Here is a 112,761-nt window from a genome sequence, read left to right as displayed (position 1 = left end):
GCCAGAGGCGCGGGTGGTGCCGGATCTCGTCTTCGTAGGTTTGGCCATGGCGTGCCCATTGTCCTGAGGTTTATATGCGTTGGTTGTTTCTGCTGTTGCTGGTCCTCAATGTGTTCTATTACGTCTGGCACCAACAGGAGGCGCCCTTGCGGGCAAAGGACGTCACTCCGTTAAGTTTGTATAAAGGTTCGCAGCAGGACATTCGTCTGCTGAGTGAAACGCCTGATGCAGCGGCTGCGCGTGATAAGGGTAAATCTGTGCAGGCAGATACCAATTGCCTTTATCTGGGTGGTTTTGCTCGTCAGGAAACGGCAAAGACGCTTGAGCAGCGTTTGGCTGCTCTTGATATCAAGGTTCAGCAGCTATCGGTTTCTCTTCCTGATTCTGTTGGATATTGGATGCGCGTGGTTCCAGAGAGCAGGCGTTTGGCTGATGATTCCGTGCTGCAGAACCTTGCTAAAGAATTCAATGAGTTAAAACATAAAATAATGCCGTGCGAGGGGGTTGCAACTGCTGAATAGGTTGCATAGAATGGCGCCCGCTTCGCAGTGAAGACCTTTAGCGGTCAACGGTGCAAAGCGAGGTCAACGCAGCTAACCTCAGGTTTTTAATGAGAAAATGCTTGACAGAAGGCTGGCATGATGTAGAATGCCGGCTCGCTTAGGAGGGGTTCCCGAGCGGCCAAAGGGATCAGACTGTAAATCTGACGTCTACGACTTCGAAGGTTCGAATCCTTCCCCCTCCACCATTTTTAGCGTGAGCTGCAAGCTTACGCGGGTATAGTTTAGTGGTAGAACCTCAGCCTTCCAAGCTGATGATGCGGGTTCGATTCCCGCTACCCGCTCCAAGTTTGCAGGTTGTGCAAAGTGTTTCGCTCTTGTAGCTCAGTTGGTAGAGCACACCCTTGGTAAGGGTGAGGTCAGCGGTTCAAATCCGCTCAAGAGCTCCATATAACAAGGCAGATATGAAAATATCTGCCTTTGTTTTAATGGCTAGTGTGACTTGCTTAATTCTTCTCCTAGGGGTGATTTCGATGGCTAAGGAAAAGTTCGAACGTAATAAGCCGCACGTCAACGTAGGCACCATTGGTCACGTCGACCACGGTAAGACTACGCTGACTGCCGCTCTGACTCGCGTCTGTTCCGAAGTTTTCGGTTCGGCTAAAGTTGACTTCGACAAGATCGATAGCGCCCCAGAAGAAAAAGCTCGTGGCATCACCATTAACACTGCTCACGTTGAGTATGACTCGGCCGTGCGTCACTATGCGCACGTTGACTGCCCGGGTCACGCCGACTACGTGAAGAACATGATCACTGGTGCTGCTCAGATGGATGGCGCTATCCTGGTTTGCTCGGCCGCTGATGGTCCGATGCCGCAAACTCGTGAGCACATCCTGTTGTCCCGTCAGGTAGGCGTTCCGTATATCGTGGTTTTCCTGAATAAGGCTGACCTGGTAGACGATGCTGAGCTGCTGGAGCTGGTTGAGATGGAAGTGCGCGATCTGCTGAGCACTTACGACTTCCCGGGTGATGACACTCCAATCATTATCGGTTCTGCCCGTATGGCGTTGGAAGGTCTTGACGATAACGGGATGGGCACCACTGCTGTCAAGAAGCTGGTTGAGACTCTGGATAGCTACATCCCGGAGCCTGAGCGTGCTATCGACAAGCCGTTCCTGATGCCTATTGAAGATGTGTTCTCGATTTCGGGTCGCGGTACTGTTGTGACTGGGCGTATTGAGCGCGGTATCGTTCGCGTTCAGGATCCGCTGGAAATCGTTGGTCTGCGTGACACTACTACCACCACCTGTACTGGTGTTGAAATGTTCCGCAAGCTGCTCGATGAAGGTCGTGCAGGTGAGAACTGTGGTGTTCTGTTGCGTGGTACCAAGCGTGATGATGTTGAGCGTGGTCAGGTGTTGGTCAAGCCGGGTTCGGTTAAGCCGCACACCAAGTTCACCGCAGAAGTTTACGTTCTGAGCAAGGAAGAAGGCGGTCGTCATACTCCGTTCTTCAAGGGCTACCGTCCACAGTTCTACTTCCGTACAACTGACGTGACTGGTAACTGTGAGCTGCCAGAAGGCGTTGAGATGGTGATGCCAGGCGATAACATTCAGATGACTGTTACCCTGATCAAAACCATCGCGATGGAAGATGGTCTGCGTTTCGCTATCCGTGAAGGCGGTCGTACCGTCGGCGCTGGTGTCGTAGCCAAAGTCATCGAGTAAGTTGTTGTAATGTCTTTTTTAGGCCGGCATAATGGTCGGCCTAATTTTGTTTTAGGTCAGTAGCTCAATTGGCAGAGCGACGGTCTCCAAAACCGTAGGTTGGGGGTTCGATTCCCTCCTGACCTGCCAGATTCACTCAGTGTGTCTGGCTTTCTTTTCACAGGATCTTCATAGATGACTCCTAAAGCTGAAGCTCAAGGCTCTCGCTTCGATCTGCTCAAGTGGCTTGTAGTAGTCGCCTTGGTGGTTGTTGGCGTTGTCGGCAATCAGTATTACCATGCTGCGCCGATCCTGTACCGTGTACTCGCTTTGCTTGTTATTGCTGCTGTAGCTGCCTTTGTAGGCCTGCAGACCGTCAAGGGCAAGTCTTTCTTTGTACTGGTTAAGGAAGCTCGCACAGAGATTCGTAAAGTCGTGTGGCCAACTCGCCAAGAAACCACGCAGACCACCCTGATTGTGGTGGCTGTTGTTCTGGTTATGGCGTTGCTGTTGTGGGGGCTTGATTCCCTGCTCGGCTGGCTTGTTTCCTTGATTGTTGGCTAAGGGTGTCCCGTGGCTAAGCGTTGGTACGTTGTGCATGCTTACTCGGGTTACGAGAAGCATGTCATGCGCTCGTTGATCGAGCGCGTAAAGCTGGCTGGCATGGAAGATGGCTTCGGCGAAATTCTGGTTCCCACTGAAGAAGTGGTTGAAATGCGTAATGGCCAGAAGCGCAAAAGCGAGCGTAAATTCTTCCCTGGTTACGTGCTGGTTCAGATGGATATGAATGAGGGTACTTGGCACTTGGTCAAGGATACTCCTCGGGTGATGGGCTTCATCGGCGGTACCGCTGATAAGCCTGCGCCGATCACTGACAAAGAGGCGGAAGCAATTCTGCGTCGTGTTGCTGATGGTAGTGACAAGCCGAAACCCAAGACTCTGTTCGAGCCGGGTGAGGTGGTTCGTGTTACTGACGGTCCGTTCGCTGATTTTAACGGCACAGTCGAAGAAGTTAACTACGAAAAGAGCCGGATCCAAGTCGCAGTGCTCATTTTCGGTCGCTCTACTCCGGTAGAGCTAGAGTTCAGCCAGGTCGAAAAGGTCTAGCCGAACAAGCATCCCAACCCCGCAGCCCTAGGCTGTGGGGTTTTGTCGTCACTGGGATAAACGCGCAAGTAACCGGGGAGCCTCTCGAGGCGTTCGAACCCGTAATTGGAGTGCCTCATGGCCAAGAAGATTACCGCTTACATCAAGCTGCAAGTGAAGGCCGCTCAGGCTAACCCAAGCCCACCTGTTGGTCCTGCTCTGGGTCAGCACGGCGTGAACATCATGGAATTCTGCAAGGCTTTCAACGCCCGTACTCAGGGTATTGAACCAGGTCTGCCGACTCCAGTGATCATCACTGTCTACAGCGACCGTAGCTTCACTTTCGAAACTAAAAGCACCCCGGCTTCGGTTCTGCTGAAGAAGGCTGCTGGTTTGACTAGCGGTTCCGCTCGTCCAAACACCGTTAAGGTTGGCACTGTAACTCGTGCTCAGCTGGAAGAAATCGCGAAAACCAAAAACGCGGATCTGACTGCAGCTGATATGGAAGCAGCCGTGCGTACTATCGCCGGTTCTGCTCGTAGCATGGGCCTTAACGTGGAGGGTGTGTAATGGCTAAGCTGACCAAGCGCCAAAAGGCTATCGCCGGCAAAATCGAAGCGGGCAAGGCCTACAACTTTGTAGACGCCGCTGCTCTGCTGGCTGAGCTGTCGACTGTCAAGTTCAGCGAGTCGTTCGACGTTGCTGTGAACCTGGGTGTTGACCCGCGTAAATCTGACCAGGTTGTTCGTAGCGCTACTGTGCTGCCACACGGCACTGGCAAGACCGTTCGCGTTGCTGTGTTCACCCAAGGCCCGGCAGCTGAAGCTGCTCTGGCTGCCGGCGCTGATCGCGTAGGCATGGACGACCTGGCTGCCGAAATGAAAGGCGGCGACCTGAACTATGACGTGGTTATTGCTTCCCCGGACGCAATGCGTGTTGTAGGTCAGTTGGGTCAGATCCTCGGTCCACGTGGCCTGATGCCTAACCCTAAAGTCGGCACCGTAACGCCAGACGTAGCTACCGCGGTTAAAAACGCAAAAGCTGGTCAGGTTCGTTATCGCACCGACAAAAACGGCATTATCCACACCTCCGTTGGCAAAGTCGGCTTCGATGCCGTCAAGCTGAAGGAAAACGTTGAAGCCCTGATCGCTGATCTGAAGCGTATCAAGCCAGCTTCCTCGAAAGGTATTTACGTCAAGCGCGTTACCCTGAGCACCACTATGGGCCCAGGTCTGGTCATCGACCAGGGTTCGCTCGACGCGTAAGACACAGATTGGCGCAAGTAATTGCGCCAATTGAAAAATTGGGGTCCCTGCCTGGCGGGGGCTATCCAAGACCGTAGGCGACGCAAGTCTTAAACCTCAAGCCTACGCAGATGGTGCTCCCGGTTCCTTACCGAATCAGACACCAAAACGACATCCGGCTTCGGCTGGATGAAACGGTAACAAGCAGGAGTTAAACCCGTGGCAATTAAACTCGAAGACAAGAAGGCCATCGTCGCTGAAGTCAACGAGGCTGCCAAAGCTGCTCTGTCCGCTGTCGTGGCTGATGCCCGTGGCGTAACAGTAGGCGCTATGACCGGACTCCGTAAAGAGGCTCGTGAAGCTGGCGTTTACGTACGTGTCGTACGTAACACCCTGCTCAAGCGCGCTGTTGCTGACACTGAATACAGTGTCCTCAACGACGTGTTCACTGGCCCGACCTTGATTGYATTCTCCAAAGAACATCCGGGCGCTGCTGCTCGTATCTTCAAGGAATTCGCAAAAGGTCAGGACAAGTTCGAGATCAAGGCAGCTGCGTTCGAGGGCAAGTTCCTCGCAGCTAACCAAATCGACGTACTGGCAACTCTGCCGACCCGTAACGAAGCAATTTCTCAGCTGATGAGCGTGATTCAAGGCGCTACCAGCAAATTGGCTCGTACTCTGGCGGCAATTCGCGACCAGAAAGAAGCTGCTGCAGCCTAAGGCTCACCATCTTCTCGCGTTTTTTGTTTATTTCGATGGTCGCGTAGGCCGTCCCCCAATTCAGGAATTAGAGTCATGTCTATCTCTCAAAACGATATCCTTGAAGCCGTTGGCAACATGTCCGTAATGGAAGTTGTTGAACTGATCAAAGCTTTCGAAGAAAAATTCGGCGTTACCGCTGCTGCTGCATCGGCTGGTCCAGCTGTTGCTGCTGCCGTTGCTGAAGAGCAAACCGAATTCAACGTCATGCTGACCGAAGCTGGCGAGAAGAAAGTTAACGTGATCAAGGCTGTACGTGAACTGACCGGTCTGGGCCTGAAAGAAGCCAAGGCTGTAGTTGACGGCGCTCCTGCCATGGTTCTGGAAGCTGTTGCCAAAGACGCAGCTGACAAAGCCAAAGCAGTTCTGGAAGAAGCAGGCGCTAAAGTCGAGCTGAAGTAAGCTTCGACTTTGCGTCTCCAGCCCGAGCGTTAAGCGAAAGGCTGATGGCTGGTGGCTCTTGCCACCGGCCTTTTTCCGTTATTGGCAGCCGACTGGGTCGGTGCCGATAACGAGCTGTAACCACCCGATGCGGTGGCGCAAACCATGGGGTTTGCACGATTTTCTGGCTGCTCCCGTCGGGAGGGGCCAAACAAGCAGGTGACCAAGCTGGGGAACGCTGATGGCTTACTCATATACTGAGAAAAAACGTATCCGCAAGGACTTTAGCAAGTTGCCGGACGTCATGGATGTGCCGTACCTCCTGGCCATCCAGCTGGATTCGTATCGTGAATTCTTGCAAGCGGGAGCGACTAAAGATCAGTTCCGCGACGTGGGCCTGCATGCGGCCTTCAAATCCGTTTTCCCGATCATCAGCTACTCCGGCAATGCTGCGCTGGAGTACGTCGGTTATCGCCTGGGCGAACCGGCATTTGATGTCAAAGAATGCGTATTGCGCGGTGTGACTTACGCCGTACCTTTGCGGGTAAAAGTGCGCCTGATCATTTTCGACAAAGAATCGTCGAACAAAGCGATCAAGGACATCAAAGAGCAAGAAGTCTACATGGGTGAAATCCCCCTGATGACTGAGAACGGTACCTTCGTAATCAACGGTACCGAGCGTGTAATCGTTTCCCAGCTGCACCGTTCCCCGGGCGTGTTCTTCGACCACGACCGTGGCAAGACGCACAGCTCCGGCAAACTGCTGTACTCCGCGCGGATCATTCCTTACCGCGGTTCGTGGCTGGACTTCGAGTTCGACCCGAAAGACTGCGTATTCGTGCGTATCGACCGTCGTCGCAAGCTGCCTGCATCGGTACTGCTGCGCGCGCTCGGCTATACCACTGAAGAAGTGCTGGACGCTTTCTACACCACCAACGTCTTCCACGTGCAAGGTGAAAACCTCAGCCTGGAACTGGTGCCTCAGCGCCTGCGCGGTGAAATCGCTGTCCTCGATATTCAGGATGACAAAGGCAAGGTTATTGTCGAGCAAGGTCGTCGTATCACCGCTCGTCACATCAACCAGCTGGAAAAAGCCGGGATCAAAGAGCTGCAAGTGCCTCTGGACTACGTCCTGGGTCGCACTACCGCCAAGGTCATCGTGCATCCGGCTACCGGCGAAATCCTGGCAGAGTGCAATACCGAGCTGAACACCGAGATCCTGGCGAAAATCGCCAAGGCCCAGGTCGTTCGCATCGAGACTCTGTACACCAACGATATCGACTGCGGTCCGTTCGTCTCCGACACACTGAAGATCGACTCCACCAGCAACCAACTGGAAGCGCTGGTCGAGATCTATCGCATGATGCGTCCTGGCGAGCCGCCAACCAAAGACGCAGCCGAGACCCTGTTCAACAACCTGTTCTTCAGCCCTGAGCGCTATGACCTGTCTGCGGTCGGCCGGATGAAGTTCAACCGTCGTATCGGTCGTACCGAGATCGAAGGTTCGGGCGTGTTGTGCAAAGAAGACATCGTCGCGGTACTGAAGACTCTGGTCGACATCCGTAACGGTAAAGGCATCGTCGATGACATCGACCACCTGGGTAACCGTCGTGTTCGCTGCGTAGGCGAAATGGCCGAGAACCAGTTCCGTGTTGGCCTGGTACGTGTTGAGCGTGCGGTCAAAGAGCGTCTGTCGATGGCTGAAAGCGAAGGCCTGATGCCGCAAGACCTGATCAACGCCAAGCCAGTGGCTGCGGCGGTGAAAGAGTTCTTCGGATCGAGCCAGCTGTCCCAGTTCATGGACCAGAACAACCCGCTGTCCGAGATCACCCACAAGCGTCGTGTCTCTGCACTCGGCCCAGGCGGTCTGACGCGTGAGCGTGCCGGCTTTGAAGTTCGTGACGTACACCCGACTCACTACGGTCGTGTGTGCCCGATTGAAACGCCGGAAGGTCCGAACATCGGTCTGATCAACTCCCTGGCCGCCTATGCGCGCACCAACCAGTACGGCTTCCTCGAGAGCCCGTACCGCGTGGTGAAAGACGCTCTGGTCACCGACGAGATCGTTTTCCTGTCCGCCATCGAAGAAGCTGATCACGTGATCGCTCAGGCTTCGGCCACGATGAACGACAAGAAAGTCCTGATCGACGAGCTGGTAGCTGTTCGTCACTTGAACGAGTTCACCGTCAAGGCGCCGGAAGACGTCACCTTGATGGACGTATCGCCGAAGCAGGTAGTTTCGGTTGCAGCGTCGCTGATCCCGTTCCTCGAGCACGACGACGCCAACCGTGCGTTGATGGGTTCGAACATGCAGCGTCAAGCTGTACCAACCCTGCGCGCTGACAAGCCGCTGGTAGGTACCGGCATGGAGCGTAACGTGGCTCGCGACTCCGGCGTTTGCGTCGTGGCTCGTCGTGGCGGCGTGATCGACTCCGTTGATGCCAGCCGTATCGTGGTTCGCGTTGCTGATGACGAAGTTGAAACCGGCGAAGCTGGTGTCGACATCTACAACCTGACCAAATACACCCGCTCCAACCAGAACACCTGCATCAACCAGCGTCCGCTGGTGAGCAAGGGTGATCGGGTTCAGCGTAGCGACATCATGGCCGACGGTCCGTCCACTGACATGGGTGAACTGGCTCTGGGTCAGAACATGCGCATCGCGTTCATGGCATGGAACGGCTTCAACTTCGAAGACTCCATCTGCCTGTCCGAGCGTGTGGTTCAGGAAGACCGCTTCACCACGATCCACATCCAGGAACTGACCTGTGTGGCGCGTGACACCAAGCTTGGGCCAGAGGAAATCACTGCAGACATCCCGAACGTGGGTGAAGCTGCACTGAACAAGCTGGACGAAGCCGGTATCGTTTACGTAGGTGCTGAAGTTGGCGCAGGCGACATCCTGGTTGGTAAGGTCACTCCGAAAGGCGAGACCCAACTGACTCCGGAAGAGAAGCTGTTGCGTGCGATCTTCGGTGAAAAAGCCAGCGACGTTAAAGACACTTCCCTGCGTGTACCTACCGGTACCAAGGGTACTGTCATCGACGTACAGGTCTTCACCCGTGACGGCGTTGAGCGTGATGCTCGTGCACTGTCGATCGAGAAGACTCAACTCGACGAGATCCGCAAGGACCTGAACGAAGAGTTCCGTATCGTTGAAGGTGCTACTTTCGAACGTCTGCGTTCCGCTCTGGTCGGCCATAAAGCCGAAGGCGGCGCCGGTCTGAAGAAAGGTCAGGAAATCACCGACGAAGTTCTCGACGGTCTTGAGCACGGCCAGTGGTTCAAACTGCGCATGGCTGAAGATGCTCTGAACGAGCAACTCGAGAAGGCTCAGGCCTACATCGTTGATCGCCGCCGTCTGCTGGACGACAAGTTCGAAGACAAGAAGCGCAAACTGCAGCAGGGCGATGACCTGGCTCCAGGCGTGCTGAAAATCGTCAAGGTTTACCTGGCAATCCGTCGCCGCATCCAGCCGGGCGACAAGATGGCCGGTCGTCACGGTAACAAGGGTGTGGTCTCCGTGATCATGCCGGTTGAAGACATGCCGCACGATGCCAATGGCACCCCGGTCGACGTCGTCCTCAACCCGTTGGGCGTACCTTCGCGTATGAACGTTGGTCAGATCCTTGAAACCCACCTGGGCCTCGCGGCCAAAGGTCTGGGCGAGAAGATCAACCGTATGATCGAAGAGCAGCGCAAGGTTGCTGACCTTCGCAAGTTCCTGCACGAGATCTACAACGAAATCGGCGGCCGCAACGAAGAGCTGGACACCTTCTCCGACCAGGAAATCCTGGATCTGGCGAAGAACCTGCGCGGCGGCGTGCCGATGGCCACTCCGGTGTTCGACGGTGCCAAGGAAAGCGAAATCAAGGCCATGCTGAAACTGGCAGACCTGCCGGAAAGCGGCCAGATGCAGCTGACTGACGGCCGTACCGGCAACAAGTTCGAGCGCCCGGTTACCGTTGGCTACATGTACATGCTGAAGCTGAACCACTTGGTAGACGACAAGATGCACGCTCGTTCTACCGGTTCGTACAGCCTGGTTACCCAGCAGCCGCTGGGTGGTAAGGCGCAGTTCGGTGGTCAGCGTTTCGGGGAGATGGAGGTCTGGGCACTGGAAGCATACGGTGCTGCATACACTCTGCAAGAAATGCTCACAGTGAAGTCGGACGATGTGAACGGCCGGACCAAGATGTACAAAAACATCGTGGACGGCGATCACCGTATGGAGCCGGGCATGCCCGAGTCCTTCAACGTGTTGATCAAGGAAATTCGTTCCCTCGGCATCGATATCGATCTGGAAACCGAATAACACGTGACGCGAATGAGAGCGGGGCAGGATTGCCCGCTCTCTGCTCCGCCAGGAGGAAAGGCCTTGAAAGACCTACTGAATTTGCTGAAAAACCAGGGTCAAGTCGAAGAGTTCGACGCCATCCGTATCGGATTGGCATCGCCTGAGATGATCCGTTCGTGGTCGTTCGGTGAAGTTAAAAAGCCGGAAACCATCAACTACCGTACGTTCAAACCTGAGCGTGACGGCCTGTTCTGCGCCAAGATCTTTGGCCCGGTAAAGGATTACGAGTGCCTGTGCGGTAAGTACAAGCGCTTGAAGCATCGTGGTGTGATCTGCGAGAAGTGCGGCGTTGAAGTCGCGCTGGCAAAAGTTCGTCGTGAGCGTATGGCGCACATCGAACTGGCCTCGCCAGTGGCCCACATCTGGTTCCTGAAATCGCTGCCGTCGCGTATCGGCTTGCTGATGGACATGACCCTGCGTGATATCGAACGTGTTCTCTACTTCGAGAGCTATGTCGTTATCGATCCAGGCATGACCACCCTTGAGAAAGGTCAGCTGCTCAACGACGAGCAGTACTTCGAAGCGCTGGAAGAGTTCGGCGACGATTTCGATGCCCGCATGGGTGCCGAGGCTGTCCGTGAACTGCTGCACGCTATCGACCTGGAACACGAGATTGGCCGTCTGCGTGAAGAAATTCCGCAAACCAACTCCGAAACCAAAATCAAGAAGCTGTCCAAGCGTCTGAAGTTGATGGAAGCCTTCCAGGGTTCCGGCAACTTGCCAGAGTGGATGGTGCTGACCGTTCTGCCGGTTCTGCCGCCAGATCTGCGTCCACTGGTCCCATTGGATGGCGGTCGTTTCGCGACTTCCGACCTCAACGATCTGTATCGTCGAGTGATCAACCGTAACAACCGCTTGAAGCGCCTGCTTGATCTGTCCGCTCCGGACATCATCGTGCGCAACGAAAAGCGTATGTTGCAGGAAGCCGTCGACGCCTTGCTTGACAACGGTCGTCGTGGCCGCGCTATCACCGGTTCCAACAAGCGTCCTCTGAAATCCCTGGCTGACATGATCAAGGGTAAACAAGGTCGTTTCCGTCAGAACTTGCTCGGTAAGCGTGTTGACTACTCCGGTCGTTCGGTAATTACCGTAGGTCCGACCCTGCGTCTGCACCAGTGCGGTCTGCCGAAGAAAATGGCTCTCGAGCTGTTCAAGCCGTTCATTTTCGGCAAGCTGGAAATGCGTGGTCTCGCTACCACCATCAAAGCTGCCAAGAAGATGGTCGAGCGCGAGCTGCCGGAAGTTTGGGACGTTCTCGCTGAAGTTATCCGCGAACACCCAGTGCTTCTCAACCGTGCACCGACCCTTCACCGTCTGGGTATCCAGGCATTTGAACCGGTTCTGATCGAAGGTAAGGCTATCCAGCTGCACCCGCTGGTCTGCGCCGCGTACAACGCCGACTTCGACGGCGACCAAATGGCCGTGCACGTACCGCTGACACTGGAAGCCCAGTTGGAAGCGCGTGCGTTGATGATGTCGACCAACAACATTCTGTCGCCAGCCAACGGTGAGCCAATCATCGTTCCGTCGCAGGACGTTGTATTGGGTCTGTACTACATGACTCGTGAAGCGATCAACGCCAAAGGCGAAGGTCGTGTGTTCGCGGATCTGCAAGAAGTTGACCGTGTGTTCCGTGCCGGCGAAGCCGCACTGCACGCCAAGGTTAAAGTACGGATCAACGAAACCGTCAACGACCGTGACGGCGGCAGCGTGACCAACACCCGTATCGTCGACACCACTGTCGGCCGTGCGCTGTTGTTCCAGGTTGTGCCAAAAGGTCTGTCGTACGACGTCGTCAACCTGCCGATGAAGAAAAAGGCGATCTCCAAGCTGATCAACCAGTGCTACCGCGTGGTTGGTTTGAAAGAGACCGTGATCTTCGCTGACCAGTTGATGTACACCGGTTTTGCCTATTCGACCATTTCCGGCGTTTCCATCGGTGTTAACGACTTCGTTATCCCGGATGAAAAAGCCCGCATCATCGGTGCTGCCACCGACGAAGTGAAAGAAATCGAAAGTCAGTACGCCTCCGGCCTGGTAACCCAGGGCGAGAAGTACAACAAAGTGATCGACCTTTGGTCCAAGGCGAACGACGAAGTTTCCAAGGCGATGATGGCGAACCTCTCGAAAGAGAAAGTCATCGACCGTCATGGCGTCGAAGTCGAACAAGAGTCCTTCAACTCGATGTACATGATGGCCGACTCGGGCGCACGGGGTTCTGCTGCGCAGATCCGTCAGCTCGCCGGTATGCGTGGCCTGATGGCCAAGCCGGACGGTTCCATCATCGAAACGCCGATTACTGCGAACTTCCGTGAAGGTTTGAGCGTACTTCAGTACTTCATCTCGACTCACGGTGCTCGTAAAGGTCTGGCGGATACCGCGTTGAAAACYGCGAACTCCGGTTACCTGACTCGTCGTCTGGTAGATGTGGCGCAGGATCTGGTTGTAACCGAGATCGATTGCGGCACCGAACACGGTCTGCTGATGACTCCGCACATTGAAGGCGGTGACGTTGTAGAGCCGTTGGGTGAGCGCGTATTGGGTCGTGTTATCGCCCGTGACGTATTCAAGCCAGGTACCGAGGAAATCATCGTTCCTGCCGGCACTCTGGTAGACGAGAAGTGGGTTGAATTCATCGAGCTGAACAGCATCGACGAAGTGATCGTGCGTTCGCCGATCAGCTGCGAAACCCGTTATGGCATTTGCGCCAAGTGCTACGGCCGTGATCTGGCTCGTGGTCACCAGGTGAACATCGGTGAAGCTGTCGGCGTAATCGCTGCCCAGTCGATCGGTGAGCCGGGTACCCAGCTGACGATGCGTACGTTCCACATCGGTGGTGCGGCAAGCCGGACCTCCGCAGCCGATAGCGTTCAGGTGAAGAATGGCGGTACCGTCCGTCTGCACAACCTGAAGCACGTTGAGCGAGTGGATGGTTGCCTGGTTGCTGTGTCCCGTTCCGGTGAGCTGGCAATCGCTGATGACTACGGTCGTGAGCGCGAGCGTTACAAGCTGCCGTACGGTGCTGTGATCTCGGTGAAAGAAGGTGACAAGGTCGACGCTGGCGCAATCGTGGCCAAGTGGGATCCGCACACTCACCCAATCGTTACCGAAATGAAAGGTACCGTGACCTACGTAGGCATGGAAGAGGGCATCACGATCAAGCGTCAGACCGACGAATTGACCGGTATGACCAACATTGAAGTACTCGACGCCAAAGACCGTCCAGCTGCCGGTAAAGACATCCGTCCTGCCGTGAAGATGGTTGATGACAATGGCAAGGATCTCTTGCTGCCGGGTACCGACGTAATCGCTCAGTACTTCCTGCCTGCCAACGCCTTGGTCGGTGTGGCGGACGGTGCGAAAATCGCGATCGGTGATGTTATCGCTCGTATTCCGCAAGAGACTTCGAAGACCCGTGACATCACCGGTGGTCTGCCGCGTGTTGCCGACTTGTTCGAAGCCCGTCGACCGAAAGAAGCCTCGATTCTGGCTGAAGTCAGCGGCACCATCGCGTTCGGTAAAGAGACCAAGGGCAAGCGCCGTCTGGTCATTACCCCGAACGACGGTAGCGATCCGTATGAAGAGCTGATTCCGAAGTGGCGTCACCTGAACGTCTTCGAAGGCGAACAGGTAAACCGCGGCGAAGTTATCTCCGACGGCCCGAGCGATCCACACGACATCCTGCGTCTGCTGGGTGTGAGTGCGCTGGCCAAGTACATTGTTAACGAGATCCAGGACGTTTACCGTCTGCAAGGCGTGAAGATCAACGATAAGCACATCGAGACCATCCTGCGTCAGATGCTGCGTAAAGTTGAAATCGCTGAATCCGGCGATTCCACTTTCATCAAGGGCGACCAGATGGAATTGACTCACGTACTGGTAGAGAACGAGCGTTTGGCTGCTGACGACAAGTTCGTCTCCAAGTTCACTCGCGTTCTGCTGGGTATCACCAAGGCGTCGTTGTCCACCGAATCGTTCATCTCGGCGGCCTCTTTCCAAGAGACCACTCGCGTACTGACCGAAGCGGCGGTAACCGGCAAGCGCGATTACCTGCGCGGCCTGAAAGAAAACGTGGTCGTGGGTCGTCTGATCCCGGCAGGTACCGGTCTGGCTTATCACAGCGAGCGCAAACGCCGCCGTGATGCTGACAAACCGTTGCGCGTAAGCGCCAGTGAAGTGGAAGCTGCACTGACCGAAGCGCTGAACTCGAGCGGTAACTGAGTTCTGCGATAAATAAGTGTGGGGCCCTGGCGCCCCCGTTCATCGAATCGAGACAATTTGTCGAGATTGGATGAGCGGGGAGGTCGGGGCCTTGCCTTGACTGGGGACAAGATCCTCTTTAGACTCTTGTACCCCTAAATTTGGCGGGAATTCGTTCCTGCCATTTTGCTTTTCTTGCAAGACAATAGCGTCGCAAGACAACAGTGGAGCTAGTAGATGGCAACTATCAACCAGCTGGTACGTCAGCCGCGTAAGCGTATCGTCGAGAAATCCGACGTGCCTGCGCTGCAGAACTGCCCGCAACGTCGTGGCGTATGCACCCGTGTGTATACCACCACGCCGAAAAAACCTAACTCGGCACTGCGTAAAGTATGCCGTGTGCGTCTGACCAACGGTTTCGAGGTTTCCTCGTACATCGGCGGTGAAGGCCACAACCTGCAAGAGCACAGCGTGGTACTGATCCGCGGCGGTCGTGTAAAAGACTTGCCAGGTGTTCGTTACCACACCGTACGCGGTTCTTTGGATACTTCCGGCGTTAAAGGTCGTAACCAGGGTCGTTCGAAGTACGGTACCAAGAAGCCTAAGTAGTAGCGGCTTTTTGTAAACACTGAATTATCTATTTTCTGAGTCGATAAGAGTAAGGTCGGAGGCGTCCCGAAAGGGCACCGATTCCGAGCGAACCTGAAGACCGTTTGAGGGCTTATCCATGCCAAGAAGACGCGTAGCAGCCAAGCGCGAAGTGCTTGACGATCCAAAATACGGAAGCCAAATCCTGGCCAAGTTCATGAACCACGTGATGGAAAGCGGCAAGAAAGCCGTTGCCGAGCGTATCGTTTATGGCGCGCTGGAAAAGGTTAAAGAACGCAAGAACAGCGATCCCCTGGAAATCTTCGAGAAAGCTCTCGACGCCATCGCTCCGCTGGTCGAAGTGAAGTCGCGCCGTGTAGGCGGTGCTACTTACCAGGTTCCGGTCGAAGTTCGTCCGTCCCGTCGTAACGCTCTGGCAATGCGCTGGTTGGTAGACTTCGCCCGTAAGCGTGGCGAGAAGTCTATGGCTCTGCGTTTGGCTGGCGAACTGTTGGACGCTGCTGAAGGTAAAGGTGCTGCTGTTAAGAAGCGTGAAGACGTGCACCGTATGGCTGAAGCTAACAAAGCTTTCTCGCACTACCGCTTCTAATTTTAGCTTCACTAATTTTGCGAGGGCTTTATGGCTCGTACTACTCCGATTAGCCGCTACCGTAACATCGGTATCGTTGCTCACGTGGATGCTGGTAAAACCACTACCACCGAGCGCGTCCTTTTTTACACCGGCAAAAGTCACAAGATGGGCGAGGTGCATGACGGCGCCGCGACCACGGACTGGATGGTGCAGGAGCAGGAGCGTGGTATTACCATTACTTCTGCTGCTATCACCGCCTTCTGGCAGGGTTCTGCGAAGCAGCACAAGGACCAATACCGTTTCAACGTCATTGACACCCCGGGCCACGTAGACTTCACCATTGAAGTTGAGCGTTCCCTGCGTGTACTCGACGGCGCGGTCGTTGTGTTCTGTGGTACTTCGGGTGTTGAGCCTCAGTCCGAAACCGTATGGCGTCAAGCCAACAAGTACGGTGTTCCACGTATCGTTTACGTGAACAAGATGGACCGTGCTGGTGCGAACTTCCTGCGCGTGATCGCTCAGATCAAGCAGCGTCTGGGTCACACTCCAGTGCCAATCCAGTTGGCTATCGGTTCCGAAGACAACTTCCAGGGTCAGATCGATCTGATGACCATGGAAGCGGTTTACTGGAACGATGCTGACAAGGGCATGACGCCTCGTCGCGAAGCTATCCCTGCTGAACTGCAGGAACTGGCTGAAGAGTGGCGTAGCAACATGGTTGAAGCTGCGGCTGAAGCCAGTGAAGAGCTGATGAACAAGTACCTCGAAGGGGAAGAGCTCTCCATCGAGGAAATCAAGGCCGCTCTGCGTCAGCGTACTATCGCTGGTGAGATCGTTCTGGCTGTTTGCGGTTCTTCCTTCAAGAACAAGGGTGTTCCCCTGGTTCTCGACGCCGTTATCGACTACCTGCCTGCTCCTACTGATATTCCTGCCATCAAGGGTACTGACCCGGATGACGAGGAAAAACAAATGGAGCGTCATGCGAGCGACGACGAGCCGTTCTCGGCTCTGGCGTTCAAGATCGCTACCGACCCATTTGTGGGTACCTTGACCTTTGTCCGTGTTTACTCGGGCGTGTTGGCCTCCGGCGACGGCGTGATCAACTCGGTTAAGGGCAAGAAAGAGCGCGTGGGTCGTATGGTGCAAATGCACGCAAACGCCCGTGAAGAAATCAAGGAAGTACGCGCTGGTGACATCGCGGCCTTGATCGGCATGAAGGACGTCACCACTGGTGAAACCTTGTGCAACGCTGACAAGCCAATCATCCTGGTTCGCATGGACTTCCCGGAGCCGGTTATTTCGGTTGCCGTTGAGCCTAAGACCAAGGATGACCAGGAAAAAATGGGTATCGCTCTGGGCAAGCTTGCTCAGGAAGACCCGTCTTTCCGCGTTAAAACCGATGAAGAGACTGGTCAGACGATCATCTCTGGCATGGGCGAATTGCACTTGGACATCCTGGTAGACCGGATGCGCCGCGAGTTCAACGTCGAAGCCAACATTGGTAAGCCTCAGGTTTCCTATCGTGAGCGCATCACGAAGAGCTGTGAGATCGAAGGCAAGTTCGTTCGTCAGTCCGGTGGTCGTGGTCAGTTCGGTCACTGCTGGATCCGTTTTGCTCCTGCTGACGAAGGTCAGGAAGGTCTGCAATTCCTGAACGAAGTAGTGGGTGGTGTGGTTCCTAAGGAATACATCCCGGCTATCCAGAAGGGTATCGAAGAGCAGATGAAGAACGGCGTTGTTGCCGGCTATCCGCTGATCGGCCTGAAGGCTACCGTGTTTGATGGTTCCTACCACGACGTCGACTCCAACGAGATGGCGTTTAAGGTGGCTGCTTCCATGGCGACCAAGCAACTGGCCCAGAAGGGCGGTGGTGAATTGCTTGAGCCGATCATGGCGGTAGAGGTTGTTACGCCTGAAGACTATATGGGTGACGTGATGGGCGACCTTAACCGTCGTCGCGGCATGATCTTGGGTATGGAAGACACGGTCTCCGGCAAAGTAATTCGTGCTGAAGTTCCGCTGGGTGAGATGTTCGGTTATGCGACTGACGTCCGTTCCATGTCCCAGGGTCGCGCAAGCTACTCTATGGAATTCAAAAAATACAATACAGCTCCGTCGCATATCGTCGAAACTGTTACCAAAAAACAAGGCTGATTCAGCCCCTTTAGGCTAGGAGTTAATTGTCGTGGCTAAAGAAAAATTTGATCGTTCCCTACCGCACGTCAACGTTGGCACCATCGGTCACGTTGACCACGGTAAAACCACTCTGACTGCTGCTCTGACTCGCGTCTGCTCCGAAGTTTTCGGTTCGGCCGTTGTTGCTTTCGATAAAATCGACAGCGCTCCGGAAGAAAAGGCTCGTGGTATCACCATCAACACCGCGCACGTTGAGTACAACTCTTCGATTCGTCACTACGCTCACGTTGACTGCCCAGGTCACGCTGACTATGTGAAGAACATGATCACTGGTGCTGCCCAGATGGACGGCGCTATCCTGGTTTGCTCGGCCGCTGATGGTCCGATGCCACAAACCCGTGAGCACATCCTGCTGTCCCGTCAGGTAGGCGTTCCGTACATCGTTGTCTTCCTGAACAAGGCTGACATGGTTGACGACGCTGAGCTGCTGGAACTGGTTGAGATGGAAGTGCGCGATCTGCTGAGCACTTACGACTTCCCAGGTGACGACACTCCGATCATCATCGGTTCGGCTCTGATGGCTCTGAACGGCCAAGACGACAACGAAATGGGTACCACCGCTGTTAAGCGTCTGGTAGAAACTCTGGACAGCTACATCCCAGAGCCAGTTCGTGTTATCGACAAGCCGTTCCTGATGCCAATCGAAGACGTATTCTCGATCTCCGGTCGTGGTACTGTTGTGACTGGTCGTATCGAGCGCGGTATCGTCAAGGTTCAGGATCCACTGGAAATCGTTGGTCTGCGTGACACTACCGTCACCACCTGCACCGGTGTTGAAATGTTCCGTAAGCTGCTCGACGAAGGTCGTGCTGGCGAGAACTGCGGCGTTCTGCTGCGTGGCACCAAGCGTGACGACGTTGAGCGTGGCCAGGTTCTGGTTAAGCCAGGTTCGGTTAAGCCGCACACCAAGTTCGAAGCTGAAGTGTACGTTCTGAGCAAAGAAGAAGGCGGTCGTCACACTCCGTTCTTCAAAGGCTACCGTCCACAGTTCTACTTCCGGACCACTGACGTGACCGGTAACTGCGAACTGCCGGAAGGCGTTGAAATGGTAATGCCGGGCGACAACATCAAAATGGTTGTCACCCTGATCAAGACCATCGCAATGGAAGACGGTCTGCGTTTCGCTATTCGTGAAGGCGGTCGTACCGTCGGCGCTGGCGTCGTAGCCAAAATCATCGAGTAATCGATGATTTGATAAAAAGCCCCCGCTTGCGGGGGCTTTTTTATTGGGTTGACACTATGTTGGCCCGTCTATAGAATTGCGCCTCCTTTTAACGGGCGCAGTGCGCCCGGTGGGAATAGCAGCCGGAGTCTGAAATCCAATGCAAAATCAGCAAATCCGTATCAGGTTGAAGGCTTTTGACCATCGCCTGATCGACCAATCCACCCAGGAAATCGTGGAAACCGCGAAACGTACTGGTGCTCAAGTGCGTGGTCCAATTCCACTGCCTACCCGTAAAGAGCGGTTCACCGTTCTGGTCTCCCCGCACGTCAACAAAGACGCGCGTGACCAGTACGAGATCCGTACTCATAAGCGCGTTCTGGACATCGTCCAGCCAACGGATAAAACCGTTGATGCACTTATGAAGCTTGATCTTGCGGCCGGTGTGGAAGTGCAGATCAGCCTCGGCTAAGACTCGGTCTTAGTCGTGTAACGCTCTGAAATGGGCGGCCATAGCGGGTGAAAGCCCCGTACACTCATGAGGTTTACAACATGACTATTGGTGTAGTCGGTCGTAAATGCGGTATGACCCGTATTTTCACCGAAGAAGGTGTCTCCATTCCGGTCACGGTCATTGAGATCGAGCCGAATCGCGTCACCCAGTTCAAAACTGAAGAGACCGATGGCTATCGTGCAGTGCAAGTCACTGTCGGCGAGCGTCGTGCTTCGCGTGTAACAGCTGCTCAGGCTGGCCACTTCGCTAAAGCGAACGTTGCCGCTGGTCGTACCGTAATGGAATTCCGCCTTGAAGAAGGCGAGTACCAGGCCGGCGATCTGATCAACGCTGAAATCTTCGCCGCTGGCCAACTGGTTGATGTAACCGGTCAGTCCAAAGGTAAAGGCTTCCAGGGTACGATCAAGCGTTGGAATTTCCGCGGGCAAGATAACACCCACGGTAACTCCGTATCCCACCGCGTCCCAGGCTCTATCGGCCAGTGCCAGACTCCTGGTCGTGTATTCAAGGGCAAAAAAATGTCCGGTCATATGGGCGCTGAGCGCGTGACCGTGCAGTCCCTGGAAGTAGTGCGCGTGGACGCTGAACGCAATCTGTTGTTGGTCAAGGGCGCTGTTCCTGGCGCTACTGGCGGCAACCTGGTTGTACGTCCAGCAGCCAAGGCTCGCGGTTAAGGGGAAGCTGACATGCAATTAAATGTAAATGACGCTCAAGCGATCGAAGTTTCCGAACTGACATTTGGCGGCGAGTTCAACGAGACGCTGGTTCACCAAGCAGTCGTGGCCTACATGGCTGGCGGCCGTCAAGGTAGCAAGCAGCAAAAGACCCGTTCCGACGTTTCTGGTGGCGGCAAGCGCCCATGGCGTCAGAAAGGTACTGGCCGTGCTCGTGCTGGTACTATCCGTAGCCCAATCTGGCGCGGCGGCGGTACCACTTTCGCAGCTCGTCCACAGGATCACTCCCAAAAGCTGAACAAGAAGATGTATCGCGCAGCAATGCGTTCCATCCTTGCTGAGCTGGTGCGTACTGATCGTCTGGTCGTGGTTCAGGACTTCGCTGTTGAAGCACCGAAAACCAAAGATCTGCTGAACAAGCTGAATGGCATGGGTCTGACTGATGTCCTGATCGTGTCCGATGCTGTTGATCAGAACCTGTACCTGGCTGCTCGTAACCTGCCACACGTTGATGTACGTGACGTGCAAGGTTCCGATCCAGTTAGTCTGATCGCATACGACAAGGTGTTGATCACCGTGTCGGCCGTGAAGAAATTCGAGGAGCTGCTGGGATGAACCAGGAACGCGTATTTAAAGTTCTGCTTGGCCCGCACGTTTCCGAGAAGGCTACGGTTCTGGCAGACAAGAAAGGCCAGTTCGTTTTCAAGGTTGCTACTGACGCAACCAAGCTGGAAATCAAGAAGGCCGTCGAAAGCCTGTTCAGCGTGAAAGTAGAGCGTGTTACTACCCTGAATGTTCTGGGTAAGAGCAAGCGCACTGCTCGCGGTCTGGGCAAGCGTAATGACTGGAAGAAGGCAGTTATCTCCCTTCAGCCAGGCCAAGATCTCGATTTCAGCAGCAGTGCTGAGTAAGGAAGGGGTGCATCATGGCAATCGTTAAATGCAAACCGACTTCCCCTGGCCGCCGTTTTGTGGTCAAGGTGGTCAACCAGGAGCTGCATAAAGGCGCTCCTCACGCACCGCTGCTCGAGAAAAAATCGAAGTCTGGTGGTCGTAACAACAATGGCCGTATTACCACTCGTCACATCGGTGGTGGTCATAAGCAGCATTATCGTCTGGTCGACTTCCGTCGTAACGACAAAGATGGCATCGCTGCCACTGTCGAGCGTATCGAATACGATCCAAACCGTACTGCTCACATCGCTCTGCTGCTGTACGCAGATGGCGAGCGTCGCTACATCATCGCCCCTAAAGGCGTGAGCGCTGGCGACCAGCTGATCGCAGGTGCTCTGGCACCGATCAAGCCGGGCAACGCTCTGCAGCTGCGTAACATTCCAGTTGGTAGCACCGTACACGGCATCGAATTGAAGCCAGGTAAAGGCGCGCAAATCGCTCGTTCCGCTGGTGCTTCGGCTCAGCTGATCGCTCGTGAAGGTGTCTACGTGACCCTGCGTCTGCGTTCTGGTGAGATGCGTAAAGTGCTGGCTGAATGCCGTGCGACCCTGGGCGAAGTCTCGAACTCCGAGCACAGCCTGCGTTCGCTGGGTAAAGCTGGTGCCAAACGCTGGCGTGGCGTTCGCCCAACCGTTCGTGGTGTTGCCATGAACCCGGTTGACCACCCACATGGTGGTGGTGAAGGTCGTACCTCTGGTGGTCGTCATCCGGTATCGCCATGGGGCTTCCCGACTAAGGGCGCGAAGACTCGTGGTAATAAGCGTACCGACAAAATGATCGTCCGTCGTCGCAAGTAAATAGAGGGATACGACAGTGCCACGTTCTCTGAAAAAAGGTCCTTTTATCGATCTTCACCTACTGAAGAAGATCGAAGTGGCGGCGGAAAAGAACGATCGCAAACCAGTTAAGACCTGGTCGCGCCGTTCCATGATCCTGCCACAAATGGTCGGTCTGACCATCGCAGTACACAACGGTCGTCAACACGTCCCAGTTCTCGTTAACGAAGACATGGTCGGCCACAAACTGGGCGAGTTCGCCGGTACCCGCACATATCGTGGGCACGTGGCAGACAAGAAAGCCAAGCGTTAAGGGGTTAGGAAATGGAAGTAGCCGCTAAGTTGTCGGGCGCTCGAATCTCCGCCCAGAAAGCCCGCTTGGTCGCCGACCAGATCCGCGGGAAGAAGGTGGGCGAAGCGCTCAACCTGTTGGCTTTCAGCAGTAAGAAAGCCGCCGAGATCATGAAGAAAGTGCTGGAGTCGGCCGTAGCCAACGCCGAGCATAACGAAGGCGCAGACGTTGATGACCTTAAAGTCAGCACCGTTTTCGTCAACGAAGGGCGTTCGCTGAAGCGCATCATGCCACGTGCCAAAGGCCGTGCTGATCGCATCGTCAAGCGGTCTTGCCATATCACTGTCAAGGTTGCTGACAAGTAACGGAGTCGAAGAGATGGGTCAGAAAGTACATCCCATTGGCATTCGCCTGGGAATCGTCAAGGAGCACACCTCCGTCTGGTACGCAGACGGTCGGACTTATGCGGACTATTTGTTCGCTGATCTGAAGGTGCGTGAGTATCTCCAAGACAAACTAAAAAGCGCGTCCGTAAGCCGTATCGATATCCATCGTCCGGCCCAAACTGCACGTATCACCATCCACACCGCTCGTCCAGGTATCGTTATCGGGAAGAAAGGTGAAGATGTTGAGAAACTGCGCCAGGACCTGACCAAGCAAATGGGTGTGCCTGTGCACATCAATATCGAAGAGATCCGTAAGCCGGAACTCGACGGTATGCTGGTTGCGCAGAGCGTAGCTCAGCAGCTGGAGCGTCGCGTAATGTTCCGTCGCGCTATGAAGCGCGCTGTACAAAACGCCATGCGCATTGGTGCCAAAGGCATCAAAATCCAAGTGAGCGGTCGTCTCGGCGGTGCTGAAATCGCACGTACTGAATGGTATCGCGAAGGTCGTGTGCCACTGCACACCCTGCGTGCCGACATCGACTATGCCAACTACGAAGCTCACACCACCTACGGTGTGATCGGTGTAAAGGTTTGGATCTTCAAAGGCGAAGTAATTGGTGGTCGCCAAGAAGAGCTGAAACCACAAGCACCAGCGCCTCGTAAAAAAGCTGCTAAGTAAGGGGTACGCCAAATGTTGCAACCAAAGCGTACGAAGTTCCGCAAGCAGATGACTGGCCACAACCGTGGTCTGGCATTGCGCGGTAGCAAAGTCAGCTTCGGCGAGTTCGCGCTGAAGTCTGTTGCTCGTGGTCGTCTCACCGCTCGTCAGATCGAGTCAGCGCGTCGTGCTCTGACCCGTCACGTAAAACGTGGCGGCAAGATCTGGATCCGTGTATTCCCGGACAAGCCTGTCACCAAAAAGCCACTCGAAGTTCGGATGGGTAAAGGTAAGGGTAACGTGGAGTACTGGGTTGCCCAGATTCAGCCAGGCAAAGTCCTGTATGAAATCGAGGGCGTTTCTGAAGAGCTGGCGCGTGAGGCTTTCGCCCTGGCTGCTGCAAAGCTGCCGCTCGCCACCTCCTTTGTTAAACGGACGGTGATGTGATGAAAGCGAATGAACTTCGTGAAAAAGACGCGCCACAGCTAAACGAGCAACTGCTCGGCCTGTTGCGCGACCAGTTCAATCTGCGTATGCAGAAAGCAACTGGCCAGTTGGGGCAGTCTCACCTGCTCCGGCAAGTTAAGCGTGACATCGCTCGCGTGAAGACTGTGCTCAAACAGCAGGCAGGTAAGTAATCATGGCTGAAGCCGAAAAAACCGTCCGTACGCTGACTGGCCGTGTTGTCAGCGACAAAATGGACAAGACCATCACCGTTCTGATCGAGCGTCGCGTAAAGCACCCGATCTACGGTAAATACGTTAAGCGTTCGACTAAGCTGCACGCGCACGACGAAACCAATCAGTGCCACATCGGCGACAAAGTCACTATTCGTGAAACTCGTCCTTTGGCCAAGACCAAGTCTTGGGCACTGGTTGATGTTCTCGAACGCGCTGTGGAAGTCTAAGGACTAGGGGTCGGAGAAATTATATGATTCAGACTCAATCCATGCTCGATGTGGCCGATAACAGCGGCGCTCGCCGTGTTATGTGCATCAAGGTGCTGGGTGGCTCCCATCGTCGTTACGCTGGTATCGGTGACATCATCAAGGTTACCGTCAAGGAAGCAATTCCTCGCGGTAAAGTGAAAAAAGGCCAAGTGATGACTGCTGTTGTAGTCCGCACTCGTCACGGCGTTCGTCGTGCTGACGGCTCCATTATCCGCTTTGATGGCAACGCTGCTGTTCTTCTGAACAACAAGCAAGAGCCGATCGGCACCCGTATCTTTGGGCCAGTGACCCGTGAACTTCGTACTGAGAAGTTCATGAAGATCGTCTCGCTCGCCCCAGAAGTGCTGTAAGGAGATCCGACATGCAAAAGATTCGTCGTGACGACGAGATCATCGTGATCGCCGGCAAAGACAAAGGTAAGCGCGGTAAGGTGCTTAAGGTTCTCGCTGACGACCGTCTGGTCGTTGGTGGTCTGAACCTGGTTAAGCGTCATACCAAGCCTAACCCGATGTCGGGCGTACAAGGCGGTATCGTCGAAAAAGAAGCGCCACTGCACGCTTCCAACGTCGCCATTTTCAACGGCGAAACCAACAAGGCTGACCGCGTTGGTTTCAAAGTAGAAGACGGCAAGAAAATTCGTGTCTTCAAGTCGACCCAAAAAGCGGTTGATGCTTGAACACTGCTAGGTAGAAGACCATGGCACGACTAAAAGAGATTTACCGGAAGGAAATCGCACCGAAACTTAAGGAAGAACTTAAGCTTTCGAACGTGATGGAAGTTCCGCGCGTTACCAAAATCACCCTGAACATGGGTCTGGGCGAAGCGATCGGCGACAAAAAAGTCATCGAGCACGCTGTTGCTGACCTGGAAAAGATCACCGGCCAGAAAGTCGTTGTGACCTACGCTCGGAAATCCATCGCTGGCTTTAAAGTCCGTGAAGGTTGGCCGATCGGCGTCAAAGTGACCCTGCGCCGTGAGCGTATGTACGAGTTCCTGGATCGTCTGCTGTCGATCTCCCTGCCTCGGGTTCGCGACTTCCGCGGCCTGAATGCCAAGTCCTTCGATGGTCGTGGTAACTACAGCATGGGCGTAAAAGAGCAGATCATTTTCCCGGAAATCGATTACGACAAGATCGATGCTCTCCGCGGTCTGGACATTACCCTGACCACCACTGCCAAGAACGATGATGAAGGTCGCGCACTGCTGCGTGCTTTCAAATTCCCGTTCCGCAACTGATTGGAGTAGGAAAATGGCCAAGATGAGCATGAAAAACCGCGAGCTGAAGCGTCAGCTCACGGTTGCCAAGTACGCCAAGAAGCGTGCAGCACTGAAAGCTATCATCGTTGATCTGAACGCAAGTCCAGAAGCGCGTTGGGAAGCTACAGTAGCTCTGCAGAAGCAGCCACGTGACGCAAGCGCTTCGCGCATGCGTAACCGCTGCCGCCTGACCGGTCGTCCACACGGCGTTTACCGCAAGTTCGGCCTCGGCCGTAACAAACTGCGTGAAGCGGCAATGCGTGGTGACGTACCTGGTCTGGTTAAAGCCAGCTGGTAAGCACTATCGAAGTCTCGGTGCTCGGGGTCGCAAGATCCTGACCACCGGTGACCTTGAACTTGAATCAAGCCCCTATTGGGGCTTGATTCATTTGTGGGGTGTGTCTAGAATACCCGGCTCGCCTGAGCCCGTGCTTTTTTCGTGCGGAGTTTCTCGGCGAAGGTAGTAGCCGCAAGGCTTATTTTTTTGTATTAGGAGCGTCTAGCCCATGAGTATGCAGGACCCGTTAGCGGACATGCTAACTCGAATCCGTAATGCCCAGATGGCTGAAAAGTCCGTCGTAAGCATGCCGTCTTCCACGTTGAAGGTGGCTGTAGCTAAAGTCCTGAAGGACGAAGGTTACATCGCGGGTTATCAGATCAGCAGCGAAATCAAGCCACTGCTGTCCATCGAGCTGAAGTACTTCGAAGGCCGTCCGGTCATCGAGGAAGTGAAGCGCGTTAGCCGTCCAGGCCTGCGTCAGTACAAGTCCGTCGATGATCTGCCAAAAGTTCGTGGCGGTCTCGGTGTGTCTATCGTCTCCACCAACAAAGGTGTGATGACGGATCGTGCTGCGCGCGCTGCCGGTGTCGGCGGCGAAGTTCTTTGCACTGTGTTCTAAGGGGGGATAAGCATGTCTCGCGTCGCTAAGAACCCCGTTAAGCTGCCAGCCGGTGTCGAAGTTAAATTCGCAGGYCAACAGCTTTCGGTGAAGGGTGCCAAGGGCACTCTCGAACTGAACATCCATTCGTCCGTTGAGATCGTTGAAGAAGCTGGTGAGCTGCGTTTCGCTGCTCGCAATGGCGATCAACAAACTCGCGCAATGGCCGGTACCACTCGTGCGTTGGTAAACAACATGGTCCAAGGCGTAAGCCAAGGCTTCGAGCGTAAGCTCCAGCTGGTCGGTGTTGGTTACAAGGCGCAAGCAAAAGGCACAGTGCTGAACCTGGCTCTTGGCTTCTCGCACCCAGTGGATTATGAACTGCCGGAAGGCATCACCGCTGAGACTCCTAGCCAAACCGACATCCTGATCCGGGGTATCGATAAGCAGCTGGTAGGTCAAGTGGCCGCCGAGATCCGCGACTTCCGTCCACCAGAGCCGTACAAAGGCAAAGGTGTGCGCTACGCGGACGAAGTCGTCCGTCGTAAAGAAGCCAAGAAGAAGTAGGGCATAGCAAATGACCGACAAAAAAGTTACTCGACTGCGTCGCGCTCGCAAAGCACGCCTGAAAATGCACGAACTCGAAGTCGTGCGTCTCTGCGTGTTCCGTTCGTCGCAGCACATCTACGCCCAGGTCATTTCGGCCGACGGCAACAAAGTCCTGGCAAGTGCCTCGACTTTGGATAAAGAACTGCGTGATGGCGCCACTGGCAACATCGACGCGGCCACTAAGGTTGGCCAGCTGGTCGCTACGCGTGCTAAAGCCGCTGGCGTCTCGCAGGTGGCTTTCGACCGCTCTGGCTTCAAGTACCACGGCCGCGTCAAGGCGCTGGCTGATGCTGCTCGTGAAGCTGGGCTGGAGTTCTAAGTTATGTCAAATAACGACCAAAAGCGCGACGAAGGCTACATCGAGAAGCTGGTTCAAGTTAACCGCGTAGCCAAAACCGTTAAAGGCGGCCGTATCTTCACTTTCACCGCGTTGACCGTGGTTGGTGATGGTAAAGGGCGTGTTGGCTTCGGCCGTGGCAAGTCGCGTGAAGTGCCTGCTGCGATCCAGAAGGCAATGGAAGCTGCTCGCCGCAACATGATCCAAGTTGATCTGAACGGCACCACTCTGCAGTACGCAATGAAGTCCGCTCACGGCGCTTCGAAGGTGTACATGCAGCCTGCTTCTGAAGGTACCGGTATCATCGCTGGCGGCGCTATGCGTGCTGTCCTCGAAGTTGCTGGCGTTCAGAACGTTCTGGCCAAGTGCTACGGCTCGACTAACCCGGTAAACGTGGTTCACGCCACTTTCAAAGGTTTGAAAGCTATGCAGTCTCCTGAATCCATTGCCGCCAAGCGTGGCAAAAGCGTCAAGGAGATCTTCTGATCATGGCTACCGTTAAAGTTACGCTGATCAAAAGCATGACCGGCCGCATCCCTAACCACAAACTGTGCGTTAAGGGTCTGGGTCTGCGTCGCATCGGTCACACTGTAGAAGTCCAGGATACTCCCGAGAATCGCGGGATGATCAACAAGGCTTACTACATGCTGCGTGTCGAGGGTTAATCGATGAAACTCAATGATCTGAGTCCAGCGCCGGGTTCCCGTCGCGAAAAGCATCGTCCGGGCCGTGGTATCGGTAGTGGTTTGGGTAAGACTGGTGGCCGTGGTCACAAAGGTCAAACCTCCCGCTCCGGTGGCACCATTGCTCCAGGCTTTGAAGGCGGTCAACAGCCGCTGCATCGTCGCCTGCCGAAGTTCGGTTTCGTTTCCCTGAAAGCCATGGACCGCGCAGAAGTGCGTTTGTCCGAGCTGGCTAAAGTGGAAGGCGACATCGTCACTGTGCAGTCCCTGAAAGATGCCAACGTGATCAACGTCAACGTTCAGCGTGTGAAAATCATGCTGTCCGGCGAAGTTACTCGCGCTGTCACCATCGGAAAGGGAATCGGCGCCACCAAAGGTGCGCGTGCGGCTATCGAAGCAGCTGGCGGCAAGTTCGAGGAATAAATGGCTAAGCAAGGTGCTCTCTCTGCGCTCGGCAAAGGCGGTATGTCTGAACTCTGGGCTCGTCTGCGTTTTCTGTTCCTGGCGATTATCGTCTACCGAATAGGCGCACACATCCCGGTTCCAGGTATCAACCCGGACCGACTCGCAGACCTGTTTCGACAGAATGAGGGGACCATTCTTAGCTTGTTCAACATGTTTTCCGGCGGCGCGCTGGAGCGGATGAGCATCTTTGCACTGGGGATCATGCCGTACATTTCGGCATCGATCATCATGCAACTGATGACAGCCGTCAGCCCGCAGCTGGAGCAGTTGAAGAAGGAAGGTGAAGCTGGCCGTCGCAAGATCAGCCAGTACACCCGCTACGGCACTGTCGTCCTCGCTCTCGTTCAGGCTATTGGCATGTCCATTGGCCTGGCGGGGCAGGGCGTTGCGTTCACTGGTGACTTTGGCTTCCATTTCGTCGCGGTATCCACTTTTGTGGCTGGTGCGATGTTCATGATGTGGCTGGGTGAGCAGATTACTGAGCGTGGTGTTGGCAACGGTATCTCGATGTTGATTTTTTCGGGTATCGTCGCCGGTCTTCCGAGAGCAATCGGGCAGTCTTTCGAGTCTGCGCGTCAGGGTGATATCAACATCTTCGCCTTGGTTGCCATCGGTTTGCTGGCAGTAGCGATTATCGGTTTCGTGGTGTTCATTGAGCGTGGTCAGCGTCGTATTGCTGTTCACTACGCCAAGCGTCAGCAGGGCCGCAAGGTCTTTGCTGCGCAGACTAGCCACTTGCCGCTGAAAGTGAACATGGCCGGTGTTATTCCGGCTATTTTCGCGAGCAGCATTTTGCTGTTCCCGGCTTCGTTGGGTGCCTGGTTTGGTCAGTCTGAAGGTATGGGCTGGTTGCAGGACATCTCGCAGTCGATCGCTCCTGGTCAGCCGTTGAATATTCTGCTGTTTAGTGCAGGGATTATTTTCTTCTGCTTCTTCTATACGGCGTTGATGTTCAATCCGAAAGACGTAGCGGAAAACCTGAAGAAGTCCGGTGCCTTTATTCCGGGTATCCGTCCAGGTGAGCAGTCTGCGCGCTATATTGATGGCGTTCTGACTCGCTTGACCATGTTCGGTGCTCTTTATATGACGGCCGTGTGCCTGTTGCCCCAGTTCCTGGTGGTTGCAGCAAACGTTCCGTTCTACCTTGGCGGGACCTCGTTGCTGATCGTGGTCGTGGTTGTGATGGACTTCATGTCCCAAGTACAATCGCACCTCGTTTCGCACCAGTACGAATCCCTGATGAAGAAAGCCAACCTGAAGGGTTACGGCAGCGGCATGCTGCGCTGACCCATAAGGTTCGAGGAGTTGGTGATGAAAGTTCGTGCATCGGTGAAAAAGCTGTGCCGTAACTGCAAGATTATTCGCCGCGAAGGTGTTGTTCGAGTAATTTGCAGCGCGGAACCGCGTCACAAACAGCGCCAAGGCTGAGTGTGATTGTGCTTCAAGCCCAGCAGCTAGTGCGCTGCTGGGTTGATTATTTGTTATTACAGCGATATTATCTCGCGCCCTATTTCTTGGCTTCCGGGGCGTAGGTAGCTGTCAATTGGAGTCCCACTGAATGGCCCGTATTGCAGGCGTCAACATTCCAGATAACAAGCATACTGTTATCTCGCTGACCTACATCTATGGTGTTGGTCGCACAACTGCACAGAAGATCTGTGCAGTGACTGGGGTAAACCCAGCCGCAAAGATCAAGGATCTGAGCGACGAGCAGATTGAACAGCTGCGTGGCGAAGTGGCGAAGTTCACCACTGAAGGTGACCTGCGTCGCGAAATCAACATGAAAATCAAGCGCTTGATGGACCTCGGTTGCTATCGCGGTCTGCGTCATCGTCGTGGTCTGCCAGTACGCGGTCAGCGTACCAAGACCAACGCGCGTACCCGTAAAGGTCCGCGTAAGCCGATCCGCAAGTAATCGCCCCAGCGAATCGACAGGAATTTAATCATGGCAAAACCTGCTGCTCGTCCTCGTAAAAAAGTCAAAAAGACAGTGGTTGATGGCATCGCCCACATCCACGCGTCTTTTAACAACACAATCGTGACCATCACCGACCGTCAAGGTAACGCTCTTTCCTGGGCTACCTCCGGTGGTTCGGGTTTCCGCGGTTCCCGCAAGTCCACCCCGTTTGCTGCTCAAGTAGCTGCTGAACGTGCTGGTCAAGCTGCGCTGGAATATGGCCTGAAAAACCTCGACGTTAACGTCAAAGGTCCAGGTCCAGGTCGTGAGTCCGCTGTCCGTGCTTTGAACGGCTGTGGCTATAAGATCGCCAGCATCACCGACGTGACGCCAATCCCGCACAACGGGTGCCGTCCGCCGAAGAAGCGCCGCGTGTAATCCAGGAGATTGTAAAGAATGGCTCGTTACATTGGTCCAAAATGCAAACTCGCTCGTCGCGAAGGCACCGATCTCTTCCTGAAGAGCGGCGTGCGCGCGATCGAATCGAAGTGCAACATTGAAGCAGCACCTGGTATCCACGGCCAACGCCGCGGTCGCCAGTCCGATTACGGCACCCAACTGCGTGAAAAGCAGAAGGTCCGTCGTATCTACGGCGTTCTCGAGCGTCAATTCAGCGGCTACTACAAAGAAGCTGCTGGCAAGAAAGGCGCAACTGGCGAAAACCTGTTGCAGCTGCTCGAATGCCGTCTGGACAACGTTGTATACCGTATGGGCTTTGGTTCGACTCGTGCCGAATCCCGTCAGCTGGTATCGCACAAATCCGTCAGCGTTAACGGTCAGACCGTAAACGTTCCGTCCTACCAGGTTCGTGCTGGTGACGTGGTCGCGATTCGCGAGAAAGCAAAGAACCAACTTCGCATTGTCCAAGCTCTCGATCTGTGTGCCCAACGTGGCCGCGTAGAATGGGTAGAAGTAGACACTGAGAAGAAGTCGGGCGTTTTCAAGAACGTTCCTGCTCGCAGTGATCTGTCCGCCGACATCAACGAAAGCCTGATTGTCGAGCTCTACTCCAAGTAAGGGCTAGAAAATAGGTGCATCCATGCAGATTTCGGTAAATGAGTTCCTGACACCCCGCCATATTGATGTGCAGGTTGTCAGTCCAACCCGCGCCAAGATCACTCTCGAGCCTCTCGAGCGTGGTTTTGGCCACACCCTGGGCAACGCGCTGCGCCGCATCCTGTTGTCCTCAATGCCCGGCTGTGCAGTAGTCGAGGCCGAGATTGACGGTGTGCTCCACGAGTACAGCGCCATCGAAGGTGTACAGGAAGACGTAATTGAAATCCTGTTGAACCTTAAAGGTCTGGCTATCAAGCTGCACGGCCGTGACGAAGTTACGCTGACCTTGTCGAAGAAGGGTTCGGGGGTGGTTACCGCTGCCGATATTCAGCTGGATCATGATGTCGAGATCGTTAATCCCGATCACGTAATCGCTAACCTGGCGTCTAACGGCGCCCTGAACATGAAGCTAGTAGTAGCTCGTGGTCGTGGTTATGAACCGGCCGACTCGCGTCAGAGCGATGAAGACGAAAGCCGCAGCATCGGTCGCTTGCAGCTTGACTCTTCGTTCAGCCCGGTTCGCCGTATCGCATACGTGGTGGAAAACGCCCGTGTCGAGCAGCGTACTAACCTGGACAAGCTGGTTATTGATCTGGAAACCAACGGTACTCTGGATCCTGAAGAGGCTATCCGCCGCGCTGCAACCATCCTGCAACAGCAGTTGGCTGCGTTCGTCGACCTCAAGGGTGACAGCGAACCAGTGGTAATCGAGCAAGAAGACGAGATCGATCCGATCCTGCTTCGCCCGGTTGACGATCTGGAACTGACTGTACGTTCGGCTAACTGCCTTAAGGCGGAAAACATTTACTACATCGGCGACCTGATTCAGCGTACCGAAGTAGAACTGTTGAAGACTCCGAACCTTGGCAAGAAATCCTTGACTGAAATCAAGGACGTTCTGGCCTCCCGCGGTCTGTCCCTCGGCATGCGCCTCGACAACTGGCCGCCTGCAAGTCTTAAGAAGGACGACAAGGCGACTGCCTGATCGTCGTAATCACCGAACGTTGTGTTTGGTAAGGAATGAACCATGCGTCATCGTAAAAGTGGTCGTCACCTGAGCCGCACCAGCTCGCACCGCAAGGCCATGTTTCAAAACATGGCGGTGTCGCTGTTCGAGCACGAGCTGATCAAAACTACACTGCCAAAAGCTAAAGAACTGCGTCGCGTTGCTGAGCCGCTGATCACTTTGGCCAAGACAGACAGCCTGGCTAACCGCCGTCTGGCTTTCGACCGTACTCGTTCGAAAGCTATCGTTGGTAAGCTCTTCAACGACCTGGGCAAGCGTTACGCTACCCGTGAGGGTGGCTACCTGCGCATCCTCAAGTGCGGTTTCCGCGCTGGCGACAACGCGCCTATGGCGTACGTCGAGTTGGTTGATCGTGCTGTCGGCGGTGAAGCTGTATCCGCTGAGTAAGACGTCAGTCTGAAACGAAAAACCGGGCCTAGTGCCCGGTTTTTTGTGCCTGTAAGAAATGCGCTCTACGTACAAGCTTCAAACCTTTTCCTGTCGGCACTATATGTGTGGGTTGATCATTAGTATTTTTCTATCGATGTCTACAAGTTAATGAATTTGTGACTGTCATGTTGATGATTAATACTTCCCTCCAAGCCGATTAGCCGGCAGTTCCGAGACTGACACAGGAAGAGATCGCATGAGCCAGAATAAAACGCTTACCACCGCCAGTGGCGCGCCCGTCGCCGACAACCAGAATTCCCGTTCCGCTGGCCCTCGTGGCCCGCTGCTGCTCGACGACTTTCACCTGATCGAGAAGCTTGCCCACTTCAACCGTGAAAACATCCCGGAGCGCCGCGTACACGCCAAAGGCTCGGGTGCTTATGGTACGTTCACCGTTACCCGCGACATTACCCAATACACCAGTGCCAAGCTGTTTGAGTCGGTTGGCAAGCAAACTCCGACCTTCCTGCGTTTCTCCACCGTGGGCGGCGAGCGCGGATCAGCAGATACCGAACGCGACCCGCGTGGTTTTGCGCTGAAGTTCTACACCGAGGAAGGCAACTGGGACATCGTTGGCAACAACACGCCAGTGTTCTTCATCCGTGATCCGTTGAAGTTCCCGGACTTTATCCACACCCAAAAACGTTTGCCGCAAAGCAACCTGAAAAGCGCACAGATGATGTGGGACTTCTGGTCGCATTCGCCTGAGGCGCTGCACCAGGTCACCATCCTGTTTTCGGATCGCGGCATCCCTGACGGCTACCGTCACATGCACGGCTTTGGCAGCCACACCTACAGCCTGATCAGCGCCAAAGGCGAGCGTCACTGGGTGAAATGGCACTACAAAACCAAACAGGGCATCAAGAACCTGGCGCCGGCAGAAGCTGCACGCCTGGCCGGGACTGATCCCGATTACGCTCAACGCGACCTGTTCGGTGCAATCGAGCGCGGTGACTTCCCGAAATGGCGCGTGTGCATTCAGATCATGACCGAGGCCCAGGCCGCGGCGCATTACGAGAACCCGTTCGACGTGACCAAAACCTGGTCGCAGAAGGAGTTCCCGCTGATCGAAGTCGGTGAGCTTGAGCTCAATCGAAACCCGCAGAACTACTTTGCTGAAGTCGAGCAGGCAGCGTTTGGTCCGAGCAACATGGTGCCGGGTGTGGGCTTGTCGCCAGACCGTATGCTGCAAGGTCGGGTATTTGCCTATGCCGATGCCCACCGCTACCGTGTTGGTACCAATCACCAGCAGTTACCGGTGAATGCGTCGCGCAGCCCGGTCAACAGCTATCAGCGCGACGGCTCCATGGCATTTGGCAGCAACGGTGGCAGTACACCGAACTACGAGCCTAACAGCTACGCCGGTGCACCGAAGCAAGCGCCACAATACGCTGAGCCAGCGCTGGCCCTGAACGGCGCGGCCGATCGTTATGATCACCGTGAAGATACGGATTACTACAGCCACGCCGGTGCGTTGTTCCGCTTGATGAACGATGAGCAGAAAACCCTGCTGATCAACAACATTGCTGGTGCGATGTCGGGCGTTTCCAGTGATGTGGTTCAGCGTCAACTGCAGCACTTCTACAAAGCGGATGCCGCTTACGGAGAAGGTATCGCAAAGGCCTTGGGTGTACAGCTGAACTAAGTCTAAACGATAAGCAGAACCGCCCTCATTTGGGCGGTTTTTGCGTTATTTAAGCTGGTTTTCTCGGAGTATCTTCGCTTTTATCGCGTTATTGGAGTGACCTATCAGTCCGCTTGGTTCAAACTACAGCCTTTCAAGCAGGGAGATGTAGGGCGATGCAAGGCCACCCAGACGTAATCGATTACCTCAACACGTTGCTCACAGGCGAACTGGCAGCACGTGATCAATATTTCATCCATTCGCGGATGTATGAGGACTGGGGCTTTACCGAGCTCTACGAGCGCATCAATCACGAGATGGAAGAAGAAACCCAGCACGCCGATGCGCTGATGCGCCGAATCCTCATGCTGGAAGGCACGCCACGCATGCGTCCGGACGATCTGGACGTCGGCACCACGGTACCCGAGATGCTCGCTGCCGACTTACGCCTGGAATATAAGGTCCGTGCTGCGCTCTGCAAGGGCATCGAGCTCTGCGAGCTGCACAAGGATTACGTCAGTCGCGAGATCCTGCGGATTCAATTGGCTGACACCGAAGAAGATCACACGTACTGGCTGGAGAAGCAGTTGGGTCTGATCAAATTGGTCGGCCTGGAAAACTACCTGCAATCGCAGTTCTGATTCTGCCGGCTACAAAAAAGCCCCGGTCACTGATGAAGTGATCGGGGCTTTTTCATGCGCGGACGTTAAGCTCGATCGCGTTCCAGCAATGGCTTCAGGTAGAAACCGGTATGCGACTGCTTCATCTCGGCGACTTCCTCCGGTGTACCCACGGCAATGATCTGCCCGCCCTTGGAACCGCCTTCCGGCCCAAGGTCCACCAGCCAGTCAGCGGTCTTGATCACATCCAGGTTGTGCTCGATCACCACCACGGTATTGCCGTGATCGCGCAGGCGATGGAGTACATCAAGCAACTGCTGGATATCCGCGAAGTGCAGGCCGGTGGTCGGCTCGTCGAGGATGTACAGCGTTTTGCCGGTATCGCGCTTGGACAACTCGCGGGACAGCTTCACCCGCTGGGCTTCACCGCCCGACAGGGTGGTCGCCGATTGCCCCAGTTTGATGTACGACAGGCCCACATCCATTAACGTCTGTAGCTTGCGCGCCAGCGCCGGAACTGCATCGAAAAACACTCGGGCTTCTTCGATGGTCATTTCCAGCGTTTCGTGGATGCTCTTGCCCTTGTACTTGATCTCCAGGGTTTCGCGGTTGTAGCGCTTGCTCTTGCAGACGTCGCACGGGACATAGATGTCCGGCAGAAAGTGCATTTCCACCTTGATCAGGCCGTCACCCTGACAGGCTTCGCAGCGTCCACCCTTCACATTGAAGGAGAAACGCCCCGGACCATAGCCACGCGAGCGGGACTCCGGCACGCCGGCAAACAATTCACGAATCGGTGTGAACAGCCCGGTGTAGGTCGCCGGGTTGGAGCGTGGCGTACGGCCGATTGGGCTTTGGTCGATGTCGACGACTTTGTCCAGATGCTCGAGGCCCTTGATGCCGTCATGGGCTGCGGCTTCCAGGGTGGTCGCGCCGTTCAGTGCAGTGGCGCTGAGGGGGAACAGGGTGTTGTTGATCAGCGTCGATTTGCCCGAGCCGGACACCCCGGTCACGCAGGTCAGCAAGCCAATCGGAATCTCCAGATCGACGTCGCGCAAGTTGTTGCCCCGGGCGCCCTTGAGCGACAGCGAGAGCTTCTTGTTGCGCGGCGTGCGTTTGGCCGGGACTTCGATCTTCACGCGGCCGGACAGGTATTTACCGGTCAGCGAGTCAGGGTGCGCCATGACTTCGGCCGGGGTGCCTTCGGCGACAATGTGACCACCGTGCACGCCAGCCCCCGGGCCGATATCCACCACATAGTCGGCCAGACGAATCGCATCTTCGTCGTGCTCGACCACGATTACCGTGTTGCCGATATCGCGCAGATGCTTGAGCGTCCCGAGCAGTCGATCGTTGTCGCGCTGGTGCAAGCCAATCGACGGTTCGTCGAGAATGTATAGCACGCCCACCAGGCCGGCGCCGATCTGGCTGGCCAGACGAATACGTTGTGCTTCACCGCCAGACAGCGTGTCGGCACTGCGGTCCAGCGACAGGTAGTCGAGACCGACGTTGACCAGGAACTGCAAGCGTTCGCGGATTTCCTTGAGGATCTTGTCGGCAATTTCGCCGCGTCGACCGGTCAGTTTCAGCGTGCCGAAATAATCGGACGCATCGCCAATCGGCAGGTTGGTCACTGCCGGCAGTGTCTTCTCGCCGACCCACACATGCCGCGCTTCACGGCGCAGGCGAGTACCGCGGCAATCCGGGCAAGGCTGGGTGCTGAGGAACTTGGCCAGTTCTTCGCGCACCGATGCGGACTCGGTTTCGCGGTAGCGACGGTCCAGGTTCGGCACGATGCCTTCGAACGGGTGCGAGCGTTTGACGATGTCGCCGCGGTCGTTCAAATATTTGAAGTCGACGTTCTGCGTGCCGCTGCCGTGCAGGATGACCTTCTGCTGATCGGCCGGCAGCTGGTTGAACGGCACTTCCAGGCTGAAGCCGTAATGCGAGGCCAGTGAGCCGAGCATCTGGAAGTAGTAGACGTTACGCCTGTCCCAGCCGCGAATCGCCCCTTCAGCCAGGGTCAGCTCGCCATTGACCAGACGCTTGATGTCGAAGAACTGCTTAACCCCCAAGCCGTCGCAGGTCGGGCAGGCGCCTGCTGGATTGTTGAAGGAGAACAGCTTGGGTTCCAGTTCGCTGATCGCATGGCCGCAGATCGGGCAGGCGAAGCGTGCGGAGAAGATCATTTCTTCGCCCGGCTCGTCGTCCATCGGCGCGACCAGCGCAATTCCGTCGGCCAGTTTCAGCGCCGTCTCGAACGACTCGGCCAGCCGCTGTTGTAGATCGGCGCGGACCTTGAAGCGGTCGACCACGACATCGATCGAGTGCTTCTTCTGTTTATCCAGCTTCGGCAATTCGTCGAGTTCGAAGAGCTTGCCGTTGACCCGGGCCCGGACAAAGCCCTGGGCACGCAGTTCTTCGAAGACCGAAAGGTGTTCGCCCTTGCGCTCGCGGATCACTGGCGCCAGCAGCATCAACTTGCTGCCTTCAGGCTCGGCGAGGACCAGGTCGACCATCTGGCTGACAGTTTGTGCTTCCAGCGGAATGTCGTGATCCGGGCAGCGCGGAATACCCACGCGAGCATAAAGCAGGCGCAGGTAGTCGTAGATTTCGGTAATGGTGCCGACCGTCGAGCGCGGGTTGTGCGAGGTCGACTTCTGTTCGATGGAAATGGCCGGCGACAGACCTTCGATGGTGTCGACGTCGGGCTTTTCCATCATCGACAGGAACTGCCGGGCATAGGCTGACAGCGACTCGACATAGCGTCGCTGACCCTCGGCATACAGCGTGTCGAATGCCAGGGAAGACTTGCCGGACCCGGACAAACCGGTGATGACGATCAGTTTGTCCCGTGGCAGGGTCAGGTCGATGTTCTTCAGGTTGTGGGTTCGAGCCCCACGAATCAGGATCTTGTCCAAGGTGGCCTCGCTTGGCGGGCGTCGAAAACGTAGGAGTATACGGGCAAATACTGGATGGATGCACACTATCAAATGACGCTTGCTGAACGGCGCCTGACAACGGCGCGGGGCAGGCTCGCGACAAAGCGTCGCCCTATACCCCGTCAACCGATGGGACTGGTAGAATCGCCGCCGGTTCACATGAGGTTATTCCATGCACGATCCCCACAGCGAACGCATGAGTGGTGGCGAGACCCGCGCAGCAAGCGGTCTGGCCCTGGTGTTCGCCTTCCGTATGCTTGGCATGTTTATGGTGTTGCCGGTGTTGGCGACCTATGGAATGGATCTCGCAGGAGCGACCCCGGCGCTCATCGGTCTGGCGATTGGCGCTTACGGCCTGACTCAGGCGATTTTTCAGATTCCGTTCGGGATCATTTCCGACCGTATCGGCCGTCGCCCGGTGATTTACCTGGGGTTGATCGTCTTCGCCCTCGGTAGCGTTTTGGCCGCCAATGCCGATTCGATCTGGGGCGTGATCGCCGGACGAATCCTGCAAGGCGCCGGGGCGATTTCTGCGGCGGTCATGGCCTTGCTGTCGGACCTGACCCGCGAACAGCACCGCACCAAGGCCATGGCCATGATCGGCATGACCATCGGCCTGTCGTTCGCCGTGGCGATGGTGGTCGGGCCGCTGCTGACCCGCGCCTTTGGTCTGTCCGGCTTGTTCCTGGCGACGGGCGGCATGGCGTTGTTTGGTATCGTGATCGTGATGTTCATGGTGCCGCGCGCCACCAGCCCGTTGCATCACCGCGAATCTGGCGTTGCCCGTCAGGCGCTGATCCCGACGCTCAAGCATCCGGACCTGCTGCGCCTGGACCTGGGTATTTTTGTGTTGCACGCGATGTTGATGTCGAGCTTCGTCGCGTTGCCGCTGGCGCTGGTCGAAAAAGCCGGACTGCCCAAGGAGCAGCACTGGTGGGTGTACCTGACCGCGCTGCTGATTTCGTTCTTCGCCATGATCCCGTTCATTATCTACGGCGAGAAGAAACGCAAAATGAAACGAGTTTTACTCGGTGCGGTCAGTACGCTGATGCTCACTGAGCTATTCTTCTGGCAGTTCGGCGACAGCTTGCGGGCTCTGGTGATTGGTACGGTGGTGTTCTTCACCGCGTTCAATCTGCTCGAGGCTTCGTTGCCGTCGCTGATCAGCAAGGTTTCACCGGCAGGCGGCAAAGGCACGGCCATGGGGGTTTATTCCACCAGTCAGTTCCTCGGTTCGGCACTGGGCGGGATCATGGGTGGCTGGATGTTCCAGCATGGCGGTCTGTCGGCTGTGTTCCTTGGATGCGCAGGACTGGCTGCCCTCTGGTTGGCCTTTGCTGTTACCATGCGTGAACCTCCCTATGTGACGAGCCTGCGCTTGCCGTTATCGCCTGAAGCGATCCGCGAAGCTGGTCTGGTCGAGCGCCTGCTGGCCGTCGTTGGGGTAACAGATGCAGTGGTGGTTGCTGATGAAGCGGCCATTTACATCAAATTGGACACCGAACTATTGGATCGCACGACCCTCGAGAGCCTGGTCAACAACCCGGCCCCGACCGCGTGCGAAGCCTAGGAGAACGTTATGGCCCGTGGGGTTAACAAAGTCATATTGGTCGGCACTTGCGGCCAGGATCCCGAAGTTCGCTACTTGCCTAACGGTAACGCCGTGACCAACCTGAGTCTGGCGACCAGCGAACAATGGACCGACAAGCAAACCGGCCAGAAAGTCGAAAAGACTGAATGGCACCGTGTATCGATGTTCGGCAAGGTTGCGGAAATCGCCGGCGAATATCTGCGTAAAGGTTCGCAGGTCTACATCGAAGGCAAGCTGCAAACCCGCGAGTGGGAAAAAGACGGTATCAAGCGTTATACCACTGAAATCGTGGTCGACATGCAAGGCACCATGCAACTGCTGGGCGGCCGTCCACAGGGCGACCAGCAGGGCCAGGGCGGCGGTAACAACTACCAGCAGTCCGCTCCGCGCCAGCAAGCTCCGCGTCCGCAGCAGTCGGCTCCGCAACAGCGTTCGGCTCCGGCACCACAGCAGGCCGCACCGCAGCCAGCTCCGGATTTCGACAGCTTTGATGACGATATTCCGTTCTGATCATCAGATCCGCCGGATATAGACAAAAGGCCCGTAGCAAACGCTACGGGCCTTTTTTTTGGGGGCGCTTTCCGGGGATAAGTCGTTCAGTCCAGTATCAGGTGCGGCAAAAACCGGCTCGAGTCTTTGGTGATCAAGCTGTTGTCTTCGCGCACGCCAATACCGGCGGCCTGATCGCCAATCACCCAGGAGCCGATCAGCGTGTAGCTGTCGCCGAACTTCGGCAGCGGGGCGAACTCCTGAAGGATGAACGGCGCATCGGTGTACGGCCCGTCTTCCTTCACGACCAGGCCATCCGGGGTGTGCAGCTCGATGTTGGCGCCTTCGCGGGAGAAGAACGGCTTGCGCACCCAGCCTTTCGGCACCGGTTTGCCAGGCTCGGGATCCAGGTGGGTGGCAAGCAGGTTCGGGTGCCCTTTGTTGAGCTCCCACAGCAGGGGCAGGATGCCTTTGTTCGAGATGATCGATTTCCAGGCGGGCTCGAAAAACTGCGTGTCACACTGGGCGATGGCCTCACCAAACGGTTCGTGGAAAATGAATTCCCAGGCGTGCAGTTTGAACAGGTGAGGGATCCAGCGTTCTTCGAGATCGACGAAGCGTCCTTCGCTGTTGAGGCCGATATCTTCGATATCGATGTGGCGTGACTCGATCCCGACTTTTTCCGCGATCAGGCGCAAGTAGTCGGTGGTGCCTTTGTCTTCGACCGATTGTTTCATCGAGGCGAAGTAGAAAGGCTGTTTGATCTGCAGCTGCGCAAAGGCCTGATGCAGCTTGGTGTCGATGCTGTTGAACTGGTCGGCATGGCTGGGCAGCAAGCCGCGTTCGATGCATTGCTCCAGCCAGCCCCACTGGAACGCCGACGCCTCGTACAGGCTGGTGGGCGTGTCGTAGTTGAGTTCCAGCAATTTGGCGGGGCCGCTGCCGTTGTAGGAGAAGTCCAGGCGACCGTAAAGGTGCGGATGGCCTTCGCGCCATGAAGTGCGAATCATGTCGAAGAAGGGGGCAGGAATGCTCAGGCGCTCCAGCAGTTCTTCGCTCTGCACCACCCGGTCGACCAGGTCCATGCACATCTCATGGATCTCGGTAGTCGGGTCTTCGAGATCGTTCTCGATCTGCTTGAGCGTGAACTGGTAATACGCGCTCTCGTCCCAGTAGGGTTCGTCGTCGATGGTGTGAAACATGAAGCCGAGGTTTTCGGCGGTCTGCTTCCAGTCGTGACGTTCCTGGCAGAGGATTTTCTTCATGGCGCTCGCTCCTTAACTGCTCGATCGACCGAAACTGCTCGAGCCACCCCAGCCGCTGCGGGCGCTGGCCTGGCTACCAAAGCCGCCTCGGGAAGTGGACGATGCCACCGAGATTGGCTTGGAGCTGCTCGACTTGAACGTGGAGCTGCTGTAGCCGCTACCGTATTTCGCCTGCTCGGATTTGGTGAAGCTCGAGCCCGTGGCGATGCGCTGGCTGAGCGTCGACGATGAGTAATCGCCACGTGAGTCGCGGTAGCGGTAAACCGGTTCGGCGTTGTAGCTGCCCCGGTTGCTGTTCAACATGTTGCTGATCAGCATGCCGGCCAGAAGGCCGTTGACCATTCCTCCTGAACCGCCTGAGCTCGCCTCGGAGGCGGGCAGTTGTGCTTTGGCGGCGTCCAGCTGGGTCTGGGTGACTTCGCCATTGGCTGCCAGCTCGAAGCCGCCGAGTTTTGGAATGAACTTGCCGGTGGAGTCCTGTTGGCACCAGTCAGCGACAAAATCGGCGTCGCAATCGGCCTGGCTGTCATACAGCGGCGCAATGCGACGGTGTTCGGTGAGGGCGGTCATGTAGGCGTTGGAGCAGACACTCACCGGAAGCTTTTGATCCACGCACTGCTGCACGGATTGAAAGTTGAACTTCTGATTCACTGTGTAGGTTTTTTCTGTCGGCCCGCAGCCTGATATTGCGACGGCGACCGATGCCGCCAGGGACAGTTGAACGTACTTGCTTCGTTTCATCATTGCCTCCGTGGCGCGATCAGTTCTGCGAAGGGGTCATGCACGCAGCATTGAGCAGGCCAACGCTGATGGCGACGGCTGCGACGTAGATGGCGGCAGCGATTTCGCCATTACGGATGCGTTCGGAGGTGCCTTTAAGCACCAGGCTGGTCATCAGGAACGCCAACAGTTGCACCACTGCGGCAATCAGTGCCCACACGGCGAAGTCCAGCAGGTTGACTGAGTAGGCAATCACATTGCTCGCCGGAATCGCGAAGCCGATGATGGCGCCGGACAGGGCGATGGCGGCCGCGGTGTTGCCGGAGCGAATCAGTTCGAACTCTTTGTGCGGCGTGATGCGGGTGTAGACGAACTGGAAAATCGCGAACAGCAGGGCGGCACCGATGATGTACGAAACAAATCCCAGGACGGCGGCTTTGTTCAGTGAGACGGAGAGTGCTTCTAGCATGGGCTGTTCCTTTTTAAATTGTGGTGAGGTCGGTGGTGTACAGCGAGATACCCAGTGAGGTGCTCAAGCTGATGCTGCCTTCGGCGTCTTCTTCCACCGAGAACAGCAGGAATTCGCGGCGGTCGGTCAGGCCGGTCTCGCGGGCGTAGAGCATCGAGCGATGTTCCACGACGTAGGACTGATCCGGATTGCTGACCTGCTCAGTGAAGGCCACCAATTCGGTCTGCCCGGCCTCGGTACCCCATTCGCGCCTGTATTCGACGCCTTCATGGGTGTAGGTCGGCAGACCGATCAGGCTGTCCGGCCCTGCGAGCCTGCGCAGCTCGGATTCACTGTTGAGGGTGACGTAGCTTTGGTAATTGAACAGGATCACCGACTCGACCTGGCCGGCGACGGCGCCGGTGGTATGAACCTGCAGCCAGAAGTCTTCGTCGTCCATGTAGTAGCGCGAAAGCCAGGTCGACTGGCCGAGGTCGACAGTGCCAACGCTCCAGATCTGCTGGGTGCCGGGAATGACTACGCTGGTTTTTTCGTCGAGCAACAGCTTGAGAGTAGTGTCGAACACCAGCGCTTTGCCCTGGCCGAGCCCGAGGGGGCCGGCAACCAGTGCGCTGTCCTTGGGTGTCGGGGCCTCAAGGCCCATCAGCTGTTTAAACCATCCCATGGGTGATTTCCTTTAGGCGGGTGGAAGGGGTATTGATCGAAGGCTGTTGTGGGCCCTTGGCGCGATGGCCGATGAGGAGCGCCAACTCGCCCAGGCTGGCGCTGGCAACGCGTACGCGCAAGGCGATGGCAAGGCCGCCCCGTCCAGACGTGTGGAAGAGCGACGCTGCGTACATGCGTAAAAAGAGGAATGTCGACATTCGTCCCTGGCTCCCTGGGGTGACGCGTCCTTGACGAATAAACCCGCTGCGGACGTTTTTGGTGCCTGCGTGTTTACCGGGCTGCATTAGACCTGCTGCGCGGCCTGGAGAGAAGTAGCCGTGCTGCAATAAATCCGGCGAATGCGCCGCCAATATGCCCTTCAAATGAGCTGCCCTGGCGCGGAATAAAGCCGAGAATCAGGCTTGCGTAGAGGAGGGCGACAATGCCGGCAATCAGTACGTTGCTCCAACTGCGATGGAACCAGGCTCGTGCCAGAAGGTACGCCCAAAGGCCAAAGACCCAGGCGCTGGCACCCACATGAACGCCGTTGAAACCGAACAGCCAGACCAGCGAGCCACCGAGCAGAATGATGATTGCGCTGACGGCCGCAAAGCGTTTGAAGCCCTCGGCGATTACCAGGGTTCCCAGTACCAGGAATGGCACCAGGTTGGCGATCAAGTGCGCGAAGGATATGTGCAGAAACGGTGAGGTCACAATTCCGACGAGGCCGTGGGCGGTTCGGGGGACCAGGCCGAACATCGTCAGGCCGTAGCCTGTCAGCACGTTCAGCAGGTGGGTCGCGACCATCAGCATGGCCAGGCCTGCGATGATCTTGAAGCCGGTTACCCTGTCCATCCTTGTCCTCGAATCAACAAAAAGAAGGGCACGTCGGTGCCCTTGCTTTTGAGTGCTTGCGAAAGCCGGTTACTCGGCCGATTGTTTTTTCAGTCGGTCCAGAATCGAGTTCGCACTGCCTTGGTCTGGGGTGATGCCGGCTTCGCGCAGCTTGCGCTCCAGGTCGTTGCCGGTGGACGCGTCCGCCAGTTCGTCGCTCGCTTGCAACTCGGCAGCCCGCTGTTCCTGCTTGGCTTGCAGGCGATTCAAGGTGCCGACGGCGGTTTCCAGTTTGCCGTTGGCGCCGCCGCTGGCGATGGAGGCGCTGACCTGCGCTTTCTGCACGCTTTCGCGGGCCTTGGCCATGTCTACTTGCTGGCGCAGGCTCTTGATGCGGGCTTCGGCCTTGGTGATGTCCTTGCGCATTTTGTCGGCGTAGGCACCGAACTCGGTGGTTTGTTTCTGTTCGGCGTCGAGTTCGTTGGTCAAGGTCGAAATGGCTTCGGCCACTTCCAGGGCCAGGTCTTCACGGTTGGCCTGGAGCGCGGCCATGGCCTTGGATTCCAGGTCCTTGATCTTGGCGTTGTACTGCGCCACGCGCTCGGCCGAGAGTTTGTGCTTGGCCATGATGGTCACCAGTTCGCGCTTGGCGTTTGCCAGGGCGCTGTCGGCGTCGCGGATTTCCTGATCGAGGATGCGCAGGGCCTGTTGGTCGGCGATGGCTTCGCCGACTTCGCTGGCGCCGCCACGCAGTGCGGTGAACAACTTGCTCCAGATCGATTGGTTTTGCATGCGTCGGTACTCCCGAAAATTAGTTGAAGAAGCTTTCGAAGGCTTCGCTGGCGCGCTGAACGTTGTCGACGAGGGTTTTGATTTCGGTCACGACGTTGGTCAGGCTGGACTCGGAACTGAGCGCACCGAACATGTTGTAGACGGTTTGGCCGTTGGGCATGGATTCAATACCGATCGACGACAGCGGGAACATTTCCCGGCTGCGCAGCACGGCATCGTTGAAGCGCTGCACGTCCTTGATGGATTCGAGATCGACCAGCACCGTGTCGACGATGATTTGCTCGCCGACGACGGCGATGTAAATCGGCAGCCCGCCAAACTCGTTCATTTCAAGCTTGATGCTCTGCTCGGAGCCTTGAATCAACGTCAGGGTGATTTCATTGGATACCACCTCATCGAGGGCCTGCAGGGCGCTGAAGAGGCGATCGATGTTCCAGTTGTTACCTGCGCTCATGTAATCCTCCAACATGAATGAACCAGCCAGGATCGGCTGGCGTAGCTGTTTCTCCATTTGCTTGAGCAGGCTCCGGTTTTCGGGAAGCACCCAAGTTTCATGTTTCACATAGCCGGCGGCGCTAAGTCCTCCACGCATCTGCTTCATGTAGAAGCTCGACGGTTTTTTTGTAGAGGGTTTCGAGCGCTCTCCCTGGCTGCTCGCGGGTGGGGTATCTGAGGCTGCTGGAGAGCGACGTTTCATTGCAGTGGCTCCGCTTTGTTTTGTATCACGCGTGAGAACACTACAGATAAATTCAGGCACTCTCAACAACTCACGCGTGAGATTTTTAATCGACTGATTTTCATCACGAAAAAAGGCCCGTAGCGTGTCAGCGCTACGGGCCTTCGGGTCTTGTCGGGGGCAGATTCAGTGACTGGTCACCAGGAAGTCATCGGTGGACACCACCGATGCATAGGCAAATCCCAGGGCCGACATGAAGGCCGCATGTACCTGGGCCGCCGGAACCACAACACCGTTGAACTCCAGGTCACGGGTGGCGCAGGCGTCGTGGATCACCGTGACGCCGTAGCCAAGATCGGCCGCGGCACGTGCGGCGCCGTCGATGCACATGTGGCTCATGCTGCCGACGATCACCAGGTTCTCGATGCCATGGTGGTCGAGGATCGACTGTAGTTCGGTGTCACGGAACGCGTTGACGAAGTGTTTGAGCACCACCGGCTCATGGCTGCGGTTGAGGACTTTGGGGTGCAACTGCGCACCCTCCGAGCCCGGTGTGAAAAACGGCGCGGTGTCAGAGGTGAATTCGTGGCGGATATGCACCACGTGATCACCGGCGTCACGGAAGGCCCGGATCACCCGCGCGGCGTTGTCGGCAGCCGCGTCGGCGCCGACCAGCGGCCATTTGCCTTGAGGGAAGTAGTCATTCTGGATATCGACTACGATGAGCGCTTGCTTGGCCATGGGTGTTTCCTTGGAGGGGGTGGTGTGAAACGAAGTATTGGGTTTCACCGGTCGTTCGAGGATTGGCCACACCGACAATAGAAGGGGGAAAACTGACAATGGGCGTAGAGCGCGCAGTCGCCGAGTTGGGCGTGCTGATCTATCCCGGCGCGCAGATGGCGGCGGTGCATGGTTTGACGGATTTGTTCGGTGTCGCGAATCGCATTGCCGCCGAGCATCAGAGCGTGCAACTGCCATTTTTGCGAGTCAGCCACTGGCAGGCGGATGCCGAGCATGCGCCCCAACGCATTTACGACAGTCATCCCGCTGCTGACGGCGCACTGATAGCGCTGTTGATCCCGCCCTCGATTGGCGGCTTTTCCGAAGGTCAGGCATCGCCTGCGCTTATTCAGTGGATTCGCCAGCAACACGCGGCCGGCGCGACCCTTGGCGGGGTGTGCGTGGGGTCTATTCTGTTGGCCGAAAGCGGTCTGCTCGACGGTCGCCGGGCCACCACTCACTGGACCTCGGCGAAAAAATTCGCCGAGCGTTACCCGAAGGTCACGCTCAACGCCGACAAACCCATCGTCGACGACGGCGACCTGATCACCACTGGCGGATTAATGGCCTGGTCGGAGCTGGGCTTGCGGCTGGTCAATCGTCTGATGGGGCCGAGCATCGCCACCAGCACTGCGCGTTTTCTGGTGATCGAACACAGCGACAGTGCGAGCGAATGCGGGAGCAACTTCGCACCGATTCTGAGCCATGGCGATGCAGCGATTCTCAAGGTTCAGCACTGGTTGCAAGCCAACGGTGCGGTGGAGGTGTCGCTGAGCGCGATGTCGCAGCAGGCAGGGCTGGAAGAGCGGACGTTCCYGCGGCGCTTTCGAGCCGCGACCGGTTTGAAACCGACCGAATACTGCCAGCACCTGCGAGTCGGCAAGGCCCGGGAAATGCTCGAGTTCACCAATGGCACCATCGACCATATCGCCTGGAACGTCGGCTACTCGGACCCGAGTGCGTTTCGCGCTACGTTCAAGAAAATCACCGGCCTGGCACCGAGCGATTATCGCGCACGATTCGGGGTGACGGCCCCCGCACGGCAATAAGCAACACGTTCCCGTAGCAGCTGCCGAGCCCGCGAGGCTGCGTTCGGCTGCGTAGCAGTCGTAAACACTAAGTGCACAATTTAACTGAAAGACCGCATAGCCTGATTTCACGACTGCTACGCAGCCTCGCGGGCTCGGCAGCTGCTACGTGAAGCATGCAGAAACGCAGCCCGAAGGCTGCGTTGGTTTGAAGGATCAATGCCCGGCGACAATCTGTGCCGAACCCTGCACCGGCTCGGCATACACCGGGCCGAGGCGATCAAGTCGACCGCTCCAGGCGGTCAGCGCCAACGCGACCAGCACCACCAGGCCACCGATCCACGCGGTATGGATCAAGCCCATGTGGGCGACGATCAACCCGCCACCCCAGGCGCCGCCAGCGATGCCGAGGTTGAAGGCGGCGATGTTCAGACCCGAAGCGACGTCCACCGCGTTCGGCGTGTGATGCTCGGCCTGACGCACCACATACACTTGCAGGCCGGGCACGTTGCCGAACGCCACGGCGCCCCAGACCAGTACGGTGGCCAGTGCCAGCCAAGGATTACCGGCGGTGAAGGTCAGTACGAACAGCACCGCGGCGAGCAGGGCGAAGATCAGTTTCAGCGCGCTGATCGGGCCGCGTTTATCGGCCAGTTTGCCGCCCCAGATGTTGCCGATGGCCACCGAGATGCCGTAGACCAGCAGCACCAGGCTGACGGTGCTGGCACTGAAGCCGGAAATATCCTGAAGAATCGGTGCCAGGAACGTGAAGGCGATAAACGAACCGCCGTAACCGACTGCCGTCATGGCGTACACCAGCAGCAAACGCGGTTGTTTCAGTACCTGCAATTGCTGCAACAACGACGCGGGTTTGCTGTGGGCGATGTTTTTTGGCACGTAGATCAGGCTGCCGATGAACGCAATCACACCCAGCGCCGACACGGCGAGGAAGGTTTCGCGCCAGCCGAAATGTTGACCGATAAAGGTCCCCAGCGGTACGCCGGTCACCAGGGCCACGGTCAGGCCGGTGAACATGATGGCAATCGCGCTGGCGGCTTTTTCTTTCGGCACCAGGCTGGTGGCGATGGTCGAGCCAATCGAGAAGAACACCCCGTGGGCCAGACCGGTGACGATTCGCGCAATGACCAGCGATTCGTAACTCGGGGCTTTCCAGGCCAGCAGGTTGCCGAGGGTGAACAGCACCATCAGCGACAGCAGCAACAATTTGCGTGGGACTTTGCCCGTCAGGGCGGTGAGCACGGGCGCGCCAATGGCGACACCCAGCGCGTAAAGGCTGACCAACAGGCCGGCCGACGGCAGACTGACGCCAAGGTCGGCACCGATGGTGGGTAACAGGCCAACGATGACGAACTCGGTCGTCCCGATGGCAAAAGCGCTAAGGGTCAGCGCGAGCAAGGCAATGGGCATGGCTGCAACTCCGGTGGTTTGATTCAGGAGCGCAGTGTCGGGGTTGGGTTCTTGCGGAAAAATAGCGAGACGGGCATTTGATATTTGACCTTCAAGCAAAGATCAAAGTCGCGTAACCGAAAACCGCTTACAGGGTTCTGTATTGAGTCAGTTTTTTGTGCAGCTCAGCGGTATTGGGTTGATCCAGTTCCAGCCAGTAATGCTGCGTACCGGCGATTTCGGCGGCGGCCGGCAAACCATCGCGGTACACCAACCGGTTGCTGGCGAGGGCGGGGACTTTGTGCCCCGGCAGCAGAGTGCCGGCGAGGTTCAGCGGGTCGACGCCGCAAACACTGATCAGGCTGCCGTCATGCGGGCGGCGGCGTACTTCGCGCAGCAGCGGGATCGCTTCGGGCAAGGCGAATTGTTCGCCCGCCAGACCGCTGACAAAACGTCCGCCGCGAATCTCACCACGCGCCTCCAGCCGATGAAAAGTGCGCAGCAATTCGCGCCAGCTCGGCAGCCACTCGGCTTCGCGTTCGAGCAAGCGCCAGAACACCACGCCGTAACGCCTGAGCAAGGTCAGGGCGATGTGTTCGAGGGTTTCGCTCGGGGTGCCACGGTTATCCACAACCGGCGGCGTCGATTGACGGCGCAACAAGGCCCAGCGCCCGGCATCGTCCATTCCGCCGACAAACGCCCCGCGTCCCCGTCGGCTGCTGCGCGCCTGGCGTTTGCTGGCGGGTGTAATCAACGCGCGCAGCCCGGCGAAGCTGTCGGCGTTGACCAGCCCGGCACCGACCAGTTCCTGCAAGGCGATCTCCAGCTCACTGCGCAGCAGATGGGCTTCGTGCAGCAGCTCATCGAAAAACAACGCGCCATGTTGGCTCAGCGCTTGATGGACTTTCTGGGTTTTGGGCGACAGTTCGCTGACCTCCGGTGGCTCGGTCAGGCTGCTCCAGAGCGGGACCTGCGCCCGTGGCAACAAGACAATCGGCGTGCTGCGCAGCGCTGCGCTGGTGGCTTTGTTGCGCACCGTCAGCCGGGTCCAGACCAGTTTGCCGCTGCGGCACAACTCATCCAGCCACGTCGATGAATAGTTCTTGAGCCGCGCCGGCAGAAGATCGCTGTCCCAGGCAGATGCGGCCGCCGGGTAGCCTTCGAGCTGACCGACAATCGCCGGCAACACCGCGCTGCCCTGGCCTTGGGTGGCTGGCGACAGATGCTGCCAGTCAAACAGGAAACGCATGAAATCCTGCAACGTCACGGGCTCGATTTCCCGTCGCAGGCGTTTGACCGTGTAGCGATGAATGCGCGCCAGCAAATGCCGCTCGCACCATTCTTCTTGCGAGGCCGCCGGGCTGAAGCGCCCGCGCAACACATAACCTTCGCGCTCCAGTTGCGCCAGCGCTTGAGTGACTTGAGTCGTCGAAAGCCCCAACGGTTGAGCAATCGCATGAATCGGCAGTGGACCAAATGCACTGAGGCGAGCGCGGATCAGTTCAACCAGTGCTTCATCGGCGTCCCAGGTCTCGTCGAAACCTGGCAAGGCTTGCAGCGGCGGTGACAAAGCGGCGTGTGGGTAGATCGCTTGCAGGCAGGTCAGGCGCTCCAGTGCCAGCCATATCGCTTGATCCGCGTTGATCTGAAAACGGCTGGCGCGCCCTCCATTCGTCAGGGTTTGCAGCCAGTGCGGCCACTGCGGATTGGCCAGTGCTTCGGCGTCGCTGATCGCGGCCAGGCTCATCAGCGCTTCATGCATTTCATCGGCGCTGGTGGGCTGCGGCCAGGCCTCATCGCGCACCGATTGAATGGCCTCGGCATCCAGCGCACCGAGGTCATCGGTCGATTGCGGATCGCTCCAGCGGCGGTTGAGCACCGCTTGAGTACGGCGTTCTTCCAGTGGCGCATCGTCGAGAAAGGTGTAGGGCCGGGCGCTGAGAATTTCCGCCGCCAGCGGCGAGGGCGCGGGCAAGTCGCGGCTGATCAAGCGCACTTCACCGCGCTCCATACGCCGCAACAGCGCCAGCCAGCCATCGCAGTCCATGGCTTCGTGCAGGCAATCGTCGAGGGTTTGCTCGACCAGCGGGTGATCAGGAATTTCGCGCTCGCCGACGAGGTTTTCCAGGCAGGCGATCTGGTCGGGAAACACGCTGGCGATCAGGTCTTCGCTTTTCATCCGCTGGATCTGCGGCGGTACTTTGCGTCCGCCGCTGTACCGCGGCAACGCGAGGGCGACGCCGGCGTTCCAGCGCCAGCGCACACCGAATAGCGGCGCGTCGAGCACGGCTTGAATCAGGATCTGTTCGGCGCTGTTGCTGTGCAGATAACGCCAGACCTCATCCAGCTCGAAACTGTGGCTGGTGGACAGCGACAAGACGATGGCGTCTTCGCTGGCGGCGGCCTGCAATTCGAAGTTGAAGGTGCGGCAAAAACGCTTGCGCAAAGCCAGGCCCCAGGCACGGTTAATGCGGCTGCCGAACAGCGAGTGAATGATCAACTGAGTACCGCCGGACTCGTCGAAAAAGCGCTCCATTAGCAGCGTGTCCTGAGACGGCAGGGCGCCGAGCGTCAGTCGGGCGCGGGCGAGGTAGTCCACCAGTTGTTCGGCGCTGGCGAGGTTCAGGCCGAGGGTCTCGGTCAGCCAGTCGATGCTCGGCTGTAGATCACCGGGCGTGGCGCTCAGCAGCTCATCGAGGTGCGCGTGCAGACGCGCCACGGCGAGCGACAATTCGGCACTGCGTCCCGGCGCTTCACCAAGCCAGAAGGGGATGGTCGGCGGCTGACCCTGGGCGTCCTCGACGCGGATCTTGCCGGTTTCGACCCGCAAGATCCGGTACGAGGTGTTGCCCAACTGAAAGACGTCGCCAGCGATGCTTTCCACCGCGAAGTCTTCGTTGACGCTGCCGATGTTCAGCCCTTGTGGCTCCAGCAGCACGCTGTAATCGGCGTTGTCGGGAATCGTCCCGCCACTGGTCACCGCCGTCAGTTTGGCGCCGCGCCGGCCACGCAATGTGCGAGTCACTGCGTCGCGGTGCAGGTAGGCGCTGCGGATTCCCTGGCGGCCGTTATAGCCTTCGGCGAGCATCTGCAGCAGCGCTTGATAGTGCGTTTCGTCGAGTTCGGTATAGGGCGATGCGCGACGTACCATTTCGAGCAGGGCCTGCTCCTGCCATTCCTGACAACTGACCTCGGCGACGATCTGCTGCGCCAGTACGTCCAGCGGCGCGTGGGGGATCAGCAGGGTGTCGAGTTCGCCCCGGCGCACGCAGTCGAGCAGGGCGGCGCATTCGATCAGGTCGTCGCGGGTGGTGGCGAACAGACGGCCCTTGGGCGTGCCGCCGACCTGGTGCCCGGAGCGTCCGACCCGTTGCAGAAACCCGGCGATCGAACGCGGCGAGGCGATCTGGCAGACCAGGTCGACGTCGCCGATGTCGATGCCCAGTTCCAGCGAGGCGGTGGCGATCAGCACTTGCAGGTCGCCACGCTTGAGCCGCTGTTCGGCATCGAGGCGAAACTCCTTGGCCAGGCTGCCGTGGTGGGCGGCGACGGCGTCTTTGCCCAAGCGCTCGCTAAGATGCCGGCTCAAACGCTCGGCCAAGCGTCGGGTGTTGACGAAAATCAGCGTAGTCCGGTGCTCGCGTGCAAGCTCGGCGATCCGGTCGTAGACCAGTTCCCAGACATCGTTGGCCATCACCGCCGACAGCGGCACCGGCGGCACTTCGATGCCCAGGTCCCGTCGGCGGGCGTGGCCGATATCGATGATCTCGCAGGGGCGGTCGGTGCCCACCAGAAAGCGCGAAACCGCTTCGATGGGTTTTTGCGTGGCAGACAGGCCGATGCGCATCAGCGGTTCCAGACACAAAGCCTGCAAGCGCTCCAGGCTCAGGGCCAGGTGGCTGCCGCGCTTGCTGCCGGCGATGGCGTGGATTTCGTCGACGATCACTGTGCGGGTGCTGGCGAGCATGCGCCGGCCGGAGTCGGAGCCAAGCAGCACGTACAGCGACTCCGGGGTGGTGACCAGAATGTGCGGCGCGCTTTTGCGCATCGCCGAGCGGTCCTTTTGCGGAGTGTCGCCAGTGCGTACGGCGGTGTTGATCTGAAGTTCGGGGAAGCCCAGTTGTCGCAGTTGCTCGGTGATACCGGTCAGCGGGTTTTGCAGGTTGATCTGAATGTCGTTGGACAGCGCCTTGAGGGGCGAGACGTAAACCACCAGGGTTTCGTCGGGCAACTCGCCACCCTGAGCCAGTCCTTGATGGACCAGATCGTCAATGACCGCGAGAAACGCCGTAAGGGTTTTGCCGGAGCCGGTAGGCGCGGCGACCAGCGTCGAACGACGCTGGCGAATCAACGGCCACGCGCCGGCTTGCGCGGCGGTGACCGCCGGGAAGGTGCTGTTGAACCAGGCGCTGACGGCAGGGTGGAAGCCTGCCAGGGCGCTGTCGGCTGATACGGGGAGGTTCATGGGCTAATTTATGCGGCTGGGTGGCTGAAGATGCAAGTACCGCTTGAGAGCTCCTGCGATCCTCGGTGCCCCATCGCGAGCAGGCTCGCTCCCACAGGGGGGGTGTGTAGATCACAATATCCCGGCCCACCGCAGAGCCCATGTGGGAGCGAGCCTGCTCGCGATGGGGCCAGTAGCAGCACCCTGTGTCCAAGGTATCTACACTTTACGAGTGACGGTTGCGCTTTAAACCCGCAAAATGCAACGATTCTGGCAATTCTCAGCGGCAAAGCCTGCGGGCTGTGCCGATCAAATCATCGTTCCAAACAGACTGGGCCTGCTGACTCTATGCGAATGCGCCTTATGTTACTGGGTGGCGGAAATGCCCTTGGGCAGGCGCTGATTCGCCTCGGTGCAGAGGAAGACATCGGTTTCCTCGCCCCCCGTCCACCGCAAGACGGCTGGGACGCCGCAAGCCTGACGCAGTTGCTCGACGACACTCGTCCCGATGCGCTGATCAATCTCGCCTATTACTTCGACTGGTTTCAGGCGGAGAGCGTGGCCGAGGCGCGTTTGGCTGCACAAGAGCGGGCGGTCGAGCGGCTGGCCGAACTGTGCCAGCATCACAATATTGTCCTGGTGCAGCCTTCCAGCTATCGGGTATTCGATGGCTCCCGGGCGACGGCCTACAGCGAAAAAGACGAACCGGTGCCGCTGGGGCTGCGTGGTCAGGCCTTGTGGCGTATCGAGCAAAGTGTGCGCGCGACCTGCCCGCAACACGTGATGCTGCGTTTTGGCTGGTTGCTCGATGACAGCGTCGACGGCACCCTGGGGCGTTTCCTCGCGCGTGCCGAGTTACCTGGAGAGCTGCTGATGGCCGATGACCGGCGTGGCAACCCGACACCGGTGGACGATGCTGCGCGGGTGATCATTTCGGTGCTCAAGCAACTCGATTGCGCAGCGCCACTATGGGGCACTTACCACTACGCCGGGCATGAGGCGACCACGCCGCTGGCGCTGGGGCAGGCGATCCTCGCCGAAGCGCGCAATCTGCACCCGCTGGCCATTGAAGCACCGACCGCGCAGGCCCACGCCGCACGGCCGGATGCCGCCGAAGAACCGCAGCACGCGGTACTCGCCTGCAAGAAAATTCTGCACACCTTCGGGATCAAGCCGCGCGCCTGGCGCGCTGCGCTCCCAAGCTTACTGGATAGGTTTTATCGTCATGGCTGATGGCCCTGTTTTGATCACCGGCGGTGCCGGCTTCATTGGTTCGCACCTTGCTGACGCCTTGCTCGCCAAAGGGTATTCGGTGCGCATCCTCGACGACCTGTCCACCGGTAAACGCAGCAACCTGCCGCTGGACAATCCACGGGTCGAACTGATCGAAGGTGACGTCGCCGATGCTGCGCTGGTGGCAAGGGTGATGATCGGTTGCAGCGCCGTGGCGCATTTGGCCGCCGTGGCGTCGGTCCAGGCATCGGTGGATGATCCGGTGCGCACTCACCAGAGCAATTTCATCGGCACCTTGAACGTCTGCGAAGCGATGCGTCAGGCCGGTGTCAAGCGCGTGCTGTTCGCCTCAAGCGCAGCGGTCTACGGCAATAACGGTGAAGGCGAGTCGATCGACGAAGAGACCGCCAAGGCCCCGCTCACGCCGTATGCCTCAGACAAGCTGGCCGGCGAGTACTACCTCGACTTCTACCGTCGTCAGCACGGTCTGGAACCGGCGATTTTCCGTTTCTTCAACATCTTCGGTCCGCGGCAGGATCCGTCATCGCCGTACTCCGGGGTGATCAGCATTTTCAGCGAGCGGGCGCAGAAAGGCCTGCCAATCACCGTGTTCGGTGACGGCGAGCAGACCCGCGACTTTGTCTATGTCGAAGACCTGGTCGACCTGCTGGTGCAGGCCATCGAAATGCCGACGCTTGAAGTGGGCGCGGTGAATGTCGGCTGGAATCAGGCGACGACCCTCAAGCAAATGCTCCAGGCCTTGGAGGAAGTGGTGGGGCAGTTGCCGCCAATCACCTACGGCCCGGCACGCTCCGGCGACATCCGCCATTCGCGGGCGAACAACCAGYGTCTGTTGCAGCGCTTCACCTTCCCTGAGCAGACGCCAATGAGCGTCGGGCTGGCGCGGTTACTGGGGCGCTAAGCTTTTCGCAGTCATGAAAACCTAGCTAAACCCATGTGGGAGCGAGCCTGCTCGCGATAGCTGAGTGACATTCAACATCGATGTTGACTGACAAACCGCCATCGCGAGCAGGCTCGCTCCCACAGGTTCTGGTATTGGCCTCAAGAGGGCCTTGCGCGTGAACCCGGATTTAGAACTTGTAACCCAGACCCACCATGTAGATCCACGGGTCCACGTCGATGTTGACCTTGGCGCGGGTGCCGGGGGCGACTGCGTTGTTGTCCACGTAGCCGGTGGTGTCGATGTCGATGTAGCGCACTTGGCCGTTGAGCATGATGTGGTCGGTCAGCATGTAATCGGCACCGACCTGCCATGCGAGGCCCCAGGAGTTTTTCGTCTTGAAGTTGCTGAAGCCGTTGGCTTGCGCTTCGTTACTGAGCTTTTCGTCGTAGATCCAGGTGTAGTTGATACCGGCGCCCACATACGGCTGGAATGCAGACTTGTTGTTGAGCGGGTAGTAAACCACGCTCAGGGTCGGCGGCAGGTGTTTGAGGGTGCCGAGCTTACCGTTGGCCGCGCCCAGGGAGGTGCCTTTGAGGTTCACGTCATGCTGGAACGGCGAGGCGGCGAGCAGCTCGATGCCGATATCGGGGGTGAGCATGTATGCGAAGTTCAGGCCCAGCTGCGTGCTGCTGTCCATGGTCGCCTTGCCACCCAGATCGGCACCCGCCAAAGGACCGCGATCAACCTTGACGCTGGAACTGCCGGCTGTCGGGTTGACGGTGATTGCACCGGCCCGAACGATGATGTCACCGGCTTCATGGGCTTGGGCGAGGGGGGTTGCAAGCGCGAATGCAATGAGGGACGCGCTGAGCAATGACTTGTGCATGAGGGCTCCAAAGGAAGATTCAAATTCTGTATCTCCAATGGTACGAAGCGTCAGGAACGGGGTTTTTGACTCAGCTCAATGAAAGGGTGATGGGGTTTGAATCGGGGGGAATCCTTTGCTATAGCGGTGCCGCCATCGCGAGCAGGCTCGCTCCCACAGGTTCAGCGGTGCCTTTGTGGGAGCGAGCTTGCTCGCGATGACTATCTTCAGGCGACGAATAACTAGCGGTTTCACTCCGGCAATTCGTACACGTAGATCTTGTCCGCATCCATCTGATACCCGGCATCCGCCAATTCGCTGGTCGACGCTTTGACCTGCATTGCACCTTCAATCCAGTACGGCTGATAGAGCTCGTCGAGCTTCACCCCACCCTTGCTTTTGACGTGGACAATCTGGTTCGACGGCGGAGGCGGTACGTGGATGCACGCGCCGAAATACGGCACCAGCAGAAAATCGGTGGTGCGACCTTCCTCGCTGACTTCCAGCGGCACGATGTAACCCGGCAGGCGAATATTCTTGCCGTCGAGGCTTTTTACCACCGGCGCATTAGGCATCTCTTGCTTGGCTGCCGGCGCGGACTCGGCGGACAACGCGCTGCTCATCTGCGACAGGTCGTGCAGCGGTTTCATGTTCGGCACTTCTGCCGGCGCGTCGGGCGGGATCATTTCCGCCCAGGTCAGGTCTTTCGGTGCGGCCGCCCACAGGGGCAGGGCGACCAGCATCAACAGCGCAGGCAGAGCGCGGAGCATTTTCAGTGTCCTCATAAACGGATCGACAGACCATCGGCCAACGATTGGCGATAGGCGCGCCAGGCCGGCACGCTGCCCATCAGCAGCGCGGCGATCAGGATGCCACCGAGCAGCGTCCATTCATACTCGCTTGGCCAGGCCAGTGGCAGGTACAAGCCGTAGGTCGATTGCACGTAGCCTTGGGCGGCGGCGATGCATACATACAGCAGCGCCAGGCCCGCAACCACTCCAGACAGCGCCAATGCAAAGGCTTCCAGCACCAGCAGCGTTGCAATGTGCCATGGCCGGGCGCCGACCGAACGCAGGATCGCCATCTCGCGGCGACGTTCGTTGAGGCTGGTGAGAATCGCCGTGAGCATGCCGATCAACCCGGTCAGCACCACAAACAGCGACACCACGAACAGCGCTTTTTCAGCGGTGCCCATCAGGCTCCAGAGTTCCTGCAAGGCGACGCCCGGGAGGATCGCCAGCATCGGCTCGCCACGGAACTCATTGATTTCGCGTTGTACGGCGAAGGTCGAAATCTTGTTGTTGAGGCCGAGCATGAACGCGGTGATGGCTTGCGGCGTGAGGTCCATGTTGCGCGCCTGGTCGGCGCTGATCCGACCGCTGCCCTGGGCCGGCACACCGTTGTGCCAATCGATGTGAATCGCCTCCATGCCGCCGAGGCTGATGTGCAACGTGCGGTCGACCGGGGTGCCGGTGCGTTTCAGGATGCCGACCACGGTGAACGGCTTGTCGTCATGCTTGACCAGACTGATCACCGCCACGCCGTGAGCCAGCACCAGTTTGTCGCCGAGCTTGTAATGCAGCGCATCGGCCACTTCGGCACCCAGCACCACTTCGAACGGATCCGTGGCAAACGCCCGGCCGCTGGCCAGTTGCAGGTTTTGCTGATGGCCGTACTGGTAATGCTGGAAGTAGGCGTCGGTGGTGCCCATCACTCGATAACCGCGATGCGAGTCACCGAGGGAAATCGGGATCGCCCACTTCACTTTCGGGTTGTTGGCGAAATGCTCGAAGCTGTCCCAACGAATGTTGTTGGTGGCGTTGCCAATGCGAAACACCGAGTACAGCAACAGGTTCACCGAGCCTGAGCGCGCGCCGACAATCAGGTCGGTGCCGCTGATGGTGCTGGCGAAACTGTTCTTGGCTTCGGTGCGTACCCGTTCCACCGCCAGCAGCAGGCAGACCGACAGGGCGATGGCGAATGCGGTGAGGATCGCGGTGAAGCGGCGGTTAGCCAGGCTGGCCATGGCTAGACGAAACAAATACATTTCAGACCTCGAGCGGCGTGGCGGCGCGATTGAGTTCGGCCAGCGACAGGTGACGATCGAACAGCGGCGCCAGGCTCTGGTCGTGACTGACGAACAGCAGGCTGGAACCGGCTTCACGGCACTCGGCGAACAGCAAACGGATAAATGCCTCGCGGGCGTCGTAATCCAGCGCCGAGGTCGGTTCGTCGGCGATCACCAGTTCCGGCTGCCCGATCAGCGCACGGGCAGCGGCGACCCGCTGTTGTTGGCCGATGGACAGTGAATCGGCACGGCGGCCGAGTATGTTTTCATCCTTGAGCCCCAGGTGCGCGAGTAAGGTCGCCGCCGCCTGATCAATGCTGCCGTGGCGCTGAATCGCGCGGCTGGCGCGCAGTTTGGAGAAGTGACACGGCAGCTCGACGTTCTCGCGCACCGAGAGAAACGGCAGCAGGTTGAACTGCTGGAAGATATAGCCCGTGTGGTCGACCCGAAAGTGGTCGCGGGCCCCGGCCGACAGCTCGGTCAGCTCCTGGCCAAGCAGGCGAATGCTCCCGCGATTGGGTTTCTGCACACCACCGAGCAGGCCGAGCAGGGTGGTCTTGCCACTGCCGCTGGGACCTTTGAGAAACAGCGTTTCACCGGGCTCCAGGCGAAACGCCGGGATATCCAGTAAAGGCGGGTGACCGGGCCAGTTGAAGCCCAGGTCTGACAGTTCGATGAGTGCTTGGGTCATAGCGCCGATTTCATGAGTGTTGATCACCTGTGGGAGCGAGCCTGCTCGCGATAGCGGTCTTACAGTCGCATCAATGTTGAGTGTGCGGGCCTCATCGCGAGCAGGCTCGCTCCCACAGGGGGGATGTGCGGTGAATCAGAATTTCAGGGCAGCAGCTTTGGAGGTCACTTCAACCCCTTGCTGGCCGCTTGGGCTGATGAGTTGTACCTGAATTTTCTGTGTCGCGGGGAAGGTCGTGAACACTTGCGACAAGTCCAGAGTCTTCAGCGCACCCGGGGTGGCGCAGGTGAATTGGTAGTGCGCGTGGATTTCGCTGTGATCGTGATGATGTTCTTCGGCCGCCAGGCCTTTACCGTCGGTCGCGTGGTCGTCATCGTCGTCATGATCATCGGCATCCGGTTTGTCACCGAACAGCGGGCTGTTCAGTTCTTGCTGGCTGACCACGCAGTTGGCGGCTTTTGGCAGGCTGAACAGCACCAGCGGTTTCTCCAGTTGCGCACGGGCGGCGGCGACTTTGGCCTTGTCTGCATCAGTGCTGGCAACGTGTTCAAAACCCACCAGGTTCATCGCCGGGCTTTCCAGCTCCAGTTCCAGCGTCTGACCGTCCAGTGCCGCGTTCAAGCGCCCGACGCCATGTTCGTGGGCACCCAGGCTGCCGTGTTCATGCTCGTGATCATGAACTTCAGCGGCTTGAGCGATAGCCAGCGGCAACAGGGCAAACGGCAAAGCGAGTAACAGACGGCGCATGGACTCTCTCCGGGAAGGAAGATGAAAATTTTGTTATGTAATCTTATAACAATGGTGGCGAGAGTTTGACTGTCTGCTTGGCGTTGCGCAAGACGCATGGGAGCATGTTCGTCATAAACCTGAGGAAACCCCAATGTTGCGCATTCGTGGAAGTATCGGCGATTGGCCGGTGGATTTGACCCTGGAACTGGATGATGGAGATTGGGCGCGGCTTGGCGCGCAGTTGCAGGTAAGCAAGTCAGAAAGCGCAGCAGTGGTGACCGATTCGGTGGTCAAACCGGTCAATCAGGATGAGGTGCTGTGGCAGCTTGCCAAGGATCTGCTGCGCACGTCCGGGCAATTGACGGGGCCGGATCTGCTGGAGCAACTGGAGGGTTTGACCGGCAACACTGTCGCAGGCAAACGTCTGCTGGTGCGCTTGCGCCATAGCCCGGAGGTCAAGGTAGTGAGCGGCGGGGATACGCCGCTCTATAGCTGGATCGAGCAGGTCTAGTAGAGTGCTGCAAACAGCTTGCGGCGGTAAACGGTCACCAGCGGGTGATCGTTGCCCAGCAGTTCGAACACTTGCAGCAGGGTCTTGTGCGGCAACCCTTCGCTGTAGCTGCGATTGCGGATGAACAGCTTGAGCAGGGAGTCCAGTGCCGGCTCGTATTGTTGACGGGCCAGTTGCTGGACCGCCAGTTGGTAGACGGCTTCATCGTCCTGCGGGTTTTGCGCCAGACGGGATTTCAGGTCGGCGACATCCGGCAAGTCAGCGGCCTGGCCGAGAAACTTGATTTGCGCCTTGGCGCCGGCCAGTGCCGCTTTGTGTTCATCACTTTTCACCGCGTCGAGCACGGCCTGGGCTTCACCCAATTCGCCGCGTTCGGTCAGGCAACGCGCGTAAAGGATCAGCGCGCGGGCGTTGGTATTGTCCTCACCCAGCAGCACTTTCAGTGTGGCCTCGGCATCCGCGAAACGACCTTCGTCGAACAGCGCCTGAGCCTGTTCGATCGGGTCGGCAGCGGCCGGTGGTGGCATTTTCACGTGTGGCTCAAGCAGTGCGCGGACAGCGGACTCGGGCTGTGCGCCGGCAAAGCCGTCCACCGGTTGACCATCCTTGAACAGCACTACCGTCGGCAGGCTGCGAATGCCGAAGCGCGAAACGATGTCCGGCTCGACGTCGCAGTTGACCTTGGCCAGCAGCAACTCGCCCTGATAGCTCTCGGCGATGGATTGCAGCATCGGCATCAGCGCCTTGCACGGTGCACACCATTCAGCCCAGAAATCCACCAGCACCGGCTTGTGGAACGAGTTCTCGATCACCGACTGGTCGAAATCGGCAGTAGTGGCGTCGAAGATATACGGCGTGTCTTGACTCATGGGGCATCTCGAAGAAACGTGAATGGGGGAACTATAAGGCTTGGCGGGGGCGGCAGTAAGTCCTCAGGTGTCTGATAAACCGCCATCGCGAGCAGGCTCGCTCCCACAGGGACCAATGCCTGCCACAAAATCTGTGCTCGACACAAAACCAATGTGGGAGCGAGCCTGCTCGCGATGCTTTTAGCTAGCCGCGCTGCGCGTGGTACAGGCTCACATGCCGAAACTCTTCCGGTTCGGCCAGGTCCGGCAAGGTCATCGCCTCAAGCATTTCCAGCCGTTGATACAACGGATGACGGAAATCCCGTACCCGCGAATCTGCTACCAACGCCTCGCGGCCACGGCTGAGAAACTCATCGAGCAACGGCAGGTTGGCCCGGTCGTACAACACGTCGGCCACCAGAATCAGATCAAAACGATCGGCCTCGGCAAAAAAGTCTGTCGAGTAGCTGAGCGTGACGTCATTGAGTTCGGCATTCGCCCGGCAGGCTGCAATCGCCAGTGGATCAAGATCACAGGCCACCACTTCCAGCGCCCCGGCCTTGACCGCTGCAATCCCCGCCACCCCGGAGCCGGCGCCGAAATCCAGCACGCGCTTGCCGGCAACCCATTGCGGATGTTCCGCCAGGTAACGGGCCATCGCCAGGCCGCTGGCCCAGCAAAAACTCCAGTACGGCGGCTCGTGGAGAATGCGCCGGGTTTCTTCCGGGCTGAAGGCGCGGTCCATGTTGTCGCCGTCGATCAGCCAGAGTTTCAGCGTGGTCTCAGGCAGCGGACACGGGACCAGCTGTGCATCGCCGAGCAGTTCACTTAACGCCTGTTGCAGGTCGAGCGGCGCATTCATGGCGCTTTGAGGAACTGCAATTGGCCCAGGGCCTGGGTCTTCGGCTCAAAGATGCGTTGCGCCGGCAGATGCAAAATCAACTGTCCGGACTGGCTGGCACGACCCCGCAGTTCGACGCGTGCACCGACCGGGAACGAGTCGGGATTGAATCGCAGACGGAACGGCAGAACCTTGTTGTTGCCGATCAGGTTGGCGCTGGCGAGCAATTGCTGCGGCCGGGAGCGCTCGTCGATCACTAGCAGCGCCAGTTCAACCTCGGCGCCGGCCGGCACGCCCTGCAAGGTGCCGCTCAATTCCCGTTGGTACGCGGGCAGCGGTCCGAGGTCGGCCGAGGCCTGGGCCTTCTTCTGAGCCATCTGCGGCGCAGGGCCCGGGGTCGGTGCCGCCGGTTTGGGTGCGCTGCTACACGCGACCAACAGGCCGATGAGACTGAGTAAAACAAGCGGTCTTAGCGGCATTTGCAGCTCCAGCAAAATGAAATCCATCGATCAGTCAGTGTAGCCCGTCTGTATACCGCAAACCCTATGGCTTGTCTTGCCAGTGGGATGCGCTACCATGGCCCTCCCTTTTTTTGTTGCCTGCCACCATGCACTGTCCCTTCTGCGGTGCCAACGACACCAAGGTCATCGACTCGCGTCTGGTCGCCGAGGGCGAACAGGTGCGCCGCCGGCGCGAATGCCTGGCCTGCGGCGAACGTTTCACGACGTTCGAAACCGCCGAACTGGTGTTGCCGCGCCTGATCAAAACCGACGGTAGCCGTCAGCCATTCGACGAAGAAAAACTTCGCGCCGGCATGCAGCGTGCGCTGGAGAAGCGCCCGGTAAGCGTCGAACGCCTGGAAGCGGCGCTGGCCCATATCAAACACAAACTGCGGGCGACCGGTGAACGCGAGGTCAAGTCCCTCGTGGTCGGTGAACTGGTGATGGCCGAGCTGCAAAAGCTCGATGAAGTCGCCTACATTCGTTTCGCTTCGGTGTATCGCCGCTTCCAGGACCTCAACGAGTTCCGCGAAGAGATCGATCGCCTGGCCCGTGAGCCGGTCAAACCATGACGATTTCTTCAGAACAAGCGATTCTTGACGCCCATTACATGGCGCGCGCGCTGGAACTGGCGCGCAAAGGTCACTACACCACCCATCCCAACCCTCGGGTGGGCTGCGTGATCGTGCGTGACGGGCAGATTGTCGGCGAAGGCTGGCATGTGCGCGCCGGCGAGCCGCATGCCGAAGTCCACGCCTTGCGCGCCGCCGGCGAAAACGCCCGCGGCGCCACCGCCTACGTCACGCTGGAGCCTTGCAGCCATCATGGCCGCACGCCGCCGTGCGCCGATGCGCTGGTGAACGCCGGCCTGGCGCGAGTCGTTGCGGCGATGCAGGACCCGAACCCGGAAGTCGCCGGCCGCGGTCTGCAGCGTCTGGAGCAGGCGGGCATCGAGACCCGCAGCGGCGTGCTCGAAGGCGAGGCGCGCAAGCTCAATGAAGGTTTTCTCAAGCGCATGGAACACGGCTTGCCGTTCGTGCGGGTCAAGTTAGCGATGAGCCTCGACGGTCGTACCGCCATGGCCAGCGGCGAAAGCCAATGGATCACCGGTCCCGCCGCCCGCTCGGCTGTACAACGTCTGCGGGCGCAGGCCAGCGTCGTGTTGACCGGTGCCGACACGGTGCTGGCCGATGACGCGCGCTTGACCGTGCGTGCCGATGAGTTGGGCCTCGACGCCGAGCAAACTGCGCTCGCCATGAGCCGCCCGCCGCTTCGCGTGCTGGTCGACGGCCGTCTGCGCGTGCCGCTCGACGCGCCGTTCTTCAAGGCAGGCCCGGCGCTGGTCGCCACCTGTGTCGCGGTGGAAGAGCAATACGCCAACGGTCCTGAATGCCTGATCGTGCCTGGCGACGATGGCCAGGTCGACCTGCGCAAGCTGTTGCTCGAACTCGCCGCCCGTGGCGTCAACGAAGTGCTGGTGGAAGCCGGCCCGCGTCTGGCCGGAGCGTTTGCCCAGCAAGGGTTGGTGGACGAGTTCCAGATCTTCATCGCGGGCAAGTTCCTCGGCTCCACGGCGCGACCATTGCTGGACTGGCCACTCGCGCAAATGAAGGATGCGCCGGAGCTGAAAATCACAGAAATCCGCGCAGTGGGCGATGACTGGCGAGTCACTGCCATCCCTATGCCATCGGCGAGCGTATAATTCCCGACCTGCGCCACAAGCGAAGGTTTTGTTCTCGAGGAGGACTCCATGTTTACCGGCATCATCGAATCCATCGGCAGCATCCGTGCATTGACCCCCAAAGGCGGCGATGTGCGGGTTCACGTAGAAACCGGCAAGCTCGATCTGAGCGACGTCAAACTCGGCGACAGCATCGCGGTCAATGGCGTCTGCCTGACGGCGGTTGAACTGCCGGGCAATGGCTTTGCAGCGGATGTCAGTCGCGAAACCCTCGACTGCACCGCCATGAATGACCTGAAAAGCGGCAGCCCGGTCAACCTGGAAAAAGCCCTGACCCCGACCACTCGCCTCGGTGGGCACCTGGTCAGCGGTCACGTCGACGGTGTCGGCGAAGTGGTTGCGCGTACCGAAAATGCCCGTGCCGTGGAGTTCCGCATTCGTGCGCCGAAAGACCTGGCCAAATACATCGCCCATAAAGGCTCGATCACGGTCGACGGCACCAGCCTGACGGTGAACGCGGTCGACGGCGCCGAGTTCTTGCTGACGATCATTCCGCACACCCTGAGCGAAACCATCATGGCGTCTTACCAGCCAGGTCGCCGGGTCAACCTTGAGGTCGATCTGCTGGCCCGTTACCTGGAGCGTCTGTTGCTGGGTGACAAGGCTGCAGAATCCTCGAAGGGCAACATTACCGAAAGCTTTCTGGCCGCCAACGGCTACCTCAAATCCTGACTCAAGGGGGTGCCGCGTGGCGCTCAATAGCATCGAAGAACTGGTTGAAGACATCCGCCAAGGCAAGATGGTCATCCTCATGGATGACGAAGACCGCGAGAACGAAGGCGACCTGATCATGGCCGCCGAGTGCTGCCAGCCTGAACACATCAACTTCATGGCCAAGCACGCTCGTGGCCTGATCTGCATGCCGATGAGCCGCGAGCGCTGCGAACTGCTCAAGCTGCCATTGATGGCGCCGCGCAACGGCTCCGGTTTTGGCACCAAGTTCACCGTGTCCATTGAAGCCGCTGTCGGTGTCACCACCGGTATCTCTGCGGCTGACCGTGCGCGCACCGTGCAAGCGGCCGCTGCCAAGGACGCCAAGGCCGAAGACATCGTCAGCCCCGGTCACATCTTCCCGCTGATGGCCCAGGCCGGCGGCACCCTGGCCCGTGCCGGCCACACCGAAGCGGCTTGCGACCTGGCGCGCATGGCCGGTTTCGAGCCGAGCGGGGTGATCTGCGAAGTGATGAACGACGACGGCACCATGTCCCGTCGCGCCGAGCTGGAAACCTTCGCCGCCGAACACAACATCAAGATCGGCACCATCGCCGACCTGATTCACTACCGGATGATCCACGAACGTACCGTTCAGCGGATTGCCGAGCAGCCGCTGGACAGCGAATTGGGCCAGTTCAATCTGGTGACCTATCGTGATTCAGTGGAAGGCGACGTGCACATGGCACTGACCCTGGGCACCATTTGCGCCGAAGAACCGACCCTGGTTCGCGTGCACAACATGGACCCGCTGCGCGACCTGTTGATGGTCAAGCAGCCAGGTCGCTGGAGCCTGCGAGCCGCCATGGCCGCGGTTGCCGAGGCTGGCAGCGGTGTGGTGCTGTTGCTCGGTCACCCACTCGATGGCGATGTGTTGCTGGCGCATATCCGCGAAACCGCCGACCACGCACAGCCGAAAAAACCGACCACCTACAGCATTGTCGGTGCCGGCTCGCAGATCCTGCGTGACCTGGGTGTACGCAAAATGCGCCTGATGAGTGCGCCAATGAAATTTAATGCGATATCCGGTTTCGATCTGGAAGTTGTAGAATACGTGCCCTCCGAATAAAGACCGGTGTTTTTCACCCCCTTGTTCGCGGTTCAAATATCACTGAGGGACGCGTACTGAACGCGTCCCGGCTCTTTAAGAGATTTGTCGAATGACCCTGAAGACCATCGAAGGTACCTTCATCGCCCCCAAAGGCCGCTACGCTTTGGTTGTTGGCCGCTTCAACAGCTTCGTTGTTGAAAGCCTGGTAAGCGGTGCTGTTGATGCCCTGGTTCGCCATGGCGTGAGCGAAAGCGACATCACCATCATCCGTGCCCCTGGCGCCTTCGAAATCCCGCTGGTTGCGCAGAAAGTCGCTCAGAAGGGCGAGTTCGCGGCAATCATCGCACTGGGCGCGGTCATTCGTGGCGGTACTCCGCACTTCGAATACGTGGCTGGCGAGTGCACCAAGGGCCTGGCCCAGGTGTCCATGGAATTCGGCGTACCGGTCGCGTTCGGCGTACTGACCGTCGACTCGATCGAGCAAGCCATCGAACGTTCCGGCACCAAGGCCGGCAACAAAGGTGCTGAAGCTGCCTTGTCCGCTCTGGAAATGGTCAGCCTGCTGGCGCAGTTGGAGGCCAAGTGATTAGCGACGAAAGCGATCGTTTCAACCCGCGCGATCCAAAGCCTGCGGATGCTGGCAAACCATCGAAAAGCGTCAAGCGTCGCGAAGCCCGTCAGCTCGCGACCCAGGCGCTGTATCAATGGCACATGGCCAAGCAATCGCTGAACGAGATCGAAGCGCAGTTCCGGGTCGATAACGATTTCACCGATGTTGATGGTGCTTACTTCCGCGAAATCCTCCATGGGGTTCCGGCATGCAAGACTGAAATCGACACCGCGCTGAAGCCATGCCTGGACATCGAAATCGAAGAGCTGGACCCGGTTGAACTGGCGGTTCTGCGCCTGTCCACCTGGGAACTGCTCAAGCGTGTCGACGTGCCTTACCGCGTGGTGATCAACGAAGGCATCGAGCTGGCTAAAGTCTTCGGTTCCACCGATGGCCACAAGTTCGTCAACGGTGTACTCGACAAGCTGGCCCCGCGCCTGCGTGAAGCTGAAGTGAAGGCGTTCAAGCGCTGATCGGCGCTTGAACTGCCATTGCCATGGGCGAGTTTGAGCTGATCCGCAACTATTTCGCCGCCGCGCCGTGTGCGCAAGGCGGTGAAGGTGTTGACCTGGGAATCGGTGACGACTGCGCCTTGCTCGCTGTTCCCCCAGGGGAGCAGCTGGCAATTTCCACCGACACGCTCGTGGCCGGTGTGCATTTCGCAGACCCTTGCGACCCGTTTTTGCTCGGTCAGCGTTCGCTGGCTGTGGCGGTCAGCGATCTGGCTGCCATGGGCGCCACCCCCATTGCCTTTACCCTTGCCCTGACCTTGCCGACGGTGACCGCCGATTGGCTGGACGCCTTCGCCCGAGGCTTGAACGCCATGGCGCAAAACTGCGGCGTACAGCTGGTGGGCGGCGACACTACACGCGGACCGCTGAGCCTGACCATGACCGTGTTCGGTCGGGTCCCGGCAGGCAAGGCACTGACCCGCAGCGGTGCGCAACCCGGTGATCTGGTGTGCGTGGGCGGTGAGCTGGGCAACGCCGCCGGTGCATTGTCGCTGGTGTTGGGTGAGCGCGTCGCGCCCGCCGATGTTGCCGGGCCGTTGTTGGCGCATTATTGGTCGCCACAGCCGCAGCTTGAATTGGGTATGGCGTTGCGCGGCAAAGCCACCGCGGCACTGGACATCTCTGACGGTTTGCTCGCCGATTGCGGGCATATCGCCAAGGCCTCGGCTGTCGGTTTGCTGATCGAAAGCGAAAAGCTGCCGCTGTCCACGGCACTGGTGAGCTTTCTCGGTGAGAATGCCGCCCGCGTGGCGGCCTTGAGTGGTGGCGACGACTACGTGCTGGCGTTCACTCTGCCACCCGCGCAACTACCGGGACTGCTCGCCGACGGCTGGCCGATTCACGTTGTCGGGCGGGTCGTGGCCGGGCAGGGCGTGACGCTGCTGGACGCGAACGGGCAAGACATCACCCCGCAAGCCCGGGGTTATCAACATTTTCGGGAGACACCGTGACAGATCATCCCAAACAGGGCCCGGCAGAACATGTGCCGCCATCGGTCTGGCGCAATCCCTGGCATTTCCTGGCGTTCGGTTTCGGCTCAGGCACCTTGCCCAAGGCGCCGGGCACCTGGGGCTCGCTGGTTGCGCTACCCTTTGTTCCGTTATGGCAGATGTTGCCCGACTGGGGTTACTGGCTGATGCTCGGCATCACGATGCTGTTCGGCTTCTGGCTGTGCGGCAAGGTTGCTGACGATTTGCGGGTGCACGACCACGAAGGCATCGTCTGGGACGAAATGGTCGGGATGTGGATCACCCTGTGGCTGGTGCCGACAGGTTGGTACTGGCTATTGGCGGGGTTCCTGCTGTTCCGCTTCTTCGACATTCTCAAGCCATGGCCGATTCGCTGGATCGACCGACATGTACATGGCGGTGTCGGGATCATGCTCGACGACGTGCTGGCAGGCGTGTTTGCCTGGTTGGCGCTGCAGGGGCTGGTCCGGTATTTCGCCTGATGGGTTGATTGATCGACGAATAGATTGAGGGGCTGGGGGATGGTCGGGCGCTGGCTGTGGGTTCTGGTTTTTGCGGTGTTCTGTTCGCTCGCTCGTGCGGCGGATGTGCCGACGACACCGGCCGTGATTCATCTGGCCAGCGAGGACTGGGATGACTACACCGCCGCCGATGGCCATGGGCTGGCCTGGGATATTTTGCGCGCCGTGTTCGAGCCGGCTGGAGTGAAACTGGATATTCGCACCGTGCCTTACACCCGTTCGGTGGGGCTGGTGCAGCGTCGTGAAGTGGACGCGCTGGTTGGCTCCTATTCCAATGAGGCCGATCAGGTGCTGTATCCCCACTGGAATTTCGACTCCGATCATATCTATGCCCTGGGCCTTGCGAGCAACCCGACACCGACTCTGGAGACTCTGGGTGCGTACCGACTGGCCTGGGTCCGTGGCTATCGCTACGAAAGTTACCTGCCGAACATCCACCGCTATAACCAGATCGAACGCCGTAGCGGAATTTTGCCGATGCTCAAACAGGCTCGGGCGGACTTCTATATCGACGCGCTGACGGAAATCAATGAAGTGCTCGCAGGCGCTGAGGATCCGTCCCTGTACCGGCGCACACACTTGACCGAACTGCCGTTGTACCTTGGTTTCGCCGATACACCACGGGCCCGTGCCCTGATGGCGCTGTACGACAAGCGCATGGCGTTGCTGGTCAAAACCGGCCAGTTGAAACCGATTTTCGAGCATTGGAAACAACCTTATCCGTTTGACACAGTAGCCACTGGCGCCACCCTGTAGCAGCTGGCGCAGCCTGCGTTCGTGTGCGGGCCGCGTTCGGACGGAGCTGTCGCAAAACCATGCTCTGCGGTGCATCATGCTGATCGAGTCGTCAGGATTTACGTGCGCTGCGCACACGAACGCAGGCTGCGCCAGCTGCTACGGGGCCGCGTGTTTGCTTGGTCTGGTAGCGCAGTGATCAAACTTCTTGATCGTTATGGGCGATAATTCAGCCTAAGCGTCTGTAGGAACCTGCTGTTACAATGCCCCCTCTGCGAATCTCCAGTACATACAGATCAGGAGCACACCGGTGCCTGTCGTTTTTGTCGCCGCTTCCAAGCTGCCAACGCCTTTTGCGCAATTCACCATGCATGGCTTTCTCGATGAGGCCACTGGCCGCGAGCACGTCGTACTGAGCCTGGGTGATGTCGCCGACGGTGCCCCGGTACTCGGCCGGTTGCACTCCGAATGCCTGACCGGCGATGCCTTGTTCAGCCAGCGTTGCGACTGCGGTTCGCAACTCGAGGCGGCGTTGCAGGCGATCGCCCGCGAAGGTCGCGGCGTGTTGCTTTACCTGCGTCAGGAAGGCCGTGGCATTGGCCTGCTGAACAAGATCCGCGCGTATGAGTTACAAGATGGTGGCGCCGACACCGTTGAAGCCAACGAGCGTCTGGGCTTTGCTGCCGACCAGCGCGACTACGCCATGTGCCTGCCGATGCTTGAGCACCTGGGCGTGAAATCTCTGCGCCTGATGACCAACAACCCGCGCAAGGTCAAAGCCTTGACCGACATGGGCATTGTGGTTGCCGAGCGCGTGCCGCTGCACACCGGTCACAATCCGCACAACAAGCTCTACCTGGCGACCAAGGCCAGCAAGCTCGACCACATGATGGGCAACGAGCACCAGGGCGAGGCAGACCGGGCGTGACTCGCGGTCAGGTCCGGCGGCGACTGTCCGTCAACTGGTGGCAATACCTGGCGCTGGCCCTGCTGCCGCTGCTGGTGATCAACGGCGTGTTCGGTCAGAGCGAGGCGTTTTTGCCAGTGCTGGCGATGCCGTTTTTCATTGCCGGGGTGGCCTCGATGTTTGTCAGCCTGCGGTTTTTCGGCGGCTACAAACACGCCTTGATCGCCACCCAGAAAGCCCTCGATACCCCGGAAGAACCCGCGACCTGGGTTGCCTTGGCGGCTAAACGCCGTCAAGCACTCCTTGTTGCGGCCTTGCCGGCCTGGATCGGTGCTCTGGCGGTGTTCGTCGGTCTTGAAGCGGTGCCTTTGGTTCTGCTGGCGCTGTCGACCGCGGTACTGTTCTACCTTTACCGTATTCCGCGTCAACTCGGCTGATGTGCCGTTGGCTGGCGGTTCTGCTGCTGGCCATCAGCGGCTCGGCGGTCGCGGTAGAGCGGGTGGTCAGCCTCGCGCCGTCACTCTCGGAAATCGTCGTTGAATTGGGCTCTGCCGACCTGCTGGTGGGCGTGCTCGATGCTGGCGAGCGTCCTGCAGCACTCGACTCCATCCCTTCTGTTGGCCGTTACGGTCAGCTGGATATTGAGCGCCTGCTCAGTCTCAAACCGGATTTACTGTTGCTCTGGCCTGGCAGTGTCGGCCCGGCCCAGCGTGAGCAACTGAGCCGACTGGGGATCCCGACCTATGTCGCCGAACCGCATAATTTCAAACAACTGACCCGCCAAATCGAAGCGATCGCCGAGCAGCTTGGCCGGCCCGAGCGTGGGCGCACGCTTGCGGTTGATTTGCGCAAGCAACTCGACGATTTGCGCCAGCGCTATCAACGCAAAGAACCGCTTCGGGTGTTTTATCAGGTCTGGGATCAGCCGCTTTACACCGTAGGCGGCGGGCAGATCATCAGCGATGCGCTTGAGGTGTGCGGTGCGCGCAACGTGTTCGCCGACATGACCTTGCCGGCCCCGCAGGTCAGTGTGGAGTCAGTGCTCTCGCGTAATCCCCAGGTGATCCTCGCCAGCAGCCAGGCACAGCTCGACGCCTGGAAAGCCTGGCCGCAGATGACCGCGGTGGCTCAAGGGCAATTGCTGTTGGTGGCGGATAAAGGCCTGGAGCGGCCGAGCGGGCAGATGATCGAAGCGACCGCCAAGTTGTGCCGGTTGATTGCCCCGGACTACTGAGACCGAGGTGCCTGCTTCGCGAGCAAGCCCGCTCCCACTGGAGATCTTTGCGCGACATAGATCCAGTGTGGGAGCGAGCTTGCTCGCGATTACGGTGTGTCAGTCAGCATCAGAGTTGACTGTCAGTCCGCTATCGCGAGCAGGCTCGCTCCCACAGGGTTTTGTGCCGGTTTGGGGTTTAGAGGCCCAGCAGTTGCAAGCGCTGACGTACGGCTTCTTCGATACCCGCTTCGTCCAGACCGCATTCGGCGAGCATTTGCGCCGGCTTGGCGTGCTCGACGTAGACGTCCGGCAGGCCTAGATGCAGCATCGACTTGAGGATGTTCTCGCGGGCGAGGAACTCGCTGACCGCGCCACCGGCACCGCCCATGATGGCGTTTTCTTCGATGGTCACCAGCAACTCGTGGCTGCCGGCGATCTCGCGTACCAACGCTTCATCGAGCGGTTTGACGAAGCGCATGTCGACCACGGTCGCATCGATTTTTTCAGCGACTTTCAGTGCTTCGGCCAGTTGCACGCCGAACACCAGCAGGGCGACAGTGCTGCCTTGGCGACGAATCACGCCCTTGCCGATTTCGATCGGTTCGAGGTTTTTCTCGATCGGGGCATTCGGGCCGGTGCCGCGCGGGTAACGCACTGCCGCCGGGCCGTTGTACAGATGGCCGGTGCTGAGCATTTTGCGCAGTTCGTTTTCGTCGCTCGGGGTCATCACCACCATGCCCGGGATGCAGCGCAGGAACGACAGGTCGAAACTGCCGGCGTGAGTCGGGCCGTCTTCGCCCACCAGGCCTGCACGGTCGATGGCGAACAGCACGTCGAGGTTTTGCACCGCGACGTCATGGATCAGTTGGTCGTAGCCGCGTTGCAGGAACGTCGAATAGATCGCCACCACCGGTTTGGCGCCTTCGCAGGCCATGCCGGCCGCGAAAGTGACCGCGTGTTGCTCGGCAATCGCCACGTCGAAATAGCGCAGTGGGAAACGCTCGCTGAAGGCCACCAGGTCGGAGCCTTCTTTCATTGCCGGGGTGATGCCGACCAGGCGCGGGTCAGCCGCGGCCATGTCGCACAGCCACTCGCCAAACACGCCGGAGTACTTCGGCCCGCCGGCTTTTTTCGGCGCGGCGGCAGGAGCGTCCAGTGGTTCGAGCTTGGTGATCGCGTGGTAACCGATCGGATCGACTTCCGCCGGGGCGAAGCCTTTACCTTTCTTGGTCACCACGTGCAGGAACTGCGGGCCCTTGAGGTCACGCATGTTGCGCAGGGTGGCGATCAGGGTGGGCAGGTCGTGGCCGTCGATCGGGCCGATGTAGTTCCAGCCGAGTTCTTCGAACAGGGTGCCGGGCACCAGCATGCCTTTTGCGTATTCTTCGGTACGACGGGCGATTTCCCAGGCGCCGGGCAGGCGCGACAGGACCTTTTTGCTGCCTTCACGCATGCTGGCGTAAGTGCGGCTGGAAAGGATTTTCGCCAGGTAATTCGACAGCCCGCCAACGTTGCGCGAGATCGACATGTCGTTGTCGTTGAGGATCACCAGCATGTTGGCGTCGACTTCCGGCGCGTGGTTCAGCGCTTCGAACGCCATGCCAGCGGTCAGTGCGCCGTCGCCGATCACAGCGATCGCCTTGCGATCACTGTTTTGCAGGCGGGCGGCAATCGCCATGCCCAGCGCTGCGCTGATCGAGGTGCTGGAGTGGCCGACGCCAAAGGTGTCGTACTCGCTCTCGGAGCGACGCGGGAAGGCCGCAATACCGTCCTTCTGGCGCAGGGTGGCCATGCGTTCGCGGCGACCGGTGAGGATCTTGTGCGGATAGGCCTGATGACCTACGTCCCACACCAGCCGGTCGTCCGGGGTGTCGAAAACGTAATGCAGCGCGATAGTCAGCTCGATGACACCCAGGCCTGCACCGAAATGCCCGCCGGTCTGACCGACCGTGTAGAGCAATTCCAGGCGCAACTCATTCGCCAGGGTTTCCAGCTCGGCTTCGCCTAACCGGCGCAGGCCGTCCGGCGTGTTGGCACGGTCGAGCAGGGGCGTGGTCGGGCGCTTGCGGGGAATCTCATGAAACGTCGTGGGCATCAGGCGAATCGTTATAGGTATAAAAGAGGCGGCAGTTTACCTGATGCATCGCACGCTGCCCACGCAGAGCTCGGAACTTGGCCGATTTGCAGTGGGCAACGAGCGCCGGATCAGTTGCGGCGTTCGACGATATAGCGCGCCAGATCACGCAGCGGCTCGGCCGACGCGTCAAACGGTCGCAGTGCGTGCAGGGCCTGATCGCGCAGTTCCAGGGCATAAGCCTTGGCCGCATCAAGGCCGAGCAGCGCCGGATAAGTCGGTTTGTCCCGGGCAATATCGGCGCCCTGGCGCTTGCCGAGGGTTTCGGTATCGCTTTCGACATCGAGAATGTCGTCCTGCACCTGAAACGCCAGGCCAATGGCCTGTGCATAGGTCTGCAAGGATTTCAGTTGGTCTTTCTCGGCGCGGCCACTGGCCAGGGCGCCAAGCTTGACGCTGGCTTCGATCAGCGCGCCGGTCTTGTGCCGGTGCATGTATTCGAGGGCTTTTTGATCAAGCTTCAAGCCGACCGACCCCAGGTCGATGGCCTGACCGCCGACCATCCCGGCCGGGCCCGCCGCCAACGCCAGGGTGCTGACCATTTGCAGGCGGGTTTCAGCGTCGGCTGAATTCAGGCGCGGGTCGAGCAAAGCGCTGAATGCCAGGCTTTGCAGGCCGTCACCGGCGAGAATTGCGCAGGCTTCATCGAATTTCTTGTGAGTGGTCGGTTGGCCGCGACGCAGATCGTCGTCGTCCATCGCCGGCAAATCGTCGTGCACCAGCGAGTACGCGTGGATCAGCTCCACCGCACAAGCCGCGCCGTTGGCGTGCTCAGCTTCTCCGCCCAGCGCTTCGCAGGCCGCATAGGCCAGCAACGGACGAACGCGTTTGCCGCCATTCATCACGCTGTAGCGCATGGCTTCATATAAACGTGCGAGTTCAGGGCTAGGCGCGGTGAACAGGGTTTCGAGTGCCGCGTTGACCCGGGCCTGACTGCTGGCCGAATACGCCGCGATCATTCTGGCTGTTCCGCGTCAAAGGGAGCCTCGGACAGCTCGCCATCGCGCTCAAGCAGCACCTGAACCTTCTGCTCGGCCTGCGCCAGCGCAGCCTGGCAATCACGGGTCAGACCGATGCCCTGCTCGAAAGTGGTCAACGAGTCTTCCAGCGACAGCTCGCCGTTCTCCAGGCGCTCGACCAGCGTTTGCAGGTCGGCGAGGGATTGTTCGAAATCCAGTGCAGCTTTTTTGCGGGCCATGGCGGCGATTTCCGGTAGACGTTAAACCGGCGCGACACTAGCAGATAGGGGGGAGAGGGGCAAATGGGCGGGGTATTTGGCGCAGCCGTTGCGGGGTAAAAACCACGTTGATGTCAGAACCTGCTGACAATCGATCCACTATTCGGCCCGTCGTCCAGCCGATGGCGTGATCCTCGCCGCAAATTTAGTTGTATCTGATTGTTAAAAACCGCCCATATCGCTAACCTTCGCGCTTTCTACGACCCAATAACCACGGGTCTTTCTGACGAAACACAGTTTTTTGATCTGTAATGCGCCGAGGATCGGGCGCAAGGTTTCGTTATGCATGGCAGGAGGCGTCACATGCGTTGTTTTCTTTCACTGCTGATCGCACTGGTCTGCGCATCGGCTGCCTGGGCAGGGCCCACGGCCGAAGTGTCGGAACCGGTGGGTGGCTGGCGCTATAACGGCCTGCTGGACCGCAGTGAAAACCCTCAAGTCGCCTATCCCACACCGCCCATCGATCGGGGCGTGCAGCGCAATCGCACGATGATCGAGGGGCAGCTCAAGGCCATTGGCACGCTGCGCGGGCCTCACACCCTCGCGGTCAACGGCAATCCCCTGAATCTGTACACCGATGACAACGGGCGTTTCACCCGCCCGTATGCGTTCGGCGCTGGTTCCAACAGTGTCGAAGTCCGCAGTTCCGAAGGCAAGTCGCTCAAGCGCGTGCAGTTCTATGAAGCGAATAACCTGCGCACCCCGGCGCGGATTCGCGTGGTGCTGGGTTGGGACGATCCGAAGGCCGAACTCGATCTGCACATCATTACCCCCGACGGCCAGCATGCGTTTTTCGCCCACACGACGTTGACCAACGGTGGCGGCCTCGACCCGGATGGTGTCGATGGCCCGGGCCCGGAAATGTTCACCATGACCGCACCGATGCATGGCACCTATCTGGTTTACGTGAACTATTGGGGCAACTTCGGCAGCGGCGGCTATAACTTCGATGAGTCCAGCAATCAGAACGAGGTGATCACCTCGCAGATCAATCTGGTGCTCAACGAAAACACCGTCGACGAAAAACGCGAGACGTTCATCGTGCCCTTGCGGGCCATCGGTGATCTGTTGCTGGTCAAGACTTTCAACTATTGAACATCCCGCACCACGGATGAATTGCCGAGCTTTGGGAACATGAGCGTGAACATGAGCGATAACACGATTTCACCGGCCGATTCCCCGGCCGCCGGCGCACCTGCGGCCAACACCTCTCGTCGTTGGCCGGCGCTGCTGATCGCGCTGTGCCTGGTGGCCGGCGTGGCGGGCGGGTTGGGATGGCTCATGCACAAACCCAAGGCGCCGGCTGCGCAGTTGGCCAGTGACAAACTGGGCATGAGCCGGCCGGACGGTCTGCTGGAAACCCGTTCCTTGAGCCAGTTGCCCAAGGACTTGCTGACGGTGCCATTTCTCAAGGAAACCCTGACCGAAGATTTCGTCTTCTATTACGAAGCCCATGCCGATCGCCTCGGGTTGATCGGCAGTCTGCGCCGGATCATTTACGAGCATGACCTCAAGTTGCAGGACAGCCTGATCGAACAGCTATTCGATCAGCCAGCAGACGTGGCGCTGTGGCGTGGGGCGGATGGTCGCCTGAAGGACTTCCTGTTGGTGATGGATCGCGGTGGCCTGGCCAAGGTGCTGGAGCCGTTGGCTAAAGTGGCGCTGGATGATTCGCAGTTGAGCCAGATCGGCGAGATGCACGTCGCCGGCGATGTGGTGCCTGTTTATCAACTCACCTACAACGCCAGCAAAGCCCTGGTGTTTGCTTCTCACGGCGACAAACTGGTGGTGCTGTCCAACCCGCGCAAGCTGTATGACGTGGGCCATGGTCCGACCGACGAGCACGGCATGGTCTCGACCCAGGCGCTGGAAGCACTGCTGGGTGGCGAAAAACTCTTCCCCGAAGCCTTTGGGCTGCAACCTAAAGCCCCGGAGGTCAAACAACGGCTCTCGGTCAGTTCCAGCGTATTGGCCATGGGTTACCAGCGCTTCATCCCCAACTTCGCCGGGCTGCGTTTCGACATGGACGACAAGGGCTGGCACAGTTTCCTGGCCATGGATGAACTGGATAACCAGCCGGACTTCGATTTCAAACCGATCTGGCAAGCCATGCCGATAGGCGCCAGCGCCTGCGTGGCCCTGCCGCTGGCTGCCGAACAACAAAAACCGCTGCTGGTGAAACTCGGCGCCGACGAAGCGGTGGCCCAGGCCCTGACCGACCATGTGGCCGGTGCCGCCGGCCTCTGTTGGTACGCCGATTCACGGCTGTACACACCGTTGCTGGTCGCCAGCCTGAATGACAAGGACAGCGCCAAGCTCGACGGTGATCTGGGCAAGCTGTTTGGCTCGATGGTGGGCGCCTATGAAAAAAACGTCGCCGAGCACGCCTTTGCGGTGGTCGAGAAACAGGAAGGTGTAACCCATCGGTGGCAGCGCCAGGTCAGCTCCAACTTTGRCCAATACCCGGCCAAGGCTGCCGAGCAGCCTGACGCAATCTCCGGCAAGGCGTTCCTGCGGGTGAGTCTGGCGCGCCACGGCTCGACGCTGTTGTTCTCCCTCGACGACACCCTGGTGGACAAAGCCCTGGGCACCCTCGACAAACGTTTCCCGCCACTGGCCGACGTGTTGCCGAAAGATCAGTTGACGCCGCTCTACTTCGGCCCGGATTCCATGGCACAGCTGATGCAGCGAGAAACCCTGGATAGCCTGCCGCAAGACATGGAGCCGGTTTTCTACAACGCCGCGCAAACCTACCTGATTCCGAAACTGCACACGCTCGGTGGCTATGGCAAATACGCCCTGACGTTGCCCAAAGGCAGCGAGCCCGATGGCCACTGGCAATGGTTGCCGTTGGAGTGGAAAGCCCTGTGACGGTACTCATCCGAGGCCTTGGCCTGCTGGCGCTGTTGCTCGGCACGCGGGCATTTGCCAGCGAAGCCGCGCCGCTTGACCCGCAGCAATCCCAGGTCTTTCGCGCCTGGTTCGTGCGCATCGCCCAAGAGCAATTGACCCAGGGTCCGAGCCCGCGCTGGTTTCAGCAGGACTGTGCCGGGCTGGTACGTTTCGCCGCCAACGAAGCGCTGAAAGTCCACGATGACAAATGGCTACGCAGCAATGGCCTGTCCAACCGCTACCTGCCGCCGGAATTGCCATTGAGCGACGCCCAGCGCAGCCTCGCCCAGCAATGGCAGCAGGGCGGTGGCAAGGTCGGGCCTTACGTCAACGCCATCAAGCTGATTCAGTTCAACAGCCGTCGGGTGGGCCGCGACCTGGCCCAGGCCCGGCCTGGCGATCTGATGTTTTTCGATCAGGGCGACGACCAGCACCTGATGATCTGGATGGGCCGCTACATCGCCTATCACACCGGCACCACCACCCCTACCGATAACGGCATGCGCTCCGCAAGCCTGCAGCAACTCATGACATGGAAGGACACCCGATGGATTCCCGACGCAGCCAACCCCAACTTCATCGGCGTCTATCGACTGAACTTTCTCTCCCAATGATCGGTGCCCGCATGTTGCGCATGTGTTCAAAACTGCCCCTGTTGTTGGCCTTGCTGGCCCCTTTGGCCACGGTCAATGCCGATGATTCCGTCGAGCCCAGCGGCTACACGGCGGTGGCCGGTGAAAGTTTTTTCCTGTTGGCCGACAGCAGTTTTGCCAGTGATGAACAGGCGATGGTTCGCCTCGAAGCGCCGGGCCGCGATTATCGCCGGTTCCGCATGGAGCCCTACGGCGGCGCGGACATTCGGGTCTATCGGATCGACAAACCGCTGGATTTCCTCAAGCGTCAGAAAAACCTGCACCGCGTGGTCAGCGACGGCCAGTTCAAGGGTGAGGGCCTGTCAAACACTCTCGCCTACCTGTGGGACAGTTGGTACCGCAAATCCCGTCGGGTGATGCAGCGAGCGTTTTCTTACGAGTCTCGCAAACAGGTCACCGAGGAAGTGCCGGAACTGAAGATGGGCACCGCCATCGTCGCGCGAACGCCTTACGACGCGCAGCCGCAATTTGCCTTGATTCCGGGTCTGCCGGTGGTCAGCCAATTTCGTTATCCGCTGTGGGAGGCCAAGCCGATACAGCCGCCTGCGGGTGTGAACCTGGCGGGGTCTTCCAGCGAGTTCATCAGTGTCGCACCGGGTAACGTCTACATCCCGTTGGGTAACCTGAAACCGGGGCTGTATCTGGTGGAGGCGCTGATCGGCAAGTACCGTGCGACCACTATGGTGTTCGTCTCCAACACCGTGGCCGTGAGCAAGATTGCTGGCGATGAACTCCTGGTCTGGGCCGCACGCAAACATGAAGGCAGTTCAGTGCCCAAGGTCAATGTGTTGTGGACCGATGGCCTGGGTGTCATGAGCAGTGGCGCCACGGACGCCGATGGTTTACTGCGTCTGAAACACGCCAGCCCGGAGCGTTCCTTCGTGATCGGAGAGGACGAAGAGGGCGGGGTGTTTGTCTCCGAGAACTTCTATTACGACAGTGAGATCTACGACACCAAACTCTATGCATTCACCGACCGTCCGCTCTATCGGCCGGGGGATTGGGTGTCGCTGAAAATCGTGGGTCGCGAGTTCAAGAACGCCCGGGACTCGGTGCAGCCAGCGGCGGCCGACGTCAACGTCAGCGTGCTGGATGCCACCGGCACCGCGCTGCAATCGTTGGCGTTGAAGCTGGATTCCAAGGCCGGTACCCAGGGCCGCTTCCAGTTACCGGAAAACGCTGTGGCCGGTGGTTATGAGCTGCGCTTCAGCTACAAGGATCAGGCCTACAGCAGTGCCTTTCGCGTTGCTGAATACATCAAGCCGCACTTCGAAATTTCCCTGAGTCTGGCCAAACAGGATTACCGCACCGGCGAACCGGTCAAGGGTAGCCTCGTGCTGCTGTATCCGGACGGCAAGCCCGTGGCCAACGCCAAGTTGAGCCTGAGCCTGCGCGCCCAGCAACTGTCGATGGTCGACAACGAGCTGCAATACCTCGGGCAATTCCCGGTGGAGCTGACCAGCACCGAACTGACCACCGATGCCAAGGGTAACGCCACGCTGGACCTGCCGGCCGCCGAGAAACCGAGTCGCTACATGCTCACGGTGTTCGCCAGCGACGGCGCGGCGTATCGGGTCAAGACCACCAAGGAAATCCTCATCGACCGCGGCGCCGCAAGTTTCCGCTTGAGCGCGCCGCAGCGCTTCAGTGCGGTAGGCGACAAGGTTGCATTCAGCTACGCCAACGAGGGTGGCAGCGAGCAGGGCAAAGCGCTGAGCCCTAGCACCTACAGCTGGGTGCGCCTGGAAGACCAGACCCAGGGCGAGGGCAAGCTCGCGGCCGCGGATAAAGGTTTTGCACTGACGTTCGATCGCCCGGGTACCTACAACCTGACGTTGAAGGATGAGCACGGTCGTGCGCTGGGTGGCACCGGCCATTCGGTCACCGGCGACGGGGTCAAAGCCGTACCAGGCACTGTGGAAATCGTTCTCGACAAACCCGAGTACAAGGCGGGCGATGAAGCGCTGGCACTGATCACGTTCCCCGAGCCGGTCAGTGATGCCCTGTTGTCTCTGGAGCGCGACAAAGTCGAGGCCACGGCATTGCTGTCCAAGGGCGGCGACTGGCTGAAAATGGAAAAACTCAGCCCCACGCAGTACCGCGCGCGGATTGCGGTGAAGGACACGTTCGCCCCGAACCTGACCTTTTCCGTGCTCTACACCAAGGGCGGCCAGTACAGCTTCCAGAACATCGGCATCAAAGTCGTCGCGCCGCAGATCGATGTGACCATCGCCACCGACAAGGACAGCTACCAGCCGGGCGACACCGTGTCGGTGGACCTGACCACCCGGTTCGCCGGCAAGCCGGTTCCGGCGCACCTGACGGTCAGCGTGGTGGATGAAATGATTTACGCGTTGCAACCGGAAGTCGCGCCGACCATCGACCAGTTCTTCTACCACCCACGGCGCAACAACGTGCGCACCAGCGCCAGCCTGTCGTTCATCAGCTACGACGTGGCCTTGCCGGGCAGCCCTGGCGCGCCAGGCAAGGCCAACCGTAGCGAGCGCGGAGTGAAAGTGCTGGAGCGACCACGCCGCGAAGACGTCGACACGGCGGCGTGGCAGCCGGAGTTGATGACCGACGCCAACGGCAAGACCCGCTTCACCTTCAAGATGCCCGACTCCCTGACTCGCTGGCGCATCACCGCCCGGGCCATTGCCGATGACGGTCAGGTCGGTCAGAAGAAGCAATTCGTGCGCTCGGACAAACCGCTGTACCTGAAGTGGAGCGGGCCCGGCAAATTCCGCAGCGGCGACAAACCGGATCTCGGGGTGTTCGCTTTCAGCCAGTCCGAGAAACCGGTCAAGGCCGAGCTGGTGATCCATTACGGCGGCGTCGATCAGCGTGTACCGGTGACCCTGAACAACGGCATCAACTACATCGCGCTACCCGCCTTCGCATTGGCCAGTGGCGAATGGACCGCCGAGCTGGTGCAGGATGGCAAAACCGCAGACGCCCTGGCCGTGCACTTGACCGCGACCGGCGAAGGTTGGCAAGTGACTCAAAGCCAAAGTCTGGATGTGCTCGGCGGCGATACACCGCTGACCCTGCCGGCGGATGCCAGCGATATCCGCCTGCGGCTGGATGACAGCCCGCAAGCGCTGTTCCGTTCGGCCCTCGACGACCTGTTGAGCTACCCGTACGGTGGCGTCGAGCAGACCGCCAGTCGTTTGCTGCCGCTGAGCATCGCTTACCCGACCTTGTCGTCGAACCCGCGGATTCGTGACCGCTTGCGGCTGATCATGCAGAACAGCCGTCTGCGGCTGGTGCAAATGGCCGGGCCTTCCGCGTGCTTCACCTGGTGGGGCCAGGATGGCGAGCCGGACGCGTTCCTCACCGCTTACGCCTATTACGCCGACTGGTACGCCAGCAAGGCGCTGGATCTGAGTCTGCCGCCGGAGCACTGGCAGCAGGTGCTGGAGATCTACGCAAAACAGGCGAAGGACACGCCGCTGTTGCAGCGAGCGCTGATTGTGTCGTTCGCCCGGCAGATGCAATTACCGGTGAATACGTTGCTCAGCGGTTTGATGGACGATCTGGCGAAAGCCGGCGAGGGCAATGCTGCAAACCTGATGGACGAGGGGCAAGACAGCATCGTCATGAGCGATCCGGACTCGGCGCTGGGTCTGGCCAGTGCTCGCGTGCTGACCGCATCGATGGCCGTACAGGCCAAGGTCAATCTGCCGGACGCTTTCAATCGGCAACTGGCGGATGCCCGGCAACGTTTGGCTGCCAGCTCCCAGCCGTTTGTCGAAGCCTTGAACCTGTCGCTGCAACCCTTCGATCAGGCACACGCGACAGCGTTGTTGCAACGTCTGTTGCCGCAGCAATCGACCCTGGAGCGTGCTTTGGCGCTGACCTGGTTGCAGCGCAGCATCGAACAGGCTTCCCCCGCCGTTGCATTGACACCGGGTGAAGGCTGGAAGCAAGGGCAGGGCGCTACCGGCGAAATCTACTGGCAGTGGCAAGGTGCGCAAGTGCCTGGCGTGTTGTCCCTGACCGGCGCCCAGGAGCGTCCGCTGCGGGCCGCGTTGAGCTTCCAGAGCAAGCAACCGGCATTCGATCCGATGGCCGTGACCATCACCCGTCGCCTGTCGCGGCTGGTGCCGGGTGACGAAGCCTTCAACTTCAAGCTGGAAGCGGTCGGCACCCAGCCATTGTCCAGTGACAGCCTGTACCTGGACGAAGTGATCATCGCCAGCAACGCCGCGAAGCCACTGCGCTACGGCATGCTCGAAGTGCCGCTGCCACCCGGTGCGGATGTAGAGCGTACGACCTGGGGCATCAAACTCATGGGCAAGGCCGGCAGCGAGCCGAGCTCGCTGGAAAAGGCCCGTTTCGAACCGGGACAATTGGCCTACGCGATTCCGGTCGATGCCCTGAGCGGTGAATTGCGCTTGCGTCATCTGGTGCGTTTCTCGCAAAAAGGCCAGTTCAACCTGCCGCCGGTACGCTTCACCCAGGTCTATGCGCCACAGCACCAGGCCCTGGAACAGAAGCCGGCCCTCGGCCAGATCACGGTTAAATGACATGATCCGGCCTCTGGTCTGGTGGCTGCTGTGTCTGATCCCTGCGCTGGCCACGGCGCAGGACGAGCCGCTGCGCCTGGCTTTGAAGGGTGAGTTGCTGCAGTTGAGCCGGACTCAGGTGATGGCGCGCGAGCCGTTGCCGCAGACGCTGCAAACGCCGCTGGGGAGTGTATGGAAGCTGTTCGTTTACGGGTGGCTGGTCGATACCGGCGCTCGTGAGCCGGTTTATGAGTGTCGCGGGCAGTCGAAGGAAGAAGTGTATTGCTGCACCGCTGGCGCGAGCATTGGGCGGGATCAGGCGTTGGCGAAATCCTGCGGACTGTATTTCGAGCCGAAGCGGTTGGGTATTACTGACGCCGGATGGCGGGAATATTGGCAGGCGCGTCAGGCGCCGGAGTGGTTGCTGGATTTGCCATCATTGCAGCCGCAAGCCCGGGTTTCGGTGGCTGAGTTGTTAAAGGCACTGGCGCTGATGCCGGCACAGGATCAGGCCCGTCGAGTGTTGCTGGATGTGGTGTTGAACGCTGCTGATGGCAATGCCGTGGGTGAACTCGGTGGCCGCCTGCGAGTGAAAACCTGGAGCTGGCTGGGGGATCGGGACCCTTCGTCGCGTCAGGGCGGGTTCGCCGGATGGCTGGCGGACGGAACGCCGATCTGGGCCGGCGGGCGGGGCACCAGCCAGAAGGTCCTGCGCAACTACGCGGAGGCGCTGTCCAGCGTGTTGCCGTCCACTTGGCCTGCGCAAGCGGGGCGATGCGTCGAAGTCAGCCTGTTCTCCCGCTATCCACTGCAACGCGTGCTCTCAGGTGATCGCGTGGCGCCCCCTGGCCCCTTGCAGGGCGACTACCGCGTCGAGTTCGTCAACGGTAACCAACTCGAGATCCACAGCGACGGCGAGCTGTTTCTGTTGAAGGACGGCCCTTCACAAAAGCTGGTCGCCCGCCTGGACCGTGAAGAATATGTCGCCCGCGTCCTTCAGCGCGAAGCCAGGCCCGAACCCGCTGAAGCCGCCAAAGCCCTGGCCGTCGCGATCCGCACCTACCTGCTGCAAAACGCCACACGCAACGGTGACTGCCTGAGCATCGACGACAGCAGCAGCCGTCAGCGCGTCGCCCCACGCCCGGCCACGGCGGATTCGCGCAACATTGCCGCCTGGACCAGCGACCTGATTCTTGCCGGCAGCACCGTCACTTACCACTCCGATCAGCCCGGCACCGACAAACTCTCCTGGCAGCAAGCCGTCGAACAAGCCAGTGCCGGCCAGCGCTACGACGCGATCCTGCTCCATGCCTACCCGCGCGGGAGCCTCAGCCGTTGGGACAATCCCGTCGCCTCCTGCGAGGCCCTGCCCGCTGCACAAAACTGGCTGCAGAAGCAGCGCCGCGGCTGGCGCCAACGCCTTGAAAGCGAAGTCGGCTACAACGAAGTCAGCACCTTCGCCGTCTGCCGCCTTGCTTTCGGTAACCCTTATGTCGACCGCGAACGTCAGCGCATTTATGTGCGCGGCGTGCTGTCGCTACAGGATCGCCTCGACCTGACTCACGAATACCTGCACCTGGCCTTCGATGCACACCCCAACGGCCAGGACGAAACCTACATCGAAGGGCTCGCCCGTCAACTTTTACTGGAATAGGCCATGAAACGTCGTTATCCACAGGTCATCCTGTTCCTCTGCTCTTTGACAGCGTTGCCGATGGCGATGGCAGCCGATGCCGTCAAACTCGACACCCCTGTCGGTGGCTGGCGCATCGGTGCCGCCGAAGGTGAAGGCGAAAACTTCCGTCAGACCGTCAACTACCCTGCTTCCTCGGTCAACACCCCGGCGGGCCAGGCCAACACCGCTCGCATTAGCGGTCAGATCAAAGCCACGCCCAAGCGCAACGAGCCTGGAAAACTCATTGTCAACGGCGTCAGCATGCCGCTGAAACTCGACCCCGCCGGACATTTCGACCGCCCGTTTTCATTCCCCAATGGCAGCAATAGCGTCGAAGTCCGCAGCCCGGACGGTCAGCAACGCCACCGCACTCAATTCCTCCACCTCAGCGGCGGCGCTACCCCGGCCAAACTGCGGGTACTGCTGTCCTGGGACAGCGATAACACCGATCTGGATTTGCACCTCATCACCCCTGATGGCGCACACATCTGGTACGGCGACCGTGTGGCGCCCAATGGCGCGGCGCTGGATGTCGACGTCACCACCGGCTACGGGCCGGAGATTTTTTCCATGCCGGCGCCGATCAAGGGGCAATACCTGGTGTATCTGAATTACTTTGGAGGCGGGTATCGCAGTGGTGAGGAGGGTCAGGAGAATGCTGTTCAGCCGCTGACCACAGCGCAGGTGACGGTGATTACAGAAGAGGGAACGCCTGACGAGAAGATGCAGACGTTTGTCGTGCCGATGCGGGCGGTGGGGGAGTTGACGCTGGTTCGGGCGTTTAGTTATCCGTGAGGAGGACATTGTCCAGTGGGCTGCTGCCCGGATCCAACGTGGGTGGTCCATGGCTGTGAGCCGAATAATAGGGTTATTCGGCTCATCTGATGAGCCGATTGTGTGGCTATTCGGCTCACCGTCCAGTAGATCGTCAGTGCGCCTGGCGATTCAGAAGAAACGATCGGCCATCGCTCAATCACTCTGATCCGCTGTGGACAGCACGTCATTGATCTTCCAGCAGCCATTGTTCTTGACCAGCAGCACATCCACGATCTGGGTTGTATCGGGCGTATTGCCCAATGTCACCTGCTCCCTGGCTGAGGCTCCCTGCACGAGTGGCTCACTGACCTGGATGTGGGTGAGCCATTCTTCCATGTAGTCTTGAGCCTTGATGAAATAGTCCTCTTCCAGCCCATCCGGGCTGGCCATCTGCTTTTTGATCTTGTCGATCAGCTCGTCCGAAACGTACTGCTTCATCTGCGCACTATCATCGGTCAGCGGATCTTTTCCAGCGCTGAAACTTTGCAGGTACCCGCTATAGAAAGCTTCGGCCACGGGTTTGGGGGAGCTGGCGCAGTCGGCGAAGGCAACGGGGGGATGAAAAACCGCGGCGGCGAACAGCAGGGAAAGCCACTTTCTCATGGTTGTGTCCTTACAGATTCGATGGGGTTGGACGAGGCGTGGGGCATTCGCCGAGCTCGTTCAGGCGCCCGATAGATTGAGCGCTTTGGGGAAGGGCAGTCAATGGATGGCTCGTGAGGTGGCGCGGGAGCGGTCCACCTGCGCTTGGTGATGCCGGCATGCAGACCGAATCCGGTTGCGCCACGATGACTCGCAGTCGACCAGCACAATGCCCTCCACCCGTTCTGGCGCTTATATACCAACATTCATGAGCCTTATATAAAAACTCAGTCTAAGCAAATTTGTGGCGGGATCTGGAAGTGTGATCTACACATATAGCCACACATTGTTTATACGATGTGTTTTCTCAGGTGCTCACGGAGATTGAGTACCTGCAGATCAAGGATGAACGAAGATGTACTTCAAGGAAGATTCCGCTCATGCATGCTTACTCGCAAGAAAGTCACCATTCCTTTTTCGATGGAATGTGCGACCGGCCCCTAAAGACTTTTGCCTTCTGCGCAATCGACTTGGATTATGACGCCTCGCTGCCCCCCGGGTCTGCGGACATCCTCAAACCCCGTCTCCGCGGCTTCATGCCTGCTTCTTGCGACAGCCTGCAGATTCATCGTGTCGATCCATTGCAAAAAACACCTTTGGCGATATCAGGCGATCGTCCTGACGCGCTGAGCGGTGGTGATCTTCGCGGCCATAGCGATCCCCCCATTTAGGGCAACCCTGCCCGGCTTGAAACGAACGCCAGGTTCATTCGATTTTTCGAAACAGTCCTCCGGGTCGGAACCCGCGTAGGCGTTCGTCCAACCATTTACGAAGCAGTTCCCAATTTTCCAGGATGGAGATGGTAATGACTGTACTCAGAGTTGGCATCGTTGGTCTCGGCGCACAGATGCAAGAAAATCTGTTGCCCACACTTCTACAAATGCCGGACATACGTATCGTGGCGGTCTGTGACAGCGACCTCACGCGTGCCGGACAGATTCATCGCTTCATCTCGAATGTGTCGATAACGGACGATTTCGACGAGATGCTGGCGTCCAACTCGATCGATGCCGTGGTCATGGCATGCCCACCTCAGGCACACCGCGATCTTGCGCTCAAGGCCATGGCCAAGGGCGTCCACGTGTTTGTCGAAAAACCGCCTTGCTTCACCCTCGCCGAGCTGGAAACCCTGATCGAGGCCAGTCGCCGCTCGAACGTCGTCACAGGCGTCGGGATGAACTTCAAGTTTGCCAAACCCATGCGTCAACTGCGCGACATGACCCGTACCGAGCAATTCGGGAAGGTTGTGCATATCCAGCTCAATCACTATGCAAGCAAGCCAACGGCGCCGCTCTGGGGCCTGGACTCGACGCTGAGATCCTTCCTGCTGGCGCAGGCAATCCACACGATCGACCTGGGTGTCACCTTCGGCGGTGGCGAGCTGCGCGATATCGAGTCGCGGGTTCAGCGCCACGACGACTCGCTGCTGGTGAGTCTGGAGCTGCAGTTTTCCACCGGTGCCACCGTTAGCCTCTTGAGCGGAACCATGTTCCCGTACTTCGAATTCGACATGAAGATCGTCAGCTCGAATTCGATGATGGTCGAGCTCAACAACCTCTGGAATATCACCATGCACGAGCCGGAACACGGCACCAGCGCTACCGGCACGGCCAAGCGCTGGCGTGGTGCGTGGCAGCCCGGGCCACTCGATTCCGGGTACGAGCGCAGTGGTTATTTTGGCGAGCTGGAGAAGTTCTTCGACGCCGTGCGCAGTCGTTCGTCCTATGAGGCGAGCTTCGAAAGCCTGCGACCTACCTACAAGATCATCGAAAAGATTTGCGCCGCCGACATTGCCCGGTCCGACCTGGCGCCTGTGCTGTCCCTGCGTACCGAGCAATCCGCCAAGTCCAACGCCCACTTCGGAGCCGATTCCAATGTCATCTAATCTTGCCAATGCCGCGACTGCCCGACTGACTGTGTCCGATAAATACCGCCCGGTGTATGCAGACGATCTGCAGACCATGAAAAAAACCCTGGAACGCCCGCTGTCGGGCACCAGTGATGTGGTGGCGGAATACGAAGGCAAACTCGCCGCCTGGTTCAAGGCACGGCATGCGATCGCCGTATCGTCGGGCGGTGCGGCGCTTAGCGTGGCCATTTATGCGGCAGGCGTAGGCCCTGGCGATGACGTGCTGCTGACGCCGAGCTGCCCGCTGTGCACCATCTACCCGATCATCGCGGCAGGCGCCAATCCGGTCTTCGTCGACACCCGTCCTCATGGCTTCGGCGCAGACCCGGCGTCTATCAAGGCGCGGATGACACCGCGCACCCGCGCAATTATCGATATCCCGATGTGGGGCTACCCGACCGAAGTCGACGAGATGCGTACACTCACCCACGAGCTGGGAATCAAGCTGATCCTGGACCTGGCCCACTCCCACGGTACGACGCTGCATGGCCGTCCGCTTTCGCAGTTTGGCGACTTGTCGTGCTTCAGCACTCACGAGCGCAAACCATTGGCAACCGGCGAGGGCGGTTTCATCCTCACCGACGACGATGCGCTGGCTCAGCGCAGTCGCGATTACAGCCGTTTCGGGAACCTCAACGGTAAAGACTTCGGCCTTAACTACAAACTCGCTGCGCTGCCGGCAGCCCTGGGCGAAAGCCGTCTGGCCTCACTGGCCGGGCAGATCGATCAGCGCCGTGAAAACGCGGCCTACTTCCTGAGCAAGCTGGATCACAGCAAGGTTCGCGAGAAAAAAATCATCGCAGGGGGGGAGCCGAACTATTACTTCCTCAATCTTGAACTGCACTTCGCCGACAACCGTGCGTTCATTGACTACCTCGATGACGCCGGCATTCCGTCCGACATCAAGCGCTACGGTTGCAAGGCACTCTACGAGTTCCCGGCGCTGGCCCACTATCGCAACGAGTGCCCGAATGCCGAAGCACTGCTGGCAAGCATGACGACGATTCCGGTTCATCCTGACATTACCCGCGCCGAGCTGGACTACATGGCCGACCGCATCAACCAGTACGGTGCTGCGTGAATGACTGACGCACTCGATCGCTCGCAATTGGATCGGCACTTCACCGCGTCCGGGTTCGTACTGAACCCGGACCGGAAGATGTTGCTGCTGCATCACCGCAAGCTCGGGGTCTGGTTGTACCCGGGCGGCCATATCGAACAGGGCGAAACCCCCGACGTGGCGGTATTAAGGGAGATTTTCGAAGAGACCGGCATCCGTGCCGAACTGCTCGGCGAGCGCGATGAGGCGCTCGCCGATGTCGAGACCGATGTCACTGTGCTGCACCAGCCGTATCGGGTGCTGTGCGAATACATCGATGACAAGCGCGGGCCGCATTACCACCTGGACTTGATCTACGTGTGTGCCACCCATCTGCGCTCCTGCCCGGACGACAGAGAGGTCGAGCACGCTCGCTTCTTCAGTCGTCAGGAGACGGCAGAGCTGAAGATGTTTCCCAACTTCCGGCGCATGGTGGATCGGGTCTTCGCGGACGATGCACTGTGGGACCTGGTTGGCATGAAGGTGTCGCCATGAACCTGCGAACCATCGTGCAAAAGGCGACTCACGGTACTGGCGACGATCTGCACGAGCTTGGACGAGCCCTGGGCTCGGGCCTGACCGGCACGTCGTCGATTGTCGAGGAGTACGAGGCGGCGCTCGCGGCGTTGTACGGCGTACGGCATGTGATTGCCGTGTCGTCCGGCGCAGCATCGGTGACGGCAGCGCTGGCCGGCGTCGACTTCCGGCCGGGCGATGAAGTCATCGTCGCCCCGACAGGCCCGATCTGTACGGTGCTGCCGATTCTGGCGCTGGGGCTTGTACCGGTCTTTTGCGATGTGGCACCAGACAGTTTTGGCCTTGACCTGGAGGATCTGCAGCGCTGTGTCAGCGAGCGCACCTGCGCGGTCATCGAGGTGCCGATGTGGGGATATCCGATCCGTTCGCACGCAACGTGGGCATTCCTGCGTGATGCCGGGATCCCGCTGATTCAGGACCTGGCCCATGCCCACATGACCCGGTTGAACGGCACGTGGCTTGCGCAGCATGGCGACATCAGCTGTTTCAGCACCCACGACTGCAAGTTTATCTCGACCGGTGAGGGCGGCTTCGTCATGACCGATGACGATAGTCGGGCCAGGCGCATTCGGGCTTACACGCGCTTTGGCAATCTGACGGGCGAAACCCTGGGCATCAATCTGAAGTTGGGTGGCCTGCAGGCGGCGCTCGGCCTGGCGCGTTCACGTCAGCTCGGGGCACACCTTGCACAACGCTTGCGTAACCGCGAACGGCTGCTCGGGTTGCTCGACAACCCGGCCTTTCGCGAGTTGCCGGTGGTCGCCGGCGGTGAGGTGAATGGTTATTCGCTGTTGCTGCAATCGGTAGGGCATGACGGTCGTCAGTTGGTGCACTACCAGCAACGGCATGGCATCGAGTCGGATATCGGCAAGTACGACAACCAGCCGTTGTACCAGTTGCCGTTGCTGGCCCGGTACCACCGCGACTGCCCCAACGCTGCCAGGTTGCTGCGCTCACTGACCACAGTGCCGTTGCATCCTGACCTGGTGGACGACGATCTGCATTACATCGCCAAGGTGCTCAATGACTACTCTCCTGCCTGACTCAGCGACCCGCGCGCGCCACGCGGTGGTGATTGGCGGCAGTGTGACCGGATGCCTGACGGCTGCGGTGCTGGCTCGTCGTTTCGAGCGAGTCACGGTGATCGAAAAAAGCGATTTCTACGACGAAACCGGTCCGCGCCAGAGTGTTCCCCAAGAGCATCACGTGCATTTGCTGCTGTTGCGCGGCAAGCAGATCATCGACCGCATTTTCCCCGGCATCCTGAGCGCACTCGAGCAGAGTGGCGCCCAGGTGGCGGACCTGGGACACGACGTGAAGTGGTACCAGGGCGGGCGTTGGAAGAACCGCTATCGCAGTGGCATTTATGCCCATTATTGCAGCCGGCGACTGATCGATAACCAGCTGCGTCGTTGTCTGGCGTCGGTGCCGCGGGTCGACATCCTATCGGGTACGCGGGTGACCCGAGTCGAGTTTTCCGGTGCTGACGACCAGCGTGCCGTGAGTGGCGTGATCATCGACGACGGTTCGGGTGAGCGCAGCATGTCCTGTGATCTGTTGGTGGATGCCAGCGGCAGGGGCACGCACATGCCCTCCTGGCTGAAAGAGGCGGGTTTCGGGACCGTGGAAAACAGCGTGGTCAAGACCGAACTGGGCTACGCCTCGCGCATCTATCGCCGCCTGCCTGCGTTTGCTGAGCAATGGCAAGTGCTGCTGGTGCTGCCAACCGCGCCGGCGCAGCGCTCGATGGGCGTCATCAGCCCCATCGAGGGGAATCGCTGGATGGTGACGACCGGTGGCTGGTTTGGCCACTTTCCCGGCAAGGACCCGGACGATTTTCTGCAAGCGCTGGCCGCACTGCCAGTGCCGGATATCCACGAGGTCATTCGCGATGCCGAACCGTTGTCGGAGGTCTTTACGTTCAAGATGCCCGGCAGCCGCCGCAGCCACTATGACCGCATCGAGCACTGGCCTGACGGTTTGCTGGTGGTGGGTGATGCCTTGAGCAGCATGAACCCGCTGTACAGCCAGGGCATGACGATCGGTGCGCTTGAGGCTGATTGCATTGATGTCCGTCTCGACGAAGTACTGGCGCGGTCGCTGAGTTGTCGTCAGTTGCAAGGCTTGTTGTGTGGCGTGGTCGATGGCGCCTGGAACATGGCCACGACCGAGGATTTCCGCTTTCCGGAAACCATCGGCAAACGCACCTGGCGCACCCGCTTTCATCATTGGTACGGCGCAGGGCTTGGAAAACTGTCAGCGAGCAATCGTCGTGCGCTCGAAACACAAATCGGTGTGACCAATCTGGTGATGGAGCCCAACCGGCTTTATACACCAGCGATTGCCTCTCGCATCGCACTCAATGCCATCCTTCCCGGGAACACTCGACAATGATCGACGATCTCCTGCATTTCTCTGGTATCGAACACGTGGTGTTCGACTGGAACGGTACCCTGATCGACGATATCGATCTCGCCGTCTCTGCGGTCAACCGCTGTGGCGAGCAGTTTGATGTCGCGCCCATTACCGCCAGCCAATACCGGGCCAAGTTCGATTTCCCGATTGCCGATTTTTATGCGGCGCTCGGGTTTGATCTCGAACGTGTGCCGTTCGCGACGATCGTTCAGCGATACCTCGAACATTTCGACACGAATGTCGCCCACTGTCCGCTGCACCCGGGTGTATTCGAGTTTCTCGACGCGGCCGGGCGTGCCGGCATCCGGGTGTCGATCCTGTCGGCGTCCCATTGCGATGTACTGGTCCAGACCCTTCAGGCCAAGGGCTTGCATGACCGTTTCGAGCACGTTGTTGGCCTGAGTCACAACCAGGCCACCAGCAAGGCCGCCGAGGCCGCCATCCTGCAAACGAAACTCGGCTCGCCACCCGCACGAACGCTACTGGTTGGCGACACGTTGCATGACGTTGACGTGGCGCGCTCGGTGGGCTGGCAACCAGTGCTGGTATCGACCGGCCACCAGGATAGCGAGCGCCTGCGGCGCAGCGGTGCACCCTTGTTCAAGGACTTGGGCGATCTGCTCGAACGCTTTGCACCTCGTGACACCCTCTCGACTGTGCAGAGGGGGGCCTGATCGTGACCACATCGCAGAGTGTCTTGATTTGCCTGATTGCCACGACGCTGACGTTGCGCGCGGTTGTCGCCTTCTATTACCGCGACAAGCTGCGCATCTTGCGTTTGCTGAAGCTGGTTCCACGGATTGAAGGGCGCAAGGAGCATTACTACCGGCCACTCGATGAATGGTTCGCGCCGCTGCCCTTTATCTGGACATGGCTGGATATCGTTGCCGGGGTTCTGCTTGCATCGATCTATCCAACGCCGCTGATGTGGCTGGCCGTGGTGCTCTGGAGTGGCGGGCGCCTGCGCGCACTGCAAGAGTTCGGTCACAACGCCGTGCATTTCGCGTTGTGCCCCAACCATGCCTGGCAATGGTGGTTGAGCAATATTTTCTATCAGTTCCCGGCGTTCAAGCGCGACATGCGCAGTCGTCACCAGACCCACACGCTGGAACATCATCGCAACCCCAATCACCCCAAGCTTGATCCCAACCGTGCACGGGTGCATGCCGGTGGTTATGTGGCCGGTATCTCGCCCGGAGGGTTCTACACGCTGCTGCTATACCCGCTGACACCGCGTGGTGCCTGGGTGAACCTGAGCACCATGGCGCGCAGCAGCCTGTTGAACCACTCGCGGCTGACGACGGTTGTACGGTGTTTGTGTGTGATAGCCGTCGCGGCGCTGCTCTATTGGGCGGGCGGCTGGAAGGGAGTGATGTTTGGCTGGCTGGTCCCGTTGCTGACTTCGTATCCGGTGTTCGCCTGGGTCTCGCTGCTCACCGAACACCGCTGGTTCATCGAGGGGGCTTCGAAAGATCGACGCGATCTCGAATACCTCGCAGGCAGGCCGACCGATTACTTCGGCCTGACAGGATGGTTGATCCGCGTGTTCATTGCGCCGACGTCCGATGCCTACCACCTGGCGCACTCGTTGTACCCCGGCGTGCGCTGGAACTATCTGCCGGCGATCGACCGGCACCTGAAAATCCATGAGCCCCGCTACAGCACCAACGCCAGTGAAGGCCTGTTGCTGCGCCGTGGCAGTGCACCGACCGCGCTTTCCGAATTGTATGAGCGTCTGGTGATTGCCGGACAAGAAGAGCCCACCCTGAAGACGAGAGGCAATGCGTGACTAATTCAACAGCATCCCGGCAAATTCAACGTATCGGCATCATTGGTGGCAGTGGTCTTCAACAATTGCCCGGGTTGGCAGACGTGCAGCAGGTCGACTGCGAAACCGCATTCGGCAAGCCGTCATCTCCGGTCACCCTCGGTACACTCAATGGTGTACCGGTGGCGTTCGTGCAACGCCACGGGATCGGGCACACGATCCCGCCAGCGTCCATCAACGTGCGCGCCAATATTGCCGCGTTGCGCAGCGTTGGCTGTACGCAACTGTTGTCGGTCAGTGCCGTGGGCAGCCTGACCCACGATGCACCACCGGGCAGCTTCGTGTTGATTGATCAATTCATCGATCGCACGATCCAGCGCGACAAGACCTTCTTCGGCCCGGGCCTGGTCGGCCACGTGCCGTTCGGCGATCCCGTCTGCGGGCGTATGCGTTCGGTGCTGGCGGCCAGTGCCGAAACAGCCGATGTGCAGGCGCGCAATGGCGGTACCTACGTGGTGATGGAGGGGCCGCAGTTTTCCACTCGTGCCGAATCCAATCTCTATCGTCAATGGGGCGGCACGGTGATTGGCATGACGGCCATGCCCGAAGCCAAGCTGGCGCGCGAGGCGGAGCTTTGCTACGCGATGATCGCCATCCCGACCGACTTCGATTGCTGGCATGAATCCCACGAGGATGTGAACGCAACGCTGGTTGCCCAGCGGATGGCCGACACCTTCTCACTGACCCGTCGCCTGGTCACCGAGGCGGTCTCGCAGCTCGGTAAGCATCACGGCGCCTGCCCGTGCGGATGCGACCATGCACTGGACACCGCCGTGATGACGGCCCCTGAGCGGCGTGATCCAGAGATGGTCGCGCGCCTGCTCACCGTCGCCCCTAACGCCACTCATCTGGGAACAAGATCATGAACCAGGCTATCGCCACCAAGGACCGGGTACGTATCCAGCACGTCGAAGTACTGTCGGACAACTGGTACGTACTGCGCAAGACCACCTACGATTTCCTGGGACGGGACGGGACCTGGCGCAACATGTCCCGGGAAACCTATGACCGGGGCAACGGCGCGACGATTCTGCTCTACAGCAAGCTGAAAAAAACCGTGGTCCTGACCCGGCAGTTTCGCTTTCCCGCGTTCGTCAACGAGCACGACGGCATGCTCATCGAAACCTGCGCGGGGCTACTGGATCGCGACGATCCGCATACCTGTATCCGCAAGGAAACCGAAGAGGAAACCGGTTATCGCATTGAAGAAGTGCGCAAGGTCTTCGAGGCGTTCATGAGCCCGGGGTCGGTCACCGAGCGCCTGTATTTCTTCGTGGGGGAATATTTCGACGAAGACAAATTGGGCGAGGGCGGAGGTGTTGAAGCGGAGGGTGAGGAAATCGAAGTGCTCGAATTGCCCCTCGACGATGCATTGGCAATGATCGAGACGGGGGAGATCACCGATGGCAAGACCATCATGCTCTTGCAGTACGCCAAACTGCACCGGCTACTGGATTGAGGCCGGGCATGACTGAACTTGTCGCCATCAGCTCGATGGAAAACGCCGAACTCGCCGAGTTCGTCGACGGTATTGCCTCCCACATCGGTATGCCCATACGCCTCACACGCTGGTCAACCGCAGAGTTGATCGAACGCGTGAAAACCGACACGGCCGGCGCCTGGGATCTGTTGCTGGGAACCGCAGCGACGGCGCTCCTTGACCCAGCGCTCGCCTCGCGGCTGCTGCCACTTGAACAGCTCGATTGTTCGGCGTTGCCGTCAGAGGCCGTCGCTGCAGATCGTCGCTGGTTCAGCCCGTCGGGTTTCGTGCCCGCATTCTGTTACGACCCGCGAGTGCTTGCCGAACACGGACTGGCGCCACCCCATAACTGGGAAGCGCTCAACACGTTGGCGTGGTCGCAACGCATCGCGCTGCCGGACCCGGCCCGATCGGGCGCCGGTTATCTGCATCTGAGTGCACTCCTGGAACATTACGGCGATGGGGCGTGGGAGATGCTTGCCGATATTGCCCGGCTGCAACCCTCGATCAGCGGGTCTTCCACGGCGCCGATCGAGGCCGTGCTCGAAGGCCGTGCGTGGGTCGGTGTGACGGTCTCGACCGCCGCGACCCGCGCTGCTCAGGAGCATCCGTCGTTGCGCTGGTGCGTACCCGACGACACGCGTCGCTATGAGTTCGAGGTCTTCGGCTGTCGAGCCGATTCACGCCAGGCGGCACAGGCCTTACAAGCACTGGCCTGGATGCTCTCGCCGGACGCCGCAGCGATCAGCCGGCGTTATGGCAAGGTTGTGGTGGGCGGTGTCTCGAGCGCCGGGCTGGCCGCGGTCGATCTGCGGGCGCTGGATGCGGGCACGGCCAGTCGCGCCAAGGTTGCCCGTTGCGCGCGATGGCATTCGCTTTTCGAAGGGGCGGCCGATCAATGACGGACATGGCGCGCAATGAATCGACAAGTCCGCTCCCGTCATCCCGAGACGCAGGGCTTGAGCGGCGCCCGTGGGCGATCTATCTGATGTTCGGGTTGTTCGGCGCCCAGCAAGGCATGCTCGGCCCGATCATGCCGTTCCTGCGGGCCGAGTTCGATCTGGACCTGCGCTGGACGGGCTTGCACTTCGCGGCGTATGCCTTGGGGCTGGTATTGATCGGTGTTCCGTATCGCTGGCTGGAGCGCCGGGCGTTGCGGGTCGGCATGGGGCGTATCGCAACAGGCTGCGTTGTCGTGGCCAGCGGGCTGTTTGCCGGGGCCAACGGTTTACCGATGACACTGTCTGGCAGCGTGTTGATGGGGCTGTCGGGTGGTCTGGTGATGGCCGTTGGTCAGGCCATGCTCGGCGTGCGCTATCGCCAGCATGCCGCCGCGAAACTGGTGGAGGCGCATGTGGTGGCTGGTCTCTGCGTGTTGGGAGGGGCGTTGCTGGTGGGCGGGGTTACGGCTCTCGGGCTGTCGTGGCGCACGGCTCCGCTGATCGTCAGCGCGTGTGCCTTGATGCTGTTCGCGGCGCCGCTGAAGATCCATCGCCCGGAACAATCGCCTGCCCAGGGAGGACAACCGACCAATTCCCCGGACACCTTGCGCCTTGCACGAATGACCCGCGCAAGCCTGTGGGCCCTGGTGCTTTTGGGGATTTCGGCCGAGTGGGGCGTTGGCTTCTGGGGCGCTGAATACATGAAGGCCCATGTGCAGATCACGGCATCCGTCGCTGCGACATTGATGAGCGTGTATTTCGCCGGCACCGTCTGTGGGCGTCTGGCCAGCAGTCACGCCTTGCGCCGGGTGACGCCGTTGGTGCTGCTGACCGGCGTGATACTGGGGGCGATCGCAACACTGCTGGCGCTGTTTTTCATCCGGGGGATGGTGGCCACCGCGATCCTCACGTTCCTGCTGGGGGCCTGTCTCGGTAATTTTTTCCCGCTGATTCTCGGTTCTGCAATGAGAGTCGCCCCTGAGGCGAGTTCCGCACTCAGCACCCAGGCGTCGCAAGCGGTTGGCGTGGCGCTATTGCTGGCGCCGTTCCTGCTGGGGCTGCTGTCCGAGCGGATCGGGGTCGAGGCAGCCTTCAGCCTGCTGATCGTCTATCCCATTCTCATGCTGCCGTTGGTGCGGGGGCTGCGTGGCACCTCGCCCGCCGGCAACACGGCCATAAATTTACAGGAGTAAGGATCAATGGGCCTATCTGCACTGTTGTTCGACCTGGACGGTACACTCATCGACACCGATGAACTGCACTTGAAAGCCTATAACCAATTGTTGGCGCGCTGGTATCGGTCGATGGACATCACCTACTACAAGGCCAACGTCATGGGTTTTCCCGATGACATGATCTTTGGCGGACTGTTTCCCGGTCTGCCGGCTTCGAAATACCCTGAGCTGGCGGCGGAAAAAGAGGCGATGTTCCGCGCCCAACTGGGTAAAACCATCCCCACACCTGGCGTGTCACGGATTCTCGACCATGCCCAGCAGCTCGGCCTGCGCACGGCGGTGGTGACGAACGCGCCGCGAGAAAATGCGATGGCCATGCTGACGGGCCTGAACATCGTCGATCGCTTCGATAGCATCGTCATCGGCGGTGAACTCGAACGCGGCAAGCCCCATCCCATGCCTTATCTGACGGCTCTTGAGCTACTGGGCGTGACAGCTGACAACGCCATCGCCTTCGAGGACTCGCTGGCCGGTGTCCAGTCAGCTCATGCGGCCGGTATCCATACTTTTGGTGTGTTATCGGGGTTGCAAGATCAGCAGCTTCGAGAAGCCGGTGCCCAGAGTGTCATTCGTGACTTTAATGACGATGTTCTGTGGCATTTTTTGCAGTCTGCATCGTAAAAACCGCTTCGTAGGTGCCGGGTTCGGTCAGGTTTTCGACTTGTATTGGATTCGGCTTGCCTGTTGGATTTTCCCTGTCGTTCTATTTGTCCTCCCCACTTCTTCATCGTCGGGTCAGGTCAAATGGCGTTGAACACGATTGGACAGGGGGAATAGCCAGGCGATCAGGTGGATTCCCGGATGGGGCAGGATTATTTCGGGCATTAAAAAGCCGGCTTGTGGGCGGCATTATTTTCTGATTTTCGCCTTGTTTTGTTGGTTTTTAAGGCGGTTGTTCTTTTTGTCCCCCATTTGTCCCCCCACCTAGGTCCTGCGTAGGGCGGATTGCAAGGAATAAGTGGACGGCGCCAACAGATGTTTACCCTGCATTTGAAAATGCGGCCATAGCTCCTAGCGAAAGAGAAATTATTATCTTGATCTTGGATCGATAGTTACGCGTTTTACGTCGCATTGAAGCAGCAGTGGTTGGAGGCGTTCTACCTGTCCCAGGTAGCTTTCCTTGTCGTCGTATTTCTACTCTCCCCCATCGTCTGGAATGACCCCATTCAAGACGTAGCACTTCCCCATCCGGGCCGAGAGTGTATGGGGCGGCAGCTGCGCAATCGCATTCGCCCGCTGCGTTGGCAGCCGCATGAGGGTGTCCTTCAAAAGAGCGGGCGTCAGTGCTATGCGTGATTAACGGTTTTCTATCCTGGCGCCACCTTATTCAGGTGAAGCCAGGCTGTACTCACCTTCATCACAATGCCCCCCAACAGCAGCAAGCCGGTGAGCGTCATGGCAAGCCCTTCCAGCAAGATGTTTGCCGGTACCTTATCGGCCACGACGCCTGTCAGCATGACCGAAACAAGAAAGGCCGCGCCTGTGCCGGTATCCAGCAATGCAATCACACGGGCATAGAAATCCCCAGCAACCTGTTGATAGATGCGCAACAGGCTCAGGGTAATGACCAGCCCCTCCGCCAGCCCCGTCACAGCCACCAACGGCAATGCCAAACCGAGGCTGTCGACTTGCGATACAACCCAGATAGAGGCACATATCAGGGTCAGACTGATCAACATCCATGCGCCATATTGCTGCACGACACGGGACCATGACGACAAAGCAAGTCCAGCCAACATGCCGACACCATAGGCGCCGAATAGCAACCCGACATCGGCCGGTGGACGTTCCAGCACCTGGACCACATAGACAAGCGCAAGAATCTCAAAACTGCCAAGGGCCAGCATCACCAGCATACTGGCCGTCATGGGCAGTATCAGGCTGGCTCCATAGCGTGAAACCGCCGTGCGCAAATCGCGCCAGATACCTGCTTCATCGGCCTGCTCCCGCTTGACATGGAGCGAGGGCAACAACACACACAAGACACTGGCGATGAGCAGCAGCACTCCAATTACCACAACCGCCACCACATGCCCGTAGTGACTGGCCAGCACGCCAGCCAACAGCGTACCGATGGCCATCCCTGACATGCGCGCGGCCATGATAATGGCGTTGGCAGCGGGTAGCCGATCTGCCGAAACCAGGCTGGGTAATAAGGCACTGGCACCCGGCACGAAGAACCGGTTGCATGTCGCCGCCAGGGCAGCAATGGCAAGGATAGGGATAAGCTGCCCACGCATCGCCGGCAGCAAGAGTGCCAGGATGATGAACAGACGCGCCACACAGGCCCAGACCAGTACCCGTTTGAGATCGGTGCGATCGGCCACTGCACCGGCCCATGCGCCGAACAGCAGCATCGGGATCAACTCGCAAATGACCAGCAACATGATGTTGAACGCCGACTGGGTCAGATCGAATACCACGATCTGCAGCAGCACGATCAGCATCCAATCCGCCACCGAAATCACCCACTGCAGACCGGTCAAGAGCAAAAGACCGGTGCCATGTTTGTGTAGCAGCCGCTTCACCGCTGGTCTTCCACAGTCAGGTTTTCCAGCGCGAGCTTGTCCTGGTCGTGCTTGAGCACAAATCGACGCAGGAGCATGCGAAGCAGTCGTCCGAGCCACTTGGGATTGGCTTGCATCCAGGCGTAACAGGCTTGCAGGCGACAGCCCATTTCGACTTTGCCCTGTTCGTTGGAAATACCAAAGTTAATGCTGCGCAATCCTTTGCCGATGGCGTGGCGAACGATCTGGTAGCCCATTGCGCGGTGGATGGACAGGCGACTCGTTGCCTCCAGATCCACACCGCAATAGGTGGACTCCAGATGGTCGCCCAGAACAAAACAGAGGTCGAACGCATCAATACGTCCTTCCTTGCGCAGCAGCAACCACACCGCATGGTCGAGCTGGCTCATTTGCAGAAAGAAATCTTCGGTGACCATGATTTGGTCAGGCGAGTGATGTTTGCGATACAGCTGTAACCATAAGGCGTGCAAGCGCTGCGCTTCATCAATCGACAGTGCCTGACCCTCGCGAATTTCAAGACGGTAGCCTGCCTTTTCAAGCGATCGCATATCACGGCGTATGCTTTTGCGCTTGGGGTGCTGCTCCAGATACTGCTCAAAGTCTGTCCAGGGCAGCTCCAAATGCGCGCAGCTGTAGAGCTTGTCGAGCGCCTGCTTGTGGAGGTAGTCGGATGTCGGAAAATCCCGCCCGACGAACAATCGGACGCCGCGCTTGATTGAAGCCCGCTCCAGCGCAGTCACCAGACCATATCGCAGGCTTATGGAATTCGCAGTGATCGCTAACATCAGCGGCAACCCAGTATTGACCGGCGTTCCCAGGGTTGTGACGCGCAACGACATCCCATATGGCAGATGAATCCGCCATAGGGTGGCTACAGCAGCGCCGACCAGTTCACCGTTTGAAATGGCCAGCGCATAAAGGTACTGGCATTCCAGACCGCTGGCCTCCAGGGCAGCCATATACTCATGGCTGCAAAACTGATGAGGCTTGCACAGTTGATTCCAGGACGTTCGGTCAATCGTCGCAATCGAGTCCTTGATTTCAATATGTTCCGCCGCCCAAGTGGTGTCATTTGTGCAGGCCGGCAAGCCGATCCGCACCACCTGTTCCATGCGTGTCATATGCGACTTCCTGACCTAGTTCGCTGCCGCTAGCAGACGCTCGTCCAATCGACTGGATGAGTCATCCCAACCGAGCAGATTTTCCAGGCTATGGGCGAACCTCTCGATTTCCGCGTCGGTGTGGTGCCGGTGCAGGATCAGCCGCATCAGTGCCTGATTAGGCTTGACCGCCGGATAGCGGAAGATCGGCACGCAGAAGCCTTGTTGCTCCAACTGCTCCCGAACTTGCTCGGCCTTGCTGTCCTTGCCGATCAACACGGAGGTGATGTAAGACGGTGCGCTATTGAGTTGCAGGCCACTGTCAAGCAATCGCATGCGAAACGCCAAGCTTCTGCGCAGGAAGTCATCCATGATGGAAGGGTCGCGTTTGAGGTGCTCGATGATGGATGCCGCTGCGTCTGCCGTTGGCGGTTGAATGGCTGCAGTGAAGATCGACGTTCCACTCAGTACTTCAAAGGCGTCGATGTACTCCGCGTTGGCGCTGATCGCGCCGCCTTCCAGGCCTACTGATTTCGATAATGAGATCATGATGAAATCGGCGCGGCGAAGGTGCTGGAACTCTTCATAGAAATTGCGCTGCGGCTCGCCATACACCATGAAGCCATTGGCGTCGTCGATATAGCTCAGGGCATTGAATCGTTCACACACATCCAGGATCGTACCGATAGGCGCCACACTCCCATCGGAGGAGTAGACACTTTCGAAAACCACAATGGCCTTTCGATCTCCGATATTTTGCAGAACACGCTCAAGGTCGGCCACATCGTTATGCTTGAACGACAGCAGCGATTCGCCGTACTTAAGGTGCCCGGCTGCTTTCCAGAGACTCCAGTGGCAATCACGGTCAAAGATCAGCACGGCATCGCGGTTATCAATGCCGCTGCTGGGGGAGAAATTGAACTTCGCCGTCATGGCATTGATGAAGCCAAGGTTGGCCAGCATGCCTGAGGCAAACGTGAGTGTTTTGTCTTTGCCATGATGCTCGCTGAGCAACGTTTCCAATCGGAAATGTGGCTCGCAGACACCCTGCGTCGCCCGCGACCCACCGGTGGAAAGCCCATAGCGCTTGACCGACTCACAGAACGCATCGAGCACTTGCGGGTCCTGTTGCCAGCCAAGGTAGTTGATCCCCGAGAAATTCACATACGGCAGGCCATTGCGCGTGATACGCGAACCAGACATACCTTCCATAATGACCGGCTCGCGCAGGAACCCTTCGGACACCGACGACTCAACGAAGCGCTGAAAGCCCCAGCGATCTACATTAGGTGATATTTCCATATGTCCCCCCCTCCATTCATCCTGATTGCCAACATTTGATAAATCTTGACAAATGACTAAAAATAAGATTTTCGATTCGTTTTCCAGTAGTAGCAGTTAGTCATCTCAACGATTTACCACCGCATTCAGAAGCGCAATTATCGTTGCACCGCAATATCAAGTAACGATCAACAATCCATCAAGATCGTATGAAGGAGTGACCTGTGAGTTTAGGACGAGTACTGATCGTCGAGGATGATTTCGATGGGGCTGAAGTACTGGAGGCCTATCTTGGCCGGGATGGATTCCAGACGCGACATGCAGCAGATGGTCATAAAGCCTTGGACTACCACGTGCGTTGGCGGCCGGATCTGGTGCTGCTGGACATCATGTTGCCGGGACTCAGCGGCAACGAGGTTTTGACTGCCATTCGCCAACACTCAGCGACCCCAGTCATTATGGTGACCGCTGTTGGGCACGAACCCAGCCGCATCAACTCCCTGCTGTACGGTGCTGATGACTATGTGGTCAAACCCTACAACCCAGGGGAAGTGGTTGCTCGCGTGCATGCGGTGCTGCGGCGTTGGCGTGGGGGTGGCCAGGGTCAGTCGACCTTGCTACGGCATAATCACCTGGTCATTGATTTGAACGCGGCACTGGCGACCATTGAAATCAATGGCACGAGTCAACCCCTGGAGTTGACTCGCACCGAGTTCAATCTACTGTCCATGATGATGGCAGCGCCATCGCGCATGTACACACGTGCCGAGCTGCTCGCCAACTGCCTGCCCGAAAGTGATGCGATGGAGCGAGTGGTCGATGCCCACCTGTACAACCTGCGACGCAAGCTGGAGCGTGCAGGTATTCACGATGTCGTTCTGACGGTGCGGGGACTGGGGTATCGCTTCAGCAATCCGGCATGAGCACGGCAAAGAAAGGACTCTCCCGCCAACTCTGGTACTGGATCAGCCTGCGCATGACCGGCCTGGCACTGGCGGCCATACTGGTGGTGGGTGCTGGCATGTGGCTACGCTTTTTCTCGTGGGAAACCAAACTGCGAAACGCACTGCCCGAGGCCGTGCGCCAGGAACTCAAGGTCCTGGAAGTCGACCATGCCGCCAATGCCGTGCGCCTGCGTGAAATCTATGGGCAATACCTCTATGGCGATTACTTCACGCCAGAGGTCCTGCGGGCGGATCTGCTGTGGTTCAGCGGGCTGGCACTGATTGCGCTCCCCCTGATTATCGGCGGCGGCATCTGGGTCTCGTTGCGCCTGTCGCGCCAACTCAGCGCCGTTGCAATCTCGGCAATGCACATCGCTGGCGGAGACTTCCGGTCACGAGCAGGCAGCGTGCGCGATGCACCCGCAGCGCTGTATAGCCTGATGGCCGATTTCAACCACATGGCTGAGCGCCTGGAGCGGCAGGAGCGGGAATTACAGGCATCCAGCGCCGCCATCGCCCACGAGCTGCGCACGCCCCTCACCGCTGCCAAGGGGCGGCTACAGGGTCTGATCGATGGCGTATTCGAGGCCTCACCACAACAGTTGGCCATGATCATGCGACAGCTTGATCAGCTCAATCGGCTCATTGATGATCTGTACTTATTGTCGCTGGCCACAGCAGACCAGTTGCAGTTGACGCCCTCAAGCTTTGCGCTCAAGCCCCTGATGGAGGAGCGAGTGGCTTGGGCGGCACCACGCTTGCAACAGCAACCGGTGAACATCGTCCTCGACTGTCCGGACGGTTTGATGTTGATCGCCGATCGCGACCGCTTAGGCCAGGTACTGTCTATCCTGCTCGACAATGCCCTGTGCTACGCAGCATCCGGGGGCTATCTGGCGCTACGGGCCAGCAAGTGGCAAGACCGGTTGCTGCTCGACGTCGAGGATGCTGGCCCGGGCTTCGCACCGGAGCATATCGAGCGCTCGTGCGACCGCTTCTGGCGTGCCGAACATTCGCGCTCTCGCCATGCAGGCGGCAGCGGGCTGGGGCTGTCGGTGGCAGTAGCTATCTGCCAAGCCCATGGTGGCAAGCTGAGTGTCCATAATCGTGCCGAGGGCGGCGGTCGCATCCATATCGAGTTGCCTGGCTGATTCAAGGCAAAGGCTGCGCCAGCCTGAAAGCGGGCACAGGCAAAACCTGGCCCGCTGTCCTTGACGAAGTCTTCATCGTTTCTTGGCACGACCTTGTATCGAGGACGGCTCACTACCGGGGTACTAAACCTCAAAGGATGAACCGCCATGAGCAAGCCCGTTTCTCGATACAAACACAAGCGGCACATGACCAGCGCTGTCTCGGTCTTCATTGCCGGCAGCCTCTGCTTGCTGATGCCGCTGAAAAGCCAGGCCCAGCAGCAAGTCGCTGACGTATCCACCAGCTTGTTTGGCGAAAAAACCGAGGTCACGGTGGGACTGGGTGCCGCCTACACCCCCCGCTATCTGGGCGCAAAAGAATCGCGAGCCATGCTGGTGCCGACACTGAGTATTTATCGCGGCATTTTCTTTGCCGATTCCGTGCGCGGCCTTGGCGCGGAATACCTGACTCAGAGCGGGTTTTACTCCAGCGTGGCAATCGGCTACGACTTTGGCCGTACTGATGAAGACAGCGTTTGGCGTCCTGGCTCCAAGCGACTCCAGGGGATGGGTGAAGTCACAGGCGCGACCACTGCCACGTTTCTGCTGGCACAGGATCTGACCTCCTGGCTGTCGATCAATGGTGAAGCAGAGCTGCGCGTTGCCGGTCATAAGCGTGGTAATCGTTACCGGTTGGGCCTGGAAAGCACCGTACTGGAAACGGCAGGTGATGTGATTACCCTTGGCATGAACGTGCATGCCGGGGATAAGCGCTACAACCAAACCTATTTCGGGGTGAGCGATGCCCAGGCCCAGGCTTCCCGATTCTCTCGTTTCGATGCCGAGTCCGGCGTCTATGCCTACTCGTTATCAGCGGACTGGCAACATAATTTCAATAAGCATTGGGCGATGTTGGTCGGGGTGAATGTCATGGAGTTTCGCGAAGAGGCGGACAAAAGTCCTGTGGTGGAAGAAAAAACCGGCGTCACCAGTTTTGCCTCATTGCACTATTCATTCTGAGGCGAATAGACATCCATCGTGCGCGCACGTAGACAGCCCATCCCGGCATGGGGGCCATGGTGCCGGAAACTGATTTGGTTGGCCTGTACCGTGGCGGCAGTCTTGTTATTGGTGACGGGCGCTTGGCTGCTCATGGGCGAGCCGCCCGTTTCAGTGCTGACACCGCTACCGCCTCCAAAATAATCTCAGACGCTCAAGGCAAGGCTGCGCCGTGGGCGTCTGTTCCGCAGTCCRGCATTTGGCCGCACTTGATGAAATCTTGATTAAACCTTGAAAGACGATTGACGCGTGAAGAGCACACTTCCCTCCATGCCTCCTATGGATCGGAAACTTCACGCCATGTCACGACAGTGCAATGCAGCATTTGTGATGGTGCTGCTATCAGGCTGCACTACGCTAATACCGCCGTATACAACCCCCAACAACAGCACCTTGCCTGCGCATTACCAGCAAGGGAGCGGTAAAAGATTCGAGGATGCCGCACTAACCTCGGCGGCCGATAAAACCTGGCAGAGCTATTTTCCCGATCCTCATCTACAGGCTTTGATCCGCCAGGCGCTGCTTCACAACCACGACCTGCGCAGTGCCGCTTTGCGGGTTCGACAAGCACAGGCTGCCTACCGCATCGAGCGCAGCTCCCTGACGCCCACCGTTGCTCTGGGAGTCGATGCGCAACGCTCGCGCACGCCTGCGGATCTGACGGAAATCGGTCAGACCTCGACTGGCAACGAATTCAAGGCAGGTGTGGGTATCAGCAGTTGGGAGATCGACTTCTGGGGGCGTATCACCAGCCTGAACGAAGAAGCCTTGCAGCAATTCCTGGCGACCCAAGCCGGGCATCGGGCAGTGACGATCAGCCTGGTGGCGCAGGTGGCCGACGCCTGGATTGGCCTCCGCGAGCTGGATGAGCGCCTGCGCCTGGCTAACGCCGCTCAGGCCAACCAGAGCGAATCGCTGCGCATCTTCACACATCGGTTTGAGATGGGGTCAGTGACCAAGCTGGAACTGACCCAGGTGCAGACGCTGCTGACCCAGGCCGAGGCATTGGCGCTGCAACTGCAACAGCAACGCGACTTGCAACGCAATGCAGTGAATCTGCTGGTCGGACAGGTTGACCTTGTCGATGCCAACTACAGCCCTGTCGCCGATCAGACCCTGGTCCAGCCCCTGGATGCCGGCCTGCCATCCGACCTGCTGAGCAACCGCCCGGACATCGTCGCGGCAGAGCATCGCCTGCGTGCCGCCAACGCCCATATCGGCGCGGCCCGCGCGGCCTTCTTCCCGCGCATCAGCTTGACCGCTTTCGGCGGCCTGGCCAGCGCAGAACTGAGCGACTTATTCAACGCAAGCAGCCGTGCCTGGAACTTCGCACCAAGCCTGTCGTTGCCGGTCTTCGATGGGGGACTGAACCAGGCCAACCTGGATTTGGCGAATGTGCGCAAACACCTTGCCGTCGTTGAGTACGAGCAAATCATCCAGAGCGCCTTTCGCGACGTAGCGGATGCCCTGGCCAACCAGCACTGGCTGCAACAGCAATTATCAGTGCAACAGCAAGCCGTCGAGATCCAGGAAGAACGCAGTCGGCTGGCGCGCCTGAGCCATGACCGTGGCCGGTCCAGTTTCCTGGAGGTGCTTGACGCCGAACGTGATCGGCTGCAGACCCAGCAACAAGTGGTACAAGCGCAACACGCACTGCTACGCAACCGGGTGGTGCTGTATGCCGCACTGGGTGGCGGCTCACGGCATGTGCCGAGCGCCCCGTTACTTGATCAGCCGCCATCCACCCTGTTTTCTGATATCGCAGAGGAATAACCCAGCCATGAGCGCCACCATCAAGAAGAAAATCACCGCAGTTGCCATCGTGGCGGCCATTGCCGGTGCAACCTGGATCGGCTGGGACTGGTTCGATCAACGCGCCGTGCCGGACGGTCTGATGGTCAGCAATGGACGCATTGAAGCCACGGAGGTGGACGTGGCCGCCAAATTTGGCGGTCGCGTCGCGCAGATCCTGGCCGATGAAGGTGACGAGGTGCAGGCTGGGCAGGTGTTGGCACACATGCATATCGATTCGCTGCTGGCCCAGATGCGCGAGGCCCAAGCGCAATTGCAGCGGGCAGAACATGCCGTGAAGGCCACTCAGGCGCAGGCGAACATGCGCCGCAGCGAGCAGGCGGCCGCCGAGGCTGTCGTGGTTCAGCGCCATACGGAACTGAATGCCGCCCAGCGTCGACTGGTGCGCACCGAGGTATTGGTCAAGGACGGCGCCACAACAGGCCAGGAGTTGGACGATGACCGCGCCAGCGTGGCGAATACCGGGGCCGCGCTCAACGCCGCGCGCGCGCAGGCTAACGCCGCCAGATCGGCCATCGAAGCCACCGACGCCGAAGTCACCGGCGCAACATCGACCGTCGCTGCAGCGCAGGCCACGGTCGAGCGCATCCAGTCCGAGTTGGACGACAGCACTCTCAAGGCCCCGCGCACTGGCCGCGTGCAGTATCGCCTGGCCCAGCCCGGCGAAATGCTCGGCGATGGCGGCAAGGTGCTTAACCTGATCGACCTGTCAGATGTCTACATGAGCTTCTTCTTGCCCACCGAAGCCGCCGGGCAAGTGGCCCTGGGCAGTGAAGTGCGCATCGTGCTGGACACCGCGCCGCACTTGCCGATACCAGCCAAGGTCACCTTTGTCTCGCGCCAGGCCCAGTTCACCCCCAAATTCGTGGAGACCGCCAATGAGCGGCAGAAGCTGATGTTCCGGGTCAAGGCTCGGATCGACAAAGCATTGCTGCGCAAGTACCAGGATTACGTAAAGTCCGGCCTGCCCGGCGTTGCCTGGATCAGGACCGATCCACAGGCCCAATGGCCTGAAGCCTTACAGCTTAGGGACTTGCCATGAACAGCCTCGCTGAACCCGTGGTTCGCTTGCGGGACGTAAGCCTGCATTACGGCAAGACCCAGGCGCTGGCGGGCATCACCCAGGACATCCCTGGCGGTTGCATGGTAGGGCTGATCGGCCCGGATGGCGTAGGCAAGTCCAGTCTGCTGTCGTTGCTTTCCGGCGCGCGTCGGGTACAGCAAGGCACAGTAGAGGTGCTGGGCGCCGACATCGCCAGCAAGGCCCACCGCGACCAGATCTGCCCGCGTATTGCCTACATGCCCCAAGGCCTGGGCAAGAACCTGTACCCCACACTGTCAGTGGAGGAAAACCTGCAGTTCATCGCACGGTTGTTCAGTCAAAACGCCAGCGAACGGCGCCGACGCATCGACGATTTGACCCGTAGCACTGGCATGTATCCATTTCTTGCGCGACCCGCCGGGAAGCTTTCGGGAGGCATGAAGCAGAAACTGAGCCTGTGCTGCGCTCTGATCCATGATCCCGACCTGCTGATCCTCGACGAACCCACTACGGGTGTCGATCCGCTGGCGCGCGCGCAGTTCTGGGAACTGATCGCCCGTATCCGTCGCCAGCGAGTCGGCATGAGCGTGATCGTCGCCACGGCCTATATGGATGAAGCACAAGGCTTTGACTGGCTGGCAGTCATGGACGAAGGTCGGGTGCGGGCCACCGGCACGCCTGCCGAACTGCTGGCACGCACCAATTGCGATTCATTGGAGTCGGCCTTCATCAGTTTGTTGCCGGACGAGAAAAAGCAAGACCACGAGCCTGTGGTCATTCCCCCCTTGCAGACCGACCCGGACGATATCGCCATCCAAGCCCAGGGACTGACAATGCGCTTTGGCGACTTCACGGCCGTGGATCACGTGAGCTTTCGCATCCGTCGCGGAGAAATCTTCGGGTTTCTCGGCTCCAACGGCTGCGGCAAGAGCACCACGATGAAAATGCTCACCGGCCTGCTACCCGCCAGCGAAGGCCGTGCCTGGCTGTTCGGCAAGGAGATCGACTCTCACGACCTTGCCACACGCAGTCGCGTAGGCTACATGTCGCAATCGTTCTCGCTCTATAACGAATTGACGGTAAGGCAGAACCTGGTCCTGCATGCCAAGCTATTCCATGTGCCCGCCACAGAGATCGACGCTCGCGTGCGGCAAATGGCCGGGCGTTTTGAATTGCTGGACGTCATGGATAGCCTGCCGCCCAGCATCCCCATGGGCATGCGCCAGCGCCTATCGCTGGCCGTGGCGATGGTTCACAAGCCCGAACTGCTTATTCTGGACGAGCCGACTTCGGGCGTCGATCCGGTGGCGCGCGACAAGTTCTGGCGCTTGTTGGTGCAACTGTCGCGGCGCGACCACGTGACCATCTTCATCTCCACCCACTTCATGAACGAGGCCGAGCGCTGCGACCGCATGTCGATGATGCATGCGGGCAAGGTGCTCGACAGTGATGCACCGATGCAGTTGGTGGAAAAACGCGGTGCCGCCAGCCTGGAGGAGGCCTTTATCGGTTATCTGATCGAGGCCGATAACAATACCACGCATGTGCCGGATGAGAGCGCTCCCACACAGCACGGCACGGCCACAATAGCACCCGAACAGGCTCAGTCTTTCAGCCTGCAGCGTCTACTCAGCTACGCCTGGCGCGAGTCGCTGGAACTGCGGCGCGATCCGGTACGCGCCACACTGGCGCTACTGGGATCGCTGCTGCTGATGTTTGTTATCGGCTATGGCATCAGCACCGACGTCAATGACCTGCGCTACGCCGTGCTTGACCGTGATCAGACCGGCCTGAGCCATGACTACACCCTGGCGCTCTCCGGTTCGCCGTATTTTCTTGAGCGCCCGCCGTTGCACAGTTACGCAGAGCTGGACCGACGCATGCAGACCGGCGAACTGAGTCTGGTCATCGAGATCCCGTCCGGCTTTGCCCGCGACACCACGCTGGGGCGCAACGCCCAGGTCGGTGCCTGGATCAACGGCGCCATGCCCAGCCGCGCCGAAACCGTGCAAGGCTATGTGCAGGGCATGCACCTGCTCTGGCTGACGCAAAAATCCCGGCAATTGAACGGCGAAACCTACACCAACCCGGTCGAAGTGCAGACGCGCTTTCGCTACAACCCGGATATCAAGAGCCTGCCCGCCATCGTCCCGGCGGTGGTGCCATTGCTGCTGTTGATGCTGCCGGCGATGCTGACCGCGCTAGCCGTGGTGCGTGAGAAGGAGCTGGGCGCGATCATCAACTTCTACGTCACCCCTGTCACCCGCACCGAGTTCCTGCTTGGCAAGCAACTGCCCTATGTGGCGCTGGGAATGCTGAACTTCCTGTTGATGAGCGTGCTGGCGGTGACCGTACTGGATGTGCCCATGAAGGGCAGCTTTGCCACCCTGGCGCTGGCCACCCTGGTGTTTCTGGTGATATCCACCAGCATGGGGCTGGTCGCATCGGCCGTCACACGCAGTCAGATCGCCGCGATGTTCGCCGCGCTGATCGGCACGCTGGTGCCTGCCACCCAGTTCGCCGGGCTGACTACACCCGTTTCCTCGTTGGAGGGCATCGGCAAGCTGATCGGCGAAGCCCACCCGGCCACCCATATGTTTCTCATCAGCCGTGGCGTATTCGCGAAGGCTTTGGGGCTGGCTGATCTGCAGCAGTCCTTCATTGCCTTGTTGGTGGCCGTACCGCTGGTGATGGGGCTGTCGATTGCGATGCTGCACAAACAGGAGCGCTGAGATGAAACGCACTTTTTCCAACATCTGGCAACTGAGCGTCAAGGAGCTTCGCAGCCTGTGGCGCGATCCGGTCATGCTGCTGCTGATCGTCTTCAGCTTCACGGCGATGGTCTACACGGCCGCCTCGGCCATTCCAGACACCCTGAACAACGCACCGATCGCCTTCGTCGACGAAGATGATTCGCCCCTGTCGCAGCGCATCGCCACCGCTTTCTACCCACCTCAGTTCACGCAACCAGAGCACATCAGTGTTGCCGAGATGGACGCCGGTCTGGACTCCGGTCGCTATACCTTCGTGCTGCACATGCCGCCCAACCTGCAGCGCGATGTTCTGGCGGGTCGTCCCGCGCAGGTGCAGCTCAACGTCGATGCCACACGCATGGATCAAGCCTTCAGCGGCAGCGCCTATGTCGAGCAGATCGTCACCGATGAGGTCAAGACCTTCGTGCAGCGTTATCGCGGCAATTCGGCCCTGTCGGTGGAACTGGCGCTGCGCGCACGCTTCAACCCGGCGTTGGACAAGACCTGGTTCAGTAGCCTGCTGCAGATCATCGACAACATCACCATGCTGGCGATCATTCTGACCGGAGCCGCGCTGATCCGCGAACGCGAGCACGGCACTATCGAACACCTGCTGGTGATGCCGGTCACCCCCACGCAKATCATGCTGGCCAAGGTCTTGGCGATGGGCACGGTGGTGCTGGTGGCGGCGGCGTTGTCGTTGCAGTTCGTGGTACGTGGGTTGCTCGCCGTACCCATCGAAGGCTCGGTCTGGCTGTTCCTGGTCGGCGCCGCGCTGAGCTTATTCGCCAACACCGCCCTGGGCATCTATCTCGCCACCGTGGCCCGCAGCATGCCGCAGTTCGGCCTGTTGCTGATGCTGGTGCTGTTGCCGTTGATCCTGCTCTCCGGCGGCGCCACTCCGCGCGAAAGCATGCCCACGCTGGTGCAGTACCTGATGCTGGCCGCGCCCACCACCCACTTGGTGCAGTTGGGAGAAGGCGTGCTGTACCGCGGCGCGGGGCTGGACGTCGTGTGGGTTCAACTTCTTGCGCTACTTCTCATCGGCAGCGTGCTGTTCGCACTTTCGTTGCAGCGTTTTCGCCGGATGCTTGCGCAGATGGATGGAGGCTGATCGATGCCTGGCCCTTCATGGCGCCAATGTGTCATTGCTGGAGATTTAAGCGGCTAGCTCGGCATCCTACGCAATGCCTGTGTTCGGCCTGCTGGAAGGGGCATTTATCCCCCCATCACATCGCCGGATGAGGTTAGGTGGCGTTAAACACCATTGGACAGAGAAATGCCTTATGGCCCCTGAATAGAGAGGCTATCAGTTGATTTCTCAGAATGGATAGGATTATTTCAGGCATTAAAAAGCCGGCTTGTGGCCGGCTTCTCGGGGACGGGCTTGGTTCATTTTTGGTAAACCGTACCAGCCTTCAAAACGTACACCCGGATCTTGCGTCCGGCTGTGGGACTTGGCGAGAAAGTCATCTGCCTTGTCGGTGCGATCGGACCGGCGTTGGCGGGTCGATGCAAATGTGGGGCGCAGCATACTGATTTTTGTGGGGAATTCCCAGCGTGAAGTGCTATCCAGAGCGTTGTGCTGCTTAAAAGGGCGCCCCGGTTTCAACTGAACGGCACCGGAGGCCGCTGTTTGTTCAGCGTGGACCACCAGAAGACCCAGCCGAGGATTTCGATGTTTTGTTCTTCGATCTGTTTGGCGCTGAAGATTTCGTCGGGGTAATCGTTGCAGTTATGGCTGCGCAGTCGCAGGGCGCCGGAGGGCAGGCGGTGCAGGTATTTGATGCGCAGCATGCCGGCGTGTTCGAGGGCGTAGATCTGGCCGTCGACGACCTGGGTCAGGCTGCGGTCGATGGCGAGGGTCGAGCCGTCTTCGATTTTCTCCGACATGCTGTCGCCGACCATCGGCACGCAGATGGCCTGGGCCGGTTCGACTTCGAGGCTTTCGA

At 58.9% G+C, this 112,761-nt stretch carries 117 protein-coding genes and 4 tRNA genes (2 of these 121 running past the window's edge); 93 read left to right on the top strand and 28 right to left on the bottom strand.

Translation table 11 applies throughout. The features are described from left to right. The 49 genes from AC1DHT_RS07940 to bfr form a co-directional block, all read left to right on the top strand. A protein-coding gene (locus tag AC1DHT_RS07940) for a pantothenate kinase (RefSeq protein WP_477761320.1) crosses the window boundary here: on the top strand, positions 1-67 show its final stretch. The gene continues 683 nt to the left of window position 1, outside the view; 67 of the gene's 750 nt are visible here — the last part of the coding sequence; its start codon lies off the left edge, out of view; the stop codon is at positions 65-67. Between the two features lie 7 nt (positions 68-74). Next, positions 75-521: a hypothetical protein gene (locus AC1DHT_RS07935; protein ID WP_427547350.1), complete on the top strand. Its 447-nt coding sequence runs from the start codon at positions 75-77 to the stop codon at positions 519-521. Positions 522-663: 142 nt separating this feature from the next. Beyond that, positions 664-748: transfer RNA gene (locus tag AC1DHT_RS07930), tRNA-Tyr, on the top strand. A 25-nt stretch (positions 749-773) separates the two neighbouring features. After that, positions 774-847: transfer RNA gene (locus AC1DHT_RS07925), tRNA-Gly, on the top strand. Positions 848-873: 26 nt separating this feature from the next. Beyond that, positions 874-949, top strand: a tRNA-Thr gene (locus AC1DHT_RS07920). Between the two features lie 84 nt (positions 950-1,033). After that, positions 1,034-2,227: an elongation factor Tu gene (gene tuf / locus AC1DHT_RS07915; RefSeq protein ID WP_427547347.1), complete on the top strand. Its 1,194-nt coding sequence runs from the start codon at positions 1,034-1,036 to the stop codon at positions 2,225-2,227. Between the two features lie 53 nt (positions 2,228-2,280). Next, positions 2,281-2,356, top strand: a tRNA-Trp gene (locus AC1DHT_RS07910). A 45-nt stretch (positions 2,357-2,401) separates the two neighbouring features. Beyond that, positions 2,402-2,770: a preprotein translocase subunit SecE gene (secE, locus tag AC1DHT_RS07905; protein WP_019693884.1), complete on the top strand. Its 369-nt coding sequence runs from the start codon at positions 2,402-2,404 to the stop codon at positions 2,768-2,770. Between the two features lie 9 nt (positions 2,771-2,779). Continuing rightward, complete coding sequence (gene nusG / locus AC1DHT_RS07900) at positions 2,780-3,313, top strand: transcription termination/antitermination protein NusG (RefSeq protein WP_010443972.1); 534 nt, start codon at positions 2,780-2,782, stop codon at positions 3,311-3,313. A gap of 117 nt (positions 3,314-3,430) precedes the next feature. Beyond that, a complete protein-coding gene (gene rplK, locus AC1DHT_RS07895) occupies positions 3,431-3,862 on the top strand; it encodes a 50S ribosomal protein L11 (protein WP_008008888.1) in 432 nt (143 codons plus the stop codon). Beyond that, a complete protein-coding gene (gene rplA / locus AC1DHT_RS07890) occupies positions 3,862-4,557 on the top strand; it encodes a 50S ribosomal protein L1 (RefSeq protein WP_019693883.1) in 696 nt (231 codons plus the stop codon). The genes rplK and rplA overlap by 1 nt, the downstream gene beginning before the upstream one ends. 198 nt (positions 4,558-4,755) lie before the next feature. Further along, the gene (gene rplJ / locus AC1DHT_RS07885) at positions 4,756-5,256 is read left to right on the top strand and encodes a 50S ribosomal protein L10 (protein ID WP_477761319.1); all 501 of its coding nucleotides are present in this window, start codon (positions 4,756-4,758) and stop codon (positions 5,254-5,256) included. A 75-nt stretch (positions 5,257-5,331) separates the two neighbouring features. After that, positions 5,332-5,697, top strand: a complete 366-nt coding sequence (gene rplL / locus AC1DHT_RS07880; protein WP_003206098.1) for a 50S ribosomal protein L7/L12 — start codon at positions 5,332-5,334, stop codon at positions 5,695-5,697. A gap of 220 nt (positions 5,698-5,917) precedes the next feature. Continuing rightward, positions 5,918-9,991 (top strand): DNA-directed RNA polymerase subunit beta, encoded by a 4,074-nt coding sequence (gene rpoB, locus AC1DHT_RS07875; protein ID WP_429539748.1) that lies wholly within the window; start codon positions 5,918-5,920, stop codon positions 9,989-9,991. A 63-nt stretch (positions 9,992-10,054) separates the two neighbouring features. After that, on the top strand, positions 10,055-14,254 hold the full coding sequence (rpoC, locus tag AC1DHT_RS07870; RefSeq protein ID WP_054594278.1) for a DNA-directed RNA polymerase subunit beta': 4,200 nt from the start codon (positions 10,055-10,057) through the stop codon (positions 14,252-14,254). A 216-nt stretch (positions 14,255-14,470) separates the two neighbouring features. Next, on the top strand, positions 14,471-14,842 hold the full coding sequence (gene rpsL, locus AC1DHT_RS07865) for a 30S ribosomal protein S12 (RefSeq protein ID WP_002555494.1): 372 nt from the start codon (positions 14,471-14,473) through the stop codon (positions 14,840-14,842). 118 nt (positions 14,843-14,960) lie between these two features. Next, positions 14,961-15,431, top strand: coding sequence for a 30S ribosomal protein S7 (rpsG, locus tag AC1DHT_RS07860; RefSeq protein ID WP_002555493.1), 471 nt, complete (start codon positions 14,961-14,963; stop codon positions 15,429-15,431). A 30-nt stretch (positions 15,432-15,461) separates the two neighbouring features. Beyond that, complete coding sequence (gene fusA, locus AC1DHT_RS07855) at positions 15,462-17,567, top strand: elongation factor G (RefSeq protein ID WP_019693879.1); 2,106 nt, start codon at positions 15,462-15,464, stop codon at positions 17,565-17,567. A 31-nt stretch (positions 17,568-17,598) separates the two neighbouring features. Beyond that, on the top strand, positions 17,599-18,792 hold the full coding sequence (tuf, locus tag AC1DHT_RS07850) for an elongation factor Tu (protein WP_003186071.1): 1,194 nt from the start codon (positions 17,599-17,601) through the stop codon (positions 18,790-18,792). Positions 18,793-18,931: 139 nt separating this feature from the next. Continuing rightward, positions 18,932-19,243 carry a 30S ribosomal protein S10 gene (gene rpsJ / locus AC1DHT_RS07845; protein WP_003186070.1) on the top strand — a complete coding sequence of 104 codons (312 nt, stop codon included), beginning with the start codon at positions 18,932-18,934 and terminating at the stop codon, positions 19,241-19,243. A gap of 80 nt (positions 19,244-19,323) precedes the next feature. Further along, the gene (rplC, locus tag AC1DHT_RS07840) at positions 19,324-19,959 is read left to right on the top strand and encodes a 50S ribosomal protein L3 (protein ID WP_003186059.1); all 636 of its coding nucleotides are present in this window, start codon (positions 19,324-19,326) and stop codon (positions 19,957-19,959) included. Between the two features lie 12 nt (positions 19,960-19,971). Continuing rightward, entirely contained in the window at positions 19,972-20,574 is a 603-nt protein-coding gene (gene rplD, locus AC1DHT_RS07835; protein ID WP_003186057.1) for a 50S ribosomal protein L4, read from the top strand. Then, positions 20,571-20,870, top strand: coding sequence for a 50S ribosomal protein L23 (gene rplW / locus AC1DHT_RS07830; RefSeq protein ID WP_002555488.1), 300 nt, complete (start codon positions 20,571-20,573; stop codon positions 20,868-20,870). The genes rplD and rplW overlap by 4 nt, the downstream gene beginning before the upstream one ends. 14 nt (positions 20,871-20,884) lie before the next feature. Continuing rightward, positions 20,885-21,709 carry a 50S ribosomal protein L2 gene (gene rplB / locus AC1DHT_RS07825; RefSeq protein WP_003186055.1) on the top strand — a complete coding sequence of 275 codons (825 nt, stop codon included), beginning with the start codon at positions 20,885-20,887 and terminating at the stop codon, positions 21,707-21,709. A 16-nt stretch (positions 21,710-21,725) separates the two neighbouring features. Continuing rightward, on the top strand, positions 21,726-22,001 hold the full coding sequence (rpsS, locus tag AC1DHT_RS07820) for a 30S ribosomal protein S19 (protein WP_002555486.1): 276 nt from the start codon (positions 21,726-21,728) through the stop codon (positions 21,999-22,001). Between the two features lie 11 nt (positions 22,002-22,012). After that, positions 22,013-22,345, top strand: a complete 333-nt coding sequence (rplV, locus tag AC1DHT_RS07815; protein ID WP_003103908.1) for a 50S ribosomal protein L22 — start codon at positions 22,013-22,015, stop codon at positions 22,343-22,345. 13 nt (positions 22,346-22,358) lie between these two features. After that, positions 22,359-23,045 carry a 30S ribosomal protein S3 gene (rpsC, locus tag AC1DHT_RS07810; protein ID WP_003176422.1) on the top strand — a complete coding sequence of 229 codons (687 nt, stop codon included), beginning with the start codon at positions 22,359-22,361 and terminating at the stop codon, positions 23,043-23,045. A 12-nt stretch (positions 23,046-23,057) separates the two neighbouring features. Continuing rightward, on the top strand, positions 23,058-23,471 hold the full coding sequence (rplP, locus tag AC1DHT_RS07805) for a 50S ribosomal protein L16 (RefSeq protein WP_003186052.1): 414 nt from the start codon (positions 23,058-23,060) through the stop codon (positions 23,469-23,471). Then, complete coding sequence (rpmC, locus tag AC1DHT_RS07800; protein ID WP_008030901.1) at positions 23,471-23,662, top strand: 50S ribosomal protein L29; 192 nt, start codon at positions 23,471-23,473, stop codon at positions 23,660-23,662. Before rplP ends, rpmC begins: the two co-directional genes overlap by 1 nt. Positions 23,663-23,664: 2 nt before the next feature. Further along, positions 23,665-23,931: a 30S ribosomal protein S17 gene (gene rpsQ, locus AC1DHT_RS07795; protein ID WP_003176419.1), complete on the top strand. Its 267-nt coding sequence runs from the start codon at positions 23,665-23,667 to the stop codon at positions 23,929-23,931. A gap of 23 nt (positions 23,932-23,954) precedes the next feature. After that, positions 23,955-24,323, top strand: a complete 369-nt coding sequence (rplN, locus tag AC1DHT_RS07790) for a 50S ribosomal protein L14 (protein WP_002555479.1) — start codon at positions 23,955-23,957, stop codon at positions 24,321-24,323. Between the two features lie 11 nt (positions 24,324-24,334). After that, entirely contained in the window at positions 24,335-24,649 is a 315-nt protein-coding gene (gene rplX / locus AC1DHT_RS07785) for a 50S ribosomal protein L24 (RefSeq protein ID WP_007896770.1), read from the top strand. Between the two features lie 20 nt (positions 24,650-24,669). After that, on the top strand, positions 24,670-25,209 hold the full coding sequence (gene rplE / locus AC1DHT_RS07780; protein WP_003210069.1) for a 50S ribosomal protein L5: 540 nt from the start codon (positions 24,670-24,672) through the stop codon (positions 25,207-25,209). A gap of 13 nt (positions 25,210-25,222) precedes the next feature. Further along, on the top strand, positions 25,223-25,528 hold the full coding sequence (gene rpsN / locus AC1DHT_RS07775; RefSeq protein WP_003176414.1) for a 30S ribosomal protein S14: 306 nt from the start codon (positions 25,223-25,225) through the stop codon (positions 25,526-25,528). Between the two features lie 208 nt (positions 25,529-25,736). Beyond that, positions 25,737-26,129: a 30S ribosomal protein S8 gene (gene rpsH / locus AC1DHT_RS07770; protein WP_003186040.1), complete on the top strand. Its 393-nt coding sequence runs from the start codon at positions 25,737-25,739 to the stop codon at positions 26,127-26,129. A gap of 12 nt (positions 26,130-26,141) precedes the next feature. Next, on the top strand, positions 26,142-26,675 hold the full coding sequence (rplF, locus tag AC1DHT_RS07765) for a 50S ribosomal protein L6 (RefSeq protein WP_007896774.1): 534 nt from the start codon (positions 26,142-26,144) through the stop codon (positions 26,673-26,675). 10 nt (positions 26,676-26,685) lie between these two features. Further along, positions 26,686-27,036, top strand: a complete 351-nt coding sequence (gene rplR / locus AC1DHT_RS07760) for a 50S ribosomal protein L18 (RefSeq protein ID WP_003186037.1) — start codon at positions 26,686-26,688, stop codon at positions 27,034-27,036. A gap of 3 nt (positions 27,037-27,039) precedes the next feature. Further along, complete coding sequence (gene rpsE / locus AC1DHT_RS07755; protein WP_003186035.1) at positions 27,040-27,540, top strand: 30S ribosomal protein S5; 501 nt, start codon at positions 27,040-27,042, stop codon at positions 27,538-27,540. A gap of 2 nt (positions 27,541-27,542) precedes the next feature. Continuing rightward, positions 27,543-27,719 carry a 50S ribosomal protein L30 gene (gene rpmD, locus AC1DHT_RS07750; RefSeq protein ID WP_003176408.1) on the top strand — a complete coding sequence of 59 codons (177 nt, stop codon included), beginning with the start codon at positions 27,543-27,545 and terminating at the stop codon, positions 27,717-27,719. Positions 27,720-27,722: 3 nt separating this feature from the next. Continuing rightward, entirely contained in the window at positions 27,723-28,160 is a 438-nt protein-coding gene (gene rplO / locus AC1DHT_RS07745; protein WP_003228720.1) for a 50S ribosomal protein L15, read from the top strand. Next, complete coding sequence (gene secY / locus AC1DHT_RS07740; protein ID WP_003228718.1) at positions 28,161-29,489, top strand: preprotein translocase subunit SecY; 1,329 nt, start codon at positions 28,161-28,163, stop codon at positions 29,487-29,489. It abuts the gene before it with no gap. A 24-nt stretch (positions 29,490-29,513) separates the two neighbouring features. Then, a complete protein-coding gene (gene rpmJ / locus AC1DHT_RS07735; RefSeq protein WP_002555468.1) occupies positions 29,514-29,630 on the top strand; it encodes a 50S ribosomal protein L36 in 117 nt (38 codons plus the stop codon). A gap of 130 nt (positions 29,631-29,760) precedes the next feature. Continuing rightward, the gene (gene rpsM / locus AC1DHT_RS07730) at positions 29,761-30,117 is read left to right on the top strand and encodes a 30S ribosomal protein S13 (protein ID WP_003186020.1); all 357 of its coding nucleotides are present in this window, start codon (positions 29,761-29,763) and stop codon (positions 30,115-30,117) included. Positions 30,118-30,147: 30 nt separating this feature from the next. After that, positions 30,148-30,537 carry a 30S ribosomal protein S11 gene (gene rpsK, locus AC1DHT_RS07725; RefSeq protein ID WP_002555466.1) on the top strand — a complete coding sequence of 130 codons (390 nt, stop codon included), beginning with the start codon at positions 30,148-30,150 and terminating at the stop codon, positions 30,535-30,537. An 18-nt stretch (positions 30,538-30,555) separates the two neighbouring features. After that, positions 30,556-31,176, top strand: coding sequence for a 30S ribosomal protein S4 (gene rpsD, locus AC1DHT_RS07720; protein WP_003210056.1), 621 nt, complete (start codon positions 30,556-30,558; stop codon positions 31,174-31,176). A 22-nt stretch (positions 31,177-31,198) separates the two neighbouring features. Then, positions 31,199-32,200: a DNA-directed RNA polymerase subunit alpha gene (locus AC1DHT_RS07715; protein WP_007924176.1), complete on the top strand. Its 1,002-nt coding sequence runs from the start codon at positions 31,199-31,201 to the stop codon at positions 32,198-32,200. Positions 32,201-32,242: 42 nt separating this feature from the next. Continuing rightward, on the top strand, positions 32,243-32,629 hold the full coding sequence (rplQ, locus tag AC1DHT_RS07710) for a 50S ribosomal protein L17 (RefSeq protein WP_007924175.1): 387 nt from the start codon (positions 32,243-32,245) through the stop codon (positions 32,627-32,629). 238 nt (positions 32,630-32,867) lie between these two features. After that, complete coding sequence (locus tag AC1DHT_RS07705) at positions 32,868-34,316, top strand: catalase (RefSeq protein WP_427541599.1); 1,449 nt, start codon at positions 32,868-32,870, stop codon at positions 34,314-34,316. Positions 34,317-34,471: 155 nt separating this feature from the next. Then, positions 34,472-34,936, top strand: a complete 465-nt coding sequence (gene bfr / locus AC1DHT_RS07700; RefSeq protein WP_427541602.1) for a bacterioferritin — start codon at positions 34,472-34,474, stop codon at positions 34,934-34,936. Between the two features lie 65 nt (positions 34,937-35,001). On the opposite strand, the gene uvrA is transcribed toward bfr, so the two are convergent. Continuing rightward, positions 35,002-37,836 (bottom strand): excinuclease ABC subunit UvrA, encoded by a 2,835-nt coding sequence (uvrA, locus tag AC1DHT_RS07695; RefSeq protein WP_427541605.1) that lies wholly within the window; start codon positions 37,834-37,836, stop codon positions 35,002-35,004. Positions 37,837-38,029: 193 nt separating this feature from the next. Between uvrA and AC1DHT_RS07690 the strand changes: the two genes are divergently transcribed. Both AC1DHT_RS07690 and AC1DHT_RS07685 read left to right on the top strand, forming a co-directional pair. After that, positions 38,030-39,427 (top strand): MFS transporter, encoded by a 1,398-nt coding sequence (locus AC1DHT_RS07690; RefSeq protein ID WP_054594273.1) that lies wholly within the window; start codon positions 38,030-38,032, stop codon positions 39,425-39,427. A gap of 9 nt (positions 39,428-39,436) precedes the next feature. Continuing rightward, complete coding sequence (locus AC1DHT_RS07685; RefSeq protein ID WP_053162823.1) at positions 39,437-39,958, top strand: single-stranded DNA-binding protein; 522 nt, start codon at positions 39,437-39,439, stop codon at positions 39,956-39,958. Between the two features lie 86 nt (positions 39,959-40,044). Here AC1DHT_RS07685 and AC1DHT_RS07680 read toward each other — a convergent pair whose 3' ends face one another. From AC1DHT_RS07680 to AC1DHT_RS07640, 9 genes are all read right to left on the bottom strand, one after another. Continuing rightward, on the bottom strand, positions 40,045-41,202 hold the full coding sequence (locus AC1DHT_RS07680) for a glutathionylspermidine synthase family protein (protein ID WP_427541609.1): 1,158 nt from the start codon (positions 41,200-41,202) through the stop codon (positions 40,045-40,047). Between the two features lie 12 nt (positions 41,203-41,214). Continuing rightward, positions 41,215-41,943: a DUF1190 domain-containing protein gene (locus tag AC1DHT_RS07675; RefSeq protein ID WP_427541612.1), complete on the bottom strand. Its 729-nt coding sequence runs from the start codon at positions 41,941-41,943 to the stop codon at positions 41,215-41,217. A gap of 19 nt (positions 41,944-41,962) precedes the next feature. Further along, positions 41,963-42,391, bottom strand: coding sequence for a DUF350 domain-containing protein (locus AC1DHT_RS07670; protein WP_054594270.1), 429 nt, complete (start codon positions 42,389-42,391; stop codon positions 41,963-41,965). A 13-nt stretch (positions 42,392-42,404) separates the two neighbouring features. Then, positions 42,405-43,055 (bottom strand): DUF2491 family protein, encoded by a 651-nt coding sequence (locus AC1DHT_RS07665; RefSeq protein ID WP_427541615.1) that lies wholly within the window; start codon positions 43,053-43,055, stop codon positions 42,405-42,407. Next, positions 43,042-43,254, bottom strand: coding sequence for a hypothetical protein (locus AC1DHT_RS07660; protein ID WP_427541618.1), 213 nt, complete (start codon positions 43,252-43,254; stop codon positions 43,042-43,044). The genes AC1DHT_RS07665 and AC1DHT_RS07660 overlap by 14 nt, the downstream gene beginning before the upstream one ends. Positions 43,255-43,327: 73 nt before the next feature. Then, positions 43,328-43,891 carry a rhomboid family intramembrane serine protease gene (locus AC1DHT_RS07655; protein WP_427541621.1) on the bottom strand — a complete coding sequence of 188 codons (564 nt, stop codon included), beginning with the start codon at positions 43,889-43,891 and terminating at the stop codon, positions 43,328-43,330. A 69-nt stretch (positions 43,892-43,960) separates the two neighbouring features. Next, positions 43,961-44,662 (bottom strand): PspA/IM30 family protein, encoded by a 702-nt coding sequence (locus AC1DHT_RS07650; RefSeq protein WP_427541624.1) that lies wholly within the window; start codon positions 44,660-44,662, stop codon positions 43,961-43,963. Between the two features lie 19 nt (positions 44,663-44,681). Beyond that, positions 44,682-45,359: a YjfI family protein gene (locus AC1DHT_RS07645; protein WP_427541829.1), complete on the bottom strand. Its 678-nt coding sequence runs from the start codon at positions 45,357-45,359 to the stop codon at positions 44,682-44,684. Between the two features lie 165 nt (positions 45,360-45,524). Beyond that, on the bottom strand, positions 45,525-46,079 hold the full coding sequence (locus tag AC1DHT_RS07640) for a cysteine hydrolase family protein (protein WP_427541627.1): 555 nt from the start codon (positions 46,077-46,079) through the stop codon (positions 45,525-45,527). Positions 46,080-46,177: 98 nt separating this feature from the next. Between AC1DHT_RS07640 and AC1DHT_RS07635 the strand changes: the two genes are divergently transcribed. After that, on the top strand, positions 46,178-47,167 hold the full coding sequence (locus AC1DHT_RS07635; protein ID WP_477761318.1) for a GlxA family transcriptional regulator: 990 nt from the start codon (positions 46,178-46,180) through the stop codon (positions 47,165-47,167). A gap of 195 nt (positions 47,168-47,362) precedes the next feature. On the opposite strand, the gene AC1DHT_RS07630 is transcribed toward AC1DHT_RS07635, so the two are convergent. Both AC1DHT_RS07630 and AC1DHT_RS07625 read right to left on the bottom strand, forming a co-directional pair. Beyond that, complete coding sequence (locus tag AC1DHT_RS07630; protein ID WP_427541633.1) at positions 47,363-48,574, bottom strand: MFS transporter; 1,212 nt, start codon at positions 48,572-48,574, stop codon at positions 47,363-47,365. A gap of 127 nt (positions 48,575-48,701) precedes the next feature. Further along, a complete protein-coding gene (locus AC1DHT_RS07625; protein WP_427541636.1) occupies positions 48,702-53,018 on the bottom strand; it encodes a DNA glycosylase AlkZ-like family protein in 4,317 nt (1,438 codons plus the stop codon). Positions 53,019-53,345: 327 nt separating this feature from the next. Here AC1DHT_RS07625 and AC1DHT_RS07620 point away from each other — a divergent pair, with 327 nt between their 5' ends. Together AC1DHT_RS07620 and AC1DHT_RS07615 are read left to right on the top strand one after the other, a co-directional pair. Beyond that, positions 53,346-54,230, top strand: a complete 885-nt coding sequence (locus AC1DHT_RS07620; protein WP_427528516.1) for a sugar nucleotide-binding protein — start codon at positions 53,346-53,348, stop codon at positions 54,228-54,230. After that, entirely contained in the window at positions 54,223-55,152 is a 930-nt protein-coding gene (locus AC1DHT_RS07615; protein WP_477761317.1) for an NAD-dependent epimerase/dehydratase family protein, read from the top strand. The genes AC1DHT_RS07620 and AC1DHT_RS07615 overlap by 8 nt, the downstream gene beginning before the upstream one ends. Before the next feature lie 169 nt (positions 55,153-55,321). Here the strand turns inward: AC1DHT_RS07615 and AC1DHT_RS07610 are convergent, their stop codons facing one another. The 5 genes from AC1DHT_RS07610 to AC1DHT_RS07590 form a co-directional block, all read right to left on the bottom strand. Continuing rightward, on the bottom strand, positions 55,322-56,020 hold the full coding sequence (locus tag AC1DHT_RS07610; protein ID WP_427541642.1) for an OmpW/AlkL family protein: 699 nt from the start codon (positions 56,018-56,020) through the stop codon (positions 55,322-55,324). Positions 56,021-56,250: 230 nt separating this feature from the next. Further along, on the bottom strand, positions 56,251-56,769 hold the full coding sequence (locus AC1DHT_RS07605) for a DUF3299 domain-containing protein (RefSeq protein WP_427541645.1): 519 nt from the start codon (positions 56,767-56,769) through the stop codon (positions 56,251-56,253). 11 nt (positions 56,770-56,780) lie between these two features. Next, positions 56,781-58,046, bottom strand: a complete 1,266-nt coding sequence (locus tag AC1DHT_RS07600) for an ABC transporter permease (RefSeq protein WP_427541648.1) — start codon at positions 58,044-58,046, stop codon at positions 56,781-56,783. A 1-nt stretch (position 58,047) separates the two neighbouring features. Next, positions 58,048-58,758 (bottom strand): ABC transporter ATP-binding protein, encoded by a 711-nt coding sequence (locus AC1DHT_RS07595; protein ID WP_427528525.1) that lies wholly within the window; start codon positions 58,756-58,758, stop codon positions 58,048-58,050. A 135-nt stretch (positions 58,759-58,893) separates the two neighbouring features. Continuing rightward, entirely contained in the window at positions 58,894-59,505 is a 612-nt protein-coding gene (locus AC1DHT_RS07590; RefSeq protein ID WP_427541651.1) for a DUF2796 domain-containing protein, read from the bottom strand. 133 nt (positions 59,506-59,638) lie between these two features. Between AC1DHT_RS07590 and AC1DHT_RS07585 the strand changes: the two genes are divergently transcribed. Next, entirely contained in the window at positions 59,639-59,998 is a 360-nt protein-coding gene (locus AC1DHT_RS07585) for a hypothetical protein (protein ID WP_427541654.1), read from the top strand. On the opposite strand, the gene trxA is transcribed toward AC1DHT_RS07585, so the two are convergent. The 3 genes from trxA to AC1DHT_RS07570 form a co-directional block, all read right to left on the bottom strand. After that, entirely contained in the window at positions 59,995-60,867 is an 873-nt protein-coding gene (gene trxA / locus AC1DHT_RS07580) for a thioredoxin (protein WP_427541657.1), read from the bottom strand. The genes AC1DHT_RS07585 and trxA overlap by 4 nt on opposite strands. Positions 60,868-61,051: 184 nt before the next feature. Further along, the gene (locus tag AC1DHT_RS07575; protein WP_427541660.1) at positions 61,052-61,708 is read right to left on the bottom strand and encodes a class I SAM-dependent methyltransferase; all 657 of its coding nucleotides are present in this window, start codon (positions 61,706-61,708) and stop codon (positions 61,052-61,054) included. Next, a complete protein-coding gene (locus AC1DHT_RS07570) occupies positions 61,705-62,166 on the bottom strand; it encodes a hypothetical protein (RefSeq protein ID WP_427541663.1) in 462 nt (153 codons plus the stop codon). The genes AC1DHT_RS07575 and AC1DHT_RS07570 overlap by 4 nt, the downstream gene beginning before the upstream one ends. A gap of 128 nt (positions 62,167-62,294) precedes the next feature. Between AC1DHT_RS07570 and nrdR the strand changes: the two genes are divergently transcribed. From nrdR to AC1DHT_RS07510, 12 genes are all read left to right on the top strand, one after another. Next, the gene (nrdR, locus tag AC1DHT_RS07565) at positions 62,295-62,759 is read left to right on the top strand and encodes a transcriptional regulator NrdR (protein ID WP_019693850.1); all 465 of its coding nucleotides are present in this window, start codon (positions 62,295-62,297) and stop codon (positions 62,757-62,759) included. Further along, on the top strand, positions 62,756-63,889 hold the full coding sequence (gene ribD / locus AC1DHT_RS07560) for a bifunctional diaminohydroxyphosphoribosylaminopyrimidine deaminase/5-amino-6-(5-phosphoribosylamino)uracil reductase RibD (protein WP_427541669.1): 1,134 nt from the start codon (positions 62,756-62,758) through the stop codon (positions 63,887-63,889). Before nrdR ends, ribD begins: the two co-directional genes overlap by 4 nt. A gap of 48 nt (positions 63,890-63,937) precedes the next feature. Further along, positions 63,938-64,600, top strand: a complete 663-nt coding sequence (locus tag AC1DHT_RS07555; RefSeq protein ID WP_081427298.1) for a riboflavin synthase — start codon at positions 63,938-63,940, stop codon at positions 64,598-64,600. Between the two features lie 16 nt (positions 64,601-64,616). After that, complete coding sequence (ribBA, locus tag AC1DHT_RS07550; RefSeq protein ID WP_054594246.1) at positions 64,617-65,708, top strand: bifunctional 3,4-dihydroxy-2-butanone-4-phosphate synthase/GTP cyclohydrolase II; 1,092 nt, start codon at positions 64,617-64,619, stop codon at positions 65,706-65,708. A gap of 91 nt (positions 65,709-65,799) precedes the next feature. After that, the gene (gene ribH, locus AC1DHT_RS07545) at positions 65,800-66,276 is read left to right on the top strand and encodes a 6,7-dimethyl-8-ribityllumazine synthase (RefSeq protein ID WP_003228649.1); all 477 of its coding nucleotides are present in this window, start codon (positions 65,800-65,802) and stop codon (positions 66,274-66,276) included. After that, positions 66,273-66,773, top strand: a complete 501-nt coding sequence (gene nusB, locus AC1DHT_RS07540) for a transcription antitermination factor NusB (RefSeq protein WP_427528540.1) — start codon at positions 66,273-66,275, stop codon at positions 66,771-66,773. Before ribH ends, nusB begins: the two co-directional genes overlap by 4 nt. 23 nt (positions 66,774-66,796) lie before the next feature. After that, a complete protein-coding gene (thiL, locus tag AC1DHT_RS07535; protein ID WP_427541672.1) occupies positions 66,797-67,762 on the top strand; it encodes a thiamine-phosphate kinase in 966 nt (321 codons plus the stop codon). Then, entirely contained in the window at positions 67,759-68,262 is a 504-nt protein-coding gene (locus AC1DHT_RS07530) for a phosphatidylglycerophosphatase A family protein (RefSeq protein ID WP_427541675.1), read from the top strand. The genes thiL and AC1DHT_RS07530 overlap by 4 nt, the downstream gene beginning before the upstream one ends. Before the next feature lie 39 nt (positions 68,263-68,301). Then, complete coding sequence (locus AC1DHT_RS07525) at positions 68,302-69,057, top strand: substrate-binding periplasmic protein (RefSeq protein ID WP_427541677.1); 756 nt, start codon at positions 68,302-68,304, stop codon at positions 69,055-69,057. Positions 69,058-69,346: 289 nt separating this feature from the next. Continuing rightward, positions 69,347-69,964 (top strand): GTP cyclohydrolase II, encoded by a 618-nt coding sequence (ribA, locus tag AC1DHT_RS07520; RefSeq protein ID WP_019693842.1) that lies wholly within the window; start codon positions 69,347-69,349, stop codon positions 69,962-69,964. After that, positions 69,961-70,380, top strand: coding sequence for an MFS transporter (locus tag AC1DHT_RS07515; RefSeq protein WP_427541680.1), 420 nt, complete (start codon positions 69,961-69,963; stop codon positions 70,378-70,380). Before ribA ends, AC1DHT_RS07515 begins: the two co-directional genes overlap by 4 nt. Beyond that, entirely contained in the window at positions 70,380-71,177 is a 798-nt protein-coding gene (locus tag AC1DHT_RS07510) for a cobalamin-binding protein (RefSeq protein WP_427541683.1), read from the top strand. Before AC1DHT_RS07515 ends, AC1DHT_RS07510 begins: the two co-directional genes overlap by 1 nt. 178 nt (positions 71,178-71,355) lie before the next feature. Here AC1DHT_RS07510 and dxs read toward each other — a convergent pair whose 3' ends face one another. From dxs to AC1DHT_RS07495, 3 genes are all read right to left on the bottom strand, one after another. Next, on the bottom strand, positions 71,356-73,254 hold the full coding sequence (gene dxs, locus AC1DHT_RS07505; RefSeq protein ID WP_427541686.1) for a 1-deoxy-D-xylulose-5-phosphate synthase: 1,899 nt from the start codon (positions 73,252-73,254) through the stop codon (positions 71,356-71,358). Positions 73,255-73,364: 110 nt separating this feature from the next. Further along, the gene (gene ispA / locus AC1DHT_RS07500) at positions 73,365-74,252 is read right to left on the bottom strand and encodes a (2E,6E)-farnesyl diphosphate synthase (RefSeq protein WP_427541689.1); all 888 of its coding nucleotides are present in this window, start codon (positions 74,250-74,252) and stop codon (positions 73,365-73,367) included. Next, positions 74,249-74,491 (bottom strand): exodeoxyribonuclease VII small subunit, encoded by a 243-nt coding sequence (locus AC1DHT_RS07495; RefSeq protein WP_427541692.1) that lies wholly within the window; start codon positions 74,489-74,491, stop codon positions 74,249-74,251. The genes ispA and AC1DHT_RS07495 overlap by 4 nt, the downstream gene beginning before the upstream one ends. A 342-nt stretch (positions 74,492-74,833) precedes the next feature. On the opposite strand from AC1DHT_RS07495, the gene AC1DHT_RS07490 reads away from it, so the two are divergent. The 6 genes from AC1DHT_RS07490 to AC1DHT_RS07465 are packed head-to-tail and all read left to right on the top strand — an operon-like array spanning position 74,834 to position 85,053. Beyond that, a complete protein-coding gene (locus AC1DHT_RS07490; protein ID WP_427541695.1) occupies positions 74,834-75,625 on the top strand; it encodes a YfaP family protein in 792 nt (263 codons plus the stop codon). Between the two features lie 51 nt (positions 75,626-75,676). Next, positions 75,677-77,401 (top strand): DUF2138 domain-containing protein, encoded by a 1,725-nt coding sequence (locus tag AC1DHT_RS07485; RefSeq protein ID WP_477761316.1) that lies wholly within the window; start codon positions 75,677-75,679, stop codon positions 77,399-77,401. Further along, positions 77,371-78,036, top strand: a complete 666-nt coding sequence (locus tag AC1DHT_RS07480) for a DUF1175 domain-containing protein (RefSeq protein ID WP_427541700.1) — start codon at positions 77,371-77,373, stop codon at positions 78,034-78,036. The genes AC1DHT_RS07485 and AC1DHT_RS07480 overlap by 31 nt, the downstream gene beginning before the upstream one ends. After that, a complete protein-coding gene (locus tag AC1DHT_RS07475) occupies positions 78,033-82,604 on the top strand; it encodes an alpha-2-macroglobulin family protein (protein WP_427541832.1) in 4,572 nt (1,523 codons plus the stop codon). The genes AC1DHT_RS07480 and AC1DHT_RS07475 overlap by 4 nt, the downstream gene beginning before the upstream one ends. A gap of 1 nt (position 82,605) precedes the next feature. After that, positions 82,606-84,237 carry a DUF2300 domain-containing protein gene (locus tag AC1DHT_RS07470; protein WP_427541703.1) on the top strand — a complete coding sequence of 544 codons (1,632 nt, stop codon included), beginning with the start codon at positions 82,606-82,608 and terminating at the stop codon, positions 84,235-84,237. Between the two features lie 3 nt (positions 84,238-84,240). After that, a complete protein-coding gene (locus AC1DHT_RS07465; RefSeq protein ID WP_427541706.1) occupies positions 84,241-85,053 on the top strand; it encodes a YfaP family protein in 813 nt (270 codons plus the stop codon). 174 nt (positions 85,054-85,227) lie between these two features. On the opposite strand, the gene AC1DHT_RS07460 is transcribed toward AC1DHT_RS07465, so the two are convergent. Continuing rightward, positions 85,228-85,677, bottom strand: coding sequence for a DUF3828 domain-containing protein (locus AC1DHT_RS07460; RefSeq protein ID WP_427541708.1), 450 nt, complete (start codon positions 85,675-85,677; stop codon positions 85,228-85,230). A 419-nt stretch (positions 85,678-86,096) separates the two neighbouring features. Between AC1DHT_RS07460 and AC1DHT_RS07455 the strand changes: the two genes are divergently transcribed. The 13 genes from AC1DHT_RS07455 to AC1DHT_RS07395 all read left to right on the top strand — a co-directional run bounded on the left by AC1DHT_RS07455 (position 86,097) and on the right by AC1DHT_RS07395 (position 97,781). After that, the gene (locus AC1DHT_RS07455; protein ID WP_427541725.1) at positions 86,097-86,387 is read left to right on the top strand and encodes a hypothetical protein; all 291 of its coding nucleotides are present in this window, start codon (positions 86,097-86,099) and stop codon (positions 86,385-86,387) included. Positions 86,388-86,521: 134 nt separating this feature from the next. Beyond that, positions 86,522-87,601: a Gfo/Idh/MocA family protein gene (locus tag AC1DHT_RS07450; RefSeq protein WP_427541728.1), complete on the top strand. Its 1,080-nt coding sequence runs from the start codon at positions 86,522-86,524 to the stop codon at positions 87,599-87,601. Continuing rightward, entirely contained in the window at positions 87,591-88,706 is a 1,116-nt protein-coding gene (locus AC1DHT_RS07445) for a DegT/DnrJ/EryC1/StrS family aminotransferase (RefSeq protein WP_427541731.1), read from the top strand. Before AC1DHT_RS07450 ends, AC1DHT_RS07445 begins: the two co-directional genes overlap by 11 nt. After that, entirely contained in the window at positions 88,707-89,219 is a 513-nt protein-coding gene (locus tag AC1DHT_RS07440) for an NUDIX hydrolase (RefSeq protein ID WP_427541734.1), read from the top strand. After that, the gene (locus tag AC1DHT_RS07435; RefSeq protein ID WP_427541737.1) at positions 89,216-90,304 is read left to right on the top strand and encodes a DegT/DnrJ/EryC1/StrS family aminotransferase; all 1,089 of its coding nucleotides are present in this window, start codon (positions 89,216-89,218) and stop codon (positions 90,302-90,304) included. The genes AC1DHT_RS07440 and AC1DHT_RS07435 overlap by 4 nt, the downstream gene beginning before the upstream one ends. After that, positions 90,285-91,655 (top strand): NAD(P)/FAD-dependent oxidoreductase, encoded by a 1,371-nt coding sequence (locus AC1DHT_RS07430; protein WP_427541740.1) that lies wholly within the window; start codon positions 90,285-90,287, stop codon positions 91,653-91,655. The genes AC1DHT_RS07435 and AC1DHT_RS07430 overlap by 20 nt, the downstream gene beginning before the upstream one ends. After that, the gene (locus tag AC1DHT_RS07425) at positions 91,652-92,350 is read left to right on the top strand and encodes an HAD family hydrolase (protein WP_427541743.1); all 699 of its coding nucleotides are present in this window, start codon (positions 91,652-91,654) and stop codon (positions 92,348-92,350) included. The genes AC1DHT_RS07430 and AC1DHT_RS07425 overlap by 4 nt, the downstream gene beginning before the upstream one ends. Positions 92,351-92,352: 2 nt before the next feature. Then, positions 92,353-93,465: a fatty acid desaturase family protein gene (locus AC1DHT_RS07420; protein WP_427541746.1), complete on the top strand. Its 1,113-nt coding sequence runs from the start codon at positions 92,353-92,355 to the stop codon at positions 93,463-93,465. Continuing rightward, on the top strand, positions 93,462-94,370 hold the full coding sequence (mtnP, locus tag AC1DHT_RS07415) for an S-methyl-5'-thioadenosine phosphorylase (protein ID WP_427541749.1): 909 nt from the start codon (positions 93,462-93,464) through the stop codon (positions 94,368-94,370). Before AC1DHT_RS07420 ends, mtnP begins: the two co-directional genes overlap by 4 nt. Further along, entirely contained in the window at positions 94,367-94,963 is a 597-nt protein-coding gene (gene nudK, locus AC1DHT_RS07410) for a GDP-mannose pyrophosphatase NudK (RefSeq protein ID WP_427541752.1), read from the top strand. Before mtnP ends, nudK begins: the two co-directional genes overlap by 4 nt. An 8-nt stretch (positions 94,964-94,971) precedes the next feature. After that, entirely contained in the window at positions 94,972-95,886 is a 915-nt protein-coding gene (locus tag AC1DHT_RS07405) for an ABC transporter substrate-binding protein (protein WP_427541755.1), read from the top strand. 5 nt (positions 95,887-95,891) lie between these two features. Next, positions 95,892-97,118 carry an MFS transporter gene (locus AC1DHT_RS07400; protein WP_429539723.1) on the top strand — a complete coding sequence of 409 codons (1,227 nt, stop codon included), beginning with the start codon at positions 95,892-95,894 and terminating at the stop codon, positions 97,116-97,118. Positions 97,119-97,124: 6 nt separating this feature from the next. Next, the gene (locus tag AC1DHT_RS07395) at positions 97,125-97,781 is read left to right on the top strand and encodes an HAD family hydrolase (RefSeq protein ID WP_427541761.1); all 657 of its coding nucleotides are present in this window, start codon (positions 97,125-97,127) and stop codon (positions 97,779-97,781) included. A gap of 686 nt (positions 97,782-98,467) precedes the next feature. Here AC1DHT_RS07395 and AC1DHT_RS07390 read toward each other — a convergent pair. Genes AC1DHT_RS07390 through AC1DHT_RS07380 form a run of 3 tightly spaced genes read right to left on the bottom strand, consistent with a single transcriptional unit; the run spans position 98,468 to position 102,090 of the window. Continuing rightward, positions 98,468-99,688 carry an MFS transporter gene (locus AC1DHT_RS07390; protein ID WP_427541764.1) on the bottom strand — a complete coding sequence of 407 codons (1,221 nt, stop codon included), beginning with the start codon at positions 99,686-99,688 and terminating at the stop codon, positions 98,468-98,470. Continuing rightward, on the bottom strand, positions 99,685-100,809 hold the full coding sequence (locus tag AC1DHT_RS07385; RefSeq protein ID WP_427541767.1) for a GNAT family N-acetyltransferase: 1,125 nt from the start codon (positions 100,807-100,809) through the stop codon (positions 99,685-99,687). The genes AC1DHT_RS07390 and AC1DHT_RS07385 overlap by 4 nt, the downstream gene beginning before the upstream one ends. A gap of 15 nt (positions 100,810-100,824) precedes the next feature. Next, positions 100,825-102,090, bottom strand: coding sequence for an aminotransferase class I/II-fold pyridoxal phosphate-dependent enzyme (locus tag AC1DHT_RS07380; RefSeq protein WP_427541770.1), 1,266 nt, complete (start codon positions 102,088-102,090; stop codon positions 100,825-100,827). 203 nt (positions 102,091-102,293) lie between these two features. On the opposite strand from AC1DHT_RS07380, the gene AC1DHT_RS07375 reads away from it, so the two are divergent. From AC1DHT_RS07375 to AC1DHT_RS07345, 7 genes are all read left to right on the top strand, one after another. Then, the gene (locus AC1DHT_RS07375) at positions 102,294-102,992 is read left to right on the top strand and encodes a response regulator (protein WP_427541773.1); all 699 of its coding nucleotides are present in this window, start codon (positions 102,294-102,296) and stop codon (positions 102,990-102,992) included. Beyond that, entirely contained in the window at positions 102,989-104,164 is a 1,176-nt protein-coding gene (locus AC1DHT_RS07370) for a sensor histidine kinase (RefSeq protein ID WP_427541776.1), read from the top strand. The genes AC1DHT_RS07375 and AC1DHT_RS07370 overlap by 4 nt, the downstream gene beginning before the upstream one ends. Positions 104,165-104,311: 147 nt before the next feature. Beyond that, positions 104,312-105,163: a MipA/OmpV family protein gene (locus AC1DHT_RS07365; RefSeq protein ID WP_427541779.1), complete on the top strand. Its 852-nt coding sequence runs from the start codon at positions 104,312-104,314 to the stop codon at positions 105,161-105,163. A 369-nt stretch (positions 105,164-105,532) separates the two neighbouring features. Next, the gene (locus AC1DHT_RS07360) at positions 105,533-106,975 is read left to right on the top strand and encodes an efflux transporter outer membrane subunit (RefSeq protein ID WP_427541782.1); all 1,443 of its coding nucleotides are present in this window, start codon (positions 105,533-105,535) and stop codon (positions 106,973-106,975) included. 7 nt (positions 106,976-106,982) lie between these two features. Further along, complete coding sequence (locus tag AC1DHT_RS07355) at positions 106,983-108,056, top strand: HlyD family secretion protein (protein WP_427541785.1); 1,074 nt, start codon at positions 106,983-106,985, stop codon at positions 108,054-108,056. Beyond that, positions 108,053-110,788: a ribosome-associated ATPase/putative transporter RbbA gene (rbbA, locus tag AC1DHT_RS07350; protein WP_427541788.1), complete on the top strand. Its 2,736-nt coding sequence runs from the start codon at positions 108,053-108,055 to the stop codon at positions 110,786-110,788. Before AC1DHT_RS07355 ends, rbbA begins: the two co-directional genes overlap by 4 nt. Before the next feature lies 1 nt (position 110,789). After that, entirely contained in the window at positions 110,790-111,923 is a 1,134-nt protein-coding gene (locus AC1DHT_RS07345) for an ABC transporter permease (protein WP_477761315.1), read from the top strand. A gap of 494 nt (positions 111,924-112,417) precedes the next feature. Here AC1DHT_RS07345 and AC1DHT_RS07340 read toward each other — a convergent pair whose 3' ends face one another. Continuing rightward, positions 112,418-112,761: the 3' portion of an XRE family transcriptional regulator gene (locus AC1DHT_RS07340; RefSeq protein WP_427541791.1), read on the bottom strand. 406 nt of this gene lie beyond the right edge of the window; only the last 344 of its 750 coding nucleotides appear in the window; its start codon lies off the right edge, out of view — the gene reads right to left on this strand; it ends in the stop codon at positions 112,418-112,420.

Source organism: Pseudomonas sp. 05N432 (genome assembly GCF_056396945.1).
The sequence above is the reverse complement of the archived record's forward strand: the minus strand, read 5'-3'. Positions and strand labels throughout refer to the sequence as shown.

Coding starts and splice junctions, on each gene's coding strand:
- rpsN (WP_003176414.1), top strand. CDS start 25,223: ATGGCCAAGATGAGCATGAAAAACCGCGAGCTGAAGCGTCAGCTCACG.
- AC1DHT_RS07525 (WP_427541677.1), top strand. CDS start 68,302: ATGGTCGGGCGCTGGCTGTGGGTTCTGGTTTTTGCGGTGTTCTGTTCG.
- AC1DHT_RS07680 (WP_427541609.1), bottom strand. CDS start 41,202: ATGAAGAAAATCCTCTGCCAGGAACGTCACGACTGGAAGCAGACCGCC.
- rpsJ (WP_003186070.1), top strand. CDS start 18,932: ATGCAAAATCAGCAAATCCGTATCAGGTTGAAGGCTTTTGACCATCGC.
- thiL (WP_427541672.1), top strand. CDS start 66,797: ATGGGCGAGTTTGAGCTGATCCGCAACTATTTCGCCGCCGCGCCGTGT.
- nudK (WP_427541752.1), top strand. CDS start 94,367: ATGAACCAGGCTATCGCCACCAAGGACCGGGTACGTATCCAGCACGTC.
- AC1DHT_RS07590 (WP_427541651.1), bottom strand. CDS start 59,505: ATGCGCCGTCTGTTACTCGCTTTGCCGTTTGCCCTGTTGCCGCTGGCT.
- rplQ (WP_007924175.1), top strand. CDS start 32,243: ATGCGTCATCGTAAAAGTGGTCGTCACCTGAGCCGCACCAGCTCGCAC.
- AC1DHT_RS07455 (WP_427541725.1), top strand. CDS start 86,097: ATGCATGCTTACTCGCAAGAAAGTCACCATTCCTTTTTCGATGGAATG.
- AC1DHT_RS07570 (WP_427541663.1), bottom strand. CDS start 62,166: ATGCCGCTAAGACCGCTTGTTTTACTCAGTCTCATCGGCCTGTTGGTC.
- ribD (WP_427541669.1), top strand. CDS start 62,756: ATGACGATTTCTTCAGAACAAGCGATTCTTGACGCCCATTACATGGCG.
- rplV (WP_003103908.1), top strand. CDS start 22,013: ATGGAAGTAGCCGCTAAGTTGTCGGGCGCTCGAATCTCCGCCCAGAAA.
- ispA (WP_427541689.1), bottom strand. CDS start 74,252: ATGATCGCGGCGTATTCGGCCAGCAGTCAGGCCCGGGTCAACGCGGCA.
- tuf (WP_427547347.1), top strand. CDS start 1,034: ATGGCTAAGGAAAAGTTCGAACGTAATAAGCCGCACGTCAACGTAGGC.
- AC1DHT_RS07650 (WP_427541624.1), bottom strand. CDS start 44,662: ATGCAAAACCAATCGATCTGGAGCAAGTTGTTCACCGCACTGCGTGGC.
- AC1DHT_RS07435 (WP_427541737.1), top strand. CDS start 89,216: ATGAACCTGCGAACCATCGTGCAAAAGGCGACTCACGGTACTGGCGAC.
- AC1DHT_RS07510 (WP_427541683.1), top strand. CDS start 70,380: ATGTGCCGTTGGCTGGCGGTTCTGCTGCTGGCCATCAGCGGCTCGGCG.
- fusA (WP_019693879.1), top strand. CDS start 15,462: ATGGCTCGTACTACTCCGATTAGCCGCTACCGTAACATCGGTATCGTT.
- rplW (WP_002555488.1), top strand. CDS start 20,571: ATGAACCAGGAACGCGTATTTAAAGTTCTGCTTGGCCCGCACGTTTCC.
- AC1DHT_RS07690 (WP_054594273.1), top strand. CDS start 38,030: ATGCACGATCCCCACAGCGAACGCATGAGTGGTGGCGAGACCCGCGCA.
- AC1DHT_RS07355 (WP_427541785.1), top strand. CDS start 106,983: ATGAGCGCCACCATCAAGAAGAAAATCACCGCAGTTGCCATCGTGGCG.
- rpsC (WP_003176422.1), top strand. CDS start 22,359: ATGGGTCAGAAAGTACATCCCATTGGCATTCGCCTGGGAATCGTCAAG.
- AC1DHT_RS07715 (WP_007924176.1), top strand. CDS start 31,199: ATGCAGATTTCGGTAAATGAGTTCCTGACACCCCGCCATATTGATGTG.
- AC1DHT_RS07385 (WP_427541767.1), bottom strand. CDS start 100,809: ATGACACGCATGGAACAGGTGGTGCGGATCGGCTTGCCGGCCTGCACA.
- AC1DHT_RS07685 (WP_053162823.1), top strand. CDS start 39,437: ATGGCCCGTGGGGTTAACAAAGTCATATTGGTCGGCACTTGCGGCCAG.
- secE (WP_019693884.1), top strand. CDS start 2,402: ATGACTCCTAAAGCTGAAGCTCAAGGCTCTCGCTTCGATCTGCTCAAG.
- rpmD (WP_003176408.1), top strand. CDS start 27,543: ATGGCTACCGTTAAAGTTACGCTGATCAAAAGCATGACCGGCCGCATC.
- rpmJ (WP_002555468.1), top strand. CDS start 29,514: ATGAAAGTTCGTGCATCGGTGAAAAAGCTGTGCCGTAACTGCAAGATT.
- AC1DHT_RS07620 (WP_427528516.1), top strand. CDS start 53,346: ATGCGAATGCGCCTTATGTTACTGGGTGGCGGAAATGCCCTTGGGCAG.
- rbbA (WP_427541788.1), top strand. CDS start 108,053: ATGAACAGCCTCGCTGAACCCGTGGTTCGCTTGCGGGACGTAAGCCTG.
- AC1DHT_RS07490 (WP_427541695.1), top strand. CDS start 74,834: ATGCGTTGTTTTCTTTCACTGCTGATCGCACTGGTCTGCGCATCGGCT.
- rpsL (WP_002555494.1), top strand. CDS start 14,471: ATGGCAACTATCAACCAGCTGGTACGTCAGCCGCGTAAGCGTATCGTC.
- rpmC (WP_008030901.1), top strand. CDS start 23,471: ATGAAAGCGAATGAACTTCGTGAAAAAGACGCGCCACAGCTAAACGAG.
- AC1DHT_RS07360 (WP_427541782.1), top strand. CDS start 105,533: ATGGTGCTGCTATCAGGCTGCACTACGCTAATACCGCCGTATACAACC.
- AC1DHT_RS07380 (WP_427541770.1), bottom strand. CDS start 102,090: ATGGAAATATCACCTAATGTAGATCGCTGGGGCTTTCAGCGCTTCGTT.
- AC1DHT_RS07630 (WP_427541633.1), bottom strand. CDS start 48,574: ATGCCCATTGCCTTGCTCGCGCTGACCCTTAGCGCTTTTGCCATCGGG.
- AC1DHT_RS07575 (WP_427541660.1), bottom strand. CDS start 61,708: ATGAATGCGCCGCTCGACCTGCAACAGGCGTTAAGTGAACTGCTCGGC.
- rplK (WP_008008888.1), top strand. CDS start 3,431: ATGGCCAAGAAGATTACCGCTTACATCAAGCTGCAAGTGAAGGCCGCT.
- AC1DHT_RS07555 (WP_081427298.1), top strand. CDS start 63,938: ATGTTTACCGGCATCATCGAATCCATCGGCAGCATCCGTGCATTGACC.
- AC1DHT_RS07640 (WP_427541627.1), bottom strand. CDS start 46,079: ATGGCCAAGCAAGCGCTCATCGTAGTCGATATCCAGAATGACTACTTC.
- rpsG (WP_002555493.1), top strand. CDS start 14,961: ATGCCAAGAAGACGCGTAGCAGCCAAGCGCGAAGTGCTTGACGATCCA.
- AC1DHT_RS07600 (WP_427541648.1), bottom strand. CDS start 58,046: ATGTATTTGTTTCGTCTAGCCATGGCCAGCCTGGCTAACCGCCGCTTC.
- AC1DHT_RS07610 (WP_427541642.1), bottom strand. CDS start 56,020: ATGCACAAGTCATTGCTCAGCGCGTCCCTCATTGCATTCGCGCTTGCA.
- rpsK (WP_002555466.1), top strand. CDS start 30,148: ATGGCAAAACCTGCTGCTCGTCCTCGTAAAAAAGTCAAAAAGACAGTG.
- AC1DHT_RS07645 (WP_427541829.1), bottom strand. CDS start 45,359: ATGAAACGTCGCTCTCCAGCAGCCTCAGATACCCCACCCGCGAGCAGC.
- AC1DHT_RS07395 (WP_427541761.1), top strand. CDS start 97,125: ATGGGCCTATCTGCACTGTTGTTCGACCTGGACGGTACACTCATCGAC.
- AC1DHT_RS07655 (WP_427541621.1), bottom strand. CDS start 43,891: ATGGACAGGGTAACCGGCTTCAAGATCATCGCAGGCCTGGCCATGCTG.
- AC1DHT_RS07595 (WP_427528525.1), bottom strand. CDS start 58,758: ATGACCCAAGCACTCATCGAACTGTCAGACCTGGGCTTCAACTGGCCC.
- AC1DHT_RS07465 (WP_427541706.1), top strand. CDS start 84,241: ATGAAACGTCGTTATCCACAGGTCATCCTGTTCCTCTGCTCTTTGACA.
- rplR (WP_003186037.1), top strand. CDS start 26,686: ATGACCGACAAAAAAGTTACTCGACTGCGTCGCGCTCGCAAAGCACGC.
- nrdR (WP_019693850.1), top strand. CDS start 62,295: ATGCACTGTCCCTTCTGCGGTGCCAACGACACCAAGGTCATCGACTCG.
- rplA (WP_019693883.1), top strand. CDS start 3,862: ATGGCTAAGCTGACCAAGCGCCAAAAGGCTATCGCCGGCAAAATCGAA.
- rpsQ (WP_003176419.1), top strand. CDS start 23,665: ATGGCTGAAGCCGAAAAAACCGTCCGTACGCTGACTGGCCGTGTTGTC.
- AC1DHT_RS07440 (WP_427541734.1), top strand. CDS start 88,707: ATGACTGACGCACTCGATCGCTCGCAATTGGATCGGCACTTCACCGCG.
- AC1DHT_RS07935 (WP_427547350.1), top strand. CDS start 75: ATGCGTTGGTTGTTTCTGCTGTTGCTGGTCCTCAATGTGTTCTATTAC.
- rpsD (WP_003210056.1), top strand. CDS start 30,556: ATGGCTCGTTACATTGGTCCAAAATGCAAACTCGCTCGTCGCGAAGGC.
- rplE (WP_003210069.1), top strand. CDS start 24,670: ATGGCACGACTAAAAGAGATTTACCGGAAGGAAATCGCACCGAAACTT.
- AC1DHT_RS07605 (WP_427541645.1), bottom strand. CDS start 56,769: ATGCTCCGCGCTCTGCCTGCGCTGTTGATGCTGGTCGCCCTGCCCCTG.
- AC1DHT_RS07660 (WP_427541618.1), bottom strand. CDS start 43,254: ATGTCGACATTCCTCTTTTTACGCATGTACGCAGCGTCGCTCTTCCAC.
- AC1DHT_RS07470 (WP_427541703.1), top strand. CDS start 82,606: ATGATCCGGCCTCTGGTCTGGTGGCTGCTGTGTCTGATCCCTGCGCTG.
- AC1DHT_RS07665 (WP_427541615.1), bottom strand. CDS start 43,055: ATGGGATGGTTTAAACAGCTGATGGGCCTTGAGGCCCCGACACCCAAG.
- rpoB (WP_429539748.1), top strand. CDS start 5,918: ATGGCTTACTCATATACTGAGAAAAAACGTATCCGCAAGGACTTTAGC.
- AC1DHT_RS07365 (WP_427541779.1), top strand. CDS start 104,312: ATGAGCAAGCCCGTTTCTCGATACAAACACAAGCGGCACATGACCAGC.
- rplN (WP_002555479.1), top strand. CDS start 23,955: ATGATTCAGACTCAATCCATGCTCGATGTGGCCGATAACAGCGGCGCT.
- AC1DHT_RS07450 (WP_427541728.1), top strand. CDS start 86,522: ATGACTGTACTCAGAGTTGGCATCGTTGGTCTCGGCGCACAGATGCAA.
- AC1DHT_RS07495 (WP_427541692.1), bottom strand. CDS start 74,491: ATGGCCCGCAAAAAAGCTGCACTGGATTTCGAACAATCCCTCGCCGAC.
- trxA (WP_427541657.1), bottom strand. CDS start 60,867: ATGAGTCAAGACACGCCGTATATCTTCGACGCCACTACTGCCGATTTC.
- AC1DHT_RS07460 (WP_427541708.1), bottom strand. CDS start 85,677: ATGAGAAAGTGGCTTTCCCTGCTGTTCGCCGCCGCGGTTTTTCATCCC.
- AC1DHT_RS07445 (WP_427541731.1), top strand. CDS start 87,591: ATGTCATCTAATCTTGCCAATGCCGCGACTGCCCGACTGACTGTGTCC.
- rplL (WP_003206098.1), top strand. CDS start 5,332: ATGTCTATCTCTCAAAACGATATCCTTGAAGCCGTTGGCAACATGTCC.
- AC1DHT_RS07675 (WP_427541612.1), bottom strand. CDS start 41,943: ATGAAACGAAGCAAGTACGTTCAACTGTCCCTGGCGGCATCGGTCGCC.
- rplD (WP_003186057.1), top strand. CDS start 19,972: ATGCAATTAAATGTAAATGACGCTCAAGCGATCGAAGTTTCCGAACTG.
- AC1DHT_RS07425 (WP_427541743.1), top strand. CDS start 91,652: ATGATCGACGATCTCCTGCATTTCTCTGGTATCGAACACGTGGTGTTC.
- dxs (WP_427541686.1), bottom strand. CDS start 73,254: ATGCCCACGACGTTTCATGAGATTCCCCGCAAGCGCCCGACCACGCCC.
- rplX (WP_007896770.1), top strand. CDS start 24,335: ATGCAAAAGATTCGTCGTGACGACGAGATCATCGTGATCGCCGGCAAA.
- AC1DHT_RS07430 (WP_427541740.1), top strand. CDS start 90,285: ATGACTACTCTCCTGCCTGACTCAGCGACCCGCGCGCGCCACGCGGTG.
- ribH (WP_003228649.1), top strand. CDS start 65,800: ATGACCCTGAAGACCATCGAAGGTACCTTCATCGCCCCCAAAGGCCGC.
- rpsE (WP_003186035.1), top strand. CDS start 27,040: ATGTCAAATAACGACCAAAAGCGCGACGAAGGCTACATCGAGAAGCTG.
- AC1DHT_RS07625 (WP_427541636.1), bottom strand. CDS start 53,018: ATGAACCTCCCCGTATCAGCCGACAGCGCCCTGGCAGGCTTCCACCCT.
- rpsH (WP_003186040.1), top strand. CDS start 25,737: ATGAGTATGCAGGACCCGTTAGCGGACATGCTAACTCGAATCCGTAAT.
- AC1DHT_RS07475 (WP_427541832.1), top strand. CDS start 78,033: ATGATCGGTGCCCGCATGTTGCGCATGTGTTCAAAACTGCCCCTGTTG.
- AC1DHT_RS07670 (WP_054594270.1), bottom strand. CDS start 42,391: ATGCTAGAAGCACTCTCCGTCTCACTGAACAAAGCCGCCGTCCTGGGA.
- secY (WP_003228718.1), top strand. CDS start 28,161: ATGGCTAAGCAAGGTGCTCTCTCTGCGCTCGGCAAAGGCGGTATGTCT.
- rplO (WP_003228720.1), top strand. CDS start 27,723: ATGAAACTCAATGATCTGAGTCCAGCGCCGGGTTCCCGTCGCGAAAAG.
- AC1DHT_RS07370 (WP_427541776.1), top strand. CDS start 102,989: ATGAGCACGGCAAAGAAAGGACTCTCCCGCCAACTCTGGTACTGGATC.
- bfr (WP_427541602.1), top strand. CDS start 34,472: ATGCAAGGCCACCCAGACGTAATCGATTACCTCAACACGTTGCTCACA.
- rplP (WP_003186052.1), top strand. CDS start 23,058: ATGTTGCAACCAAAGCGTACGAAGTTCCGCAAGCAGATGACTGGCCAC.
- rplC (WP_003186059.1), top strand. CDS start 19,324: ATGACTATTGGTGTAGTCGGTCGTAAATGCGGTATGACCCGTATTTTC.
- AC1DHT_RS07705 (WP_427541599.1), top strand. CDS start 32,868: ATGAGCCAGAATAAAACGCTTACCACCGCCAGTGGCGCGCCCGTCGCC.
- AC1DHT_RS07400 (WP_429539723.1), top strand. CDS start 95,892: ATGGCGCGCAATGAATCGACAAGTCCGCTCCCGTCATCCCGAGACGCA.
- rpsM (WP_003186020.1), top strand. CDS start 29,761: ATGGCCCGTATTGCAGGCGTCAACATTCCAGATAACAAGCATACTGTT.
- rplB (WP_003186055.1), top strand. CDS start 20,885: ATGGCAATCGTTAAATGCAAACCGACTTCCCCTGGCCGCCGTTTTGTG.
- AC1DHT_RS07480 (WP_427541700.1), top strand. CDS start 77,371: ATGGTTGCCGTTGGAGTGGAAAGCCCTGTGACGGTACTCATCCGAGGC.
- AC1DHT_RS07585 (WP_427541654.1), top strand. CDS start 59,639: ATGTTGCGCATTCGTGGAAGTATCGGCGATTGGCCGGTGGATTTGACC.
- AC1DHT_RS07405 (WP_427541755.1), top strand. CDS start 94,972: ATGACTGAACTTGTCGCCATCAGCTCGATGGAAAACGCCGAACTCGCC.